This is a genomic window from Frigidibacter sp. MR17.24, assembly GCF_037095655.1.
Lineage (GTDB): Bacteria > Pseudomonadota > Alphaproteobacteria > Rhodobacterales > Rhodobacteraceae > Frigidibacter.
Genome location: NZ_JBAWKE010000002.1, coordinates 476683 through 588199 on the forward strand (window position 1 = coordinate 476683; position 111517 = coordinate 588199).

Consider the following 111517-nt stretch of genomic DNA (forward strand, 5'->3'; position numbering starts at 1 on the left):
ATGCCCGAGGCCAAGCTCGCCCGCGAGGCCGAGCTTTGCTACGCCTCCGTCGCGATGATCACCGATTACGACAGCTGGCACGAGGATCACGGCGCCGTCGAGGTGACGACGATCCTGAAGGTGCTCGGCGCCAATGCCGAGGCCGGCTCGCGGCTTGTCGGCGCGCTCGCCCCCGCGCTCGGCGCCGCGCTCTCGCCGCACGACCCCTGCCCCTGCGGCTGTGACCGTGCGCTCGACCACGCGATCGTCACCGCCCCCCAGGCCCGCGACCCCGTGCTGGTGGCCAAGCTCGACGCCGTCGCGGGCCGGGTCCTGCGCTGACCGCCCGCGCGGCGCCCCGGACGGAAGCCCGTGGCGCGGGGGGGGGGGGCCGCCGAACGACCCGCCACCGGTCCGGGGACCGATCGGCGGCGGGGGGAAGGTCGCGCCTCGCCCCGCCCGTCGCTCAGCCAAGCACCGCGCCCGGATTGAGGATCCCCTTCGGGTCCAGCGCCGCCTTCACCGCCCGCATCGCCGCCAGCCGCCCCGGGTCGCCATACCGCGCGAGGTCGGTGACCTTCAGCCGCCCGATGCCATGCTCGGCGCTGAACGACCCCTCCATCTCGTGGACGATGTCGTGCACGAGGTCCATCACCGCGCGCCGCTGCCCCTCGTACTCGGCCTTGCCGCGCCCCTTGGCCGGGAAGGCGTTGAAATGCAGGTTGCCGTCGCCGAGATGGCCGAAGCAGTTGATCCGGAAATCCCCCGCCGCCGCCAGCGCCGCGCCCGCGCGCCCGATGAAGTCCGCGATGCGCGACAGGGGCAGCGACACGTCGTGCGAGCTGACCGCGCCGATCGCGCGGTTCGCCTCGGGGATGTGCTCGCGAAAGGCCCAGAACGCCGCGCGCTGCGCCTCGGACCCGGCGATCACCCCGTCCGACACCAGCCCCGCCCCGGCCCCCGCCTCGAAGATCGCGCCCAGCATCGCCTGCGCGTCGAAGCCCGGCGGCAGGCCCAGCTCGATCAGCACCGCCCAGTCGGGCCGCCCCGGCAGCGGCGGGCGCACCCCCGGCATCGTCTCGGCCATGAAATCGAAGCTGACGCCCGAGATCAGCTCGAAGGCCGAAACCATTCCCGTCGACCGCGCCTGCGCGATCCCCAGCAGCTCCAGCGCCGCGGCCGGGCTCTCGACGACCAGCACCGCGGTGCCGGTCTCGGCCGGGCGCGGCACCAGCGTCAGCGCGGCGGCGGTGATCACCCCCAGCGTGCCCTCGGCGCCGATCAGCAGGTCGCGGATGTCATAGCCGGTGTTGTCCTTGCGCAGCCGGCGCAGGTCGCCCACCACCGTGCCATCCGCCAGCACCGCCTCGACGCCCAGGCACAGCGCCCGCGCATTGCCGTAGCGCAGCACGTTGACCCCGCCCGCGTTGGTCGCAAGGTTGCCGCCCACCGTCGCCGTGCCCTCGGAGGCGAGCGAGAGCGGGAACAGCCGGCCCGCGTCCTCGGCGGCGGCATGGGCGGCGGCGAGCGTGGCGCCGGCCTCGATCACCAGCACGTTCTCCCCGGGGTGCAGCGCGCGCACCGCCGCCATCCGCTCCAGCGACAGGATCAGCGGCAGCGGCCCCGCGTCGGTGACCTGCCCGCCGACAAGCCCGGTGCCCCCGCCCCAGGGCACCACGCCCACGCCCGCCGCGTGGCAGGCCGCGAGGATCGTCGCGACCTCGGCGGTGCTGCGGGGCCGGGCGACCGGCCCGGGGCGGCCATGGACGCGGCCGCGCGGCTCTTCCAGATGGCGCGGGGCCGCGGCATCCAGCGTGCCGGCGGGCAGCCGGGCGGCAAGCGTGTCGAGGAAGTCGGGGGTGCAGTCGCGCAGCATGATCGGGCCTCCCTGTGCGGGTCCCGATCAACCACCGCGCCGGCGCGATGGCAAGCTCAGTCGAGCCATTCCGGCTCAAGCACCATGACCGTCGGCCGCGCGGGCAGCGAGGTCAGCGACACCTCGACCGAGCTTGTCCCCGGCCGGCTCACCGCGAATTCGCTGGCCGACAGCCCGTCGAGGAACCGCTCCAGCGTCGCCTCGCCGAACCAGTGCATCGGCAGGATCAGCGAGGCGCGCAGCCGGCCCAGCACCCGGGTCATGGTCTCGGTATCCATCGTGTAGCCGCCGTCGACCGGCGCCATCACCACGTCCATCCGGCCGAGCAGCGCGTATTGCTGCGGCGTCGGCTCGTGGTGCAGGTGGCCCAGGTGGCCGATGCACAGCCCCGCCGCCTCGAAGACGAAGATCGAATTGCCGTTCGGCCGGGTCCCGCCCGACCAGTCGCGGGTGTCGGTCGAGACGTTGCGCACCAGCATCTCGCCCAGGTCCAGCGCGTGCTCGGGCACCTCGCCATCCGCGACCCAGCCCTGCAGCACATGCGCGATGCGCGGATCGGGCCGCGCGGTCCAGTGCGAGGAATGCGCGTTGTTCATCGTGACCACGTCGGGCACCGGGTCCGCCGGGCCCAGCGTGCCGGTGTAATCGGTCGCGGCCAGAAGCCCGCCCGCGGTCTCGATCGCATAGGTCGCGTGGCGGACGTAGCTGAGCCGCACGGTGTCGTCGGCCAGCGCATCCCCGAAGGCCGCGCGCCGGATCACCGCGGCGCCGGGCGTGTTGCGCGCCAGCGCCACGCAATGGCTGGGGATCCGGCCCGGCGCGGCGGGCGCCTCGGGCGCAGGCGTCGGGAACTGCACCTGCGCGGCGACGGGCAGCGGCACGAGCGACAGGATCAGCGAGACGGCAATCGGGATCGGGCGCATCGGGGTCCTCCTGGCCCAAGGCTGCGCGGCGCCTTCCCCTACGTCACGCGATTTCCGCCCCGGTCCCGCGATCTCGCGCAAGCGTGACCGCCGCTGCCGCTTCAGGCGACACGCCCAAGGCGACCCGGCCCAGGCAACCGGTCGCAAACGACCCGGCCCGAGCGACCGGGGACGGCGCGGTGGATCCGGGACCCGGGCCCGGGCGACGCGACGCGACGCGACGCGACAGGGCGCGGGTGGCGCGGCGCGGCGGCGCGCGTCAGCCGGTCTCGGTCCGGCCGCGCCGGTCCGAGCGCAGGTTGGCGTAGAGCACGTGGTTGCGCCAGCGCCCGTTGATCTGAAGGTAGCTCTGCGCCACGCCCTCGTACTTGAAGCCCGAGCGCTCGAGCACCCCGCGCGAGGCCGCGTTCTCGGGCAGGCAGGCGGCCTCGATCCGGCTGAGGTCGAGGCGCATGAACGCCTGGTGCACCACCGCGCGGATCGCCTCGCGCATGAAGCCCTGCCGGGCATAGGGCTCGCCGACCCAGTAGCCCAGCGTGCCCGACTGCGCCGGCCCCCGGCGGATGTTGTCGAGCGTGATCGCGCCGACCAGCGTGCCGGTGTCGCGCTGGATCAGGAACAGAGGCAGGGCCGAACCCTGCGCCTCGGCCCGGGCCGCCCAGTAGACGCGGTGGGTGAAGGCGCGGCGCGACAGGTGGTCCTCGGCCCAGGCCGGTTCCCAGGGCTTGAGATAGGCCTCGGACTGGGCGCGCAGCGACGACCAGCCGCGGAAGTCGGAATGCTGCGGCAGCCGCAGCGTCAGCCGCTCCGTCTCGATCCGAACCTTCCGTCGTCGAGCCAGCATCAGGCGGCGAGCGCCTCGCGCAGCGCGGCCAGCTCGGGCGCTTTCTCGGCGCGGCCATAAAGCGCGAGCGCCGCCCCCGCCCCCAGCATCCGGCCCGCGTAATCCAGCACCGCGCCGCGGTCGACGGCGTCGATCTTGGCCGCGGCCTCGTCCACGCCCGGCACCCGGCCCCAGATCGACAGCATCCGCGCCATCCGCTCGGCCCGGGCCGAAGGGCTTTCCAGCCCCATCAGCATCCCCGCCTTCAGCTGGGCGCGGGCGCGCGCGATCTCGGCCTCGGACATGTCGTCGGCCGCGCGGCGCAGCTCGGCCACCGTCAGCCCGGCCAGCGCGCCGATCTCCTCGGCCGAGGTGCCGGCATAGATCGTCATCATGCCGGTGTCCTCATGCGCCGAGGACTGCGCGAAGATCGAGTAGCACAGCCCCCGCTCTTCCCGGATCTTCTGGAACAGCCGCGACGACATGCCGCCACCCAGCGCCGTCGAATAGACCTGCGCGACATAGACGTCCTCGTCGCGATAGCCGGGCGCCTCGAAGGCCAGCGCGAAATGCACCTGCTCGAGGTCCTTGATCTCGCGCCGCTCGCGGCCCAGCCACAGCGCCGGCTGCACCTTGGCCTGCGGCCGCGCCGTCAGCGTGCCGAAGGTCTTCTCCGCCAGCTTCACCAGCATGTCGTGATCGACCGCACCCGCCGCCGACAGGATCAGCTGGCCGGGGCCGTAATGCTCGCGCACGAAGCCCTCGAAATCGCCGCGGCCGAAGGCCTGCACCCGTTCGGCCGGGCCCAGGATCGTGCGGCCGATGGCCTGATCCGGATAGGCCGCTTCCTGCAGCCAGTCGAAGATGATGTCATCGGGCGTGTCGAGCGCCTGGCCGATCTCCTGCAGGATCACGCCGCGCTCGACCTCGATCTCGCGCGCGTCGAAGGCCGGGTTCAGCACGATGTCCGAGATCACGTCGACCGCAAGCGGCACGTCCTGCGCCAGGACGCGGGCGTAGAAGGCCGTCATCTCGCGCGAGGTATAGGCGTTGATATAGCCGCCGACGTCCTCGATCTCCTCGGCGATCTGCAGCGCGGTGCGGCGCTGGGTGCCCTTGAAGGCCATGTGCTCGAGGAAATGCGCGATGCCGTTCTGCTCGGGCCGCTCGTGGCGCCCGCCCGCATCCACCCAGACCCCGACCGAGGCCGAGGCGAGGCCGGGCATCGTCTCGGTGACGATGCGGAAGCCGTTGGGGAGTGTGGTCAGTCTTACGGTCAACGGGCACGCCTTTCGTGAACCAGCGCCTCGAGCGCGGCAAGATCGTTTGCAGAGCGCGTCACCCGCTCGGGCCGGTCGAACAGGTCGGCCATGCGGGCGGGCAGCGCGGGGCGGAGGCCGGTCGCGGCTTCCACGGCATCGGGGAACTTCGCGGGATGCGCGGTCGCGAGCGTCACCATCGGCGCCTCGGCGCGAATATGGGACTTCGCGACGAAAACGCCAACCGCCGAATGCGGGCACAGCAGCTCGCCCGTCTCGGCCAGCGTCGCCGCGATCTCGGCCCGGGTCTCGTCCTCGGACGCGCGGCCCGAGGTGAAATCGGCCCGCAGCGCCTCGATCGCGCCCTGGCTGATCGCGAAGCCGCCGGTGGTCTTCAGCTCGTCCATCAGCTGCGCCACCGGCGCGCCGTCGCGGCCATAGGCGTCGAACAGCGCGCGCTCGAAGTTCGACGAGACCTGGATGTCCATCGACGGGCTGATCGAGGGGGTGACGCCGGTGGTCTGGTAGCGGCCCCCGGTCATCGCGCGGTGCAGGATGTCGTTCTGGTTGGTGGCGATCACCAGCCGGCCGATCGGCAGGCCCATCTTCTTGGCGATGAGGCCCGCGTAGATGTCGCCGAAGTTGCCGGTGGGCACGGTGAAGTCCACCTCGCGCGACGGCGCGCCAAGCGCGACGGCCGAGGTGAAGTAATAGACGACCTGCGCCAGCACCCGCGCCCAGTTGATCGAGTTCACGCCCGCAAGCCCGACCTCGTCACGGAAGGCGAAGTCGTTGAACATGTCCTTCAGCCGCGCCTGGCAGTCGTCGAAATCGCCGTCGAGCGCGACGGCATGGACGTTGGCCTCGGCCGGCGTGGTCATCTGGCGGCGCTGCACCTCGGACACCCGGCCATGCGGGAAGAGGATGACGACATCGACGTTGTCGAGCCCCTTGAACGCCTCGATCGCGGCCGAGCCGGTATCGCCCGAGGTCGCCCCGACGATGGTGACCCGCCTGCCCTCTTTCGCCAGCGCGATCTGGAACAGCTGGCCGATCAGCTGCATCGCGAAATCCTTGAAGGCCAGCGTCGGCCCGTGGAACAGCTCGCACAGGAAATGGCCCGGGGCCAGCTGCTTGAGCGCCGCGCGCGCCGGATGCTCGAAGCCCGCGTAGGCCGCCGCGATCGCCCGGCGCAGCTCCTCCTCCGAGAAGGTGTCGCCGGTGAAGGGGCGCATCACGCGCAGCGCGACCTCCTCGTAGGGCAGGCCGGCGAGGGCCGCGATCTCGTCGGGGGTCAGGGTCGGGATCGTCTCGGGCACATAGAGGCCGCCGTCACGGGCGAGGCCCGTCAGCATCGCCTCGCCGAAGGTGAGCACCGGCGCCTGGCCGCGGGTCGAGATATAACGCATGGTCGGTCCTTACATCGTCCGCCGCCTGATACGCCACAGCAGGTAGACTGTCATCCCCGCCCAGACGGCGGCGAGCGAAAACCAGGTGATCGCGTAGTTCAGGTGGTCGTTGGGAATGCCCTCGGCGGTGACCGGGAACGGCGAGATCGCCTGCTCGTCCCCCGTGACCTCGCGCGCGACGACGAGGATCGGCTCGGCCCCCAGCAGCGCCGCCATCGCGGGCACGTCGCGCGCGAACCAGATGTTGCGTGACAGGTCGGGCTCGGGCGTCGACGACGTCCGCTCGAGAGGCCAGTGCAGGTTGCCAAGGACGGTCAGCTCGACCGGCGGGCGCGCGACATCCTTGTCGACCTCGGCCACCAGCCCGCGCTCCAGAAGGACGGTGCGGCCGCCGGTCTGGAAACTGGTGATGACTTCGTAGGCCGGCCCCTGCCCCTTGTAGCCGCTGAGCATGTGCAGCTCCTGCGCGCCCGTGGTCCCGGTCAGCCGCACCGGCGCGTATTTCGTCGCCTCGCTGGTCTCGCCCGGCGCCGGCAGCGGCCCGGGCTCGGCCGCGATCTGCGCCTCTATCCGGGCGATCACCGCCTGCTTCCACTCAAGCCGGCGCAGCTGCCACAGACCGAGTTCGACGAGGATCGCGCAGCCGGAGAGGCCGAGGATCAGGGCAAAGAGGTAACGGCGCATCGCAGGTGTCCTGGGGCAGGCCCGGACGCGACGCCCGGGCGGGAGAGGAAGTGCCGGACACGAGATCTCCGGAGCCGGCGGGAGGCGGGCGGCGGCGCCGGGGCGCCACGGCCGCCGACCTCAGCCGCCCCAGATGTAGACGGCCGCGAACAGGAACAGCCAGACCACGTCGACGAAATGCCAGTACCAGGCCGCCGCCTCGAAGCCGATGTGGTGGCGGGGCGTGAAGTGGCCGCGGGTGGCACGGGCCAGGCAGACGGCCAGGAAGATCGTCCCGATGATGACGTGGAACCCATGGAAGCCCGTCGCCATGAAGAAGTTCGCGCCGTAGATGTTGCCCGACAGGCCGAAGGCCGCGTGGCTGTATTCGTAGGCTTGGAAGATGGTGAACAGCGCCCCCAGCCCGATCGCCAGCGCGAGGCCGGTCTTCAGGTCCTTGCGGTTGTCCTCGTGCACCAGCGCGTGGTGCGCCCAGGTCGCGGCCATGCCCGAGCACAGCAGGATCAGCGTGTTGATCAGCGGCAGGTGCCAGGGATCGAAGGTCTGGATGCCCTCGGGCGGCCAGGCGCCCATCTGCGCCGGGTACCCCTCGGTCATCGGGTACATGGCATGCTTGAAGAACGACCAGAACCAGGCGGCGAAGAACATCACCTCGGACATGATGAACAGGATGAAGCCGTAGCGCAGCCCGATCTCGACGACAGGGGTGTGGTCGCCCGCCTGCCCCTCGCGGATCGTGTCGCCCCACCAGCCCCACATCACGTACAGGACCAGGATCAGCCCGATCATGAACATCCAGGGGCTGCCGGCCTTCATGAAGTGCACGCCGCCCGTGAGCATCACGAAGGCGCCGACCGCGGCCATGAACGGCCAGATCGACGGCGGCAGGATGTGGTAGTCGTGGTTCTTGCTATGCGCCATCTGTCCTCCCTCGGCCCCCTCTCGGCCGGTCCCCCTTAGCGGTCTAGTTCGTGTCGGTCGTCGCGGGCGCGCCCCGGTTCGCCGCCTGGCGCTCCTCGGGCAGGTCCTGCTGGTAGAACGTGTAGCTCAGCGTGATGTGGGTCACGGTGCCCGCGTCGCGGTCGTCGACGATCTCCGGGTCGACGTAGAAGCTGACCGGCATCGTCACCCGCTCGCCCGGGCCCAGCACCTGCTCGGTGAAGCAGAAGCACTGGATCTTCGAGAAATAGTAGCCCGCCGCATCCGGCGCGACGTTGTAGGTGGCGCTGCCGGCGATGGTGCGGTCGGTCGGGTTGTAGGCCTCGTAGAAGGCCAGCCCGGTCTCGCCGATGCGCAGCGTCATCGTCCGCTGCTCGGGGCGGAACTCCCAGGGCATGCCGGGCCCGACGTTGGCGTCGAAGCGCACGGTGATCTCGCGGTCGAGGATCGTGTCCGACCCCGCGGTCGCCACCTGCGTCGTGCCGGCAAAGCCGGTGACGCGGCAGAACCAGCTGTAGAACGGCACCGCGACGAACGAGGCGCCGACCATCAGCGCCACGACCGCGACCAGCCCCAGCGCCAGCCGGCCGTTTCCCCCCTGCGATCCGCGTCTCCTCCCCGATCCGCTCATCCCGTGGCCGCCCCCGTCCTCGCCGTCGCCGTCCTCGCCGTCGCCGTCCCGGTCGTCGCCGATCCGCCGGACACGCCCGGCGCGTCCTGCGCATGGTCGAGATTGGTGATCTTCACGATGGTCAGCCCGAAGACCAGCGCCACGAAGGCCGCCAGCACCAGGCCAAGCCCGAGATTGCGCCCGAAGCGGCGGCGATGCAGCTCGTGCTCGGGCGGGAAGCCGGTGCGGGGCGCGCGCTGGTCGGTCATGCGCTCACCAGCCCCCCAGGCCCCAGGGGCGCAGCGCGGCCTCGGCCAGCAGCGCACCGAAATGCAGGAACAGGTACAGCAGCGAGAAGCGGAACACCTGCTTCTCGGCCTTGTACTTGTCGGCCTCGGCCGCGGCCTCGGGCCGGCGCCACAGCGTCCAGCCGCCGGCGATGAACATCGCGTTCAGCACGACCGAGGTCACCAGATAGATCGGCCCGCCGATCGAGGTGAAGCCGGTCGCGACCGCGAAGGGCGCAAGGATCAGCGTATAGGCCAGGATGTGGGCGCGGGTGGCGCGGCGGCCGTGGGTCACGGTCAGCATCGGCACCTTCGCCTCGGTGTAGTCGCTGTTCATGAACAGCGCCAGCGCCCAGAAATGCGGCGGCGTCCACAGGAAGATCAGCAGGAACATCAGCACCGATTCCACGCTGATGCCGCCCGTCGCCACCGCCCAGCCGATCATCGGCGGGAAGGCCCCGGCCGCGCCGCCGATGACGATGTTCTGCGGCGTCGAGCGCTTGAGCCACATCGTGTAGACGACGGCGTAGAAGAAGATGGTGAAGGCTAGGAACGCGGCCGCGAACCAGTTCGCCGCCAGCCCCAGCATCACGACCGAGATCCCCGACAGCGCGAGCCCCAGCCCCAGCGCCTCGGAGGGCGCGACGCGGCCCGCGGGCACGGGGCGCGACTTGGTGCGCCGCATCACCGCGTCGATGTCGGCATCGTACCACATGTTCAGCGCGCCCGAGGCGCCGCCGCCCAGCGCGATGAACAGGATCGCGGTGAAGGCGACATAGGGGTGCACGCCCACGGGTGCGACCAAAAGCCCTACCGCCGCGGTGAACACAACCAGCGACATCACCCGCGGCTTGAGCAGCGCGAGGTAGTCGCCGAATCCGGCGTCGCGGTTGTGATCAAGGGCGCTCAGATCGCTCATTCACCAGTCTCCAGGTGGGGAAGCCCTTGGGATCGCGGGCTTTTCCCTGCCTTGGCCCAGTCAGTCGGCCGAGGCGAGTTTCAGGGTCTTCGGGGCCTCATTGGCCGCAAAGAGTTCCTTAGCGCGCCCGAGCCACTGATCATAGGCCTCCTGGCTGACCACCTTCACCACGATCGGCATGTAGGCATGGTCCTTGCCGCACAGCTCCGAGCACTGGCCGAAGAAGACGCCCTCGCGGTCGGCGTTGAACCACAGCTCGGCGATGCGGCCCGGCACCGCGTCCTGCTTCACCGCGAAGGCCGGCACCGTCCAGCTGTGGATCACGTCGGACCCGGTCGCCTGCACCACGATCGTCTTGCCCACCGGCACCACCATCGGGTTGTCGACCGCCAGCAGGAACTCGTCGGGCTGGTAGCCCATCGCGGTCAGCTTCGCCGCCATCGCCGGACCGTTGACATAGGGCACCGCGCCCGCCGCCTCGTCCTCGGCCGTCAGCGTCGCCGGGTGGCCGATCATGTAGCTGTCGAAGGCGATCTCCTCGTCGGGATACTCATAGCCCCAGTACCACTGGTAGCCCGTGACCTTGATCGTGATGTCGGCCTGCGGGATCTCCTGCTGCTTGAACAGGATCGGCAGCGAGAACGAGCCGATGACCACCAGGATCAGCACCGGGATCAGCGTCCAGGCGATCTCGACCGGGGTGTTGTGGGTGAAGCGCGCGGGCGTCGGGTTGGCGCGCCGGTTGAAGCGCAGGATGCAGATCACCAAGAGCGCCACCACGAAGATCGTGATCACGGTGATGACATAGAGCAGCATGTGGTCCAGCCATTGCTGGTCATGCGCAAGCTCGCTCGCCGCGGGCTGGAAGCCCATGCCGCCCTGATGGGCACGCCCGACGCTGGGCATCGGCCCCAGCCCGTCGGTGGCCTCCTGCGCCCGGGCGATCCCCGCCCAGATCAGCGCAGTCGCACCCCAGGCCATGCCCGAGAGGGCTGCGGACGGCTTTCCGGCTAGACGCATCGATCCTGTCTCCCTCCTGTCGGCCCGCGGCTCCTCAACCGCATCCGGGCACGCCCCCGCGCCTGCCGGCGTGCGGGGCCCCGCACGCGAACGTGACGCGTTGTAACATGGCCATCAAAAACCATATTGTGCCCCATGCGACAAGCGAAACCGTGCGGCGTGACGCCGCGGTTGCGCGCGATCAAAGACAGGGTTGACACCATGGCAGACGGCGCCTTCCGCCCCTTCGAAACCCATCTCGACGAAGCGGCCGCCCTGCGGATCCTGCGCGAGACCACCGCCGGCGCCGAGGATGGCGAGCTGTTCCTGGAACGCCGCCGCTCGGAATCGCTCGTCTTCGACGACGGCCGCGTCCGCACCGCCAGCTACGATGCCTCCGAGGGGTTCGGGCTGCGCGCGGTCAAGGGCGAGGTCGCGGGCTATGCCCACGCGACCGAGATATCCGAGCCCGCGCTCGCCCGCGCCGCCGCGACCGCGCGGCTCGCGGTGGGCGACGGCGGCGGCGTGATGGCGCCCCCGCCCCCCGGCACCAACCGCAGGCTTTACGCCGATGCCGACCCGATGGCCGACGCCAGCTTCGGCGTGAAGATCGAGACCCTGCGCGAGATCGACGCCTTCCTGCGCGACCTCGACCCCCGGGTGGTGCAGGTCACCGCCTCGGTCGCGGCCTCGCACCAGGAGGTCGTGATCCTGCGCCCCGAGGGCGGGCTCGTCTCCGACATCCGGCCGATGGCGCGGCTCAACGTCTCGGTGATCGTCGAGAAGGCCGGGCGGCGCGAATCCGGCAGCGCCGGCGGCGGCGGGCGCTACGGGCTGTCCGGGCTCATCGCCTCCGGGCACTGGATGGGCGTCGCGCGCGAGGCGTTGCGGGTGGCGCTGGTCAACCTCGAGGCCGAAGCCGCGCCCGCGGGCGTGATGGACGTGGCGCTTGGCCCGGGCTGGCCGGGGATCCTGCTGCACGAGGCGATCGGCCACGGGCTCGAGGGCGACTTCAACCGCAAGAAATCCTCGGTCTTCTCCGAGATGATGGGCAAGCGCATCGCGGCGCCCGGCGTGACGGTGCTCGACGACGGCACGATCCCCGACCGGCGCGGCTCGATCACCGTCGATGACGAGGGCACGCCCTCGGGCAAGAACGTGCTGATCGAGGACGGGGTGCTGGTGGGCTACATGCAGGACCGCCAGAACGCGCGGCTGATGGGGGTTCAGCCCACCGGCAACGGTCGGCGCGAAAGCCATGCCCACATCCCGATGCCGCGGATGACCAACACCTACATGCTGGGCGGCGACGCGACCCCCGACGAGGTCCGGGCCGAGATGAAGGACGGGATCTGGGCCGTGGGATTCGGCGGCGGGCAGGTCGACATCACCAGCGGCAAGTTCGTCTTCAGCTGCACCGAGGCCTACCGCGTCCGGAACGGCGTCGTCGGCGCGCCGGTGAAGGGCGCGACGCTGATCGGCGACGGCGCCACCGCGCTGCAGCACATTCGCGCGATCGGAAACGACATGGCGCTGGACCCCGGCATGGGCAACTGCGGCAAGGCCGGGCAATGGGTGCCGGTCGGCGTCGGCCAACCCACTCTGCTGATTGGCGGACTGACCGTCGGCGGCTCGGCCGCCTGACGGGTGGCCGCCGCATCGTGGTGAAGGCTTTCCGGGCCACCGTTGCCCCCGCGGCGACGGTGGCCCGAAACGAATCGGCGCGGCGTCAATCTCTCGTTAACGTTACGGCCGCTATACCTGTCTCCGGCGAATGAGGCGGAGGCCCGGATGAACAAGGATTTGTTCGCTTTTCCCACCCCCTTCACCCCACCCACTGCGGAAGAGGATCATCTCCTCTGGCTCCGTCTCATTCGCTCCCGCAAGGTCGGGCCCGCCACGTTCTGGCGGCTGCTCGAAGAGCATGGCGATGCCGCCGCGGCGCTCGACGCGCTGCCCGCCATGGCCCGTGCCGCCGGCCTTGACGACTACACCCCCTGCCCGCCCGGCGTGGCCCATGCCGAATTGGCCGCCGGCCGGCGCCTCGGGGCGCGGCTGGTCGCGCGTGGCGCGCCCGGCTACCCGCCGCGCCTGGCCGAGATCGCGGATGCCCCGCCGCTGCTGTGGATGCTGGGCGAGCCGGAGCTGGCGCTGCGGCCGATGGTGGCGCTGGTGGGGGCGCGCAACGCCTCCTCGCTCGGGCTGCGCATGGCCCGCCATCTGGCCGAGGGGCTGACCGGCGCGGGCTTCGGCGTCGTCTCGGGCCTGGCCCGCGGGATCGACGCCGCCGCCCACGGCGCCGCACTGGCCGGGGGCACGGTCGCGGTGCATGCCGGCGGCGTCGATACCGTCTACCCGCGCGAGAACGCGGCCCTGGCCGCCGAGATCGCGCGCTGCGGCCTGCGACTGTCCGAACAGCCGCTCGGGCTCGAGCCGCAGGCGCGCCACTTCCCGCAGCGCAACCGCCTGATCTCGGGCCTGGCCGAAGCCGTGATCGTGGTCGAGGCCGCGCCGCAGTCGGGCAGCCTGATCACCGCCCGCGACGCGCTCGACCAGGGACGCGAGGTCCTCGCGGTGCCCGGCCACCCGGTCGACGCCCGGGCCGCCGGCTGCAACGCGCTGATCCGCGACGGCGCCGTGCTCGTGCGCGGCATCGCGGACGTGCTGCAGGCGCTCGAGGCGCGCCCCGCGGCGCCGGTGGCGGCCGCCCAGACCGCCCAGACCGCCCGGCCCCAGCCTTCCGGCCCCGGCCCGGGTCCCGTGCCGCCCCCCCTCACTTCGGCCGCCCCGCAGACCCCGCGCCCGCGCCACGCCGCCGCGCGCCCGCCCGCCGGCGACTCGCCCCGCCAGTCGCGCCAGCCCGGCCCCCATGACGCGCCCGCGCGCACCGATCGCCGCAGCCTGGCCGAGACCGCCGCGCTGCACAGCACCATCCTCGACCGCCTCAGCCCCTCCCCCATCGCCGAGGATGCGCTGATCCGAGAGCTGTCGATGCCCGCGGCCCAGGTCACGCCCGAACTCGTCGCCCTCGAACTCGACGGCCGGATCGAGCGCATGCCCGGCGGCTTCGTCGCCCGCCGCCACTGAGCCGACCCCTGCGCGGCCCTCCCGTCCCCAGGCCGGCAGGTGTCCCCGGGCAGGCGCGCCCCGCAAGCCACCCCGCGCGACCGCGCCGCCCGGCCACGGGCGGCGCCCGGCCCAACGCCGGACAAGCGGGCGCGAAGCGGCCGCGCCGCTCCGGTGGCGAAAGCCCCCGCCACGGCCCGCACCCGGCCTCGCCGCCCGGTGCGACGGGGCCGGACACAGCGCCGCAGAACGGACCGGCGCAGGGGCTGGTGCAGGGACGCCCAAGCCGCGCGCCGAAGCCGTTTCGCCCTGCCGCATTGACATTCCGCCCCCCCGCCCCCCATGTTCCCCGACCGAAGTACCGTACCTCCCCGAAGGACCGAGCATGGCCGTTGTCGTCGTCGAATCCCCCGCCAAGGCCAAGACAATCAACAAGTATCTCGGCTCCGACTACACGGTGCTCGCCTCGTTCGGACACGTGCGCGACCTGCCCGCCAAGGACGGCTCGGTCGATCCCGATCACGACTTCGGCATGACCTGGGAGGTCGCGGCGGACAGCAAGAAGCACGTCCGCGCCATCGCCGAGGCGCTCAAGACCGACGACACGCTGATCCTCGCGACCGACCCCGACAGGGAAGGCGAAGCGATCTCGTGGCACCTGCAGGAGGCGCTCGCGAGCTCGATCAAGAAGGGCAAGACCGTCCGGCGCGTGACCTTCAACGCCATCACCAAGGCCGCCGTCACCGAGGCGATGTCAAAGCCCCGCGACGTCGACATGGAACTGGTCGAGGCCTATCTCGCCCGCCGCGCGCTCGACTACCTCGTGGGCTTCAACCTCTCGCCGGTCCTGTGGCGCAAGCTGCCCGGCGCGAAATCCGCCGGCCGGGTGCAGTCGGTCTGCCTGCGCCTCATCGTCGAGCGCGAGATGGAGATCGAGGCCTTCCGCGCCCGCGAATACTGGTCGGTCAAGGCCATCCTCGAAACCCCGCGCGGCCAGAGCTTCGAGGCGCGGCTGACGGTGCTGGGCGGCAAGAAGCTCGACCGCTTCGACATCGCCACCGCCGAGGCCGCCGACCTCGCCGTGCAGGCGATCACCACCCGCGATCTGACCGTGAAGTCGGTCGAGGCCAAGCCCGCCACCCGCAACCCCTACCCGCCCTTCATGACCTCGACCCTGCAGCAGGAGGCCAGCCGCAAGTTCGGCATGGGCGCCAAGGCCTGCATGGCCGCGGCCCAGCGCCTCTACGAGGCCGGCCACATCACCTACATGCGGACCGACGGCATCGACATGGCGCCCGAGGCCGTGACCGCGGCCCGCGCCGCGATCGCCGACCGCTTCGGCGCGGCCTATGTCCCCGACAGCCCGCGCATCTACAAGAACAAGGCCAAGAACGCGCAGGAAGCGCACGAGTGCATCCGCCCGACCGAGATGTCGGCGGCGCCCGACGACCTGCGCCTGGCCGAGGGCGACCAGCGCCGGCTCTACGACCTGATCTGGAAGCGCACCATCGCCAGCCAGATGGCCGCCGCGCGGATGGAGCGCACCACGGTCGACGCAGGCTCGCGCGACGGCGAGGTCGAGCTGCGCGCCACCGGCCAGGTCGTGATGTTCGACGGCTTCCTCAAGGTCTATGACGAGGGCCGCGACGACGACGGCGAAGACGAGGGCCGCCTGCCGCAGATCATGCAGGGCGAGCCGGCGAAGAAGACCGCGATCACGCCCGAGCAGCATTTCACCCAGCCGCCCGCCCGCTACACCGAGGCGACGCTGGTCAAGCGCATGGAAGAGCTGGGCATCGGCCGCCCCTCGACCTATGCCTCGATCGTGACCACGATCCAGGACCGCGACTATGTCCGCAAGGACAAGAACCGCCTGATTCCCGAGGACAAGGGCCGGCTCGTCACCGCCTTCCTCGCCAACTTCTTCCGCCGCTACGTCGAATACGACTTCACCTCGGCGCTCGAGGCCGAGCTTGACGACATCTCGGCCGGCAGCCGCGACTACAAGGAAGTGCTCGCGCGGTTCTGGCGCGACTTCTCGGCCGCGATCTCGGAAACCTCCGAGCTGCGCATCACCGAGGTGCTCGAGAAGCTCGACGAATTCCTCGCCCCGCATCTCTACCCGGCCCGCCCCGACGGCTCGGACCCCAAGGTCTGCCCGGTCTGCGGCGAGGGGCGGCTGAACCTCAAGACCGCCCGCTCGGGCGGCGCCTTCATCGGCTGCTCGAACTATCCCGAGTGCCGCTACACCCGGCCGATCTCGCAGCCGGGCGGCGACGAGGGTTCGGCCATCGGCCCCGACGGCAACCTGCTCGGCCATGACGAGAACGGCCAGCCGATCACGCTGCGCACCGGTCGCTTCGGCCCCTATGTCCAGCGCGGCGAGGCCAGCGAAGAGGTGCCCAAGCCGCCGCGCGCGAGCCTGCCCAAGGGCTGGGCGCCCGAGGATCTGACGCTCGAGAAGGCGCTGATGCTTCTGGGCCTGCCGCGCGAGATCGGCCTGCACCCCGAGGATCAGGCCCGGGTCGAGACCAACATCGGCCGCTTCGGGCCCTATGTGAAGCACAACTCGACCTATGCGAACCTTCCCGATGTCGAGGAGGTCTTCACCATCGGCATGAACCGCGCGGTCGAGCTGCTGGCACAGAAGGCCAGCCGTGGCGCCGGTCGCGGTGCCGCCGCCAAGCCCCTGAAAGAGCTGGGCGAGCATCCCGACGGCGGCCCGCTGCAGGTGATGCCGGGCCGCTACGGCCCCTACGTCAAGTGGGGCAAGGTCAATGCCACCCTCCCCAAGGAGCTGGACCCCGAGACGGTGACGCTCGAGCAAGCGCTCGAGCTGGTGAACGCCAAGGCCAGCAAGGGCGGCAAGAAGGCCGCGCCGAAGAAGGCCGCGGCCAAGAAACCTGCCGCCAAGGCTGCGCCCAAGGCTGCGGCGGGCGACAAGCCGGCCAAGAAGACCGCGGCCAAGAAGCCCGCCGCGAAAAAGGCCGCCACGGGAAAGGCCGCGAAACCGGCGCCCGATACGGCGCAGGCCTCGGATCTCGGCGAGTAACCCCCCGGGACTTCGCGCGAAACGCCGCGCCGCGCTGCGGAGCGGCGATTGACTCCTCGGGCGCGGCGATGAACTCTGTCGTCGATCGCCCCGTCCGGTCGGGCCGGGGCCGCAGAAAGAGTGCGGGAGGCGCAGGATGAAGAAGGTCTATGGCAACGCGGCCGAGGCTCTGGACGGGCTGTTGTTCGACGGCATGCTGATCGCCGCCGGCGGCTTCGGCCTCTGCGGTATCCCCGAGCTGCTGATCGACGCGATCAAGGACGCGGGCACCAAGGACATCACCGTCGCCTCGAACAACTGCGGCGTCGACGATTTCGGCCTCGGGATCCTGCTCAAGACGCGCCAGATCAAGAAGATGATCTCGTCCTATGTCGGCGAGAACGCGGAATTCATGCGCCAGTACCTCTCGGGCGAGCTGGAGCTGGAATTCAACCCGCAGGGCACGCTGGCCGAACGGATGCGCGCCGGCGGCGCCGGGATCCCGGGCTTCTACACCAAGACCGGCGTCGGCACCGTCATCGCCGAGGGCAAGCCGGTGATGAATTTCGACGGCCAGGACTACATCCTGGAACGCGGCATCGTCGCCGACCTGTCGATCGTGAAGGCCTGGAAGGCGGATGAAAGCGGCAACCTCGTGTTCCGCAAGACCGCCCGCAACTTCAACCCGCCCGCCGCCACCTGCGGCAAGGTCTGCGTCGTCGAGGTCGAAGAGATCGTGCCGACCGGCAGCCTCGACCCCGACCACATCCACCTGCCCGGCATCTACGTGCACCGCCTGATCCAGGGCGAACACGAGAAGCGGATCGAGAACCGGACCACGCGCGCGGCATGATCTCGCCCTACCACGATCTTCCGCCCGGCGCGTTCTGGCGGTCGGGCGTGGCCGAGGCCGGCGAGCCGCTGGCCGGATCGCTCTGGCCCGGCCCCGTGCTGCCGGCCGGGGCGCCCATCTTCACCTTCGGCGACCGGCTGGCCGGGGCGCTGCACCGCGGCCTGCACGCCGCCGGCGACCGCGCGATCGAGGCCGAGCCGCCGCCGCCCGACGTCCCGGCCGAGGTGCTGCGCGCCTATGGCTGGGGCCAGGGATCGGCCCGCACCGGCCCGCTGCGCAGCCCGCGCGAGCTGGCCGAGATCCTGGGCGAGATCGTCGGCCGCCGCGCGCCGGGCGACGTGATCCGCACGCTCGGCTCCGGCCGCGCCGCCGACCTGCGCCGCCCCGGCGTCGAGCCTGCGGGCTTCGACAGCGCCGAGGAGGCGCTCGAGGCGCGCACCCAGCACCTCGCCGCCATCGCCGAGGGGCTGTCCGGGGCGGCGGCGGTGGTGCTGTGCCTGTCCCGCGCGACGCCGCTGCGCGACCCTTCGATCCGCGCGGGCCTGCCCGACGAGGCGCGCGCCCTGGTGCCGGGCCTGCGTGCCGCGCACCGGCCCCGGCCCGACCAGGCGCTGTCGGACCTCGCGGCGGTCTGGCGCGACCTGCGCACGCTCGCCCCCGAGGCGCGGCTGCTGCTGTGCCTCTCGCCCGACACTGGCCCGAGGGCGGGCGCCGAGGCCGGCGCGCAGCAGGCGGTGCTGCGGCTGGCGATGGCCCGTCTGGCCGCGCGCGCCGGGCGCGTGTCCTACCTGCCGCTGCACGAGCTGTTCACCGCGCCGGGCCAGGTCGGCCGGATGCTGGGCCCCGACGGCTGCCCGACCGCGACCGCGATCGACGGCTTCCGCCGCATGGTCTTCGGCACCCTGCCCGTGCCCCGGGCCGCCGACCCGGTCATGGCCGACCCGGAAACGGCCGAACCGGAGATGGCCGAGCCGTCCGACGACCTCGCCTGCGAAGAGGCGCTGTACGAAGCCTTCTCGCCGCGGGGGCAGGCGTGATGCGGCTCCTGGTGCTGGGCTCCTCGCAGGCGGCGGCGCTGGCGCTCGGGCGCGACGCCTTCACCGCGATCGCCCCGGCGACCGAGCTGACCTTCTTCGCCCTGCCCGGCGCCAGCTGGTCGCGCACCCGCATCGACGAGGCCGGCCGCCTCGGGCCGGCGCCGGACGACCGCTTCGGCCTGCGCAAGGCCGCCGAGTGGAACGGCTGCGAACGCATCGGCCTGCAGGGCTTCGACCACATCGCGGTCTCGGCCGCGCGGTTCCACCTCTACTACCTTGCCCGGCTGATGCGCGCGGTGGACATCCACGGGCTGCCCGCCACCGGCGCGTTGCCGCGGATCTCGCGCGCGATGCTCAGCGACACGCTCGCGGCCTGGGTGCGCGAGGACCTCGCCGCCCTGCGCACCCGCCTGCCGGTCGGCGTGCCGGTGACGATGATCGCCGTGCCCTACCCGCTGGCCGCGACCGACCGGCCCGGCCCCAGCGCCGAGCCCGGGCTGGCGCGGCTGCGCCGCCACCCCGCCGCACCCGAGATCGAGCGCGACTACGACGCGGCCGTGGCCGGCGTGCTCTCGGCCGCCGGGATCGGCTGGATGGCGCAGCCCGACGCCACCCGCGCCGGCCCCTTCGCCACCGACGACGGCTTCGCCCGCCCCGGCGCGCTCGAGGCCGAGAAGCCGGACCTGCGCCATGTCGGCGCCGACTATGGCCGCATGGTGATGGCCGCTCTGGCCCGGCGGCTCGGCGGCGCACCGCCCGGGTCGCTGGCCGACATCGGGCCCGGGCCGCTGCCCGGACCGCTTTCGAAACCGCTTTCCGCCACGGCGGGACCGCCCTAACCCTTTCGCATGGACGCCGCGCGACCGACGCGGCGATGGAGGACGACAAGATGCCCTGGGACCGCAACCAGATCGCCGCCCGCGCCGCCAAGGAGCTGCAGGACGGCATGTACGTCAACCTCGGCATCGGCATCCCGACGCTGGTGTCGAACTACATCCCCGACGGCATGACCGTGACCCTGCAGTCCGAGAACGGCATGCTGGGCATGGGGCCGTTCCCGACCGAGGACAAGGTCGATCCCGACCTGATCAACGCCGGCAAGCAGACCATCACCGAGCTGCCGCACTCGGCCTATTTCGACAGCGCGCAAAGCTTCGCGATGATCCGCGGCGGCAAGATCGCGATGGCGATCCTCGGCGCGATGGAGGTCTCCGAGAAGGGCGACCTCGCGAACTGGATGATCCCCGGCAAGCTCGTCAAGGGCATGGGCGGCGCGATGGACCTGGTGGCGGGCGTCGGCCGCGTGGTGGTGGTGATGGACCACACCAACAAGGCGGGCGAATCGAAGGTGCTGAAAGAGTGCACGCTGCCGCTGACCGGGCTGGCCGTCGTCGACCGGATCATCACCAACCTCGGGGTTCTCGACGTGGTCGAGGGCGGGCTGAAGATCGTCGAGACCGCCGAGGGCGTGACCGAGGCAGAGCTGCGCGCGGCCACCCAGGCGACCCTCGTCGACTGATCCCGCCCGGCTGCCCCCGCCCGGCCGTCCTGGCCGGGGATACCCCCGCGACCGGCGCCCCGGCGCCCATCGCGCGGGGTGCGGGCCCGCCCCCTCCCGCGCTCAGCCGCGCCGCGCCGCCAGGCGCCCCGCCGCCGCCCGCAGGTGGCGCAGGTCGGTGCCGCAACAGCCCCCGAACACCGCGAGCGCCGGCAGCGGCCCGGCCAGCGCCGCAAGCTGCTCGGCAAGCTCGTCCGGGTCGCCCGCGTCGAGCGTCTCGCTGGCATCCAGCTCGGCATGGCTGCGGCGCGAGGCATTGGCGACGACGCCGGCCAGCAGGCCCTGCCAGGCGCCACCGTCGAAGGCCCGGGCGATGTGGTCGGGATGGGCGCAGTTGACCATGATCGCCGCCGGCGCCGCGCCCTCGGCCAGCGCCTCGACGGCCGCCCCCAGCGCGGTTCCGTCGGCAAGCCGCCCATCGGTCTCGACCGTGTAGGAGATCAGCGCCGGAAGCCCCGCCGCCGCCGCCGCCCGCGCGATCCCGAGCGCCTCGCCCACCGCGCCCAGCGTGTAGGCGCTGACCAGGTCCGCCCCGGCGGCGCGCGCGGCCTCGATCTGCGGCCGGTGGTAGGCGGCAGAGGTCTCGGCCGCGGCCATGCCCGGCCGGTAGCCATCGCCCCGCGGCCCGATCTGCACGCTGACCCGGGTCGCGACGGCGCCCGCCGCCCCGGCCGCCTCGCGGGCAAGCGCGACCGCCGCGCGCGTGACCCGCGGCAGATCCTCGGCCGCATAGCCCACCACCGCCGCCCGGTCGGGATTGGCCATCCAGGTCGGCGTGTCCAGCAGGATGCCGGCGCCGGTCTCGGCCCCGATCGCGATCAGCTCGGCGTAATACCGGGCCAGCCTTGCCCGCCCCTCGGCGCTGTCGATCATCGGGAAAGCCGCGAAGCCCGGCAGCTCGACGCCCTGGTTGAAGATCAGGTCGGTCTCCATCCCGGTCCAGGCGATCCAGGGGCGGTCAGTCGCAAGCACCGTCATTGCGGTCACCTCTGCCGGGGCGGGATCGCGGCAGGCTAGCACCGCCCCCCGGCCCGGCGCCGCGAATCGGGTCAGCGCCGCAGACCTTCCGCGCCCCGCCCCGGATCTCGCCCGGCGCCGCATGGACAGCCTCGCTTTCTGGACTCCAGACCCATTGAGTTCAGGCTCTTGGCGTGGTTCAGGCTCCGCAAGGAGAGCTGATCGATGAGCAATCTTTTCTGGCCGAGCGATGCCCGGATGGAGCGGCTACGCCCCTTCTTCCCAAAGAGCCACGCACAGACGACCGACCTGTGCTGAGCGGGATAAATATTCATCAATCTCAATGGATTGCGTTGGCGTGACGCTCCGAAGGAATACGGACCAAGGCCCTTTACAACCGGTGGAAGCGCTGGAGCGACGACCGGGTCTTTGCCCGGATCATGGTTGGCCCGGCCGCCGAGCGCGCCGAACACAAGACGATCATGATTGAAGCGACCTACCTCAAGGCACACCGCACGGCGTCGAGCCTGTGCGTAAAAAAGGGGGGCGCGGACGGCAGATCGGGCGGAGTGCGAGGGTAAGGAAACGATCCGGGGGATCGGTTCCCCGAGCACGGCGGCATGAAAACCAAGCTGCACGCCGTTGCCGATGCCAAGGGGCGTCCGATCGGGTGCTTCATGTCGGCCGGCCAGGTCAGCGGCCACACCGGCACGACCGTGCTGCTGCATAGCCCACCGAAGGCGGGGTGGCTGCTGGCCGACAGGGGCTATGACGCCGATTGGTTTAGAGATGCATTGAAAGACAAGGGGGATAAAGGTCTGCATCCCCGGCCGCAAGTTCCGCAAGAAGGCCGTCAAACATGACAAGCGGCGCTACAAACGGCGCAACCGCATCGAGATCATATTCGACAGGCTCAAGGACTGGCGGCGCGTCGCCACCCGATACGACCGATGCCCGGAGACCTTCTTCCCAGCCATCATGCTCGCCGCAACCGTCGTGTTCTGGCTCTGAAACGCAATGTGTCTGGACCCTAGCGCTTCAGTTCTGCCGCACCTCGTATGATTGACTGACAGCTCCGGCACACGAGAAAGACGAGTAGCCGGCAGCCCCCCTACGTTGCCACTCCTCTAGGGGCGCGGTCTGTCGCCCGCATGACGCGATCACGCAAACGAAAAAGGCAGCCCACAGGCTGCCCTCGTGTCATCAATCACTTGCGCAAACCATGCCCGCAGCAGGGTCACAACTTGCCGCAGCCGGTACCAGCTTTGCCCCGGACTACAGCCCCGAACTACACAGTCAGTGCGTCCAGGCGCCGCGCCGGTCGGTGGCGAAGTTCTCGCCATAGCCGCGCGCGCGGATGTTCGCCTTGCGCTTGTTCGGCTCCTGCACCGACACCTCGATCCCGTTCTCGCGGGCGTAATCCTCGGCCGCCTCGCGGGTCTCGAAGCGCAGGCGGACCTGGGTCTGGGTATCCGCGCTCGAGGTCCAGCCCATCAGCGGATCGATCTCGCGCGCGGCGCCTTGCGCGAATTCCAGCACCCAGCCATGGGTCCGGGCGGTGCCCGACTGCATCGCGGTCTTCGACGGCTGATAGATCCGGGCGCGCATGGAATCCTCCCCTAGGCACAGGACGTTGCCCCCTTATCGAAAATCGCGCGCCCCCGCGCAAGCCCCGCGGGGACGCGCCCGCCCCTTGAACCGGAACAAAATAAGATCAAATGTGGGATCGCCCCAGCCCGTCCCGAGCCCGCGAGTCCCCCCGATGCCGCACAACAACGCCAACCTGCCGATGCATCGCCCCGACGTGCTCACCCGCCCCAAGCTCGAGGGCGGGCGCGCCTTCCGGATGCAGACCGCCTTCGCCCCGGCGGGCGACCAGCCGACCGCGATCGCCGAGCTGTCGGCCGGCGTCACCGCGGGCGAGCGCGACCAGGTCCTGCTGGGCGCGACCGGCACCGGCAAGACCTTCACCATGGCCAAGATCATCGAGGAGACGCAGCGCCCCGCGATCATCCTGGCGCCCAACAAGACCCTCGCCGCCCAGCTCTACGGCGAGTTCAAGGGCTTCTTCCCCGACAACTCGGTCGAGTATTTCGTCAGCTACTACGACTACTACCAGCCCGAGGCCTACGTGCCGCGGACCGACACCTTCATCGAGAAGGAAAGCCAGATCAACGAACAGATCGACCGGATGCGCCACTCGGCCACCCGCGCGCTGCTCGAGCGCGACGACGTCATCATCGTGGCCTCGGTCAGCTGCATCTACGGCATCGGCTCGGTCGAGACCTATTCGGCCATGACCCAGGACCTGCAGGTCGGCGGCCTGTACGACCAGCGCAAGTTCATCGCCGAACTGATCGCCCAGGCCTACAAGCGGCTCGACGCGGCCTTCGTGCGCGGCAGCTTCCGGGTCCGCGGCGACGTGGTCGAACTGTGGCCCGCCCACCTTGAGGACCGTGCCTGGCGGTTCTCGTTCTTCGGCGAAGAGCTGGAGGGCATCACCGAGTTCGACCCGCTGACCGGGGCCAGGACCGACACGTTCAAGCAGATCCGCATCTACGCCAACAGCCACTACGTCACCCCGCGCCCGACGATGCAGCAGGCGGTGAAGGGCATCAAGAAAGAGCTGTTCGACCGCCTCAAGCAGCTGAACGAAGAGGGCAAGCTGCTCGAGGCGCAGCGGCTCGAGCAGCGCACCAACTTCGACATCGAGATGCTCGAGGCGACCGGCGTGTGCAACGGGATCGAGAACTACTCGCGCTACCTCACCGGGCGCGCACCGGGCGAGCCGCCGCCGACGCTGTTCGAGTTCATCCCCGACAACGCCATCGTCTTCGCCGACGAAAGCCACGTCTCGGTGCCGCAGATCGGCGGCATGTACCGCGGCGACTACCGGCGCAAGTTCACCCTGGCCGAACACGGCTTCCGGCTGCCCTCGTGCATGGACAACCGCCCGCTGAAGTTCGAGGAATGGGACGCGATGCGCCCGCAGTCGGTCTTCGTCTCGGCCACCCCGGCACCGTGGGAGCTCGAGCAGACCGGCGGCGTCTTCACCGAACAGGTGATCCGCCCCACCGGCCTTCTCGACCCGATGGTCGAGATCCGCCCCGTCTCGATGCAGGTCGACGACCTTCTGGACGAGATCCGCAAGGTCTCGGCCCAGGGCTTCCGCACGCTGTGCACGGTGCTGACCAAGCGCATGGCCGAGGACCTGACCGAATACCTGCACGAACAGGGCATCCGCGTGCGCTACATGCACTCCGACATCGACACGATCGAGCGGATCGAGATCCTGCGCGACCTGCGGCTGGGGGCCTTCGACGTGCTGATCGGCATCAACCTGCTGCGCGAGGGGCTCGACATCCCCGAATGCGGGCTGGTCGCGATCCTCGACGCCGACAAGGAGGGGTTCCTGCGTTCGGAAACCTCGCTGATCCAGACCATCGGCCGCGCCGCGCGCAACGCCGAGGGCCGCGTGATCATGTATGCCGACCGCATCACCGGCTCGATGGAACGCGCGATGCGCGAAACCGACCGGCGGCGCGAGAAGCAGCAGGCCTACAACCTCGAACACGGCATCACCCCCGCCACGGTGAAGAAGAACGTCGAGGACGTGCTGCAGGGCCTGTGGCAGGGCGACACCGACCAGAGCCGGATCACCACCAAGGTCGACAAGCCGATGGTCGGCGCGAACCTTGCCGCGCATCTCGACAGCCTGCGCGCGCAGATGCGCAAGGCGGCCGAGAACCTCGAGTTCGAGGAGGCCGCGCGCCTGCGCGACGAGGTCAAGCGGCTCGAGGCGGTGGAGCTTGCGGTCTCGGACGACCCGATGGCGCGCCAGTCGGCGATCGATGCGGCGGCCGAGGCGGCGGTGAAGACGCAGGGCCGCTCGACCGCCGGCCGCCCGGGCCAGCGCGGCGGCGTCAAGCGGCGCGGGCGTGGCTGAACCGCCGCGCCCCGGCCCCGCCGCCGGCGCCGCCCCACCAAGGTAAACGAACCGTTAACTTTCCCTTCGCATCCTGTCCCGACCGGGGTGAGGAAGGAAAGAATGATGCAGATCGCTGAAAGACTTGCGCCGCGACCTTCGGGTGGGCCGCGGCCTGACCGGCGTGGCCGTGGCGGCAAGCGTGGCCGCGGCGCCCGGCTCGGCCTCGGCCTTTCGCTCGGGCTCGGGCTTCTGGTCCCGGCGGGTCCCGCCGCGGCCGGTCCCTGGCCGCGCGACCGCGGCGCGACCTTCCTGTCCTTCGGCCAGGAAAGCGGGCGCAGCGGCGACTGGACCAGCCTCTACGGCGAATACGGCCTGACCGGGACGCTGACGCTGGGGGTCGACGGCGGCGTCACCGATGCCGGCGACGGGATCGCGATCGTGTTCCTGCAATCGGCCTTCGGCGCGCCCGACGCCCGCCACCGCTTCACCGCCTCGCTCGGGATCGGCGCCTCGCGCAGCGACGACCGGGTGACGCCGGTGATGCAGGGCGCGGGCTCCTGGGGCTTCGGCTTCGACGCCGCGCCCGGCCCGGCCTGGTTCGCCCTCGACACCAAGCTGCGCCTGATCCCGGGCGAGGGCGACCCCGTCGTCATCTCGCAAAGCGCAAGCTACCAGGAGGTGCTGACCCCGGTGACGCTGGCCGCGGTGCTGAAGACCGATGCCACGCTCGGCGTGGCGACCGCGGGCGGCAACCGGCTCTGGATCGCGCAGCTCCAGCTCGAGGACAGCTCGGCCACGCCGCTTTCGGCCCGGCTCGCCACCTCGGTCGTGCAGAAGATCGCCGGCCCGCTGCGCGGCGAGCTGGGGCTGATCACCCCGCTCGACGGCGACAGCGAGACGGCGGTGAAGCTCGGCCTCTGGGTCGAGTTCTAGCGGAAGATCAGCGCGCCAAGGCCCAGCAGCACCGCCGCGCCCACCAGTGCCGCCAGCACCAGCGCGACCACCCCGGCCGCGGCCACCGCCGTCACGCCCGCGAGCGCCAGCACCACCGGCGCGACCAGCGCGCCGATCACCCCCAGCACCATGAACTTCACCCGGTTGCGCCCGGTCACCAGCCCGGCGAACCAGCCCGCCAGCAACCCCACGACCGCCAGCAGCACCAGCGCCGTGACCCCGAAGGCCTGCAAGATCCCGTCCGCTTCCATTTCCGTCTCCCGTCCGATGACGCCCGGATCGCGGCCTTGTGCGCGCCGGAGCCTTGGCCGCGACCCCGCCGCCATGCTTCCCTGCAACCGCCGACCCGCCCCGAGGTTCCCGATGCCGCACCGCCAGCCCGCCGCCGCCCGTACCACCTGCCGCGACGCCCCCCGCCGCGCCACCGCGCTGACCGCCGCCCTGCCCGCCGCCCTTCTGGCCTGTGCCGCGGGCCTCGCCGGCCCGGCCGCCGCCTCCAGCGACGACGCCTGGCAGGCGTTCCGCCAGCAGGTCGCCGACAGCTGCGCCGCCCTGGTCACCGACCCCGGCGAGGTCACGACCGAGGTCGCGCCCTTCGGCTCCGAAAGCTACGGCGCGGCGATCGTGACCCTCGCCTCCGCCGCCGGCACCGACCGCATGATCTGCATCCTCGACAAGGCCACCGGCACGGCCGAGCTGACGGGCCCCCTGCCCCCCGGCTGATCCGGCCCTCGACTTTGTCCAAATATCCCCGCCGGAGGCTCCGCCCCCGCCACGGGCCGCGCGCTCAGAGCAGCGCCTCGACCTCGGCCGCCAGCCGCTCGACCTCGTCCGAGGCCGGGCCGCGGCGCGCGGTCTCCTGCACCCCAAGCCCCTCGCCCAGGGTCGAGGCATAGGCGACGCGATAGGCCAGCCGCGCCTCGGCCAGCGCCGCCGACAGCTCGCGCGCCGCCGCCGCCACCTCCTCGGCCAGCCTGGTCCCGGCCTTGGCGCGGTTCAGCACCACCGTCGCGCGCTTGCCCTCGCGCCCGGCCAGGTCCAGCACGCCCTCCGTCGCCCAAAGATCGACATGGCTCGAGGCGACCGGGATCAGCACCAGATCCGCCTCGCGCAGCGCCGGGCGCAGGTCGGCATCGACCTTGGGCGGCGTGTCGATGATCACGTAATCGGCGCTGCGGCGCAGCTTCTCGCATTCGTAGCTGACCCCCCAGGCCGACGAGGTCGAGAACTCGATCCCCGCGTCGCCCAGCCGGTCGCGCCGCGCCATGAACCACCGCCCGAGGCTGCCCTGCGGATCGGTGTCCAGCACCGCCACCCGGCGCCCCTGGCGCGCGAAGGCCACCGCGAGGTTGACCGCGATCGTGGTCTTGCCGCTGCCGCCCTTCTGCTGGGCCACCGCAATCACCTTGCCGACCATCGTCCCGCCTCCGCCCGGTTGCCGCAGTGCAGCTTAGGCCGGTTTCGGCGGCGCCGTCAGCGATTCGCGGCGAGTGCGGCGCGCATCCGCGCCTGCTCGGCGCGCCGCCGCCGGGCGCTGGTCTCCTTGACCCGCGCGACCAGGTACTGGATCCCCAGCCCCGCCGCGATCACCGCCGTGTCGAGATCCAGCCCCTCGACCCCCAGCGCCACCGCCCGCGCCTTGGCCACCTGCGCCGCGAAGGCCAGCACCGTGCCCAGCGCGAAGACCGTCAGCCCGTGCCGGCCCAGCGTCGCCAGCGGCTCGGCCCAGCGGCTGGCACAGGCCGCGCGCACCTGCGGCAGCGCCGACAGCAGGTAGGCCAGCGCCAGGAAATGCACCAGCCGCGGCCCCGAGACGAAGGTCTTGTCATAGTCGAACAGGAAATCCGGCGCCGCCGTGTCGCGAAGACTGAACATCACCTCGTTCAGCCGCGCCCCCAGCGCATCCCATTGCGCCCACAGCAGGATGACCGCCACGATCGCGGCGGCCACCGCGATCCGCGCCGGCGTCGCCGCCACGAAGGCCCGCCCGCCCTTGGCCGCGATCCCGGTCAGCAGGCCCAGCACGAACAGCAGCTGCCAGGACAGCGGGTTGAAGAACCAGATCGACTCGACCGGCCAGGTCGGCAGCCCGATCCGCCACGCCCCCGCCCCCAGCCAGGCCACGATCGACGCCGCCAGCAGCGTGCGCGGCACCCGCCAGGCCGCCACCAGCAGCAGCGGCGTCGCCATCAGCAGCAGCGCGTAGATCGGCAGGATGTTCATGTAGCCAAGCTGATGCGACAGCACCGCCAGACCGATCCAGCCGCGCAGCGGGTCGTCGATCAGCGTGGCCACGTTGTTTTCCTGCACCATCGCCTCGGTGCCCAGCCACAGCGCCCCCGCGGCCGAGATCCCGAGCGCGATCACCGTGCCCGCAAGGTGCACGAGATACAGCGTCCAGGCCCGCCGCCAGGGCCGCTTGACGCCCTGCCAGCTGAACCCCTGCGCCAGCCGCGGCCCATAGGCCAGCGCCGCCGCGACGCCCGACATGAAGACGAAGCCCTCGGCCGCGTCCGAGAAGCCGAAATTGCGGTTGGTGAAGGCCTCGTAGGCATTGCCGGGCACGTGGTTGATGAAGATCATCACCAGCGCGAGCCCGCGCAGCACGTCCAGCCGCGGATCCCGCCGCGCCGCCGCGGAACCGCCCGGGGACTTGGGCGCCTGTTTGGGCGCCGTCGCGCCGCGCGAGACGGCCGGGCGGCCGGGACCGGCCCCCGTGGTCGCCGGTCCGCTCGGGGCGCTGTCGGCCATGATCAGGCGTGGACGAGCGTGCCGGCCGCCGGCGCGGGCTCGGTCGCCACGGCTTCGGGCTCGGGCGCGGACCAGGCCTCGAGGATGTGCTTCCAGGCCAGGATCACCGGGCTCGGCGCCAGTTCGGCCGGCACGGTGAACAGCTTGTGCGCCCCCAGCGCGGCCTCGCCCGACTTGCGCGACGACCAGCTGATGATCTGCGGCGCGAACAGCATCGGCAGCCCCACCGGCAACAGCCACGCGACCAGCGGCGGCGTCAGCCACCAGACCAGCACCAGCCCGATCAGGCCGGTGAAGGCGATCCAGCGGCTGGCGGCCCAGGCCTCCTGCATGCCCAGCGTCCCGTCGCCGCGGTTGTTGGTCGGCCAGCCGGAATCCAGCCCCAGCAGCACCTGCATCACCGAGCGGGTCTGGAACATCAGCATCACCGGCGCGATCACCGACGAGAACATCAGCTCGACGATGGTCGAGCGGATCGCGGTCGACCCGCCGCCGAAGCCGTGCGCCCGCCCGCTCCAGGCGGCCTGCAGGCCGATCATCAGCTTGGGCAGCAGCAGCAGGCCGAAGATGCCGATCGCAAGCTCGATCGCCTTGGCCGCGTCGTTGTGCGGGAAGAACGGGAACAGCTGGCCATAGGGATCGGGGAAATAGTCCGGCCGCGGCGCCAGCAGGATCGCCGCGATCGACGTGGCCATGAAGCCCAGCCAGAACAGCGGCGCGATATAGGCCAGGATGCCCTGCACGAAGACGAACCGGCTCCATGGCTTCAGCCCCGGCGCCATCACCAGCCGCGAATGCTGCAGGTTACCCTGGCACCAGCGCCGGTCGCGCTTGGCATGGTCGACGATGTTCTCGGGGCCTTCCTCGAACGAGCCTTCCAGGTCCTCGTCCAGCCGCACGGTCCAGCCCGCGCGCGCCAGCAGCGAGGCCTCGACATAGTCGTGGCTCATGATGTGGCCGCCGAAGGGCGGGTCGCCCGCCAGCACCGGCAGGCCGCAGCTTTCGACGAAGGCCTTCACCCGCACCATGGCGTTGTGGCCCCAGAACGGGCCGGTGCGCCCCTGCATCACCCCCAGCCCGCGCGCGAAGGCCGGCGAGAAGAACGAGGCCGAGAACTGCATCGCGCGGCCGAAGCGGCTTTCCGCCTCGATCACCTTGGGCAGCGACTGCAGCAGGCCCAGCTGGGGATCGGCCTCGACCCGGCGCGCCATCTCGAGGATCGTCGCGCCTTCCATCAGGCTGTCGGCATCCAGGATCAGCGCGTAATCGTAGGCCCCGCCCGAGCGCTGGAAGAAGTCCTCGATGTTGCCGGCCTTCTTGCCGGGGTTCGAGGCGCGGCGGCGGTAGAACATCCGGCCCTCGGCGCCGCGCTCGCGCACGAGGTGCAGGAACCACTCGCGCTCCTGCGCCGCGACATCCTCCTTGCGGGTGTCCGACAGCACGGCGAAGTGGAACTTGTCCTGAACCCCGAGCGCCGCGAGCGAGGCGTCCATCGCCGCGACCCGCGCCAGCACCGGCATCGGTTCCTCGTTGTAGACCGGCACGAGGATCGCCGTGGTGCCCTGCACCGCCGGCCCCTCGCCGCGCATCCAGCCCGGCTGCTCGGTCACGGTGCGCAGGAAGCCAAGGCCGATCAGGCCCTGGATCGCGCCCCAGGCCAGCCAGAAGGTCGACAGGATGATCAGTGCCGACCGGATCCAGTCCGTCGCCTGCAGCCCGTCACCCGAACCGTATTGAAGAAACAGCGCACCGGCCGACAGACCGATGCCGATGCTGAGCACCAGCGCAACCGTCCGAACCCCCTGGGTGACGGCCAGGCTCACCCGCCGGGGGCCCAAGGGTCAGTTCCCGGCCTTGCCGACCCGGGCGCCTCCGAACATCGACGCGATCCGCGCGACGATCGAATGCTGACGCTCGAGCACCTGCGTCGGCATCACCATCGGCGCCACCGGCAAAGCAAACAGGCTCTCGCCCACGAGTTCCGCATCGGACTTCACGACATTACCTTCCACAGTCATTCCTGCACCCACTGATAAAGCCAGTTTTCTGTCAGTTTCCGGTCATAGCCCGCGACATGGGCGACCAGTTCGGTCACCCCGCCCTGACGGCCCCGCACATCGATGACGAGACGCCAGATCTTCTTTCCCTCGATCTTCGACAGGGCTTGGTGGATCACCTCGCCGCCGCCGACGTTCACGACCGGGGTAAGTTGGGCATCGGATGGCAGCTCTCCAAGAACGCCGCCTTCGAAGTCCACAACAAATTTGCGGGTGTTGGGTTCCCCCTCGGCCCCCGCAACCCCGGCATGTCCTGCGCGGGTATCCGACACCCAGGCAAGGTCACCGTCCGTCGAGGGCGGCAGAACGCCCCAGTGCAGACGATACCGGAATTCACGGCTTTCACCGGCCGGAATCGTGCCATCAACGGCCCAGAAGGCGACAATATTGTCGTTCACCTCCAGATCCGATGGAATTTCGACCAGTCGGACCGATCCCTTGCCCCAATCGCCCAGCGGCTCGACCGCCAGCGAGGGCCGAGTCTCGTAATGCGCCTCGGCGTCCTGGTAGGCGTCGAAATTGCGATCGCGCTGGTACAGGCCGAAGCTGCGCAGGTTCTGCTCGCCGAAGACCGAGCTGGACAGCCGCGGCGGGTTGTTCAGCGCCCGCCACAGCACGTCGCCGTCGGGGCGCACCATCCGCAGCCCGTCGCTATCATGCACGCGCGGGCGGTAGTCGGTGAAGTTCTCGCGGTTGTTCGACGCGAACAGGAACATCGAGGTCAGCGGCGCGATGCCCAGCTGCTTGACCTCGGCGCGGAAGAACAGCCGCGCCGTCACCTCCATCCGGGTGTCGTTGCCGGGGAAGATCTCGAAGCGGTAGGCGCCGGTGCAGCTGGGGCTTTCCAGCTCGGCATAGACGACGACCGACTTGGCGTTCATCACCGGCCGTTCCAGGTAGAAGGCCGAGAACCGCGGGAATTCCTCGCCGCCCGGCAGGCCGGTGTTGATCGCCAGCCCGCGCGCCGACAGGCCATAGGTGTTGTAGCGGCCGAGCGCGCGGAAATAGCTTGCGCCGACGAAGCTCACCAGCTCGTCCAGAACGTCGGCGCGGTTCAGCGCATAATGCAGCCGGAAGCCCGCGACGCCGGGCAGGTTGAAGTGCTGCGGCACCATCTGCTCGAGATCGCCGCGATAGACGAAGTCGTCGGTCGAGAACACGAATTCCCGCGCGACGCCCTCGGACACCTCGTAGACATGCACCGGCGCCTTGAACAGCCAGCCCAGGTGATAGGCCTGGACGCGGAACAGGCTGCCGTCGACGTCCCAGCGGGCGCGGTCGGCGCGGAAGTTGATCTGGCGATAGCGGTCATAGCCCAGATCGGCCAGGAACCCCTCGAGCGGCGGCGTCTGCTCGGGCTCGCCCATCGCGCGCTGGCGCATCTGCTCGGTCAGGATGTCGAAGCTGAACGGCGGCGGCGGCGGCTCGGCCGGGGCGGCGGCGACCGGCGGCTGGGCGTCCTGCGGCTGGCCCTCGGGGGCCGGCGCGGCAGGCTGCTGGTCCTGCGCGAAGGCACGCCCGCCCATCAGCGCAAGCGCGGCCGTCGCCTGCGCCAGAAGCGCGCGGCGGCTGGGAGCGAGGGGCGAGAGGGCGGTCTTGCGGATCATCGGGCGGTGTCGTCTCTCGGATCGGTCACCGAAGCAACGCATCGAAAAGGCGTCATGTTTCGGCGGCCGGCGTTTTTTCTGCAGGGCGGCGACATCCGGCCTGCGGTCGGGTGCCTCCAGTTCGGTCTGGCTGTCCGACGCGGGGCGGGCGTGGCGCCTTTCCCGAATCGGGCCGCGGCTGACACGCGGCTTTCGCACCATTTACATCAGCTGTTCACGCAGGTGCAGCACAACTTGCTGCAATGCGCAAAACCTTGCCGGACCACACAAAAATACCACGCCCGAGGGCGTTTTCCTGAACGGCTACCGCATCTTCAAGAGAGAGGGTGGTGGAGCAGAGGGGGATCGAACCCCTGACCTCGTCATTGCGAACGACGCGCTCTCCCAACTGAGCTACTGCCCCCACGGGGCGGGTATTTGCCCCCTTTGCCGGGGAGTGTCAAGCGACCCGGGCGAAGGCGGCGAAAGAAATTTCCGCCCGCGCGCCCCGGTGGCTCAGCGCGGGCCCGCCCCGGCCTTGTCCTGCAGGAACTGCACGATCTGCGCCGCCGGGCGCTGCCCCGCGGCGCGGCCCAGCTCGCGCCCGCCGCGCCACAGGATCAGCAGCGGGATACCCCGGATTCCAAGCTGTTGGCTCACCTTCGGCGCGGCCTCGGTGTCCAGCTTGGCGAATCGCACCCGGCCCTTCAGCGTCTCGGAGGCACGCGCGAATTCGGGCGCCATCGCCCGGCAGGGCCCGCACCAGGCGGCCCAGTAGTCGACGACCAGCGGCAGGTCGTCGCCCTTCGCCTTCGCATGGATCGCGGCATCGATGGCGGCGACCTTGCCGGTCACCAGCCCCGCGCCGCAGGTGCCGCATTTCGGCCCCGCGCCCAGCCGCTCGGCCGGCACGCGGTTGGCCTGCCCGCAGGCAAGACAGGTCAGCTTCAGGCTCTCGGGCATGTCATGGCCCCCCTTCCCTGCCGTCCGCGGACGGCGGTTTCGTCACCACGCGCTTAAACGCCCGCGCGTTGGGGGTGTACAGGTGGTGTACGGGGGGCGCACGCCCGGCGCCCCCCGTTTTCGCTCATTCCGCGGCTTCGGCGTAGCTGTCGAGCGGCGGGCAGATGCACATCAGGTTGCGGTCGCCCCAGACGTTGTCGACCCGGCCGACGGGCGGCCAGTACTTGTCGACGCGGAAGCTGCCGGCGGGGAAGCACCCCTGCTCGCGGGTGTAGGCGCGGTCCCAGTCGGCGACCAGATCCTCGACCGTGTGCGGCGCATGGCGCAGCGGGCTCGCCTCGGCGGTGATCTCGCCGCGCTCGACCGCGGCGATCTCGTCGCGGATCGAGATCATCGCCGCGATGAAGCGGTCCAGCTCGGCCTTGGTCTCGGATTCGGTGGGCTCGACCATCAGCGTGCCCGCGACCGGGAAGCTCATGGTCGGCGCGTGGAAACCGTTGTCGATCAGGCGCTTGGCCAGGTCGTCGACGGTCACGCCCACGTCGGCGAAGCCGCGGGTGTCCAGAATGCACTCATGCGCGACCCGGCCGCGGTTGCCCATGAACAGCACCGGATAGGCCGGCTTCAGCCGCGAGGCGACGTAGTTCGCGTTCAGGATCGCGACCTTGGTCGCCTGCGTCAGCCCCGCCCCGCCCATCATCAGGCAATAGGCCCACGAGATCAGCAGGATCGAGGCCGAGCCATAGGGCGCGGCGCTCACCGGCCCCTCGGCGCCGCCGGTCTCGGGATGGCCCGGCAGGTAGGGCGCAAGATGGCCCTTCACGCCGATCGGCCCCATGCCCGGGCCGCCGCCGCCATGCGGGATCGCGAAAGTCTTGTGCAAGTTCAGGTGGCTGACATCGCCGCCGATCGCGCCCGGCTTCACCAGGCCCACCATCGCGTTCATGTTGGCGCCGTCGATATAGACCTGCCCGCCATGCTCGTGGGTGATCTGGCAGACGTCGCGCACCGTCTCCTCGAACACGCCATGGGTCGAGGGATAGGTGATCATCACCGCTGCCAGCCGGCGGCCCGCCGCGGCGGCCTTCTCGCGGAAGTCCTCGATGTCGATGTCGCCGTTCGGGGCGGATTTCACCACCACGACCTTCATCCCCGCCATCTGCGCCGAGGCCGGGTTCGTGCCATGCGCCGAGACCGGGATCAGGCAGATGTCGCGGTCCTCGCCGTTGGCGCGGTGATAGGCGGCGATGGTCAGCAGCCCCGCGTATTCCCCCTGCGCGCCCGAGTTCGGCTGCATCGAGAAGGCGTCGTAACCCGTGATCTCGCACAGCTTTTCCGACAGGTCCGCGATCGCCTCGGCATAGCCTTGCGTCTGCGAGGCCGGCGCGAACGGGTGCAGCGCACCGAATTCGGGCCAGGTGATCGGCATCATCTCGGCCGCGGCGTTCAGCTTCATCGTGCACGAACCGAGCGGGATCATCGCGCGGTCGAGCGCGAGGTCGCGGTCCGACAGCCGGCGCATGTAGCGCATCATCTCGCTTTCGGCGCGGTTCATGTGGAAGATCGGGTGCGACAGATAGCCGGTCTCGCGCAGCATCGCCTCGGGGAAGCCTAGGCCCGGCGCCGGCGCCTCGGGGGCGGCGATGCCGAAGGCGTCCAGCAGCCGGGTGATGACGCCCGCGTCCGTCGTCTCGTCAAGGCTGATGCCGACGCGGTCGCGGCCGACCTTGCGCAGGTTGATCCCCCGCTGCTCGGCCGCGGCAAGGATGCCGGCCTGGCCCACGCCCACCTCGACGGTGATCGTGTCGAAGAAGGCGCCCGGCGCGACCTTGGCGCCGGCCTCGGTCAGGGCCTTCGCCAGCCGCACGGTGTTGAAGTGGACGCGTTCGGCGATGGCGCGCAGGCCGACCGGCCCGTGGAACACCGCGTAGAACGACGCCATCACCGCCAGCAGCGCCTGCGCGGTGCAGACGTTCGACGTGGCCTTCTCGCGGCGGATGTGCTGCTCGCGGGTCTGGAGCGCGAGGCGATAGGCCTTGTTGCCCTTGGCATCGACCGAGACGCCGACGATCCGGCCGGGCATCGAGCGCTTGTATTCGTCGCGGCACGAGAAGAAGGCGGCGTGCGGGCCGCCGAAGCCCATCGGCACGCCGAAGCGCTGCGACGAGCCGACGGCGATGTCGGCGCCCATCGCGCCCGGCTCCTTCAGCAGGCACAGCGCCAGCAGGTCGGTCGCGACGACCGCCACGGCCTTGGCCGCGTGCAGGGCCGCGATCTCGGGGGTGAAGTCGCGCACCTCGCCATGGGTGCCCGGGTACTGGAACAGGGCGCCGAAGCATTTCGACGCGTCCAGGCTGTCGACCGGCCCGACATGGCACTCGATCCCCAGCGGGATCGCGCGGGTGCGCACGACCTCGATGGTCTGGGGGTGGCAGGCCTCGTCGATGAAGAAGCCGCGGGCCTTGGATTTCGCCACGCGCTCGGCCATGGCCATGCCCTCGGCCGCCGCCGTCGCCTCGTCCAGCAGCGAGGCGTTGGCGACCGGCAGGCCGGTCAGGTCGGCGACCATGGTCTGATAGTTCAGCAGCGCCTCGAGCCGGCCCTGCGCGATCTCGGGCTGATAGGGGGTGTAGGCCGTGTACCAGGCCGGGTTTTCCAGGATGTTGCGCTGGATCGCCGGCGGGGTGACGGTGCCGTAATAGCCCTGCCCGATCAGCGAGGTCATCACCCGGTTCTTCGCGCCGACCGCGCGCATCTTCGCCAGCAGTTCATGCTCGGCGAGCGGCGCCCAGTCCAGCGCCGTGCCCTGCCGGATCGAGCCCGGCACCGTCTCGGCGATCAGCTGGTCGAGGCTTTCGCAGCCGACGGCCTTCAGCATCTCGGCCATTTCCGAGGGCGAGGGGCCGATGTGGCGGCGGTTGGCGAAATCGTAGGGATCGTAGGCGGTGGGGGTATAGCTCATGGCAAGCATCCTGCGGGCGGGGGGCCGCGATGTCGGGGAGAAGGCCCGTGCGCGACAGGCGCGCGCGGGCGGAGGGTGGCGGCCTTAGCCGACCATGTCCTTGTACTGGTCTTCCGACATGAAGCCGTCGAGGACCGAGAGATCGTCGAGCTTCATCTTGAAGAACCAGGCGGCGCCCATCGGGTCCTCGTTCACGAGGCCGGGGTTGTCGGCCAGCGTCTCGTTCACCGCGACGATCTCGCCGTCGACCGGGGCCAGGATGTCCGAGGCGGCCTTGACGCTTTCGATCACCACGACCTCGTCGCCCTTGGCGCACTGGGTCTCGATCTCGGGCAGTTCGACAAAGACCACGTCGCCCAGCTGTTCCGAGGCATGCTCGGTGATGCCGATGGTGACGGTGCCGTCATCCTCGACGCGGATCCATTCGTGGTCTTCGGTGAATTTCAGCATGGCAGGTGTCCTGTCAGTTGGCTGGTTGGGAGTGTTCAGCGTTTGAAGCCGGCGGGGCGGAACGGCATCGGCACGACCGTGGCGGGCAGCCGCTTGCCGCGGACCTCGCCGTAGACCGTGGTGCCGACCTCCGTCCCGGCGGGCAGGTAGGCCATGGCCATCGGCGCCTCGATCGAGGGGCCGAAGCCGCCCGAGGTCACGCGGCCGATCGCCGCGCCGCCCTCGGGACCGGCGAAGATCTCGACGCCTTCGCGCATCGGCGCGCGGCCCTCGGGGCGCAGGCCCATCCGCTTGCGGGGCGCGCCTTCGGCGAGCTGGGCCAGGATCGTCGCGGCCCCGGGGAAGCCGCCGGCGCGCGCGCCGCCGGTGCGGCGCACCTTCTGGATCGCCCAGCTCAGCGCGCCCTCGACCGGGGTCGTGGTGGTGTCGATGTCATGGCCATAAAGGCACAGCCCGGCCTCGAGCCGCAGGCTGTCGCGGGCGCCAAGGCCGATCGGCGCGACCTCGGGCATCGCCAGCAGCGCCTCGGCAAGCTGGGTGACGAACGCGTCGGGGACCGAGATCTCGAACCCGTCCTCGCCGGTGTAGCCCGAGCGCGAGATCCACAGCTCGACCCCGTCCCAGTGCCGGATGCCCACGTCCATGAAGGCGAAATCGGGCGCGTCGGGGACCAGCCGGGCCAGCGCGGCCTCGGCCTTCGGGCCCTGCAGCGCGATCAGGCCGCGGCCCGTGATCTCGGCCACGTCGCAGTCGGGAAGACCCGCCTTCAGGACCGCGAGGTCGCCCTCCTTGCAGGCGGCGTTGACGACGATGAAGACGTGGTCGCCGCGGTTGGCGATCATCAGGTCGTCGATGATGCCGCCCTCGGGCGTGGTCAGGAAGCCGTAGCGCTGCCGGCCCTCGGCCAGCCCGGCGATGTCGACGGGGATCAGCCGTTCCAGCGCCAGCGCCGCGTCGCGGTTGTCGCCGGAGCGGGCGGTGACGATGACCTGGCCCATGTGGCCGACGTCGAACAGGCCGGCCTCGGCGCGGGTGTGCAGGTGTTCCTTCAGCACGCCCATCGGGTACTGCACCGGCATGTCGTAGCCGGCGAAGGGCACCATTTTGGCGCCAAGCGAAACATGCAGGGCGTGCAGGCCCGTGCGGCGGAGCGTGTCGGTTTCGGCCATCGCCTAACCCCTATCCTGTCGCGCCGGCGAAAGCCCCGGCATCCCTCGGGCGCTACGCGCGCCCAGTGATGCCCCCTCTGTCCCTTCGCCTGAGATCGTTATCCCTTCGGCGGACGCCTCTCGGCGCCTCTCTCCAGAGTGTTATGACAGGACGGTCCCTTGCGCCTGAGAGTTTACCGGGGCGGTTGCTCCTTCGGCACCGTCGGTCCCCGTTCGGGTCCGCCGGATTCTCCCGATCCTGTCACCAAGCCGGATAGCCGCGGCATGCATCCGTGGCAAGCGAAATGATGGATTCGACCGTTCGCGCACCAAATGCGACTCGGACGTGGTCAGACACCGACGTATTGGCGGAAAAGTTCGTCACCCGCGGTCAGCCCGGCGGCCCCGACCGTCGCCGCGATCCGGCCGTGATCCATGAAGGCCACGCGGTCGGCCATCGCCAGGACCGCGTCCACCCGCTGCTCGACCAGCACCGTCGCGACGCCGGTCGCCTTCAGCGCCACCACCGTGTCGCGGATCAGCCGGATCATCGAGGGCTGCAGCCCCTCGGTCGGTTCGTCCAGCAGCAGCACCGCAGGCTCGAGGCAGAGCGCGCGCGCGAGCGCGAGCATCTGCTGCTCGCCCCCCGAGAGGGTGCGCGACACCTGCCCCAGCCGCTCGCGCAGCCGCGGGAAGAGGTCGAGCACCCGCTCGCGCACCTCGGCGCCGCGGCCGCGGGTCATCAGCCCGACCTCGATGTTCTCGGCCACGGTCATGTCGCCGAACAGCCGCCGGCCCTGCGGCACATAGGCGATGCCCTCGCGCGGGACCCTGTGCGCGGGCAGGCCCGAGACCACGCGCCCCGCCAGCGCCACCTGCCCCGCCTGCGCCGGGACAAGGCCCATGATCGCCTTCATCAGCGTCGACTTGCCGGCGCCGTTGCGGCCCATCAGGCAGGTGACCTCGCCCGCCCGCGCCTCGAGGTCGAGGCCCCGCAGCACGGTGACCGGGCCGTAGCCGGCGGTGAGGCCGGCGATGGCGAGGGCGGCGGTCATACCGTGTCTCCGAGATAGGCCTGCTGCACCTGCGGGTCGGCGCGGATCTCGTCCGGGGTGCCGGTCGCGAGTCGCTGGCCGAAGGTCAGCACGGTGATGCGGTGGGCGAGGTCCATCACCACGTCCATGTTGTGTTCGATCAGCAGCACCGTGGCCGCGGGCACGACCGAGCGCACCAGCGCCTTGAAGGTCGCGATCTCGCCCTCGGCCAGGCCCTGCGTCGGCTCGTCGAGGATCAGCACCTTGGGCTCGAGCGCGAGGCCCATCGCCACTTCCAGCAGCCGCTGGTGGCCATAGCTGAGCGTGCCCGCCAGCTGGCCGCCGCGATCGGCAAGGCCCACCCGCTCGAGCGCGGCGCGGGTGCGCGCGGCCGGGTCGCCGCGATGGCGCGACTGCACGGCGAGCGCGACATTGTCGTAGACCGGCAGGCGCGCGTAGACCGAGGTGATCTGGAAGGTGTAGGCGATGCCCGCGCGCACCCGGGCATGGGCGGCCATCCGGGTGATGTCCGTGCCGTCCAGCGCGATCGTGCCGGACTGGACCGGCACGCGCCCCGACAGCAGGCTGACGAAGGTGGTCTTGCCGGCGCCGTTCGGACCGATCAGGGCGTGGATCTCGCCTTGGGCGAGGTCGAAATCGACGCCGTCGACGGCCTTCAGCCCGCCGAAGTGGCGGGTGAGCCCGCGGGCGGAGAGGATCACGGAAGCCATGGTGCCCACCTGTCGCGGATCGTGCCCAGGATGCCCTTCGGCGCGAACAGCACCAGAAGCAGCAGCGCCACCCCGGTCACGAGCAGCGTCGCGGTGGTCAGCGACGCGGCAAGATCGGTGAGGTAGAACATCGCCGCCGTGCCGAGGAACGGCCCCAGCACCGTGCCCGCGCCGCCCAGCAGCACCCACAGGAGCGGCGCGATCGAGTTCTGGATCGCCGCGAAGCCCGCGCCCATGTAGCCAAACAGCAGCGCATAGGCCGCCCCGGCCACCCCGGCATAGAGGCCCGAGATCACCAGCGCGATCAGCTTCACCCGGTAGGGGCTGTAGCCCAGCATGCGCGAGCGTTCCTCGTTCTCGCGCATCGCGACCATGACCCGGCCGAAGCGCGAGCGCACCAGCAGCGCCTGCGCGATCAGCCCGACCGCGAAGATCGCGAAGGCGGCGAGATAGCGGGTGTCGTCCTGCGCGAGGTCGAAGCCCGCGATCCGGCGCAGCGCGGCGGCGAGCACGATCCCCTCCTCGCCGCGGGTGACGTCGGTGTTGTAGAGGATCGTGAGATAACCCGCCTGCGCGAACATCATCGTGACGATCAGGAAGCTGACGCCGCTGGTGCGCAGCGCCAGAAGCCCCACCGCCAGCGCCATCGCGCCCCCGCCCAGAAGCCCGAGCGCGAGGCCCGGCGCGGCCGGCACGCCGCCGTATTCCGCCGCCATCCCGGCGGCATACATCCCTGCGCCGAAGAACAGCGCGTGCCCGAGGCTGAGAAGCCCGGTGTAGCCGAAGGCGATGTTGTAGCCCATCGCATAGGTCGCCAGCAGCATGATCCGCGCGAGGTTGCCCTCGTGATAGGGCGGCAGCAGCAGGGTCGCGGCGGCGAGCAGCGCCAGCAGCGCGAGCGGCAGGGCGAGCGGCAGGGCGAGCGGCAGGGCGAGGGTCTTCACGTCCGCGCGCCTCCGAACAGGCCCTGCGGGCGGAACACCAGCACCAGCGCGACAAGCAGCGTCGCGATGATCTTGGCCAGCGTCGGCGAGAAGAAGACCGAGATGATCCCGTCCGACAGCCCGATCACCAGCGCGGCGACCAGCGTGCCCCGCAGGCTGCCGAGGCCGCCGATGATGACGGTGATGAACGACAGCAGGAGCGGGTCGTGGCCCATCAGGTAATGCGCCTGCTGGATCGGCACCACCAGCACCGCCGCCAGCGCCGCGAGCCCCGCGCCCAGCGCGAAGACGCCGGCATAGACCCGCCCGGTGTCGATGCCGAAGGCGGCCGCCGTCTCGCGGTCGATCTGGGTGGCGCGCATCACCAGCCCGGCGCGGGTGCGGGTGAGCCCGAGCCAGAGCGCCGCCAGCACCACGGCCGCCGCCGCGATCACCGCGAGCTTGTAGCCCGAATAGCCGAACCACGGCAGCTGCACCCGGATCGAGAACGGCGCCGGCACCGGCCGCGCCTCGGGGCCGTAGAGGCTGAGCGCGGCCTGCTGGAAGATGTAGAGAAGCCCGATGGTGGCGACGATCGTCGCGTCGGGGTCGTAGTTCAGCCGTTTCAGCACCAGCCGGTCGGCGAGCGCGGCGATCCCCGCGACGAGGCAGGGCGCGATCGCCAGCGCCGCGAGGAAACCGAGCGCCGGCGGCCCGGGGACCAGCGAGGTCACGAACCAGGCCGCGACCGCGCCCAGCATGAAGAACTCGCCATGCGCGACATTGACCACGCGCATGACGCCGAAGACGAGGCTGAGGCCCGCGGCGGTCAGCGCGAGCACCGCGGCCGAGACCAGGCCCTCGAGCGAGGCGAGAAGGAAGAAGGCTCCGAAACCCAAGGGTCAGTTCCCGTGCGGACAGGGAGGAGGGGGGGGGGGGGGGGGGGGGGGGGNGAGACCAGGCCCTCGAGCGAGGCGAGAAGGAAGAAGGCTCCGAAACCCAAGGGTCAGTTCCCGTGCGGACAGGGAGGAGCGGGGGTTTCACACCCCCGCACCCCCGTGGGATATTTGGGCAAAGTCGAGATCAGAAGGACATCGCGGTGTAGTCGACCTCGTCGGGATAGAGCCCGTCCTCGAGGCCGGTGGTCGCGACCTTCACCAGCTTGCCGCCCTCGACCCTCGAGACGTACTGGTGGCCGAAGGCCTGGTGCGTCTTGCCGTTGAAGGTCTTGGCCCCTTGCGGATGCGCCATCGAGCGCGGCATCTCGGTCATCGCCTCGACCGCCTCGACGAATTTCTGGCGGTCGGCCGTGGACTGGTAGCCCGCGGCCTCCATGCCGGCCTTGATGACGTGCAGCGTCTCCCAGACCGAGAACATGTGCGCGTAGGTCGAGACGTCCTTGGGGTCGGCGAGGCTTGCGCCCGTGGCGTCGACGCCCACGGCGGCGCGGAACGCGGTCTCGATCTCGTCGGCACCGGCCTGCTGGTAGCGCGGATTGCCCTCCCAGAAATGGGTGCCCTCCAGGAACTCGAGCCCGGGGCTGTCGATCGCCACCGCCTCGAGGCTGTCGATGAAGCCGAAGATCTCGGGACGGTCGCCCGAGCCGAAGAACTCGCCCAGCTCGCGCACGAAGGTCAACACCGAGGGACCGATCATCACGTGGTAGATCACCTCGGTCTCGGCCGGGATCCGCGGCAGGTAGCGGGTGAACGAGGTCTCGGTCGGGGGGATCGCGATCATCTCGATCACCTCGCCGCCGGCGGCCTCGATCGCGGGGGCGAAGTTGTCGCGGTGATCGTAGCCGAAGGCGTAGTCGGGGAAGATCATCGTGACCTTCTTGCCCAGGGTCGACGCGATCCAGGGCGCCATCGCCATCACCTGGCTCTTGACGTCGGTGATGCCGGGCTGGAGCGTCCAGCGGTTGAGCTTGCCCCCCGCGAGGCTGTGGCCCTCGGAGCAGAGCAGGTAGGGGATCTTCAGCTCGCCCGCGCGGGGGGCCGAGCCCATGACCACGTGGCTGAAGAGCGGCCCGAAGATCAGGTCGCAGCCCTGCTGGGTCGCCAGCTTCTCGATCACCTCGGCGCCGCGCTTGGGGTCGGTGCCGTCATCCTCGAAGGCGATCTCGACCGGGCGGCCGTTGATGCCGCCGGCGTCGTTGACGGCCTTCAGCGCCGCCTGGGCGGTGCGTTCGTACCAGCGGCCATAGGCGGCGCCGATGCCGGTGCGGTGCAGCTGGAAGCCGAGCCTGATCGGGGCTGCGCTTTGCGCCGAGGCGAAGCGCGCGGGCAGCGCGAGCGCGGCGGCGCCGCCGGCAAGCCCGCCCAGGATCGCGCGGCGCGATGGTTTCAGAAGACCCGGTTTGGCCAGGCGCGGCGCGGGGCCGGTCAGCATGGACGTCATCTCATTCCTCACTGTTGATCGGGTCCCGCGTCGCGGTGACCCCGGGCGGCGCCTCTCGTCCGGGGGCCTTGAAGACAGATTGTGCGTGTGCAAATGATATGTCCACTGATTCAGGCTCCGGTCGGCGTGGAAAGCAGCCACAGTCCCAGGGCCGTATAAAAGACCATCAGGATGGTGACCGGAAGATGCGAAAGCATCTTTTGCCGGCCCGGTGGCGTTTCCCGGTCGAGCCGCAGCGTCAGCAGCACCGCGAGGACATGCGCGCCGAGGATCGCCGCGACCTGCAGCGCCCAGACCGTGGTGACGCCGTCGCGGGTGGCGAGGAAGCCGAAGCGTTCCCAGTGGCGCGGCAGGCCCAGCAGCGACCAGCCCCGGCCGAGCGGGTCGTTCAGCGCCGAGATCGCATACTGGCCCTGGGTCAGCAGCGCCACGAGGTAATGGGCGGTATGATACCCCGCCGCGATCGGCAGGAACGACAGGATCACCGCGCCCGGCAGGCCGCGCGCGCCAAGCGCCCGCCCCGCCGCCACCGCCCCCCCGACCGAGGCCGCGCAGCCCGCCCAGACCGCCAGCAGTCCCAGCGTGTTGACCACCGTCACCGCCGAGCGGCCGGGGAATTCCAGCGGGTTGATCCCGATCCGGGCCAGCCACCAGAAGGTCTCGGCCAGCCCGTCGAAGGTGACGCCGGCCAGGACCAGCGTCACGAAGGCGGCGGCCGACGGCGGCAGCGGCCCCTGCGCCACGATCCGCGCCCCCGGCAGGCCCGCGCGCCACGCGGCCCCGTCGCGCCAGAGCGGCGCCACGGTCGAGACCAGCGCGAAACACAGCGACAGCGCCTCGCCCCGGTCGGGCCAGTCCTCGCCCTCGGCCACGGCGAGCGCGAGGATCGCGAGCCAGTAGAGCAGCACCACCCGCGCGAGGCCGGCGGGATCGGCGGGGGCGAGCGAGACGATCTCGAGCCAGGCGAAGCCGAGATAGCCCGCGACGGCCGGCCAGTGCCCGAGCCGGGAAAGACCGATGCCGCCGCGCAAGCCCAGCGCCCGGCGGAGCGCCCGGGCCGGGGCGTACCAGGGCTGGATCGGGCGCCAGAGGTCGCCAAGCGCCAGCGAGGCCAGCGTCAGCCCGACCCAGACCAGCACCCACAGCGTCATCGGCATCAGGTTGGCGAAGGGATCCCGGCTGCCCCAGAGGCCGATCGCGACCAGCACCGCCCAGCCCGCCGTCGCGATCCAGCCGGTGGCGGCGCGCGGCAGCAGCCGCAGCCGCCCGAGGTCGCGCACGGCGAAGCGGGGCGCGGGGACCAGCGCGACGAGGCCGGTCAGCAGCACCACCAGCCCCGCCCCGAGGATCGACCACCCGGTCGGCAGGGTCTGGATCACCATCCGCTCGGCGGCATGGGCAAGGGCCGGGCCGGGCAGCGCGGCCAGAAGCAGGATCGCGGTCGCGCGCGCGCGCGCCCTCACCGAAGCCCGTCCTGCCCCTTGACGTCCCAGGCCTCGAGCCCGCCCATCCGGCTGTGCACGCGCCCGCCCTTCGACATCGCCAGGGCGAAGACGATCTCGGCCGCGCGCGGGCCGTCGGGCAGGCCCACGGTCATCGCGTCGAAATGGCTGCGGACATAGGCGGCGTTGATGTGGCCCAGCGGCACGTCGAGCGTCGTGCCCATGCCGCCGACCTTCATCGCGGAGGGCACGATCGCCCGGCTTTCGCCCAGATGCTCGCGCATCGAGTAGCCGCCCGGGACGTGCCAGAGCGCGCCATGCTCGATCTCGCCGCCCTCGCCGACGATGGCGCCCTTGCCGTAGCCGTCGATGCCGTCGGCCCCGCCCAGCGCCGCGATCAGGCGCGCGCTCATCATCAGGCCGAGCGGCTTCAGCTCGTCCATCGCCGGCTGCAGCTCGGGGTGGTAGGCGCCGGCGAAGGGGTTCGAGACCTGCGCGAGGATGGCGCCGCGCAGGCGCGGCGTCTCGGGGACCGGGCCGCCGTCGTGGCGGATCTCCTCGGTGACGAGGGTGATCTTGCGGATCTCGAAGCGCGACATGGCGGGGCCCTTTCCTCAGGCGGTCGTCTCTGGCTTGGGCAGGGCAAGCGGGCAGCGACCGGCGACCTCGGCGGCACCCTGCAGGTAAAGCGCCGCGCCTTCAATGCGCCGCGCGGCGATCAGCGGGTCGGCGGCGGCGCGGCCCCGGGCCAGCGCGCGGGCCCGCTCGGCCGGGGTCAGCGGCGCGACGGCGGTGGTGACGGGACGGCTGCCAAGGTCGCTGTCGGCCTTGATCTCGCGCGCCGGGCGGCGGGTGATCGCGGGATGGCCGGGCAGGTCGACGGCATTGGCGAGCATCGTCGCGGCGGCGTCGGCGACGGCGGCGCTGGCGGCGAGCACGGTGACCGCGTCGGCGATGCCCAGCGACTGGCTGCGCCCGCCCCAGCCCGAGGTGGCGATGCCGCGCACCGGGTCCGCGGCGTGCAGGGTGATGCGGTCGGGCATGCCGGGGCGCGCGGCGATGGCGGTGGTCAGGCTTTCGCCCGGGGCGAGGTGCAGCGCGATGTCGCCGCCGTTGTTGGCATAGGCCCTGGCGATCCCGCCGCCCGCGACCGCCGCTGCCAGCAGGTGGTCGGCGACCGCCCCCGCCACCGCGGCCATCGGCGTGACGAAGGCGGGCCGGTAGGGCGCCACCGCCGCCGCCATCGCCCGCGCCACCGGGTGGGCGCGCGGGCCGGGATCGGGGCTGCGCAGCGCCGGCAGCTCTGCCGCCAGCGCCGCGAGCAGCCCCTCGAGCGCGGCGGCGGCACGGGCGCGCCCCTCGGCGACGGCCTCGGGCGCCCCCCACAGTTCCAGCACGACGTCGATCGGCCCGTGGTTCAGGTGCAGGCGCCGGCCGTCCGGCAGCAGACGGGCCTGCGGGCGCATCACGGGATGACCGGCGGCAGCAGGCGCGCGGCGGTCGGGTATTCGCCGCCCTCGGCCACGACCTCGGGCAGCGTGCGGATCGCGGCCTCGTGCCCGCCCATCGCCAGGTAGGCCGCGCGCGGCAGGGTGAATTCCAGCGGCGCCACCATCGCGGGCGTGGGCACCGAGCCGAAGGCGCCCTCGGGCAGGGTCGTGACGTCGACCATGAAGGTGATGCCGCCGCCGGGCCAGACGAAGACCTCGGCCCCGCCGCAGGTCAGCCGCGTCTCGCGCCCCTGCACGGACTGCGTCAACCGCACCGGGTTGCGGGCGACGCCCGCGCGCAGCGACCCCCCTGCCCCGCCGACGAACAGGACGGTGCAGAGCGAGGGTTCGCAGTTCTCGGCGATGATCTCGACCGCCTCGCGCAGGCCGTCGGGGATCGGCGCGGGCTGCGGCACCAGCGCCGCGTCCAGCACGTAATACCCCCAGTCCTCGCCGGTGGTCGACACCATCAGCAGCCGCAGCCCCGGCACGGCGCCCTTCTTGGCGTTCCAGGGCCCCAGGATCTGCAGCGGGTCCGAAACCTGGGTGCCGCCCCAGCCGAGGCCGGGTTCCGAGACGCGGAAATACCGCCCCGGGGTCGACCGGGCGCCGATGATCTTGATCCCGGTGTCGGGCCAGCCGATGACCTTGCCGGCCTGATGCTCGGACACGACGCCGGTGATGTGGTCGTCGACCACCACCACCTCGTCGACCATGCCCTGCCACGCGGCCGCGAACATCCCGATCGTGGCCGAGCCGCAGCCGACGCGCATCCGCCGCTCGGTCACGCCGTCGACGATCGGCGGCTTGCCGGCCTGCACGACGACGTGCGAGCCGCCGTCGATCGACAGCTCCACCGCCTCGCGGTTCGACAGCGCGAGAAGGGCGGCGCAGGTCGCGCGCCCCTCGGCCTTGGAATGCCCGGTCAGGTGCGACACGCCGCCGAGCGAGAGCATCTGGCTGCCGTATTCGGCGGTGGTGACATGGCCGACGACCTCGTCGCCCATCCGCACCGCCGCGCCCTCGGTGCCAAGGTGGCGGTCGGTGTCGATCTTCACCTTGACGCCGCAGTAGGAAAAGATCGCCTCGGTCACCACGGTGATCATGTCGGCGCCCTCGACCGTGGACGAGACGATGAAGGGCGCGGGCTTGAAGTCGGGATAGGTCGTGCCGGAGCCGATCCCGGTGACCGCGGTGTCCTGCGGCATCTCCGCCGGGGCCAGCCCGCCCTGCCATGCGGCGCCGGCGAAGGGCACGATGCGGCCGCCGGCCTCGATCGCGGCCGACAGCATCACCACCGGGTCGGTGCGCACGATGCGGCCGTCAGCATTGGCGTAGCGGTCGCAGGCGCCGGTCTGGCCCGGGGCGATGTAGCACATCACCGGGCAGGCGTCGCAGCGCAGCTTCTCGGCCCGGGCGGCGGCACGGGCATCGGCACGGGCATCGGCGGGGCCATCGGCGGGGACATCTGGCGGGACGGTCACGGGCTGGTCCTTCGGGGTCATGCCCGCTCCTTCGCGGCGATCGCGGCCAGCACGCGGTGCGGCAGGGCCGGCACGCGCGTGATCTCGGCCCCGGTGGCGTCGGCGATCGCGTTCAGGATGGCGGGGGCGGTGGGGATCAGGACATGTTCGCCAAGGCCCCGGGCGCCGAACGGCCCCTCGGGCTCGGGCACCTCGACTAGGATCGAGGTCACGGGCGGCATGTCGCCGGTGGTGGGGATCAGGTAGTCGTGCAGGTTCTCGGTCCGGCCCGGCAGGTATTCCTCCATCAGCGCAAGGCCGAGCCCCTGCGCGATCCCGCCCTCGATCTGGCCCTCGGCCAGCTGCGGGTTGATCACCCGGCCCAGGTCGTGGGCGGCGGTCATCCGCAGCACCTTCACCGTGCCCAGACGCATGTCGACCGCGACCTCGGCGATCTGGGCGCCGTAGCCGTAGACGGCATAGGGAATGCCCTGCCCGTCCGCGTCGAGGGGCGCCGTCGGCGGGTCATAGCTTTCCTCGGCCGAAAGCGCGTAGCCGCGCGCATCGGCCGGCAGCGCGGCAAGGTCGAGGCGATGCTCGGTCCCCTCGCCCGAGACGACGAGGGTCGCGCCCTCGAGCCGCAGGCCGGTCGCGCCGTTGACGCCGGCGGCGCGCAGGATCCCGGCCCGCAGCGCGGCCCCCGCGGCCTGCGCGGCGCGGCCCGACACGAAGGTCTGGCGCGAGGCCGAGGTCTTGCCCGCGTCGGGCGTCAGCGCGGTGTCGGGGCCGATCAGGTCGAAATCGGCGACCGGCAGGCCAAGCGCATCGGCGCAGATCTGGGTGATCACCGTGTTCGAGCCTTGCCCGATGTCGGTCGCGCCCTGATGCAGCACCACCCGGCCCGCGGCCGAGATGCCGACCCGGATCGTCGAGGGGTTCGGCAGCGAGGTGTTGCCGCAGCCATACCAGCACGAGGCGATGCCGACGCCGCGCCGGATCGTGCCGCCGCCGGGCCCGGCCGGTTCGGCATTGGCCGCTGCGGCCTCGGCCACCGCCCGGTCCCAGTGCGGGACAAGCGCGGTCAGGCACTGATGGATTCCGGGCGCGGTCAGGACCTGACCGGTCGCAGTCACATCGCCTGCGACATAGGCATTTCGCAGGCGGAACTGCAGGCGATCCAGCCCGACCGCAGCCGAAAGGCGGTCATACAGCACCTCTTGCGCGATGGCCGATTGCGGCACGCCGAAGCCGCGGAACGCCCCGGCCGAGGGACCGTTGGTGTGGATGGCCCGGGCCCGGGCGATCATCGCGGGCGTGCGGTAGGGGCCGGTCGCGTGCACCGGCACCCGGTTCGCGACGGTCGGGCCCCAGCTGGCATAGACGCCGGTGTCGAAGATCCCGTCGAACTCCATCGCCGTCACCCGGCCATCGGCATCGCAGCCGATCCGCGCCTCGATCCGCGCGGGGTGGCGCTTGGTGGTCGAGGTCATCGAGTCCCAGCGCGTGTAGGTCATCCGCGTCGGCAGACCCGTCGCCAGCGTCGCGAGCCCGAGGAGCGGCTGCAGCGAGACGTCGAGCTTCGAGCCGAAGCCGCCGCCCACCGCCGAGGGGATGATCCGCACCCGCTCCGTCGGCAGGCCGAGGATCCTCGCGGTCTCTTCCTGGTCCATCACCGGCGCCTGGGTGGTGGCGCGGATCACCAGCGTGTCGCCCTCGAGCCAGGCGCAGCCGGCCTCGGGCTCGATATAGGCATGTTCGACGAAGGCGGTCTGGAACCGGGCCGCGGCGACATGGGCGGAAGCCGCCAGCGCCGGGCCAGCCTCGCCGCGCCGGACGAAGCCCTGGGTCAGGTGGTTGCCGGGGCGGTCGGGATGCACGCGCGCCGCGCCTTCGGCCGCGGCCGCCTCGGGGTCCAGCTCGTGCGCCAGCGGCGCCCACTCGATGGGAAATCCGTCGACCTCGGGCTCGGCCCCCGGCGCGAAGGCCACGAGCGCCACCGCCTCGCCGCGCAGGCGCGCGGGGCTTGGCGCCAGCGCGGGCTGGTCGGCGAAGGCGGGGATCACGCCGAAGCGGTTCACGCCCGGCACGTCGGCGGCGGTCCAGACCCCGGCGACGCCGGGACGGGCGGCGAAGCCCGCGAGATCGCCGAATCGGAAGGCCGCGTGGTGATGCGGCGAGCGGATCGCGACCAGCGTCAGCGCGCCCGCGGGGACGTGGTCGGCACCGAAGCTGTCGGTGCCCGCGACCTTGGGCAGGCCGTCAAGCCGGCGCAGCGGCGCGCCGACGGCGGCGCCCGCCGCGACCTCGGGCGCCGCGACATCCGCGGCATGGGCGTCGCAGACGGCGTCGATGATCTTGGCATAGCCGGTGCAGCGGCACAGGACGCCGCCCAGCGCCGCCTCTGCCTCGGCCCGGGTCGGGCGCGGCGCCTCGGCCAGGAGGGCCGTCGCCGCCATCAGCATGCCGGGCGTGCAGATCCCGCATTGCGCGGCACCGTGGCGCAGGAAGCTTGCCTGCAGCGCCGACAGCCGGCCCTGCTCGGCCAGCCCCTCGACCGTGGTGACCGCCGCGCCCGCGACCTGCCCGGCCGCGGTCAGGCAGGCGCAGACCGGGGCGCCGTCGACCAGCACGGTGCAGGCGCCGCAATCGCCCGCGTCGCAGCCGACCTTGGTGCCGGTCAGGCCCAGATCCTCGCGCAGCAGGTCCGACAGCCGCCGGCGCGGATCGCCGGTCAACGGATGCGGGCGGCCATTGACGCGCAGCGTCGGCACCGGGGACGCGGGATGGTTCATGCGGCGATCTCCGGGGGGACCCCTTGGGCGGCGGCGCGCAGGGCGCGGGCGACAAGCTCGGCCGCGGCGGTGCGGCGGTAATCGGCGGTGGCGCGGATGTCGTCGAGCGGCGAGAGCGCCGCGGTCACCAGCGCCGGGTCGAAGCCCTCGGCGGGGTGCCGGCCCGCCAGCGCGGCCTCGAGCGCGGTCAGGCGCAGCGCCGTCCCCGAGCAGGCGCCGACCGCCACCGCGGCATCCGTGATCCGGTCGCCCCGGCAGGTGATGCGGGCCGCGACCATCACGATCGAGATCACCAGATGCGCCCGGGCCCCGAGCTTGAGGAAGGCCGATCCGCCCTCCAGCCCCCGCGCCGGGATCTCGATCGCGACCATCAGCTCGTCGGCGCCCAGCAACGTCCGGCGCGGGCCCTGCAGGAACGTGGCCAGCGGCATCCGGCGCCGGGCACGGGCCGAGGCCAGCTCGACGATCGCGCCGGCGGCAAGCAACGGCGGCACGCCGTCGGCCGCGGGCGAGGCGTTGCACAGGTTGCCGCCGATGGTGCCGCGGCTCTGCACCTGCCGGCCGCCCACCTGCCGCGCGGCCGCGGCCAGCATCGACAGGCCCGGCGGCAGCGGCGCGCGCGCGATCTCGGCCCAGGGGGTCGCCGCGCCGATCCGCAGCCCGCCGTCGGGCAGCGGCGACAGGCCGCGCAGCTCGTCCACCGCCGTCAGGTCGAGCACCGGCCCCGCAAGCCGCTGCGCCCGGGTGGCGGCGAAAAGATCGGTCCCGCCGGCGAGCGGGCGCCACCCGGCCTGCGCCCGCAGCGCGAGCGCAGCCTCCAGACAGTCCGGCCTGGCAAAGTCTTGGGGGCTGGCGAAAGGCATCGCGGGCTCCGGGTCGCTGGAGGGACGGCGCTGTTTCGTATGCGTGCAAACATTCTGCGATCGCGATTGACACCGTGTCAACGTTCTTGCGCAGAGGCGATGCCGCACGCTAAACATCTAGGCGATGAGTATGGATACCCGTTACATCCTCGACGAACAGGTCGGCTTTCTGCTGCGGCGTGTCACGCAGCGACACCTGTCGATTTTCTCGGGCGCGATCCCCGAGATGACCACCACCCAGTTCGCCGCGCTCGCGAAGCTGACCGAGCTGGGACCGCTGTCGCAAAACCACCTTGGCCGGCTGACGGCGATGGATGGCGCGACGATCAAGGGCGTGGTCGACCGGCTGGTGCGGCAGGGGATGGTCGTGACCTCGCCCGATCCCGACGACAGGCGCCGGCTGACCGTGTCGCTGACCGAGCAGGGCCGCGCGGCCTATCTCGCGGCAGAGCCGCGCGCGGTCGGCGTGACCGAGGCGACGCTCGACCCGCTGACCGAGCGCGAGCGCGCGCAGCTGGTGGCGCTGCTGGCCAAGATGGTCTGACCGCCGCCGGACCGCGGCGCGACGGCCCCCCGCACGGGAGGGCCGCCCCGATCGTCTCAGGCCTTCGGCGCGACGGAGAACACCGTCCCCCAGGGATCGACCAGCGGCCGGGCGCCGAGCCGCGCGGCTTCGGGCGCCTCGGCCAGCAGCACGACCTCGGCAAGGCCGGTCAGGCCGTGCTGCCGGGTCCCGGCGCCTCGGGTCTGCCAGATGTTGGTCGCAAGGTGGTGGTGATACCCGCCCCAGCCCCAGAAGTTCGCCCCCGGGTAGCGGGTGGTCAGCTCAAGACCCATCGTGGTGCCGAAGAACTCCTCGGTCTGGCCGAGGTCACCGACCTTGAGGTGGACATGGCCGACGACGGTCGCGGCGGGCAGGCCCTTCCAGCCGCCGCGCCCGGCGGCAAGCACCCCCTGGACATCCATCGGCTCGGTCGCCATGGCGATGCCCTGCGGGCCCCGCGGCCAGTCGGCGCGGTCGCGGTCGCGGTCGGCATAGACCTCGATGCCGTTGCCCTCGGGATCCGTCAGGTAGACGGCCTCGCTGACGAGGTGGTCAGAGGCGCCCTGCACGGGGATCTGCCTGTCGGCGATGCGCGACAGCCAGCGCCCGAGATCGGCGCGCGAGGGCAGCAGGAAGGCGGTGTGGAACAGCCCCGCCTCGCCCCGCGGCGCGATCCGCGCGGCGCCGTCGCGGCGCAGTTCGACCAGCGTGCGCCCGGCGGCCCCGAAGCGGCGGGTCTCGCCATCCTCGGCGATCGGCTCGAGCCCGACGACGTCGCGGTAGTAGTCGCCGACGCCGGCGAGATCGCGCACGGTCAGCACGACATGGCCGATCTCGATCGGGGCGGTCGCGGTGTTCAGCGGGTGCTTTTCCAGGGTGGGCAGGGACATGGCGGGATCCGGGGTTCGATTGCGTTGTCCCCAAGATGACCGCTTCCAGGGCGCGGGATAACCCCTACGTTTGCCGGAAGACTTCTTCCCCTTCGGAAGGGATCATCGACCAGGCGGCCGGCGGGACGCGGAAGGCCTCGACCAGCAGGTCGATCAGCCGGCGCAGCCGCGCGGGCAGGTGCCGCCCGGCGGGATAGAGCGCATGCAGCAGGATCGGCTCGGCCTCCCACTCGGTCAGCACCGGGCGCAGGCGGCCGGCCTGGACCAGCGGCCCCAGCACGAAATCCGGACCGCGGGCAAGACCGGCACCGCGCACCGCCGCCTCGGCCACGGCCTCGGCCGAGGCGAACTGCAGCCGCCCGGTGACCGGCAGCGCGCTGTCGCGCCCCGTGGCGGGGTCGCGGAAGGCCCAGGCGGCGGGGTTGGCGAAATTTCCGTCGAGGATGCAATCGTGCTGCGCGAGGTCGGCGGGGCTGCGCGGGGTGCCGCGCTGCGCGAGATAGCCGGGCGCGGCCACGACGCCGACACGGATCGGGCAGAGCCGGCGCGCGATCAGCCCCGAATCCCGCGGCGCGCCGACCCGCACGGCCAGATCGAACCCCTCGTCCACCAGCCCCGTCAGCCGGTCCGAGAAATCGACCTGCAACCGGATCTGCGGATAGCGGGCCGCGAAGTCCGTCAGCACAGGCGCCAGCACGCGGGCGCCGAAGGTGATCGGCACCGTCAGCCGGATGCGCCCGCCGGGCTCGGCGGCAGCATCGCGGATCTCGTGGTCGATCGCGTCGATCTCCTCGATCACCCGGCGCATCCGCTCGAAATAATCCTGCCCGGCCGGGGTCGGCGACAGCGCGCGGGTCGAGCGGGTGAGAAGCTGCACGCCCAGCTCCTCCTCGAGGCGCTGCACCAGCTTCGAGGCCTGGCCCGAACTCACGCCCAGGCGGCGGGCGGCGGCGGTGAAGCTGCCAAGCTCGATCACCGTGACGAACATCCGGTCGCAGGCGAGGCGGTCCATCGCGCTCAGCCCAGCGGAATCACGTCGACGCCGTGGTGGCTGGCCTGGCGCCCGGCGGTGCGCAGCACGCCCTTCACCGGTGCCACGTCGCTGTAGTCGCGCCCGACCGCGACCAGGATGTGGTCGCCCGCCACCACCAGGTCGTTGGTCGGGTCGAACTCGACCCAGCCCAGGTCGGTGCCGCACCAGGCCCGCACCCAGGCGTGCATCGCATCCGCGCCCGCCAGCCGCTCCTGCCCCGGCGGCGGCAGCGTGCGCAGGTAGCCCGAGACATAGGCGGCCGGGATGCCGATGCCGCGCAGGCAGGCGATCATGATGTGGCTGAAATCCTGGCAGACGCCGTGGCGGGCGGCGAAGGCCTCGACCGGGTCGGTGTCGACGGTGGTCGCGGTCGCATCGAAGCGCATCTCGTCGAACAGCGCGCGGCCCAGCGCCTGCACCGCGGCGAAGACCGTCATCTCGGGCGTCACCAGGTCGGCGGCGAAGGCGGTCATCTCGGGCGTCGGGCGCACCCGGTCCGAGGGGCCGAGGAAATGGTGCGGCGCGTCGTGGCACAGGTCGTGCCAGGCGCGGATCTCGGCCGGCAGCGCGGCGAGGGCGGGCGAAAGGTCAAGCTCGGGCGGGCGGGCGATCCGCTCGACCCGGGCCTGCACGCGGAACCGCGTCTCGCGCCCGGTGCCGCGCCAGGCGATCTCGGTGACGTGGTTGCCGAAGAAGTCGACCCGGTCGGTGCGCTCGTCGGCGGCAGGCTCGGCCACCAGCGTGCCCGCGACCAGCCGCTGCACCCCGGGCACGCTCGCCGGCAGCAGACGCAGCACGGTGCGGCCCAGCGCCGAGGGTTGCTGGTAGCTGTAGGCGATGCTGGCGTCGATGTCGTAGAGCATGGGCCTTTCCTAGGCGACGGCGGGCGGACGCGCTACTGGAAGTAGGTCTCGGCGATCAGGCCCGAGAGGTCGGCGGTGGCGCCGCGCAGGCCGCGCAGGCGCTCGGAGGTCATCTCGTCGGGGCCGAGCACGGCGATGCCGGTGTGCAGCTCGAGCAGCCGGCGCGGCAGGCGCGGCATCAGCCCCAGCGTCTCGGACCCCGGCAGCTCGGCGACCTGCGCCTTCATCTCGGCGAACTGGAACAGCAGCGAGCGCGGGTTGCGCGCGTCGAGCGCCAGCAGGTCGATCACGGTCGAGCGGCTGGTGGTGACGGTGTAGCGGCGGCGGTGGGTCATGACGCTGTCGCCGACCTCGACCGCCAGGTCCAGCGCGCCCTCGGGCCCGGTCGCGTCGGCGAAGACCGACAGCAGCCAGGCCATGGAATTGGCCCGTTCAAGCGCGCGGCCGATCGTGAGGAAGCGCCAGCCGGTGAAGCGGTACATGTTTTCGTGCACGAGGCCCGAGAAGCCGCCGATCTGGCGCAGGAAGGCCGACAGCTCGCGCACCGCGTCGTCGCCCGACAGGCTGCGCCCGCGCATCGCCGCCGCGGCCTCGGACAGGTCCTTGAGCGCGAAATAGCCGTCGGTCGAAAAGCGGTCGCGCACCTTGTTGGCGCAGCCGCGCGCGGCGGCGACCCGTTCGCCCAGCCGCTCGGCGAAGGGCTGGGCCGGGTCGAAGCCCTGCCCCTTCAGGTGATCGGCCAGAAGCCGCATCAGCGGCCGGTCGGTGCTGCCCGGCTCGGCGATGCGCAGGTGCCAGGCGCGCAGCAGCCGCACCGCGGTCTCGACCCGCTCGACGTAGCGGCCAAGCCAGTAGAGGTTGTCGGCCGCGCGCGCCGGCAGCACGCCCATGCCCGAGCGGGTGAACACCCCCGGCGGCGGCGCGATCGTGTCATGCGGCACCGGCTGGTCCGACACGATCCAGACATCGGCCACCGCGCCGCCGCGCTGCATCGCGATCGCCGAGGCGTCGCGGGTCTTGCCGATGCGCGCGTAGCCGCCCTGCATCACCTGCCAGCCCTGCGGCGTGCGCACCACGAAGGCGCGCAGCAGCATCGGCATCGGCGCGAGCCGGCCATCGACCCAGGCCGGCGTCGTCGACAGCGTCACCGCCTCCTGCCCCACCAGCTCGGGCCCCTCGGCCTCGATGCGCTGGCGCGCGCCGCCCCTGGGCTGCGCCGGCTCGTCGTCGCGCTCGAACGGCAGCCGGTTCGACAGCGCCCGCCCGATCAGCAGCCTGTCGGCGTTGCGGGTGACGAAATCGCGCTCGGTCGGCTGGCCGCACCACCAGGTGGCGATGTTGTTGAGCTTCAGGGGCTCGCCCATCAGCACCTCGCAGATCCGCGGCAGGAAGGCGAGGAAGGCGCGCGTTTCCAGAAGGCCCGAGCCCAGCGCGTTGACGACCGAGACATGGCCCGCCCGCACCGCCCCGACGAGGCCCGGCGTGCCGATGTGCGAAGCGCCGTCAAGTTCCAGCGGGTCGGCGAAGCGGGCATCGAGCCGGCGCCACAGCACGTCGATCGGGCGCAGACCGGCGACGGTGCGCACCATCACCTGCCCGTCCTGCACCGCCAGGTCCTCGCCCTCCAGCAGCAGGAACCCGAGATAGCGCGCGATGTAGGTGTGTTCGTAGTAGGTGTCGTTCATCGGCCCCGGCGACAGGATGCCGACGCGGGTCGCGTCGTTGCGGCGCAGCCCGTTCAGCCCGTCGCGGAACGCGCGGAAGAAGGCCGCCAGCCGGTGCACGTTCGCGGTGGCGAAGAAATCCGAGAACACCCGCCCCGAGGCCATGCGGTTTTCCAGCGCGAAGCCCGCGCCCGAGGGCGCCTGCGTCCGGTCGCCCATGACGAACCAGCTGCCGTCGGGCGAGCGGCCGATGTCGAAGGCCAGGAACTGCAGGAAATGGTCGCCATGCGGCTGCACGCCCACCAGCGGGCGCAGCCACTCGGGGTTCTGCGCCACCAGACGCGCCGGCAGGTGGCCGTCCGCCACCAGAGAGCCCGGGCCGTACAGATCGGCCAGCACCCGTTCCAGCAGTTCGGCGCGCTGGATCAGCCCCTCGGAGATCGTCGCCCATTCCCGCTCGTGCACGATCACCGGCACGTGGCTCAGCGGCCAGGCGCGCTCGGTCGCGTCGGCCTCGGAATACAGGCGGTAGAACACGCCCGCGTCGCGCAGGTACTGGTCGCCGCGGGCGAAGCGGCTGGCGACCACGTCCTTGGGCAGCCGCGCCAGGTGCTGGATGAACGGCTTCCAGACCGGGCGGATCACGCCGTCCTGGTCCAGCAGTTCGTCCGCCGCCCCGGGAAGGCGGTCGTACCCCTCGAGCAGGGTGGCGACCGGGTCCTTGTAGGGGGCGGCGCGTGTCATTCAGATCCTCAAATGCCGGCGGGCCGCCGCAGGTCGAGCGTCATCGGGAATTCCGGATGCGCGCGCTCTTCGGCCGGCCAGTATCCGCCGGGCGTATGGCCGAAGGGTTCGAACCGCGCAAGCCTGCGGGCCTCGGCCTCGTTGCCGTTCACCGGGAAGGTGTCGTAGCTGCGCCCGCCCGGATGGGCGACGTGATAGGTGCACCCCCCGAGCGCGTGCCCCGTCCAGCTGTCGAAGATGTCGAGCGTCAGCGGCGCGTGCACCGGCACCGTGGGCTGCATCGCCGCCGCCGGCTGCCAGGCCTTGAACCGCACCCCGGCGACCGAGACGCCCGCGGCGCCGGTCTTGATCAGCGGCAGCCGGCGCTGGTTCACCGTCACGATGTAGCGCGACGGGTCCGCGGCGGTCAGCTTCACCTGCATCCGCTCGGTCGAGCTGTCGGTGTAGCGCACCGTGCCCCCGATCGCGCCGGTCTCGCCCAGCACGTGCCAGGGTTCCAGCGCCTGGCGCAGTTCCAGGTGCACGCCCTCGTATTCCGCCTCGCCGCAGAAGGGGAAGCGGAACTCGGCCTGCGCCTTGAACCACTCGGGGTCGAGGTCGAAGCCATGCCGGCGCAGGTCGGCCAGCACGTCGAGGAAGTCTTCCCACAGGTAGTGCGGCAGCATGAAGCGGTCGTAGAGCTGGGTGCCCCAGCGCGTGAGGTCGCCGCCCGCCGGATTGTCCCAGAACCGCGCGATCAGGGCCCGGATCAGCAGCTGCTGCGCCAGGCTCATCCGCGCGTTCGGCGGCATCTCGAAGCCGCGGAACTCGACCAGGCCCAGGCGCCCGGTCGGGCCGTCGGGGCTGTAGAGCTTGTCGATGCAGATCTCGGACCGGTGGGTGTTGCCGGTGACGTCGGTCAGGATGTTGCGCAGCAGCCGGTCGGTCAGCCAGGGCATCGGCGGCACGCCCCAGCCCGGCGCCGGGATCTGCGACAGCGCGATCTCGAGTTCATAGAGGCTGTCGTGGCGGGCCTCGTCGATGCGCGGCGCCTGGCTGGTCGGGCCGATGAACAGGCCCGAGAACAGGTAGGACAGCGACGGGTGCCGGTTCCAGTGCAGGATCAGCGACTTCAGCAGGTCGGGCCGGCGCAGGAAGGGCGAGTCGTTGGGCGTCACGCCGCCGACCACCACGTGGTTGCCGCCCCCCGTGCCGGTGTGCTTGCCGTCGATCATGAACTTGTCGGCGCCCAGCCGGCACTGCCGCGCGTCCTCGTAGAGCGTCTCGGTGGTGTGGACGATCTGCTCCCAGCTGTGCGCGGGGTGGATGTTCACCTCGATCACGCCGGGGTCGGGCGCCACGCGGATCACGTTCAGCCGCGGGTCCCACGGCGGGGCATAGCCCTCGATATGCACCTTCAGCCCCATGCGCCGGGCCGCGGCCTCGGCCGCGCGCAGCAGGTCGAGGTAATCCTCGAGCCACACGACCGGCGGCATGAAGATGCACAGCCGGCCATCGCGCGGCTCGACCGACAGCGCGGTGCGCACATAGCCCTCGATCTCGGGCGCGCCCTGCGGCACGAAGCCCGCGGGCGCGGGGGCCGCGGGGATGAAGCTGGCCATCGGCTGGGTCCGACGCTCGCCCAGGGTGCCCTCGACCGGCTCGTAATCGGGCAGCGGCGGGCGCTCGATCGTGGGGTCGGCGGGGTTGTGGTAGGGATAGACCGCGGGCGACAGCCAGGGCAGCGAGTCGAGCGGCAGGCGATAGCCGACCGGGCTGTCGCCGGGCACGAGGAACATGTGCCCGCGCCGCAGGCGCCAGCGCTCCGACCGCCAGCCCGGCCCCCCGGCGCGCGCCTGCCAGCGCTGGATCGGCAGCACGAAGCCCGAGGGCGTGGTCAGGCCGCGATCGAAGACGCGGGCCATGCGGTGGCGTTCCTCGGCATCCTCGAGCTTGGAATTCTCGGGGGTGACGTTCTCGGGAAGCTGCGCCTCCTTGACCAGCCATTCGGCCGGGTCCTCGTAGGCGGGGATCACGTTGTCCTCGGGCACGTCCAGCTCGAACGCGATCTCGCGCATCAGCTCCTGCGCCTGCAGCGGCGTGGCGCCCGCATCGACGCCCTCGTCGGCGATCAGCGAGGTGTCGCCCCAGACCGGCTGGCCGTCGGCCCGCCAGTACAGCGAGAAGGTCCAGCGCGGCAGGCTCTCGCCCGGGTACCACTTGCCCTGGCCATAGTGCAGGAAGCCGCCCGGGGCGAAGCTGTCCTTGACCCGCCGGATCAGCCGGTCGGCGAGGATGCGCTTGGTGGGCCCGACGGCGCCGGTGTTCCACTCGGCGCTCTCGAAATCGTCGATCGACACGAAGGTCGGCTCGCCGCCCATGGTCAGGCGCACGTCGCCCGCCTGCAGCCGTTCGTCGACCTTGCGGCCAAGCGCGTTCAGCGCGTCCCAGGCGTCGTCCGAGAAGGGCTTGGTGATGCGCGGGTGCTCGGCCACGCGGTTCACCTTCATGTCGAAGGCGAATTCCGTCTCGGGCGTGCCGTTGGCCGAGAACCCGCCCGAGATCGGGGCGGCGTTGCGGTAGTGCGGCGTGGCGGCGAGCGGGATGTGGCTTTCGCCGGTCAGCAGCCCCGAGGTCGGGTCGAGCCCGATCCAGCCGGCGCCGGGCAGGTAGACCTCGCACCAGGCGTGCAGGTCGGTGAAGTCGACCTCGGTCCCCGAGGGCCCGTCGAGCGCCTTGAGATCGGGCTTGAGCTGGATCAGGTAGCCCGAGACGAAGCGCGCCGCGAGACCGAGGTGGCGCAGGGTGTTGACCAGCAGCCAGCTCGAGTCGCGGCACGACGCCTTGGCCAGCTCCAGCGTCTCCTCGGGCGACTGCACGCCGGGCTCCATCCGGATGACATAGCCGATCTCCTGCGAGATGCGCTGGTTCAGGCCGACGACGAAATCGGTGGTGCGCACGCGCTTGCGCGGGATCGAGGCCATCCACTTGTCAAACAGCGGCCCGCCTGGTTCGGGCTTGCGGTAGATCGACAGGTCTTCCTGCAGGTCGGCGGGATAGTCGAAGGGCCAGGTGTCGGCCGATTCCTCGACGAAGAAGTCGAACGGGTTGTAGACCGACATGTCGGCGACGAGGTCGACCTCGATCTTCAGCTCGGTCACCGGCTCGGGAAAGACGAAGCGCGCCAGCCAGTTGCCGTAGGGGTCCTGCTGGTGGTTGACGAAGTGCGGCTGCGGCCCGACGCGCAGCGAATGCGAGATCACGCGGGTGCGGCTGTGCGGGGCCGGGCGCAGGCGGATCACCTGCGGGCCAAGGATCACCGGCCGGTCGTACGTGTAGTGCGTGAGATGATAGATGCTCGCCTTGATCGACATGTCGTCGCAGTCCCCCGTTCCCAACGGGTCAAAGGGTTGCACGTTTTGCGCCGAGGCATCCAGTCTGTTTCGCATCCGCGGCGAAACGCGGCCCGCGGCGCATCCAAAGCCGGCAGACCGCCCGGCCGGAGGGCTGCGAAACGACCACCGCGCTGCCACCTCTTTCGGCACTCCGGGCCGGCCGGGCGGCCTCTCGCGACGGCAGCCCTTGACAGAAAATTTGACCCGGCGGTTAATTTGCGCCGCGCCTGCCAAGGGCCGCACAGACGGCCGAGGACCGGGGCCGACTATCCAACAGAGGGGATTTCAGATGTTTCACCGTTCGATCTGGCTGGCCACTGCCGTGGCGGCCTGGGCCGCCGTGCAGGGTGCGCCCGTCGCCGCCGAGACGCCGCCGGACACGCTGATCCAGGCCTGGTCCATCGACGACATCATCTCGCTCGATCCCGCCGAGGTGTTCGAGTTCTCGGGCGGCGAGATGCTGGGCAACAGCTACGAGCCGCTGATCGGCTACGACGTCGACGACGTGTCGAACGTCTATGGCAAGGTCGCGGACAGCTGGGAGGTGTCGGAGGACGGCAAGACCATCACCTTCAAGATCAAGCCGGGCCTGAAGTTCGCCTCGGGCAACCCGATCACCGCCGAGGACGTGGTCTTCTCGCTGGTGCGCGCGGTCAAGCTCGACAAGTCGCCCGCCTTCATCATCACCCAGTTCGGCTTCACCCCCGACAACGTCGAAGAGAAGATCCGCGCGACCGACGACATGACCGTCGCCTTCGAGATGGACAAGCCCTACGCCTCGTCGCTGGTGCTGTACTGCCTGACCGCCAACGTCGCGATGGTCGTCGACAAGAAGCTGGTGATGGAGCACGCCGAGGGCGACGACTACGGCTACAACTGGCTCAAGACCAACTACGCGGGCTCGGGTCCCTTCGTGATCCGCGAATGGCGCCCGAACGAGGCCGTCGTCTTCGAGCGCAACGACAACTACCACGGTGACGCGCCGGCGATGAAGCGGGTGATCTACCGCCACATCCCCGAACCCTCGACCCAGCGCCTGCTGCTGGAACAGGGCGACATCGACATCGCCCGCGACCTCGGCCCCGAAGAGATCGAGGCGATGAAGTCGAACGACGACATCAAGATCGACGAGGGCGTCAAGGGCTCGATCTACTACCTCGGCCTGAACCAGAAGAACGAGTACCTGTCGAACCCGAAGGTCGCCGAGGCGATGAAGTACCTCGTCGACTACCAGGCGATCGCCGATACGATCATGTCGGGCGTGGCGCAGGTGCATCAGAGCTTCCTGCCCAAGGGCTTCCTGGGCGAGATCGACGACGCGCCCTATTCGCTGAACGTCGAGAAGGCCAAGGAACTGCTGACGGAAGCGGGCTATCCCGACGGCTTCTCGGTGACGATGGACACGCGCAACACCGCCGACATCACCGCGATCGCCGAGGCGATCCAGGGCACGATGGCGCAGGCCGGCATCAAGCTGGAACTGATCCCGGGCGACGGCAAGCAGACGCTGACCAAGTACCGCGCGCGCCAGCACGACATCTACATCGGCCAGTGGGGCCCCGACTATCAGGATCCCCACACCAACGCCTCGACCTTCGCCTACAACCCCGACAATGCCGATGACGCGGCCTCGAAGCCGCTGGCCTGGCGCAACGCCTGGGACATCCCCGAGCTGACCCAGCAGACGGATGCGGCGATGATGGAGGGCGACGCCAAGAAGCGCGCCGCGATGTACGAGGACGAGCAGCGCCAGGTCATCGCCGACAGCCCGTTCGTCGTGATGTTCCAGCAGGTCGAGGTCGCGGCCGAGCGCAAGGGCGTGAACGGCTTCGTCCTCGGCCCGAGCTTCTCGGACAACTCCTTCGTCGGGGTCACCAAGGAGTGAGCGACGCGACCGTGACACGGCAGGGGCGCCCGCGCGCCCTTGCCTCCCGTTCGGGGGCCTTCGCCTGGGGCGCCGCCAAGGTGCTGGCGACGGCCTTCGTCACCTTCCTCGGGCTTTTGCTCGTCACCTTCGTCATCGGCCGGCTGGTGCCCGTCGACCCGGTGCTGGCGGTGGTGGGCGACCGCGCGCCCGCCTCGACCTACCAGCGCGTCTACCTGGAACTCGGCCTCGACAAGCCTCTCTACACCCAGTTCTGGATGTACCTGACCGACATCTTCCGCGGCGACTTCGGCGAGAGCGTGCTGACCAAGCGCCCCGTGCTTCAGGACATCGCCCGCGTGTTCCCGGCGACGCTGGAACTGGCGACCTCGGGCGTGCTGATCGGCACCCTGCTCGGCATTCCGCTCGGCGTGCTGGCGGCGGTGCGCCAGGGCGGGATCTCGGACCAGATCGTGCGCGTGATCGGCCTGATCGGCTATTCGGCCCCGATCTTCTGGCTGGCGCTGCTGGGCCTGCTGGTCTTCTACGCCAATCTCGGCTGGGTCTCGGGCCCGGGCCGGGTCGACATCTCGTATGAATACGACTTCACCGCGACCACCGGCATCCTGCTCCTCGACACCGCGATGCAGGGCCGCTGGGGCGCCTTCGGCAACGTCTTCTCGCACCTGGCGCTGCCGGCCTCGCTGCTGGGCTATTTCTCGATGGCCTACATCAGCCGGATGACGCGCAGTTTCATGCTGACCGAGATGGCGCAGGAATACGTCATCGCCGCGCGCGTCAAGGGCGTGCCGGAATGGCGCATCATCTGGATCCACGCGCTGAAGAACGCGGCCGTGCCCCTGATCACCGTCATCGTGCTGAGCTACATGAACCTGCTCGAAGGCTCGGTCCTGACCGAGACGGTCTTCGCCTGGCCCGGGCTTGGCATGTACCTGACGAACTCGCTGCAGAACGCCGACATGAACGCGGTGCTGGGCTGCACGCTGCTGATCGGCACCAGCTTCGTCGCGCTGAACCTGATCAGCGACCTTCTCTACCGCCTGCTCGACCCCCGGGTCCGGAGACGCGCATGACCGTTGCCCCCCCTGCCCCGCACGGGGCGTCCCGCCGCGAATGGCTGCTGTCCGAACAGCCCGCCTCGCGCCGCCAGGCCCGGCTCGGCCAGGCCTACCGCACCTGGCTCGCCTTCCGGGCCAATCCGCTGGCGATGGTCGGTCTGGCGATCATCGTCGTGCTGATCCTCGTCGCGATCTTCGCCAACCTGATCGCGCCCTACGACCCGCTGATCGGCGGCGACCTGCGGACCGAACGGCTGCTCGCGCCCTCGCTCGACCACCTGATGGGCACCGACGACCAGGCGCGCGACATCTTCTCGCGCCTCGTGCACGGCTCGCGGCTGACGCTGATGGTGGTGGCGCTGGTCGCGGTGATCGCGACGCCGATCGGCCTCGCCGTCGGCACGACGGCCGGCTATTTCGGCGGCTGGGTCGACACGGTGCTGATGCGCGTCACCGACGTGTTCCTGGCCTTCCCGCGCCTGATCCTGGCGCTGGCCTTCGTCGCCGCCCTCGGCCCCGGGATCGAGAACGCGATCATCGCCATCGCCATCACCTCGTGGCCGCCCTACGCGCGCCTCGCGCGGGCCGAGACGATGACGATCCGCGACAGCGACTACATCTCGGCGATCAGGCTGCAGGGCGCCTCGGCCCCCCGCATCATCTGGGGCCACGTGGTGCCGCTGTGCACCTCGTCGGTCATCGTGCGGGTGACCTTCGACATGGCGGGCATCATCCTGACCGCCGCGGGCCTTGGCTTCATCGGCCTCGGCGCGCAACCGCCGCAGCCCGAATGGGGCGCGATGATCGCCGCCGGCCGGCGCTTCCTGATCGACCAGTGGTGGGTCGCCACCATGCCGGGCCTCGCGATCTTCACCGTCTCGCTCGGCTTCAACTTCCTCGGCGACGGCCTGCGCGACGTCCTTGATCCGAAGGCGGCCAAATGACCCGTCGACTTTGCCCAACTATCCGGCTCCGCCGCCAGCCAAGCACGGAGGTCCCCGCATGTCGCTCCTGACCGTCGACGACCTGCGCGTCGCCTTCCCCTCGCGCCACGGGCCCGTCGAGGTGGTGCGCGGCGTCAGCTTCACCCTCGGGCGCGAACGTCTGGGCATCGTCGGCGAAAGCGGATCGGGCAAGTCGCAGACCGGCCGCGCGATCCTCGGGCTGACCCCGCCCCCGGGCCGCGCCACGGCAAAGACGCTGACCTTCGACGGCATCGACCTGAAGACCGCCTCGGCCCGCCAGTGGCGCGGCTTGCGCGGTGGCCGGATGTCGATGGTCATGCAGGACCCGAAGTATTCACTGAACCCGGTGATCACCATCGGCAAGCAGATCGTCGAGGCGCTGAAATTCCACGGCCGCCTGTCGGGGGCCGAGAAGAAGGCCCGCGCCATCGCCATGCTGGACGCCGTGCAGATCCGCGACCCCGAGCGGGTGTTCGACGCCTATCCGCACGAGCTGTCGGGCGGCATGGGCCAGCGCGCGATGATCGCGATGATGCTGGTGACGGAGCCCGACCTGCTGATCGCGGACGAGCCGACCTCGGCGCTCGACGTGACGGTGCAGGTCGAGGTGCTGCGCATCCTCGACCGGCTGGTGCGCGACCGCGGCATGGGGCTGATCTTCATCAGCCACGACCTGCGGCTGGTGTCCTCGTTCTGCGACCGCGTGCTGGTGATGTACGCCGGCCGCGTGGTCGAGGAGCTGGCTGCCTCCGAACTGCACCTGGCCAGGCATCCCTACACGCAGGGGCTGCTGAACTGCCTGCCGCGCCTGGACGACGACGTCCGCCCCCTTCCCACCCTGCAGCGCGAGGCGAGCTGGGCCGAATGACCTCCCTGATCGACATCCGCGACCTTCACGTCCGCTTCACCTCGGGCGCGTCCGAGGTCCATGCCGTGCGCGGCGTCTCGCTCTCGGTGGCCGAGGGCGAAAGCTACGGGCTGGTGGGCGAGAGCGGCTCGGGCAAGTCCACCGTCCTGCGCGCCGTCTGCGGCCTGGCGCCGACCTCGGCCGGCAGCATCCGGATCGCCGGCAAGGAACTGGCCGCGCCCCGCCCCGCGGCCTTCTACCGCGAGGTGCAGATGGTCTTCCAGGACCCCTACGCCTCGCTCCACCCCCGCCACACCATCGACCGGGTGCTGTCCGAACCGCTGGCGATCCACGGCTTTTCCGACCGCGAGACCCGGGTCGAGCGCGCGCTCGAAGCCGTGGGCCTCGGCAAGGGGTTCCGCTTCCGCTATCCCCACCAGCTCTCGGGCGGGCAGCGCCAGCGCGTCGCGATCGCCCGCGCGCTGATCCTCGAGCCGAAGGTGCTGCTTCTGGACGAACCGACCTCGGCGCTCGACGCCTCGATCCAGGCCGAGGTGCTGAACCTTCTCGACCGGCTCCGCGCGGAACGGGGCCTGACCTACGTGATGGTCAGCCACGATCTCGCCGTGGTCGCGCACATGTGCGAGAGGCTGCTGGTGATGCAGCACGGGCAGGGCATAGAAGAACTCACGCGGGCGGCCCTGCGCGCCCGCGCCGCAACCTCCTCCTACACGCGCTCGCTGCTCGAGGCGTCGCGTGGCTACACGGCAGCCTGATCCCATGACGCACAGCCCCTCCCCGGTTCCGGTCTTCGACGGCCACAACGACTTCCTGCTGCGCCTGCTGCGCAATCCCTCCGCGCGCGAGACGATCTGGCTGACGGGCGAGGGCAAGGGCCAGCTCGACCTGCCGCGGATGAAGGCGGGCGGCTTCGCCGGCGGGTTCTTCGCCGTCTACATCCCCTCGCCGCCCGATGCCTCGGGGCTCGACTACGACACGCTGATGGACAACCCGCCCTACCAGGTGGCCCTGCCCGCCCCCGTGCCGTTCGAGACCGCCGTGCAGACCGCCACCGCGATGATCGGCCACCTGCTGTGGATGGAGCGCACCGGCACGCTGTCGATCTGCCGCTCGACCGCCGACATCCGCGCCGCGATGGCGGCCGGGAAGATCGCCGCGATCCTGCACATGGAAGGCGCCGAGGCGATCTCCGAGGATCTCGACACGCTGCACCTGTGGCACGGGATCGGCCTGCGCTCGCTCGGGCCGGTCTGGTCGCGTCCCACCGCCTTCGGCCACGGCGTGCCCTTCGCCTTCCCCTCCGGTCCCGACACCGGGCCGGGCCTGACCGAGGCCGGCAAGCGGCTGGTGGCGGAATGCAACCGGCTGAAGATCATGCTCGACCTCAGCCACCTCAACGAGAAGGGCTTCGACGACGTCGCGCGCCTGTCGGATGCGCCGCTCGTCGCCACCCATTCGAACGCGCATGCCGTCACCCCCTCGGCGCGCAACCTGACCGACCGCCAGCTGGCGGTGATCGCGGACTCGAAGGGCATGGTCGGCCTGAACTACGCGACCTCGTTCCTGCGCCCCGACGGCCGCAAGGACACCGACATGACCTGGGAGCCGGTGCTGCGCCATGTCGACCACCTGCTGTCGATCCTCGGCGAGGATCACGTCGGCCTCGGCTCCGACTACGACGGCGCCGCGATCCCGGCGCCGCTGGGCGATGTCGCGGGCCAGCAGAACCTGATCGACGCCTTCCGCGCCCATGGCTACGGCGAGGCTCTGATCGAAAAGCTTGCCTGGAAGAACTGGCTCTCGCTGCTCGACCGCACCTGGGCCTGACCCCGCCGCGCCCCGAGGCCGGCTCCGAGCCCCCGGCCCCGCCCCCCTGCCCCGGGGCGGGCCCGACCGGATGCGGGCCCGGGCCCTGTGCGGCAGCCCCGGCCCTCCGCGCAAACCGTGCCCCGCGCGCCGTCAGAAACTGCCCGCCCCCAACCGCCCCCGGCCCACTGCCACCCGGTCTGATGCGCCGACAGCCCGCCGCCTCCGCCCCAGGCAGCACACCTCCGCCCTTGCCCCGCGATGCGCGGCGGCCGGCCTCCCCGCCGCCCCCCTTTCCCTTTCGCATTGGCCCAAATATCCTCGGGGGTCCGGGGGCAGACGGCCCCCGGCGCTCTCCACCCGGAGTCCCCGTTGATCCTCGAGAACCCCCTCGCACGCCGTCTCTTCCTCGACCGCCATGCGCTGGCCGGCCCCCCTGCCGGTGCCGCGTCCGGCCCCGATCTCCTGGCGCTGATCGATCGCCTCGGCTTCGTCCAGCTCGATTCCATCAACACCGTCGCCCGCGCCCATCACCAGATCCTGTGGTCGCGCCGCACCGCCTATCGCGCGCCGGCGCTCAAGCGCCTGCATGAACGCGACCGCAGCCTCTTCGAACACTGGACCCATGACGCGGCGCTGATCCCGGCCGCCTTCCTCGACCACTGGCAGCTGCGCTTCGCCCGCGACGCCGCCCGGATCCGCGAGCGCTACCGCCAGTGGCAGGGCCCCGCGTTCGAGGCCGAGATCGACACGGTCATCGCCCGGATCCGCGACGGCGGCCCGGTCGGCACCGGCGACCTCGCCACCCCGCGCGAGGGGCGCGGGCAGGGTTGGTGGGACTGGCAGCCCTCGAAGACCGCGCTCGAGTTCCTGTGGCGCAGCGGCCGGCTTGCCGTCACCCGCCGCGACGGCTTCGCCAAGGTCTACGACCTGGCCGAGCGCGTCTATCCGCAGGTCGTCGCCCGCGGCGAGGCCGAGACCATCGACTGGGCCTGCACCGCCGCGCTCGACCGCCTGGGCTTCGCGACCTCGGGCGAGATCGCGGCGTTCTGGGCCAAGGTCACCCCCGCCGAGGCCAGGGACTGGTGCACCGCGGCGCTCGCCAGCGGCGCGATCGAGGAGGTGAGGATCGAGGGGGCCGACGGCACGCTCCGGCGCCATTTCGCCCGTCCCGGCCTGCGCGCCGCCGCCGAAGCCGCGCCCGAGCCGCCGGGTCGGGTGCGAATCCTGTCGCCCTTCGACCCGGCCCTGCGCGACCGCGCCCGGGCCGAGCGGCTGTTCGGCTTCCACTACCGCATCGAGGTCTTCGTCCCCGAGGCGCAGCGCCGCTGGGGCTACTACGTCTTTCCGGTGCTGGAAGGCGACCGGCTGATCGGCCGCCTCGACGCCCGCGCCCGCCGCGCCGAGGGCGTTCTGCAGGTGCGCGCCTTCTGGCCCGAGGCGGGGCTGCGCATGGGCGGCGGCCGCCTCGCCCGGCTCGAGGCCGAGCTGTCCCGCCTCGCGCGCTTCGCCGGGGTGGAGACGGTCGGCTTCGACCCCGGCTGGCTGCGCGCCGGCCCCGGGTGAAGGCGCCCGGGCGCAGGGGGGTCCGGGGGGAGGCGCGCCTCCCCCCGGCGCCTGCCCGGGACCGGCCTGCCCGCTTGCATGCCCCCTGCCCCCTCGGGTCGCGCCACCGGCTTGCGGCGCCGCGGCATTTCGGGCGTTATGCGCCGGATCGGCAGACAGGAGACGGCCATGGCGGCAACCGCACGACAGCGCATCCTCGGCTGGTACTTCTTCGACTGGGCAAGCCAGCCCTATGCCACGCTNTCATCCCGCCATCGACGGTGATCACCTGCCCGGTGACGAAGCGCGCCTCGCACAGGTACATCACCGCGCCGGTGATGTCGGCGGGCTCGCCGATGCGGCCGACCGGGTGCTGGGCATGGTCCTCGGGCGACCACTCGGCCGGCGCCGGGTTCCCTTTCTGCCAGGCCGAGGTGTCGATCCAGCCCGGCGCGATGGCATTCACCCGCACCTCGGGGCCCAGCCCGATCGCCATCGCATGGGTCAGCGCCACGATCCCGCCCTTGGCCGCGGCATAGCCATAGCTGTCGGGCTCGGACTGGAACGCGCGGGTCGAGGCCATGTTGACGACCGCGCCGCGCGCCGCGCGCAGCGCCGGCAGGCAGGCCCGCGTCACCAGGAAGGTCCCCACCAGATGCGAGCCGATCCAGCCGTTGAAGCTCGCCAGGCTCATCTCCTCGAGCGGCGCCCCCTGCGCCGTCGCCAGCCCGCCGTTGTTGACCACCAGGTCCAGCCGGTCGAGCCCGGCCCGCGCCACCGCCTTCACCACCTGCTCCTCGACGGACAGGTCGCATTCGAGCGCCACAACCCCGGGCCAGTCCGCGATCTCGGCCAGCGCCGCCGCGTCGATGTCCAGCGCCGCGACCCGCCAGCCGGCATCCGACAGGTGGCGCACGATCGCCCGGCCGATGCCCTGCGCGCCCCCCGTGACCAGCGCGCAGCGGGTAAGGACCGCGGCCACGTCGGCCTCGGCGGTTTCGGGGGCGGGGGTTGCGTCTTCCAGCATCGGTCACCTCGGGGTTGAGAAGCGGGTCTGCGTCGCGGGCGGCCTTCCGGGGCGGCTGTCCGGGGCGGGCTTGCCGGACCCCGGAGGCCCGGCGCCGGGCGCGCCCGGCGATGCCCACCGATGCCCGCCGATCCGGTCCCAACGCCGCACCCCGCCTGCGGTTGCCTGCGCTCGCCGCATAAAACACGCGCAGATCCGGCCCCGGCGCGGGGATGCGACCTCGCGCCGCGCCCGGCTGGCGGGGCCGCGGCGGGAAAGAGGCTGGCGCTGCGCGGCCCCGCGGGTCTAGGCAGGTCGGCGGCCCCGTCCGGTGCCAGCCCCCTGCGACCGCCCCTCCCCCGACCTCCCCTGCCCCACCTCCCTCCCGAGCCCGACCATGATCATCCGCCCCCGCCCCGGCGTCCTCACCCTGTTCTTCGTCCTGCGCCACTCGGTGATCCGCAAGGTCTGGCCGATGGTGCTGGGGGTGGGGCTGATCTCGAGCCTGATCGTCACGCTGCACCGGACCGCGCCCGAATGGGTGCCCGCGGTCAACCCCACGCCCTTCTCGCTTCTGGGCATCGCGCTGTCGATCTTCCTGGGCTTTCGCAACTCGGCCGCCTACGACCGCTGGTGGGAGGCGCGCAAGCTTCTGGGCGCGATGGTGATCGGCGTGCGCGAGGTCGGCCGCGCGACCCATGTCCTGGCCGATCCCGGGCTGCGCGACTGGATGCTGCTGCACCTGGTGGCCTGGATCCGGCTGGTCGAGCACCAGCTGCGCGGCACCGAGGGGCCGGTCGCGCTGCCGGTGCCGATGCCCGACCGCCCGATCGCGCAGCGCAACCCCGCCGAAGCGATGCTGCAGGAGATCGGTGCGCGGCTTGCGACCGAGGCGCGCGAGGGCCGGCTGGGCGAGGTGTCGTGGGTGCGCCTGGACGAGGGGCTGGGCCTGCTGATGAAGGCGCAGGCGGCCTGCGAGCGCATCAAGGCGACGCCGGTCCCCTTCGGCTACGCGCTGCTGCTGCACCGCACGGCGCATCCCTACTGCTTCCTGCTGCCCTTCGGCTTCGCCGACCTGATCGGCTGGCTGACGCCGATCCTGTCGCTGCTGGTGGCCTATGCCTTCTTCGGGCTCGACGCGCTTGCGGACGAGGTCGAGCAGCCCTTCGGCCTCGAGCCCAACGACCTGCCGCTGGCCGCCATCGCCCGCAACATCGAAATCGAACTGCAGGCCGCGCGCGGCATCGCCGAGCTGCCCGAGCCGCTGGCGGCGGTGGACGGGCTGCTGCACTGACGCTTCACCACGCGATCTCGTCGCCGCGCCAGTCGCGAAAGCAGCCCGACTGCGCCGGCCCAAGCCCGTCGAGCACCCGCAGCAGGTCCGCCGCCGCGCGGTCGGGGTCGTGCTTGTCCGCCGCGAAGCCGGCGGTGAAGCCGGTGTCGACGGTGCCCGGGTGAAGCGCGGCGATCACGGCCTGCGGATGGGTGCGCGCGACCTCGACCGCGGCCGATCGCAGGCCCTGGTTCAGCGCGGCCTTGGCGGCGCGATAGGAATACCACCCCCCCAGCCGGTTGTCGCCGATCGAGCCGACGCGGGCCGACAGCGCCCCGAACCGCGCCACCCGGTCGCGCGGCATCAGCCGCAGCGCGTGCTTCAGCACCAGAAGCGGCCCCAGCGCATTCACCCGCATCTGGTCAAGGAAGGCGTCGGGCTCCAGCGCGCGCAGCGCCTTCTCGGGCGTGCCCAGCGCCCCGGTCGCGCAGATCACCAGGTCATAGGGTCCGTCGAGCGCCCCGAGCAGCCGCGCGACGCTGGCCTCGTCGGTCACGTCGAGCCCGTCGTCGCGCCGACTCAGCGCCGTCAGCGGCCCGCGCGCGGCCAGCGCCCGGGCCAGCGCCCCGCCGATCCCGCCCGAGGCGCCGATCACCAAAGATGCAGACATGTCGAAATCCTCCGTCACTTGCCCTACGCGCGGGCCCCCGGGCCGGTTCACCATCTTTCCCCGCGCCGCCCGCCCGCCTAGGCTCGGGCCAAACCCGGGAGGCGGCATGGACGAGACGGATTGCGTGGTGATCGGGGCGGGGGTCGTGGGCCTTGCCGTCGCGCGGGAGCTGGCACGGGCCGGGCACGAGGTGGTGGTGCTGGAGAAGGCCGACGCCTTCGGCACCGAGACCAGCGCCCGGAATTCCGAGGTGATCCACGCGGGGATCTACTACCCCGCCGGCAGCATCCGCGCGCGGCTGTGCATCGAGGGCAAGGCGCGGCTTTACGCCTTCTGCGCCGAGCACGGGGTGGGCCACCGCAACTGCGGCAAGCTGGTCGTCGCGACCGATCCGTCGCACGAGGCGGCGCTGGACAAGGTCATGGCCCATGCCGCCGCCTGCGGCGTCACCGACCTGCGCCGCCTGCCCGCCGACGAGGCGATGGCGATGGAGCCCGATCTCTTCTGCACCTCGGCCGTGCTGTCGCCCTCGACCGGGATCATCGACAGCCACGGCTACATGCTGGCGCTGGTGGGCGAGATCGAGGCGGCGGGGGGGATGCTTGCGCTGGGCACGACGGTGCTGGGCGGCAGGGTGACCGACGCGGGGATCGAGCTGCGCACCGCCGATGCCGCAGGCGCGCCCTTCCCGATCCGGGCGCGGCGCGTGGTGAACGCGGCCGGGCTCTGGGCGGCCGGGGTCGCCGCGGCGATCGAAGGGCTGCCCGCGCGGGACGTGCCGAAGATGCACTACGCGCGCGGCAACTACTTCACCACCACGGCGCGCCACGGCTTCGGGCGGCTGATCTACCCGGTGCCCGAGCCGGGGGGCCTTGGCGTGCACCTGACGCTGGATCTTGCCGGCGGGGCGCGGTTCGGGCCGGACGTGGAATGGATCGACGGCGTCGACTACACGCTGTCGGACGCGCGCGCCGGGCATTTCGAGCGCGAGATCTCGCGCTACTGGCCCGGGCTGCCGAAGGGCTCGCTCTCGGTCAGCTACTGCGGGGTGCGCCCGAAGCTGTCGGGTCCGGGCGCACCGGCCGAGGATTTCCGCATCCACGGCCCGGCCGAACATGGCGTGCCCGGCCTCGTGAACCTCTATGGCATCGAAAGCCCCGGCCTGACATCGAGCCTCGCGCTCGCGGCCGAGGTCGCGGCACGGCTGGGCTAGCTAGGCGCCCATCCGGGCGCCCAGGCGTTCGGCCATCGACACCACCCCCTCGTGCGGGCGGGTGGGCAGGATCCGGGCGCGGGCCTCGACCCAGCAGTAAAGCCCGAAGCCGATCATGCCGATGGCCAGCAACCCCAGAAGCATCCGCCCGAAGGCCGCGCCGCGCACGGTGTCGAAGGCCTTCGACAGCCCGCCGGCCTCGGACGGGTCGGCGTGCAGGGCCGCGAACAGGAAGAAGCTGCCGATCATCGCGATCACCACGCCATGGGCGATGACGCCGGCGCGGGCCGCGGGCGCAAGCTTGGCCATGGCCGGGGTGAAGCGCAGGTGTTCGCGGTATTCCTCGCGCCAGCCCTTCACCATGTACATGCCCCCCGCCCCGATCACGGCAAGCGCGAGCGCGCCCACCAGCCACTGGCCGAAGGGCATCTGCAACAGCTTCGAGGTCAGGGTCTGGCTGCCCTCGCCGCCCTCGGAGCCGCCAAGCGCCAGCCGCGCCACGGTGAGCGCGAGGCCCGCGTTGACCAGCCCGCTGACCACCTGCCCGCCGCGGCCGACCACGCCCTTGGCGCCCGTCCCCTTCGCCTCGAGATCCATCGCGCCGCAGATGCAGCGCCAGATTGCGTAGCAAGCCAGCCCCAGCGCGATCGCGGCCAGGATCGGCCGGCCGAAGGGTTCGCCGCGCAGGGTCTGCAGCGCGCCGGCCTGGTCCTCGGCGGCGCCGCCCGACCAGGCCGCCAGCAGCGCGAGGCCGCCGACCAGAAGATAGACGGTGCCGCGCGCGCCATAGCCTGCGCGCATCACCGGTTCGACCCATGCGGGGGCTGTCTTCATCGCGCCATTCCTCCTTGGGCCGGGGCGGCCATGGGGAGACATCGCGCAAGGCGCGGAGCGGGTTCCCCGGGCGGGGCTAGTTCTCCTCGACCAGCGGGCGGGCGCCGGTGCCCTCGTCCAGCTGGTTCCAGGCGAAGGCGGTGCCGTCGGGATAGACGGCGACCACCCGGTCGACGCCCGGGCGGATGTCGCGCTGCGACAGGAAGGCCACCGCCGCGCCGCGTTCGAGGTCGGCCCCGATCCGGGCGGCGTCGAAGCAGCCGAACCAGCCCGGCGCGTTCAGCGGCGTGGCGTGGTCGTAGGTCTGGTAGGTCTCGGTCAGCAGCGCCAGCGACAGCCGGGTGCGGAAGCAGGACCGGAACCGCAGGGGCGAGCTGTCGGCGTCGATGCCCTGGAACTCGTCCGCGGTGATCTCCTCGGGCGCGTCGGTGGCGATCGAGGTCAGCACCACGGTGCTCTCGCCCTCGGTCAGGCTGACCTGCCGGTAGTACGCATAGTCCTGCGCGTACCAGACCCCGGCCCCGACGATCAGCGCGGGAAGGACGATGGCGCCCGCCACGATCTTGCCGTTCACGCCTGGACGGCGGGGGCGGCGCCGCCCGCCTCGGTGGTGACGAAGGCATCGGCGCAGCGCTTGGCCAACGCCCGCACCCGGCCGATATAGGCCTGCCGCTCGGTGACCGAGATCACGCCGCGCGCGTCGAGCAGGTTGAACAGGTGGCTGGCCTTGATGCACTGGTCATAGGCCGGGTGCGCCATGGTGATCGCGCGCCCCGCCTTGTCGACCGGTGCCGCATCGAGGATCCGCCCGCACTCGGCCTCGGCATCCTCGAAATGCTGCAAGAGCATCGCGGTGTCGGCCTGGTCGAAGTTCCAGCGCGAATATTCCTGCTCGGTCTGGCGGAACACGTCGCCATAGCTCAGCGGCGTCGGCGAGGCCGGGTCGTTGTAGGGCATGTCCATGACGTGATCGATCCCGAGCACGTACATCGCCAGCCGCTCCAGGCCATAGGTCAGCTCGCCCGACACCGGGCGGCAGTCATGGCCGCCGACCTGCTGGAAATAGGTGAACTGCGACACTTCCATGCCGTCGCACCAGACCTCCCAGCCCAGGCCCCAGGCACCGAGGGTCGGGCTTTCCCAGTCGTCCTCGACAAAGCGGATGTCGTGCAGGGCAAGGTCGATCCCGATCGCCTCGAGCGAACCGAGATACAGCGCCTGCAGGTCGCGGGGCGAGGGTTTGATCAGCACCTGGTACTGGTAGTAGTGCTGCAGCCGGTTCGGGTTCTCGCCATAGCGGCCGTCGGTGGGCCGGCGCGAGGGCTGGACATAGGCCGCGGCCCAGGGGCGCGAGCCCAGCGCGCGCAGCGTCGTGGCCGGGTGGAAGGTGCCGGCGCCGACCTCCATGTCGTAGGGCTGCAGCACGGCGCAGCCCTTGGCGCCCCAGTAGGACTGAAGCCGCAGGATGATTTCCTGGAACGAACGCGGGGCGGCGGTGGTCATGGCGGTTTCCTGTCGGCTCGGCGCTGGCTCATCCCCAGCACGGGTCTTCCATAGAAAGAAGGCCGCTGGCGGTCAATCCGGCCGGTCGATCGGGGCGGCCAATGGGGGGCCGACCGCGGGTGGGCAGGCGAAGCGTGCCCGCTTCGTTGCATCGTGCGGGAATATGACCCGATCGTGACCGCCCGCCCTTGACCCTTCCCTTACGTTCCGAAAAGGGGGAACAGGACTTTCGGGGAAAGACGATGACCTATCCGCGTTTCGCGACCTTGGTGGCGGCAGCCTTCATCGCCCAGGCCGGGCTGGCACAGGCGCAGCAGACCTGGGTGCAGATCGAGGCCCAGCCCAACCTGCGCGCCGCCGAGGAACGCGCCCGCGCCTATGCCAACGTCTTCCCGGGCGTGCAGGGCTTCGCGATGAACACCGGCTGGTACGCGATCGCGCTCGGGCCCTTCGGCTCGCCCGCCGAGGCCGAGCGTCAGCTGCGCCAGCTGCGCGGCGACCGGATGATCCCGGGCGACAGCTATCTGGCCGACGGCGGCCGCTTCCGCCAGCAGTTCTGGCCCGCCGGCGGCCAGCCCCCCGCCGCGGCGACGCCGATCGATCCCGGCGCGCTCGCCGCACTGCCGGCGCCCGACACCGCCGCGCCCCCCGCCCCCACCGAACTGCCGGCGCCGGGCGCCCCTGCCCAGACCGCCCCCGCCGCCGAACCGGTCGCACCCGTCCTCGCGGCGCCCGCGTCCCCCGCCTTCCCCGACGAGACCCCGGCAGAGGCCCAGGCCTCGGAAGCCCGGCTGAGCGATGCCGACCGGCGCGACCTGCAGGCGGCCCTGCAATGGGCCGGGTTCTATTCCGCCGCGATCGACGGTGCCTTCGGCCGCGGCACCCGCGCCAGCATGGCTGCCTGGCAGGCGGCGCAGGGGTACGAGCAGACCGGGATCCTGACCAGCGCCCAGCGTGCCGAGCTGACCGGCGCCCATGACGCCGCGATGGCCGCGCTGGGCATCGAGACCGTCACCGACGAGGAGGCGGGCATCACCGCGCCGCTGCCGCTGGGCCTGGTCGAGTTCGCCGCCTACGAACCGCCGCTGGTGCGCTATGCGCCCAAGGACGGATCAGGGGTCACCGCGCTCCTGATCTCGCAGCAGGGCAACCAGGCGACGCTCTATGCGCTTTACGACCAGCTCGCCGCGCTCGACCTCGTGCCGGCCGAGGGCCCGCGCGAGCGCGGCGCGCAGGGCTTCCGCATCGAGGGCCGCGACGGCACCCGCGCGGCCCGGGCCGAGGTTTCGCTGCAGGGCGGGCTGATCAAGGGCTGGCTGCTGTCCTGGCCCGTGGCCCGCGACGCGCAGGTCGCGACCGCGCTCGAGACGCTGCGCGCGGGCTTCCGCGCCACGGGCGAGCATGCGCTGGACGCCGGCGCGGGCGTGCCCTCGGAGGTGGCGGGCGGCGCCCTGCTCGCGGGGCTGGACGAACCCAAGCCCGCCCGGGCGCGCAGCGGCCTGTTCGTCGACCGCCGCGGCACCGTCCTGACCACGACCGAGGCCGTGGCCGAGTGCCGCCGCATCACCATCGACGCCGGCACCGAGGCCACGGTGACCGCGAGCGACGCGGGGCTCGGCCTCGCGCTGCTGACGCCCGCGGCGCCGCTCGCGCCGCCCGCGACCGCGACCTTCGCCGCCACCCCGCCGCGCGCGGGGGCCGAGGCGGCGGTGGCGGGCTTCGCCTGGGCCGAGCAGCTTGACCAGCCGGTGATGACCTTCGGGCGCGTCGCGGCGGCCGAGGGGCTGGACGGCCAGGCCGATCTCGCGCGGCTGGACCTGTCGGCGCTCGAGGGCGACACCGGCGGGCCGGTGGTGGATGCGACCGGTGCCGTGACCGGGCTGCTGCTGCCCAAGGGCCGCGGCGACGGCAAGGTGCTGCCCGACAGCGTCGGCGTCGCGATCCAAGCGCCGGCGATCGCCGGCTTCCTGTCGGCCCAGGGGCTGACGCCCGCGCCCAGCACCGCGACCGGCGCCCTGCCGGCCGAGGAGCTGACGGCGCAGGCGCTGAAGATGACCACCCGCGTCAGCTGCTGGGACGAGTGATCCTGGCGCCTGGCGCGGTCAGCCGCGCCAGAACCGCGGCAGGAACAGCACGAAGACCGACAGCAGCTCGAGCCGGCCGAGGAACATCCCCGCGACCATCATCCACTTCGCCGCCTCGGGGAAGCCGTGCATCGCGCCGGTCGGCCCGACCTCGGGGCCCCAGGCCGGACCGATGTTGGCGATCGAGGTCCAGGCGGCGGTGATCGCCGTCTCGCTTGACAGGCCCGTCAGCGACAGGCCGACGATCAGCACGCCGAACGACAGGATGAAGAGCGTCACGAAGGACATCACCGAGCTCACGACCTCTTCCTCGACCATGCGGCCCTGCAGGCGGATCGCGTGGATGCGGTTGGGGCTGTGCAGCCGGGCGATCGCGGCGCGGATCGCGCCCAGCAGCACCAGCCAGCGGAACACCTTGATCGAGCAGACCGTCGACGAGGTGCAGCCTCCCACCAGCCCCGCCAGCACCAGCGCGACCAGCGCCCCCTCGCCCCACTTGGTGACGTCGGCCGAGGCGAAGCCGGTGCCGGTGATCACCGAGACCACGTTGAACACGATTTCGCGCAGCGCGACGACAAGGTCGGTCTCGCCCAGCGCCGCGCGGTACAGCAGCAACGCCAGCACGATGACCGCCGTCCAGCGCAGGAAGGCGCGGATCTGCACGTCGGCAAGCGCCGGGCGCGCCTCGCCCCGCACGAGCTGGACGTAGCGGATGAACGGCAGCGAGGCGAGGATCATGAAGACCGAGGCCACGACCTCGGGCGCGCCGGTCATCGCGCCGAAGCTGGCGTCATAGCTCGAGAAGCCGCCCGTCGACATCGTGGTCAGCGCGTGCATCCAGGCGTCGAAGCCGCTCATGCCCACGAGCGCGTAGCCCAGCGCGCACAGGCCGGTCAGCCCGAGGTAGATCCGCAGCAGCGCGGCCGAGATGTCGAAGGCGCGCGGCAGCACCTTGCCCAGCGTGTCGAACCCCTCGGACCGGAAGAACTGCATGCCGCCGACCCGCATCACCGGCAGGAAGATCATCGCGACGATGACGATCCCCAGCCCGCCCAGCCATTGCAGCAGCCCGCGCCACAGGTTCGCGCCGCGCGGCAGCGCGTCGATCCCCTCGATCACCGTGGCGCCGGTGGTGGTCACGCCCGACATCGCCTCGAAATAGGCATTGGTGAAGCTGAGCCCGGGCGCCCCCGCCATCAGCGGCAGCGCGCCGAACAGCGGCACCGTCAGCCAGATGCCGGTGGTCAGCAGGAAGCTCTGGCGCAGGCTGAGCGCCGTGCGCGCGGCATTGCGGCACGAGATCGCGAGGCAGGCGCCGGCGGCGAGCGTGATGATCGCGCTTTCGAGGAAGGCGGACCAGTTCGGGCTGCCGTCGGCGATGTCCACCGCCATCGGCAGCACCATGATCGCGCCCAGCGCGACCAGCAGCAGGCCGATGACATAGGCGACGGGACGCGGGTCGATCATGGCCGAGCCTTCGCCGCCACCGGCCGGGAAGTCAACCGCGCAGGCCCCGCATCGGGCCCTGCACCGGGCCCCGCCTCGGGCCCTGCATCGGGCCCGGGTTCAGGCACGCCAGAACCGCGGCATCACCACGACGAAGATCGCCAGCAGCGCGAGACGGCCCATCAGCATGGTCACGATCATGATCCATTTCGCGGCTTCGGGGAAATCGATGAAGGTGCCGGTGCGCGCCACCATCGGCCCGTAGCCGTAGCCGATGTTGCCGATCGAGGTCCAGACGCCGAACAGCGCCGATTCCATGTCGACCCCGGTGAAGGTCATCAGCACGCTCATCACCCCGATCGTCAGGATGTAGCCGTAGACGTACATCACCAGCGCGTTCATCGAATCGTCGTCGACCGCGCGGCCGTCGTAGCGCACCGGCGAGACCCGGTGAGGGGCGTGCAGCAGCCGGATCCGGGTCAGGATCGCCTCGCCCATGACCTGCACCCGGAACACCGTCAGCGCGCCCGAGGACGAGGACGAGCAGCCGCCGATGATCCCCACGATCAGCGCCACGACCATCGCGAAGCTGCCCCAGCCGCCGAAGCTGCCCGAGAAGAAGCCGGTGCCCGAGAACACCGAGACGATGTTGAACAGCGCCTCGCGGAAGGCGGGTTCTGGCCCCATGTCGCTGGTCGCGACCCGCCACAGGGTCACGGCGCCGACGGCATAGGCGATCCAGCGCAGGTAGGCGCGCACCTGCGCGTCCCCCCAGATCACCAGCGGCGCCCCGGTCACGGCCTGGACGTAGCGGATGTAGGGCAGCGAGCCGAGGATCATGAAGATCGCCCCCGCGTATTCGCCGATGCCCTGGTATTTCGAGAACGAGGCGTCGGTGGGCGCGAAGCCGCCGGTGGCGATCGTCGCCATCGACATCACCACGGCGTCGAGCGGCGCAAAGCCCAGCAGCAGGTAGGTGACGCAGCAGGCGATCGTCAGCCCGGCATAGGTCATCACCAGCGCCCGGGCGATGTCGCTTGCGCGCGGGGCGACCTTGCCCAGCGTGTCGAAGCCCTCGGTCTTGAAGAACTGCATGCCGCCGACGCGCATGATCGGCAGGAAGATCATCACGATGAACGAGATCCCGAGCCCGCCGAGCCAGTTCAGCATGCCGCGCCACAGGTTGATCCCCGGCGGCAGGTCGTCGAGCCCGGTCAGCACCGTCGAGCCGGTGGTGGTGATGCCCGAGACCGCCTCGAAATAGCCGTCGGTCAGCGACAGCCGGGTCGAGCTGAGCAGGAAGGGCAGCGCGCCGAACATCGGCAGGATCGCCCAGATCCCGACGGTCAGCAGGAACGCCTGGCGGACCGCGAAGCTCGCGCTCAGGGCGTTGCGGGTGGCAAGCGCGAGAAACAGCCCGACCATGGCGGTGATCAGCGCGCTCTGGCCGAAGGACCACCAGTCCTCGCGCGCCAGCGCGACGTCGAGCGCCATCGGGATCAGCATGAGCCCGCCCAGAAAGGTGAGCATCAGGCCGATTACATATCCGACGGGGCGAAGGTCTGGCATCCTGACCGGAGCCTTCGCCGCAGCGCGGTACGAAGTCAAGCCGCGCCGGGCGCGAGGCCCGGCGGCGGTGTGGGGCCCCGTCCCCGCCCGAGCGAGCGGATGCGGGGGCCGGGTGCGGGGGGCGCTGCCCCCCGGAGGCCCGGGACGGGCCTCTCCCCCCGGGATATTTGGGCCAATGCGAAAGGGGCGCCGGCTAGTCCGGCCGCCCCGTCAGCGTCTGGCCCGGTTCCGGTCCCGGCCGTCAGGCCAGGGCGAGCGCCTGGCGCAGGTCGGCGATCAGGTCCTCGGGGTCCTCGAGGCCGATCGACAGCCGGATCAGGCCCGGCGTGATCGTCAGCGTCGCCTTCTGCTCGTCGCTCAGGCGCTGGTGCGTCGTCGTCGCGGGATGGGTCGCGATCGTCTTGGCATCGCCGAGGTTGTTCGAGATCTTCGCGATCTCGAGCGCGTTCAGCACCCGGAAGGCCGCCGCCTGCCCGCCCGCGACCTCGAAGGCCAGCATCGTGCCGAAGCCGCCCATCTGTTCGGTCGCGACGGCGTGCTGGGGATGGCTGTCGAGGCCGGGGTAGACGAGGCGGGTGATCTTCGGTTCGTCCGCCAGCGCCGCGGCGATCGCGGCGGCGCCGTCGGTCTGCGCGCGCACGCGCAGCTCGAGCGTCTGCAGGCCCGACAGCATCAGCCAGGCGTTGAACGGGCTGATCGCGGCCCCGGTATGCTTGAGATAGGGTTCGGCGACCTTGCGCACGAAGTCCTTCGTGCCGCAGATCACCCCGCCCAGCGCCCGGCCGCCGCCGTCGATGTGCTTGGTCGCCGAATAGACGATCACGTCGGCGCCCATCTCGACCGCGCGGCTCCAGACCGGGGTGGCGAAGGCGTTGTCGACGATCACCAGCGCCCCCACGCCATGGGCGAGCGCGGCCACGGCCTTGAGGTCGACGATCTCGAGCGTCGGGTTCGACATCGATTCGAAGAACACCGCCTTGGTGTCGGGCCTGAGCGCCGCCGCCCAGGCGGCGTTGTCGGTGCCGTCGACATAGGTGATCTCGACCCCGAACGAGGCGAGGTAGTCGAGAACGTAGATGCACGAGCCGAAGAGCGCGCGGGCCGAGACGACATGATCGCCGGGCTTCAGCCACGAGGCCAGCGCCCCGTTCACCGCCGCCATGCCCGAGGCGGTGGCGAAGGCGTCCTCGGTGCCCTCGATCGCGGCGATGCGATCCTCGAACATCCGGCTGGTGGGGTTGCCGTAGCGGGCGTAGATGAATTCGTCGTCGCCGACCGAGATGAAGCGGGCCTCGGCCTGCTCGGCGGTGTCGTAGACGAAGCCCTGGGTCAGGAACAGCGCCTCGGCCATCTCGCCGTATTGCGAGCGGCGGGTGCCGGTGTGCACGAGCTTCGTGCGGCGCTTCCAGTCCTTGGGATCGGTCATGTGCGGGTCCTCGCGTCCAGTCGAACCCCGGTATGAGGGGTCGGACGACGGCCAGCGCGGCACGGTCCGGCCACTTTAGCGGATTGTTTTACGTGGCCCGCAATCGGGGACAAATCGCCACGGTGGCCGTGGGATTACGCCTGTGTCGGCACGAGGTCAAGGCGCCGCGCGGCGCGGGGGTCCACGGCGGCGGGCCGGGGCGGGCCAGAGCGGGACGGGGCGGCGGGCACGAGCGGGCCGGGGCGGGCCGGAGCGGCCACGCGCAGGGTCACCCGCGCGTCACCGGACGGTCATCGCCGCGTCGCGGCACCGGCGCAGGCTGCACACCCGGGGGGGGGGGCCGCCCCCGCCCCCCCCAGTCGAGGGCGCCCGAGATGCCGCTGATCCGCCTGGACCTGCCCCGCGACGGCCGGCTGCCGGCCGAGGCGGCCCTGCACCTCGACCGGGCGCTGGCCGCGGCACCGGCCGGGCCGGTCGTGGCGATGGTCCACGGCATGCGCTTCTCGCCCCGGGTGCCGGCGCTGTCTCCGCACCGCCACATCCTCGCGCTCGACCCGGCGGAGCGCGCACGCCGCGTGGTGTCCTGGCCGCGCGCCCTGGGCTTCGGCGGTGCCGGCGAGGGCGAGGGCCACTGCGAGGGCGACGGCGAGGGGCTGGCGATCGCCATCGGCTGGGAGGGCTGCGGACCACCCTGGCGGGCCTGGGCGGCGGCGGGCCGGGCCGGCGCGGGGCTCGCCGCGATCGCCGCGCGGCTGGACGCGCGGGGCGATGGCCGGCCGCTCGACATCGTCGCGCATTCGATGGGCGCGCGGGTGGCGCTGGCCGGCGTGAGCGCGGCCGCGCCGGGCCGGATCGGCCGGGTCATCCTGCTGGCAGCGGCGGAATTCGCCTGCACCGGCGCGTGGGCGGCGGCGAGCCCGGCGGGGCGGCGGGCGCGCTTCTTCAATGTCACGGCGCGCGAGAACGGGCTGTTCGACGCGGCGCTCGAACTCGGGTTCGGCGCGGCGCTGTGGCGCGGGCTCGGGCGCGGCCTGCCGGGCGCCGGGCCGCACTGGGTCGATCTCGACATCGGCTGCGCCGAGACCCGCGCCGGCCTTGCCGCGCTCGGCTTCCGCATCGGCGGGGGCACCCGGCGGATCTGCCACTGGAGCCCCTACCTGCGCCCCGGTGTCTTCGCGCTTTACACCGCGATCCTGCGCGACCGGGCGGCGACGACGCCCGCGATCCTGCGCGCGGCCCTGCCCTGCCGGGCCGGCACCGCCGCCCCGCGCCGGTCGCTGCGGATCGGCGGGATCGGGCCGCCACCGGGGCGGACCGCCTGAGGCCCGACGCGACGCCGCGCCTTGCCCTCGGGCGCAAATGGGCCATGCTCCCCCCAACCGGCCCGCCGCGTCGGGCAGACAGGAGAGATGCCATGACCAAGCCCATCGACCTTTACTACTGGCCCACGCCGAACGGCTGGAAGATCTCGATCGCGCTCGAGGAGATGGGGCTGCCCTACGCGCTGCACCTGGTGAACATCGGCAAGGGCGAGCAGTTCGACCCCGATTTCCTGAAGATCGCGCCCAACAACCGGATGCCCGCGATCGTCGATCCCGACGGGCCGGACGGCGCGCCGGTGTCGATCTTCGAATCGGGCGCGATCCTGCAGTACCTCGCGCGCAAGACCGGGCAGTTCTGCGGCCCGACCGAGCGCGACCGCATCGCCGTCGACCAGTGGCTGATGTGGCAGATGGGCGGCGTCGGGCCGATGGCGGGCCAGGCGCATCACTTCCTGAAATACGCCCCCGCGATGGATCCGCCGCAGGACCTTCCCTATGCCAAGGACCGCTACCGCAACGAGGTCGCGCGGCTTTACGGCGTGCTCGACCGGCAGCTGGCCAAGACCGAATATGCCGCGGGCGACTTCGTCTCGATCGCGGATTTCGCGATCTGGCCCTGGGCCTCGCTCTGGGAGGGGCAGGAGCAGGTGATCGACGACAAGCCGAACCTCGGGCGCTGGCTTGACGCGATGGCGGCGCGGCCGGGCGTGCAGCGGGGCCGCGCCGTGGCGGCCGAGATGCGATCGAACGCGGCCACCGACAAGGAAGCGCAGAAACATCTCTTCAAGAAGGCCTGATCGCGGGCACGCGCGGGACGGGCGCGGGACGGGCGGCGTCGGAACCGACGCCCCCGTGCGGCCGTTGGGTCGGTGACAGCCGCGAGAGCCGCACGCGCGGTGCCCCGGGAGGCCGGGCGCCGCGCCGCGGGCGGCCCCCCAGACCCCGGAGCCCCCGATGACCGACGCCACGATGGAGACCATCGTCATCGACACCGCGCCGAAGGCCGGTGCCGATCCCGCCAAGACCGCCAGCCTCTACCGCATGGTGATGCCCGATCACCTGTGCCCCTACGGCCTCAAGGCCAAGGCGCTGCTCGAGCGCAAGGGCTACACGGTCCATGACCACTGGCTGACCACCCGCGACGAGACCGAGCGGCTGAAGCACAAGCTTGACGTGAAGGCCACGCCGCAGGTGTTCATCGCCGGCGAGCGGATCGGCGGCTATGACGACCTGCAGGAGCATTTCGGCAGCCACGTGCTGAAAGCCGGCGAAACCACCTATCGCCCGGTGCTGACGCTGTTCGCCGTCTCGGCGCTGATCGCGCTGGCCATCGCCTGGATCGCCACCGGCGCCTTCGCCACGGCGATGATCTTCCCCTGGTTCGTCGCGACCGCGATGATCCTTCTGGGGCTGCAGAAGCTGCAGGATGTCGAGAGTTTCTCGACGATGTTCCTGAACTACGACCTGCTGGCGCGGCGCTGGGTGCCCTACGGCTATGTCTATCCCTATCTCGAGACGGCCGCCGGCGTGCTCATGCTGGCCGGGATCTTCGGCTGGATCGCGGCGCCGGTGGCTCTGGTGATCGGCACGATCGGCGCGGTGTCGGTGATCAAGGCGGTGTGGATCGACGGGCGCGAGCTGAAATGCGCCTGCATGGGCGGCGGGTCGAACACGCCCCTGGGCTTCGTCTCGCTCAGCGAGAACGTGGCGATGGCGCTGATGGGGCTGTGGATGCTGGCGCGGATGCTGTGAGCCGCGGGCTCACGGCTCTTCGCGCTTGGTGCCGTGGCGCTGCATCAGCCCGTTCTGGGCGATGAAGAACGCGAACATCGCCGCGGTCAGCCCGAAGGTCTTGAAGCTGACCCAGGCGCCGTCGGACATCGTGCGCCAGACGACCTCGTTGGCGACGGCAAGCACGACGAAGAACAGCGCGAGGCGCTTGGTGAGGATCATCCAGCCCTCGTGCGTCAGCGGCATCACCTCCTCCATCACCAGGGCGAGGTAGGAGCGCCCGCGCATCAGCCCCCAGCCGAGGATCGCCGCGAACAGCAGGTAGATCATCGTGGGCTTCATCTTGAAGAACCGCTCGTCGTTCAGCCAGACCGACAGCCCGCCGAACACCACCACCAGCACCAGCGTGGCGATTTGCATCGGCGACAGCCGTCCCGTCAGCCTCCACAGGATCGCGGTCGTGACGATCATCGCCAGCACGAAGCCGGCGGTGACAAGGATGAAGCCGCCGTAATCGGTGCCGTTGATGGTGACATGGGTGTCCTTCATCCGGCTGAAGGCCACGAAGAAGGCCAGCACCGGCCCGAATTCCAGCGCCCCCTTCAGCCAGGGATTGATCCGGCGTCCCTTGGGCTTGGCGCCCTCCGCCTCGGCCGCGATCCGTGCGCCCGCGATGTCCTCGTCCGCCATGTGCCGTCTCCGCCGTCTAGCCGCCGAATTCCACGATCACCGCGCCCAGCGCGATCAGCGTCATCAGGCCGAACCGTCGCGGTCCGACGCGCTCGCCCAGCACGAGCCAGCCGATGAGCGCCGCGAAGACCGTCGAGGTCTCGCGCAGGACCGCGGCCTCGCCGACACTGTCGAGCCGGGTGGCCAGCATGATGGAGCCGAAACTGACATAGGCGACCAGCGCGCCGAATGCACCCCGTTTCAGCAGCGGCCCCCGGTCCGCGCGCGCAAGCGTGAGCAGCCGGCGGTGCATCAGGATCGGCATCAGCCAGCCGTCGAGGAAGAAGAACCACGCAAGGAAGGTGAACGGGTTCGCCGTCGCCCGGATGCCATAGGCGTCGTAGGTGGTGTAAAGCGCCACCGAGGCGCCGGTGACGGCGGCAAGCCCCAGCGCCGGCAGCATCGTGCCCCGGTCGACCATGGTCGCCGTGCGCAGGTTGTAGACCGCCAGCCCGAAGATCCCCGACAGCAGCACCGCGATCCCCAGCCATTGCAGCGCGGCGAAATGCTCGCCGAAGACGATGCCCGCGCCGATCACGGCGAACAGCGGCGCCGTGCCGCGCACCACCGGGTAGACCACGGTGAAGGCGCCGCGCGAATAGGTCATCGCCTGCAACAGCTTGTAGCCCGAGTGGATCACCCAGGCCCCGGCGAAGATCGGCCACATGTGCGGCTCGGGGAACGGCACCAGCAACAGGCAGGGCACCGCGAACAGCGTCATGAACATGTCCATGCCCGCCCGCGCGATCCACGGGTCGTGCCGCCCCTTCTGCAGCGCCCCGAACAGCGCGTGGCTCAGCGCCGCGAACAGCGCGAGCCCCAGCGCGAGGTCGTGCCCCGCCACCGTGCCGTCGAGCGAGGTCAGCCAGCCGCTCATCGCCGCGCCCCCGGGGCGGGCGGGCGGTCGCGGGGCGGGAGGGGGCGGGGTGGCTGGGTCAAGCGGCTCTCGGATCGGATCACGGTGACTGACCCGTCTCCTACGCCTGCGCCCCCTGCCCCGCAACTGCCGCCGCGCCTTGCCATTCGGGGCTGCGGGCGGAATGCTGCACATGCGAACAGGAAGGCAGGCCCGATGACCGACACGACCGTGACCACGCTGCGCAGCGACGCGCTGACCGCCGAGATCGCCGATCTCGGCGCCGAGCTGCAGTCGCTGACCTTCGCCGGCCGGCCGCTGCTGTGGACCGGCGACGCCGCCTGGTGGGCCGGGCGCTCGCCGATCCTGTTCCCGATCGTCGGCCGCGCGCCCGGCGACACCGTCGCCGCGGGCGGCGTGACGGCAGAGATGAAGCAGCACGGCTTCGCGCGTCGCAGCGGCTGGGACCGGGTCGCGGCCACGGCGGCCGCCGTCACCCACCGGCTGGCGGCCTCGGATGCCACCCGCGCCGTCTATCCGTTCGACTTCCGCCTGACCCTGACCCACGCGCTGGCCGGCGCGACGCTCGCCGTCACCGCCGAGGTGACCAACGACGGCGCCGCCGAGATGCCCTTCGGCCTCGGCTTCCACCCCGCGTTCCTCTGGCCGCTGCCCGGGGCGACCGGACCGCACGAGGTGGTGCTGGCCAACGGCGCCGAACCGGCGCTGCACCGGCTTGACGACGGGCTCTTCGTGCCCGCGCCGCTGCCCTCGCCGTTCCGCCGGGGCCGCTATGTCCCGGAGGCGCGCGACTTCGACGCGGATGCGATGGTGTTCCCGGCGGATGCGGGCGACGCGCTGCGCTACACCGCCCCCGGCGCGCCGCGGCTGTCGTTCCGCTTCGACAACCTGCCGAACCTCGCGCTGTGGCAAAAGCCCGGCGCGCCGTTCCTGTGCATCGAGCCCTGGCACGGCACCGCGGCCACGGTCGGCGCCGGCCCCGAGATCGCGGCCCGCCCCTTCACCACCCGCCTCGCGCCCGGCGCCACGGCGCGCTTCGGCTGGTCGCTGACCGTCACCGACAGCTGATGCCGCTCTACTTCGCCTATGGCTCGAACCTGCTGCCGGCGCGGCTGGTCGCACGCTGCCCCGGCGCCCGCGCGATCGGCGTGGCCGAGCTGCCCGACAACCGGCTCGACTTCTCCAAGCCCGGCGCCGACGGCTCGGGGAAGGCCACGATCCGCCACCAGCCGGGCGCCGCGACCCCCGGCGCGGTCTACGACCTGCCCGAGGCCGAGCTGCCGGTTCTGGACGCGTTCGAGGGGCTCGGCCGCGGCTATGGCCGCGAGCGGGTGGTGCTGCGGACCGATGGCGGGCCGGTCGAGGCCTGGACCTACCGCGCGATCGAGGTCGCGGCGCTGCCGGCCTTCGACTGGTACCTGGGCCTGTGCCTTGCCGGGCGCGCGGCGCAGGGGCTGGCGGGCGCGGATCTGGCCGGCACCGCCTGGATCGCCGATCCCGACCCCGGGCGCGAGACCGGGCGCCATGCCCGGGCGCTGCTGGCCGCGGCGGGCTTCTCGCTGCGCGACCTGCCCGGCGCGCCCTACCGCTGACCGCGCGAAGCCGCCTGTGCGCCAGCGCGCCGAACCCCCGTGCCCGGGCGGTTGAATCCGCGGGGCCGCGGCGCCATCATCTAGGGCCTCTCCCAAGGATTCCGATGCCCGACAGCCTGCCCCCCCTTCGTCCCGCACGCCCCTTTCCCAAGGGGCCCGCGCCCCGTCACCGGGCGATGGCCCTGACGCAGGCGCAGGTCGGGCTGACGCTGCGCGCGCTGCCCGACCCGGGCATGCCCGCCGACTGGGAGCGGATGGAGGACGCCGATTACGAGGCGCTCGCCGACCGGCTTCTGGACGGGCGCGCGGGGCCGCTGCGGGTCTTTGCCTACGGCTCGCTGATCTGGAAACCCGGGTTCGAGACCGGGGCGCGCGCGCGCGGCACCGCGCATGGCTGGCACCGCAGCTTCTGCCTGCACCTGACCCAGTGGCGCGGGACCGAAGCGGTGCCGGGGCTGATGCTTGCGCTGCAGTCGGGCGGATCGACCACCGGGCTGGTGATCGACGCGGCCGAGCCCGCGCGCGCGGCGCTGGACAAGCTTCTGCGCCGCGAGCTGATCGCGAAGGAACATGCCGGCATGGCGCGCTGGGTGAAGGTGCGGCTGGACACCGGCGAGCGGGTCGATGCGCTGACCTTCTGGGCCAACCCCGACGGCCCGATCGTGATCGAGCTGCCGGCCGAGGAGCAGGCCTGGCGGCTGGCGCATGCCTGCGGCCACGGCGGCTCGGGCGCCGAATACCTGCACGAGACGGTGCGGGCGCTGGATGCCGAGGGCATCCGCGACCGCGGCCTGTGGCACCTGCAGGAGCTGGTGGCCGAGGAGATCGCCGCCTGGGGCGGCGCGCCCCCCTGCCTGGAAGGCTGACGGATCAGCCGACCTTCTTGATCCAGGTGGCGAAGCTGTCGATCCATCCCGACAGGAAGCTGATCGTGCCCTCTTCGGTCAGGACGCCGTTCTCGTCGTGGTGCTCGGGCTTGGCCGAGAAGTAGACGCCCGGCGTGGTCATCACCGCGCAACCGACGACGCCAAGCAGCTGCGCGGTCGCCATCACGCCCGCCAGCGCCCCCAGCGCCCCGGGCGTGGCCCCCGTCGCGACCGCCGGCTTGCCCGAGAACACGTTCTTGCCCATCGGCTTCGAGCCCCAGTCGATCGCGTTCTTCAACGGCGCCGAGAACGAGCGGTTGTATTCGGGCGTGATCGCCATCACCGCATCCGCCGCCGCGATCTCCTGCTTGAAGCGCAGCACCGACGCCGGCGGGTCGGCCCAGAGGTCGTCGTTGTAAAGCGGCAGGTCGCCGATCTCGAGGATCTTCAGCTGCAGCCGGTCGCCGGCGATGCGGGCGATGTTCTCGGCCAGGCGGCGGTTGATCGATTTCGCGCGCAGCGAGCCCACGAGGACGGCGACGACGGGTGCGGACATGATGGCCTCCGGAAATTGCGGTGTCTGTGCCATGACTTGGTCCGCGATCCTGCGGCGGGCAAGGTGCCCGGCTGCACAACCACCTTGCGCGGGCGCCCGCGTCCCCCTATATCCGCCCCCGAGAGGTTGGCGCGGGCGAGCGCCTCGCCAACCCGGTCAGGTCCGGAAGGAAGCAGCCGTAACGAGCCCCGCTTGGGTCGTTGTCCAGCCTCTCACCCCCCTCCCCGCCAGTCGTGACGCGCCCGCCCGGGCCGGGGTCACCTGCGGTTCATTCCCGTGCCTCACTCTCGACATCTTCGACGGGCATGCCCGGAAACGAAGTGCACGAGGCCCGCGAGGCTGTTGCGCCGACCGGCGTGGCGCTTGACGCATCGTCAAAGCCGCCAATATAACTCGCTAGCGTGAGCCAAATGCCCAACCTGACGGGAGTCGCATGTCCGGGAATCTGTTCGACGCCGTGAAGGCGCAAGTCAAGCTGGTGATCTGGGACCTGGACGAGACGCTCTGGGGCGGCACACTCTCGGAAGAGGGCATCCGCCCGATCGAGGCGAACCTCGCGATGGTGCGCACGCTGGTGGACCGCGGCATCATGTGCTCGATCTGCTCGAAGAACGATTTCGGCCAGGCGCGCGAGGCGCTGGAAAAGCTCGGGATCTGGGATCTGTTCGTCTTCCCGCACATCGCCTGGTCGCCCAAGGGACAGGCCATCGCGCAGATGATCGACGAGATGGGCCTGCGCGACGAGAACGTGCTGTTCCTCGACGACAACCACCTGAACCTCGAAGAGGCGGTGTTCTTCAGCAAGCAGCTGATGGTGGTCGACGCGTCGAAGGGACCGCTCGACGGGCTGCTGGACCTGCCGCAGCTGAAGGGCAAGGACGACCGCAAGCACAGCCGGCTCGCGCAGTACAAGGTGATGGAGCAGAAGAAGGACGAACGCGAGAATTCGGGCCTGTCCAACGTCGAGTTCCTGCGCCAGTCCGACATCAAGGTGCGCATCATCACCGATGTCGAGAACCACATGGACCGGGTGCTGGAGATCCTCAACCGCACCAACCAGCTGAACTTCACCAAGGTCCGCGCCAACACCGACAAGGAGCGCGCGGCGCTCGACGACCTCTTGCAGGTCTCGGGGATGCACGCGGGCCTGATCGAGGTGCGCGACCGCTACGGCGACTATGGCGTCGTCGGCTTCTTCTGCGTGCGCACCAAGTTCTCGGGCACCACGGTGCACCATTTCGCCTTCTCCTGCCGCACGCTGAACATGGGCGTCGAGCAGTGGGTCTGGAATTATCTGCACCGGCCCGAGTTCAAGGTCGTCGGCCCGGTCGCGAGCGAGCTCGACCAGATGGGCGAGATCGACTGGATCACAGAGGTCGCCGATTTCGACGCCGAGGTCTCGCCCGCCGCGGACCGCCGGCTGAGCCTCGTGGGGGGCTGCGACCTGCTGCAGGTGTCGTTCTACTGCGGCACCAACCGCGACGAGTTCGTCAACAAGCAGGACGACCGCGGCATGCTGGTGCGCTATGACGATGTCGGCTTCATCCTGAACCCGCGCCACAAGAGCCTGAAGCATTCGCACCCGCTGCGTTATTTCGTCGGCCAGTCGCTGGACGACATGCTGGCCTTCGACCGCTCGATCGCCGAGACCGACCTGATCCTGCTGTCGCTGTATTTCTCGGTCCCGTCCGACCTGTTCTTCACCTATGGCGGCGAAAGCTGGGGCGGCGAGTTCTGGGCGACGATCCCGCCGCGCCGGTTCAAGAAGCTGATGCGCGATCCCGACACCGCCTCGCGGTTCGCCAAGGAGATGTACCACCGGCGCCTGACGCTGGAGGAACGGCTGGCGCTGACCCGGCAGGCGCTGGAACGCGTGCACGGGCTGCGCAAGCCCGAAACGCCGATGTTCATCCTGTCGGCCGTGGCCGAGCATGGCGAGCAGGCCAAGCGCACGCCCGAGATCCGGCACGGCTACAACGCGATGTGCCGTGCCTTCTGCGACGCGACGCCGAACGCGACCTTCATCGACATCGACACGCTGCTCGACCCGGCCGAATTCTCGGACAGCGACCACTACACGCGGACCGGTTACTTCAAGATCGCCGACTTCGTGAACAAGCGGCTCGAGCAGGACGCCCTGCGCGCGGCCGAGGCCGAGCAGGCCGAAGCCGCCACGGCGTGACCATGGCGGCAGCGGCGCCGCCCGTCGACCCCGGCCCGGCGCCGCGCGTGGCGCCACGGGCCGGAGCGGTGCCGGTGATGCGCACGACCTTCGCCTTCCGCCTTCCGGACTGGGCCGCGCCCCATCTCGGGGCGGCGGCGACCGGGCCGCTCGAGGACCGGATCGACGGCCTTTGCGCCGCGATCCGCGCGCTGTGGCAGCAGGAGGCCGGCACGGCCGAAGGCGACGCGCTGGCCAACGACCAGCTGCGCGAACGGGTCTACCTGATGATGTACTGCCTGCGGGCCGAGGGCCGGATCGAGGCCGCGCGCAGCCACATGCGCCGCGCCGGCCGGCGCGGGCGGCGGCCGAAATCCGATGCCGCCTCGGTCTTCGTCGATGCGCTGCACCATGTCTTCCGCGACGACGAGGACGGCGACCCCGACGCCCCCGCCGCGGAGCGGGCCGCCGACGCGGTCTCGAGCAAGTCGCGCCCGCGCATCGCGCGCGAGCTGGCCTATGCGCTCGAGCATGACGTGCCGCCGGTGCTGGTGCTGCCGTTCCTGCGCCACAGGACCCAGGCCGAGATCCTGCGCCGCCAGAAGCTCGGCCTTGTCGAGGACTGGCTGTGCCACCCCGCGCCCCTTTCCCCCGCCCCCGCCCCGACCGAGCCGGGCTGAGCCGCGCATGGCCCCCGCGATGACAACCGCCCCCCCGCCCGAAATCCTGTTCGACGGCCGGCACCTGCAGGTGCTGCACTTCGCGCGCCCCTCGCGGATCGGGCTGCTGAGCTTCGAGATCATGCACGCCCGCGCCAACGGGCGGCGGGCCTTCGCGCGCACGCTTTGCGACCGGCTGGGGCTGAACCTCGTGGCGGTGGTCCCGCGCCACCCCTGCTGGTACCCGGCCGCGGAGATGGCCGCCGCGGCGCAGCTCTGCCGCGAGCGGCTGGGCCTGTCGACGCACCGCATCGCCTACGGCGCCTCGATGGGCGGCTACGGCGCGCTGCGCTGGGGCCGGATCCTCGGTGCCAGCCACGCGCTGGCCTGCAATCCCCAGATCAGCATCGACCCCGACGACACCGGCCCGGCGGACCGCCGCTATCACCGCCACTTCGACCCGGCCCTGCACGCGGGCATGGCGATCACCGCCGCGCATCTGCCCGAGACGTCGGCCATCCTCTACGACCCCTGGTTCGCGCCCGACCGTCACAATGCCGAGGCGCTGCGCGCGCTGGGGCCGGTCCACCTGCTGCGGGCCCCGCATGTGGCCCACGGCACGCCGACCTGCATCCGCGGGTCGGCCAACGCGCTCGCGATCTTCGAATCGCTCATCGATGGCGACATCGCCGCGATCCAGCGCCGGATCGCCCGCCGCCGGCGCGAGGATCACCGCTATTACCTGAACCTCGCCCGCAGCGCGATGCGGCTGGGCCGGCCCGAGCTTGCGCGGCGGATCGCCGCGCGCGCCGAGCAGGCCGAACCGGTCCACTATCACATGTACATGGTCACCCACGCGATGAAGCTGGGCGCCCCCGACGAGGCGGCGCGGCACTGCGAGGCGATCCTGCGGATCCGCCCCGATCACGCGGCGGCGCAGGGCTGGCTCGCGCGCATCCGCGCGGCCGCCGGGTGAAGCGGGGCGCCCGGCGGGAAATCGACAGGTTTCCGATCGCGGGACCTTCCGGCGGCGTCGCGGGTTCCCTACTTGAGGGATGAGAGCCCGAAAGGGCCCCGTCCCGTCCGTTTCCGCGAGAGGTTCCGATGCCCCTGCCCAGATCCGCCCTGCCGATCGCCCGCCGCGTGCTGTTCGCGCTGGTGCTGGGGGCGACCGGCATGACCGGCGCCACGGCCGCGCTGGCGCAGTCAGACGAGCTGCGCGCGCAGCAGCAGCAGCTTCAGCAGCAGCAGCGCCTGCTGCTGCGCCAGCAGCAGCGCGACGACCGCAACCAGACCATGCAGCAGAAGAACCAGCAGCACCTGCAGCGCCAGCAGCAGCTGATCCGGCGCCAGCAGCAGACCGCGCCCGGCCGGCTCAAACTGCGCACGCCCGATCCGTCGCTTCTGGGCAAGACCGGCGGCTGACCGACCCGGACACGCGCCCCCCGGACAGGCGACCCCGGACACGCGCCCCTGGACACGCAACGGGCCCGCCTCTGGTCAGAGACGGGCCCGTGGTCTTCAGGCCAGGCGGCGATCCCGCGCCGACCGCACAGCTCGCGGCGCGGGTGTCCAAGCCGCCGGGCTCACTTCTTCGGCTGCTCGACATAGCCGATGACATTGCCGTCCTTGTCCACGACGCGCAGCACCTGCGCATCGGTCGCGTTGCGGGTCGCGGGCTGCGACAGGCTGGTGCCGTCGGTGTCGCGGAACATGCGGGGCTTGGACGGGCCCCAGTCGTTCGCATCCTCGCCGCCATTCGCGAAGGCGGCACCGCCGGTCGCGGCAACAAGGGCGCCCGAGAGAATGAGAATGTCGAGTTTCATGGTCTGATCCTTTCGCTCCGGGCCATCGCGGGCCCGTCGATCTCGTGTCGATTGCCGCCGGCTGCGCCTGTACCAACGCCGCCCGCGACCACCGCCGCATCCGCCTTGCGACGGGCCGAAGCGTCCCTTCGCCGCCCCCCGGGGGACCTGCGCCACCGTCCCGCACGGGGAAGGATGGAAGGGAGTGTTCGGTGTCGCCGCGCGGGATCGTCCGACCCCGCCATGGCATCCGCTTGCGGACAGGACCGAGGTAGGCACGGTTGCGCGCCGTGCAAGCCGCCGGTCCGCCGGCGCCCGCGCGCGGTCGTCGTGGATCGGCGCGGATCGGCGCGCCGGGCCGGACGGGATCCGGCCCTGAAGATGCAGGGAAATCAGGATGTTGACGCGCCATCTTCGCACATCACCAAGCCATTGACCCCGAAAATGTGCACATGCGCACACCATGTCTTGCGGGGCCGAACCGAGTGCGGGCGCTTTTGCGACGACGGATCGCGGCGGCTCGCCCGTAGAAGTCCAGGATCGCCGGGGGCAACCATCGCCGCCCGCGCCACCCCGACACGAGGACCGACGATGCGCCGCAATGCCCGCCTTGCCCTTCTCGCCGCCGTGGCCCTGCTGTGCCTGGGCGGTCTCGCCTGGGCGATGATCGGCCGCCAGGCCGAACCGACGCCGCCCGCCACCGCCGAGGTGACGCGCGCGGACCTGTCGCAGACCGTGCTCGCCACCGGCGCGATCGAGGCCGCGCAGCTGGTCTCGGTCGGCGCGCGGGTCTCGGGCCAGATCGAGACGCTGGCCGTGGCCCTGGGCGACAAGGTGTCGGAGGGCGAGCTGATCGCGCAGATCGACTCGGCCGACCAGGAGAACGCCGTGGCGCAGGCCCGCGCCAACCTCTCGCAGATCGAGGCGCAGATGGCGGCGCAGAAGGCCACCATCCGCGAGCAGGACCTGCTGGTCACCCGCCGCACGACGCTCAATGCCAAGAACCTGACCTCGGCCGAGGACCTGCAGGCGGCGCAGGCGGCGCTGGCCGTGGCGCAGGCCGATCTCGCCGCGCTGGACGCAAGCCACGCGCAGGCCGAGATCGCGGTCGCGACCGCGCAGACCGAACTCGACCGCACCCGGATCACCGCGCCGATCACCGGCACCGTTGTCGCGGTGGTCAACAAGGAGGGCGCGACGGTCAATGCCAACACCTCGTCGCCGACGATCGTGAAGCTGGCCGCGCTCGACCGGATGGTGGTGAAGGCCGAGATCTCGGAGGCCGACATCGTCAACGTCAGGCCCGGCCTGCCGGCCAGCTTCACCCTGTCGGGCGCGCCCGACCTGCGCTTCGACGCGACGCTGCGCGCGATCGAGCCCGCGCCGGCCGCGATCGCCGATGCCGACACGATCGAGACCGGGACGGCGATCTACTACAACGCCCTGCTCGACGTCGACAATCCCGAGGGCGTGCTGCGCATCGGCATGACCGCCGAGGTGACGATCCGCCTCGCCTCGGCCGAGGGCGCGCTGAGCATCCCCTCGGCGGCGCTGGGGCCGGTGGCGGCCGACGGCAGCCGCACGGTGCAGGTCTGGAACGCCGCCGACGCGCGGCCCGAGACCCGCCGCGTCGAGGTCGGGCTGGACACCGGGGTCTCGGCGCAGATCCTGTCGGGGCTGGAGGCGGGCGAACATGTCGTCACCACCGCGACCACCCGCAGCAGCAGCGGCGGCAGCGATGGCGGGCGGCGCATGCGCGGCCCGATGGGGTTCTGACATGGCCGGGTCGCAGAGGGCGGGTGACGCGCTGATCCGGCTGCGCGGGCTGACGCGCAGTTATGCCGCGGGCGAGCAGCAGGTGACGGTGTTGCACGGCATCGACCTCGACATCCGCGCGGGCGAGATGGTGGCGATCGTCGGCACCTCGGGCTCGGGCAAGTCGACGCTGATGAACCTGATCGGCTGCCTCGACCGGCCGAGCACGGGCAGCTACCACTATGCGGGCCAGGATGTCTCGGCGATGGACGAGCGGGCGCGGGCCCGGCTGCGGCGGGCGCATTTCGGCTTCATCTTCCAGCGCTACCAGCTGCTCGCGGATCTCGACGCGACCGGCAATGTCGAGGTGCCGGCGGTCTATGCCGGGCGGGCGCCCTCGGCGCGGCGGGCGCGGGCGGCCGAGCTGCTGGCGCGGCTGGGGCTGGCGGAGCGGGCGCATCACCGCCCGGGCGAGCTGTCGGGCGGCCAGCAGCAGCGGGTCTCGGTGGCGCGGGCGCTGATGAACGGCGGCGAGGTGATCCTGGCCGACGAGCCGACGGGGGCGCTCGACAGCCGCTCGGGGGCCGAGCTGATGGCGCTTTTGCACGAGCTGAACGGCCAAGGCCACACGATCATCATCGTCACCCACGACCCCGAGGTCGCGGCGCAGGCGGGCCGCATCGTCGAGATCCGCGACGGCCGGATCCTGTCGGACAGCGGGGCCCCCGGCGGCGACGCGGGGGATCCAGGCAAGCGCGACCGCGACCAGGCCCCCCGCCCCGCGGCGCCTGCAGCGGAGATCGCGGCGGCCACCGGCCCGGCCGCGGCCCCGGCCCCGGTTCCGCGGGACGAGGGCGCCTTCGCCGGCATCGGCCGGTGGCGCGAGGCGGCGGCGATGGCGGCACGGGCGCTGAACGCGCACCGGCTGCGCAGCTTCCTGACCATGCTCGGGATCATCATCGGCATCGCCTCGGTGGTCTCGGTCGTCGCCCTCGGCCAGGGCAGCCAGGAGCGGGTGCTGGAGAACATCGCCTCGATCGGCACCAACACGATCACGATCCGCGCCGGCTCGGGCTTCGGCGACCGGCGCTCGTCGGCGATCCGGACCCTGACCGCCGCCGATGCCGAGGCGCTGTCGCGCGAAGCCTTCTCGGCCTCGGTCTCGCCCGAGATCTCGTCGTCGCAGACCGCCGCGCGCGGCAGCGTCTCGACCTCGGTGTCGATGCGCGGCGTGGGGCCGGCCTATTTCGACGTCGGCGCCTACCGGGTGACCGGCGGCACGACCTTCGGCACCGCCGCGGTCACCCGGCGCGAGCAGGTGGCGGTGCTGGACGCATCGTCGGTCGAGACCTTCTTCCCCGACGGCTCGGACCCGGTCGGGCAGACGGTGAAGATCGGCAAGGTGCCGCTGCGCATCATCGGCACGGTCGAGGCGACGGGGGCGAGCTTCGGGCCCGACACCCCGCGGATCTTCACGCCCTGGACCACCGCGGCGCTGCGCGTCACCGGCGCGAGCACGCTGAGCTCGATCGCGGTGCGGGTGGCCGACGACACTGCCATGTCCGATGCCGAGGCCCAGATCGACGCGCTGATCCTCGCCCGCCACGGCACCCGCGACTTCTTCCTGCAGAACTCGGACACGATCCGCGAGACCATCACCTCGACCGCCGCGACGCTGACCTGGCTGGTTTCGGCGATCGCCGTCATCTCGCTGTTCGTCGGCGGGATCGGGGTGATGAACATCATGCTGGTCTCGGTCACCGAGCGCACCAAGGAGATCGGCGTGCGGGTCGCGGTGGGCGCCCGGCGCGCCGACATCGTCGCGCAGTTCCTGACCGAGGCGGTGATGGTCTGCCTGCTGGGCGGCGCGCTGGGCATCGCGCTCGCCTTCGGGATCGGCCAGCTGGTCGAAGGGCTGCAGAGCGACATCCGCATGAGCTATTCGGCGATGGCGACGGGGGTGGCGTTCCTCTCCTCGACCCTCATCGGCATCACCTTCGGCTACCTGCCCGCGCGGCGCGCGGCGCGGCTCGACCCGGTGGTGGCGCTGACGCGGGAGTGACGGCGGGGCAATGACTGGAGGGGAGTGACGGCGGGGGCCGCACAGGTGCACCGCGGACCGGCGCGGCTTGACTTGGCGGCGCCGAGGCGGTGCAAGCGGGCGCACCGCCATCTGCAGGACCCTCCCCCATGCTAGCGCTTCTGGGCCTTTTTGCCGCCGCCGCGATCGCGGCCACGATCCTGCCCGCGCAGTCCGAGGCGGTGCTGGTGGCGCTGCTTCTGGCCGGCGAGCACCCGGCTTGGCTGCTGCTGGCGGTGGCGACAGGCGGCAACGTGCTGGGCGCGGTCGCGAACTGGGCGCTGGGGCGCGGCCTTGCCGCCGGGGCGGCGCGGCACGGCCCCGAGCGGCGGGCGCGGCTGGCGCGGGCCGAGCGCTGGTACCGCCGCTGGGGCGCCTGGAGCCTTCTGGGCAGCTGGCTGCCGGTGGTGGGCGACCCGCTGACCGTGGTCGCGGGCGTGCTGCGCGAGCCGCTGGGGCGCTTCCTCGTGCTGGTCACGATCGCGAAGGGCGGGCGCTACCTCGTGCTGGCGGCGGCGGTGCGGGCGACTGTCTGAGCGGGGCCGGTTTACGCCGCCGGCCCGAGCGCCTAGATTGAGCCCCTGAGCCGGCCGCCGATCGGCCGGCACGTGATCCCCGAGGCCCAAATGTCCGACGCGGCAGAGACCACCCCCTCCGCCCCCTACCAGGTGCTGGCGCGCAAGTACCGCCCCGCGACCTTCGCCGACCTGATCGGGCAGGAGGCGATGGTGCGCACGCTGCGCAACGCCTTCGCCGCCGACCGCATCGCGCAGGCCTTCGTGATGACCGGCATCCGCGGCACCGGCAAGACCACGACGGCGCGGATCATCGCCAAGGGGCTGAACTGCATCGGCCCGGACGGCAGCGGCGGGCCGACCACCGACCCCTGCCTCGAGTGCGAGCACTGCCGCGCCATCGCCGAGGGCCGGCATGTCGACGTGCTGGAGATGGACGCCGCCAGCCGCACCGGCGTCGGCGACATCCGCGAGATCATCGAGAGCGTGCACTACCGGGCGGCCTCGGCGCGCTACAAGGTCTACATCATCGACGAGGTCCACATGCTGTCGACCAGCGCGTTCAACGCGCTGCTGAAGACGCTGGAGGAGCCGCCCGCCCACGTGAAGTTCATCTTCGCCACCACCGAGATCCGCAAGGTGCCGGTGACGGTGCTGTCGCGCTGCCAGCGCTTCGACCTCAAGCGCATCGAGCCCGAGGTGATGATCGACTACCTCGGCAAGATCGCGACCCGCGAGGGCGCGGCGATCGCGCCCGACGCGCTGGCGCTGATCGCGCGCGCGGCCGAGGGCTCGGTGCGCGATGCGATGTCGCTGACCGACCAGGCGATCGCGCATGGCGCGGGCGAGACGACGGCCGACCAGGTGCGGGCGATGCTGGGGCTGGCGGACCGTGGCCGGGTGCTCGACCTGTTCGACCTGATCATGAAGGGCGACGCGGCGGGCGCGCTGACCGAGATCGCGGGGCAATACGCGGATGGCGCCGACCCGATGGCGGTGCTGCGCGACCTGGCCGAGGTGACGCACTGGATCTCGGTGGTGAAGATCACGCCCGATGCTGCCGACGACCCGACCGTGCCGCCCGACGAGCGCGCGCGCGGCCAGGCGCTGGCGGCGGCGCTGGCGATGCCCTCGCTCAGCCGGATGTGGCAGATGCTGCTGAAGGCGCTGGAAGAGGTGTCGATCGCGCCGAACGCGATGATGGCGGCCGAGATGGCGATCATCCGGCTGACGCACGTGGCCGAGATGCCCGACCCCGAGCGGATCCTGCGCCGGCTGCAGGAGATGCCCGCGACCGGCGGCGCACCTGCGGGCGGCGGGATCGGTGGCGGCACGGGTGGCGGCGGGGCGGTGCATGGCGCGCCCCGGGCCCAGGCCGCGCCGCAGGGTGGCTGGCAGGCCGCGCCCGGCCCCCGTCCCGCCCCGGCCGTGTCCGGTCAAGGCGCGGCCACCGCGCTTGCCCGGGCGCCCGAGGTTGGGCTTGCGCGGTACGCGCGCTTCGACGACGTCGTCGAACTGATCCGGGACCACCGCGACATGACCCTGCTGGTCGCCGTCGAGACCGGCGTTCGGCTGGTGCATTACGCGCCCGGGCGGATCGAGTTCGAACAGGCGCCCGACGCCCGTCGCGACCTGGCCGCGACCCTGGCCGCGCGGCTGCAGACCTGGACCGGGCAGCGCTGGGGCGTCTCGGTCGTGGGTGCGGGCGGCGCCGAGACCATCGCCGAGACCCGCGCCAGGGCCGAGGCCGCGGCGCAGGCCGAGGCGGCCGAGAACCCGGTGGTGGCGGCGCTTCTGGCCGCCTTCCCCGGGGCGAAGATCAGCGTGACGCCGGCCTCGGCGCGCACGCGGGCCGCGGCCTCGGAGGCTTTGCCCGAGGTCGAGGACGAATGGGATCCTTTCGAGGACAGCTAAGGAGACGAAGATGCTGAAGGGCTTGGGTGGGCTCGGCGGTCTTGGCGACATGGCCAAGATGATGAAGGCCGCGCAGGAGATGCAGGAAAAGCTGGGACAGATGCAGGAGGACCTTGCCCGCGTGCAGGTCACCGGCGTCTCGGGTGCGGGCATGGTCAAGGCCACCGCCACCGCCAAGGGCGACCTTGTCGGGCTCGAGATCGATCCCTCGATCTTCCGCCCCGAGGACAAGGAGGTCGTCGAGGACCTGATCCTGGCCGCGATCAAGGACGCGCAGGCCAAGGCTGCCGAGACCTCGAAGGCCGAGATGGCGCGGATGACCGAGGCGCTCGGCCTGCCGGCCGACATCAAGCTGCCGTTCTGAGCGCGGCGCGGGACCCCATCTTGTCCGACGGTACGCGCGAGATCGAGGCGCTGATCGATGCGATGGCGCGGCTGCCGGGGCTCGGGCCCCGGTCGGCGCGCCGCGCGGTGCTGCACCTGATGGCGCGGCGCGCGACACTGATGGCGCCGATGGCCGAGCTGATGGGCCACGTCGCCGAGGCCGTGCGCGACTGTGCGCGCTGCGGCAATCTGGGCACCGGCGACCTCTGCGCCGTCTGCGCCGATCCCGCCCGCGCCACCGGCGAGATCTGCGTGGTCGAGGACGTGGCCGACCTCTGGGCGATGGAGCGGGGGCGGGCGTTCCGCGGCCGCTACCACGTGCTGGGCGGCGTGCTGTCGGCGCTCGACGCCGTCGGGCCCGACGAGCTGCGCATCCCGCTGCTGCTCGAGCGTGTGCGCGACGAGGGCGTGACCGAGGTGATCCTCGCGCTGAACGCCACCGTCGACGGCCAGACCACGGCGCATTACATCGCCGAGGCGCTCGAGGACCGGGGCGTGCAGGTCACGAGCCTCGCGCAGGGCGTGCCGATCGGGGGCGAACTCGACTACCTCGATGACGGCACGATCCAGGCCGCCCTCCGGGCCCGCAAGCGGGTCTGAGCCCCGCTGCGCAACCACCCCGCGGGGCCGCCGGGACCACCGGAGGCCCATGGGCCCGACCGGGCCAAGGGCCCTGACACGAAAAGACCCCCGAAGCGGGCGCTGCGGGGGTCCAGGAGAGCGGGCCGGGCCGGCCGGATCGATGCCGGCGCTCAGCGCCGGTCGTCGTCCTCGTCCTCGTCGTCGTCATCGCCCTGCGGCAGGTTGAAGAAGCTCTCGGCATCCGAGAAGTCCTTGGCCGACCGCTCGTCTTCCTCGGGCTCGGGCTTCGACAGCGTGAAGTTCTCCAGCCCGGCGATCGACGAGGGCATCCGCGGCTCGGCCGACATCGACAGCGACTGCTCGGTCGACACCAGCTTGCGCCGCTCGTCGTCGGTCATCACCGCGCCATCCGCCGCGCGCTTCTTGGCGGCCTTCTGCACGGCCGCGTCCAGTTCCGACTGGCGGCACAGGCCCAGCGCGACCGGGTCGATCGGCTGCATGTTGGCGATGTTCCAGTGCGTGCGCTCGCGGATCGAGGCGATCGTCGGCTTGGTGGTGCCGACGAGCTTGGCGATCTGCGCATCCGCAAGCTCGGGGTGGAACTTCACCAGCCACAGGATCGCGTTCGGACGGTCCTGACGCTTGGACAGCGGGGTATAGCGCGGGCCACGGCGCTTTTCCTCGCCGGCGGCATTCGGGTTGGCCTTCAGCCGCAGCTTGTAGAGCGGGTTCTTCTCGCCCTTGTCGATCTCGACCTGCTCCAGCTGGTTGTGGCTGATCGGGTCGAATCCCTTGACGCCGGTCGCCACGTCGCCGTCGGCGATGCCCTGGACCTCAAGCTCGTGCATGCCGCAGAAATCCGCGATCTGCTTGAAGCTCAACGTGGTGTTGTCGACCAGCCAGACCGCGGTCGCCTTGGCCATCAAGGGTTTGGACATCGGATCGCTCCTTTACAAATCTCTCCCGTGCCGGGAAAACGGCTGCGGTCCTGTCCGGCCCGCCTTTCCACGTTTTCAGGGAAGTCACCGGGTCATATAGTGCCAAGACCGACGCGAGGGAAGAGGAAATGCAGCCCAAAGCCGCCGCCCGCCTCGCGCTTGCCGCCCTTGCCCTGCTGGCCGCGCCCGCCCCTGCGACCCGGGCGGAAGGCGAGGCCGCCGGGGCCTTCGACTACTACCTGCTGGCGCTGAGCTGGTCGCCAAGCTTCTGCGCGCTCGGGGGCGACGACGGCGACGCGGCCGAGTGCCGCCCCGGCGCACGCCGCGGCTTCCTGCTGCACGGGCTCTGGCCGCAGAACGAACGGGGCTGGCCAAGCTATTGCCGCACCCCGGCGCGCGACCCCTCGCGGGCCGAAAGCGCGCGGATGGCCGACGTCATGGGCTCGGGCGGTCTTGCCTGGTACGAATGGAAGAAGCATGGCCGCTGCTCGGGCCTCTCGGCGCAGGACTATTTCGCGACCGCCCGCGCCGCGCTGGCGCGGGTCGCGATCCCGCCGGTGCTGACCGGCCTGCCGCGCGAGGTCGATCTGCCCGCCTCGGTGGTCGAGGACGCATTCCTCGACGCGAACCCGGCGCTTGCGGCCGACGGCATCACCGTGACCTGCGAGCGTGGCCTGATCCGCGAGGTGCGCATCTGCCTGACGCGGGACCTGTCGTTCCGCCGCTGCGGCGCCGACACGATCCGCGACTGCCGCCTGCCCGACGCGCGGATGCCGCCGCCGCGCTAGCGCTCAGTCCCAGGCGGGCGCTCAGTCCCAGGCGGGCGCAAAGCCGGGATCGGTGAACCGCGCGCCCCGGTCCAGCCCGCGCAGCCTGTCGATCTGCGCCGGGCTCAGCGCCAGCCGGGTCGCGCCGAAATTCTCGACGATCCGCGCGGGCTTCGACGACGACGGGATCACGGCGTGCCCCTCTGCCATCAGGAAGGCCAGCGAGACCTGCGCCGGCGTGGCGCCAAGCTCGGCCGCGATCGCGGCAAGCTCCGGATCCTGCGCGACCCGTCCCCGTGCCAGCGGCAGGTAGGCCGTCAGCGGGATCGAGGCCGCGTGGCAGGCGGCGGCAATGCGGCGGTTCTGCAGGAACGGGTGCAGCTCGACCTGGTTCGTCGCCAGCGGCCGGCCGGCGGCCGCGTCCCGCGCCCGCCCGATCAGGGCCAGCGTGTGGTTCGAGATCCCGACATGCGTCGCCAGCCCCTCGTCCTGCAGCTGCAACAGCGTCTCGATATAGCTTTCGACCGCCACCTCGCCGCCGGGCGAGGGCCAGTGGATCAGGTACAGGTCCAGCCGGTCCATCCCCAGCCGGTCGAGCGAGCCGCGGATCGCGTCGCGCATCGCCTGCGGCGCGAGGTGGTCCCACCAGACCTTCGAGGTCACGAAGACCTCGTCGCGGGCCAGCCCCGTCGCGGCGATGCCGCGCCCGACCTCGACCTCGTTGCCATAGCGCTCGGCGGTGTCGAAGGCGCGATAGCCGGCCTCGGCGGCGCTGGCGATGCAGGCCAGCGCCTCGTCGCCGGTGCGCAGCCAGGTGCCGAACCCCATCCGCGGCACGACCCCGCCGGGCGGGGCCGCTGCGGACGGGGTCACGGCGCGACCTCCAGCACGATCTTGCCGATATGGCCCGAGCTTTCCATCCGGGCATGCGCCTCGGCCGCGCGCTCCAGCGGGAAGGCGCTGTCCATCACCGGCGCGATCCGCCCCGCCGCCAGCAGCGGCCAGACCTTGTCGTGCAGCTCGGCCGCGATCCGCGCCTTGGCCAGCTCGGACTGCGGCCGCAGGGTGGAGCCGGTCACCGTCAACCGCCGCGCCATGATCTGGGCAAAGTTCAGCTCGGCCACCGGCGCCTCGAGGAAGGCGATCATCACCAGCCGGCCATCCTCGGCCATCGCCTTGATGTTGCGCGGGATATAGCTGCCACCGACCATGTCGAGCACCAGGTCCGCCCCGCCCTCGGCCCGCAGGACCTTGACGAAATCGGCCTCGCGGTAGTTGATCGCGGTCGCGCCCAGCCGCGCACATGCGGCGCATTTTTCGGCCGAGCCGGCAGTGGCGAACACCCGGGCGCCGAAGACCTTCGCCAGCTGGATCGCCGTCGTGCCGATCCCCGACGAGCCGCCGTGCACCAAGAACCGCTCGCCCGCCCGCAGCCTGCCGCGCATGAAGACGTTCGACCAGGTGGTGAAGAAGGTCTCGGGCAGGCAGGCGGCCTCGCGCAGGCCCATGCCCGCGGGCACCGGCAGGGCGTGGGCCGCGGGGGTGACGACGTATTCGGCATAGCCCCCGCCGGGCAGCAGCGCGCAGACCGCGTCGCCCAGCGCCCAGCCGCCGACGCCCGGCCCCAGTCCCGCGACATGGCCCGCAGCCTCCAGCCCCGGCAGCGGCGAGGCGCCGGGGGGCGGCGCATAGCTGCCGGCCCGCTGCAGCGCATCGGGCCGGTTCACCCCGGCCCAGGCCACGCGGATCAGGATCTCGCCCGCGCCCGGCACCGGCACCGGCCGCTCGCAGGGGGTCAGCACCTCGGGCCCGCCGGGGGCCGCGATCTCGACGGCGCGCATCGTGTCGGGAAGGCTCATGCCCGGCCCTGCCCCTCGGCATTGGCACCGCCACCCGCGCTGGCGCCCCGCGCCCCCGGCGCCCGCACCCGCCCGGCCAGCCAGATCGGCGCGGCGAACAGCGTGCTCAGCACCCGGCTGTCCTTCACCCGTGCCTTCGCGCTCTCGATCCCCATCACGTCGCCGATCCGCCGGTCAAGGAAGGCGCGCGTCGCCGCCCCGCCCTCGCTCTCGTCGCCAAGCCAGTAAAGCACCGTGGCGCCATAGACGGCCGACAGCGTCGCGCGCTTGCTGTACCAGTTGATGTCGTCCGACGAATCGCCCAGCGCGTCCCAGATCGCGTCGGCCGTCTCCCAGACCAGCTTCGCCCCGGTCGCGGCATGCTGGGGCAGTGCGAACAGTGCCGATCCGCGCCGCACCGCCTCGCGGTCCGCCGCCGTCAGCCGCAGCTCCACCGCCCGCGCGATCCGGTCGCGGAACCGCAGCCCCGACAGGTCCTCGGCCCCAAGCGCCGCCCGCATCGCCGCGTCGCCGCGCCGGTGATAGGCCACGGCCAGGTCGACGGCGCCGCGCGGACAGATCACCCGGGCCAGCGGCAGGTCGACGCCGGCCGCCTGCGCGGCCTCGCGGAACGCGGTCTCGGACCAGCCGTCGAAGGGCACGTTCAGCAGCATCGCGTCCAGCAGGCGCGCCTGCAGGTCGGCCGTTTCAGCGTCGCTGCGGGGATCGAAGTCGGTCATGGGATGCCTCCTCGGGGGTCTCGCCCGGGTGCCGGGCGGGGGCGCGGTCGCCGTGGACGCGGCCCCTGTCGGCGTCATACGGCCACGGCGCCCCTCCGGATGCAACCCCGCGCCCCCCGCCCCCGTTCCGCGCTATCGCCCCACCCCGCACGACCATCCCGCAAAGCCGCCGCGCCCGCGGCACCGGGACTGGACAGACCGCCCGGCACCTGCTATGGGGCGGCTTCCTGCGAAGAAACTCTAGCTTAGGAAGGTGGTGACAACCACATGCAGGTCAGCGTTCGCGACAACAACGTCGAACAGGCGCTTCGTGCCCTGAAGAAAAAACTTCAGCGCGAGGGTGTGTTCCGCGAAATGAAGCTCAAGCAGCATTTCGAGAAACCGTCCGTGAAGAAAGCCCGCGAGAAGGCCGAGGCCGTCCGCCGCGCCCGTAAACTGGCGCGCAAGAAGGCCCAGCGCGAAGGCGCGCTCTGAGCGCATCTTCGATCCCTCCGGGGTCTGTTACGCTGGTGGGGGCGACCCCGCGACAAGATCAACCCCCGGGGCGCGAGCCTGCGGGGGTTTTTCGATGGATCAGGAAGGATCTGAGCGATGGACTACAAGAAATCCGGCGGCGCCAAGCCCGACAAGAACACGCCCAAGCACGCCGAGCACAATGCCAAGGGCGCGGCGAAGAACCCCTTCGGCGCGCGCGAGGACAAGTCGGCGCTGCTCGCCCGGATGAAGGCCGCGGCCGAGAAGAACCGCAAGGCCGACTGAAAGGCCGGCCGACGCCCCGACGGCGGCCCTCTAAAGGGCAAGGGACCCACGGCCCCTGCTCCTCGACTTTGCCCAAATATCCCGGGGGAGCGCGGCACGCGCGGGGGCGGAGCCCCCTACCGCCCCCGTTCGCCTTGGCCGAAACATCCCGGGGGAGGCTCCGCAGGAGCCGGGGGCAGCGCCCCCTCCCGGCCCGGGGGGGCAGCGCCTTCTCCCCGCCGGGCGCGCGTCCTCAGCCCCAGGTCGGGTGGAACCGCCCGCCCGGGCTCAGGGTGAAGATCTCGCAGCCGTCGGCGGTCACGCCCACCGAATGCTCGAACTGCGCCGAGAGCGACTTGTCGCGGGTCACCGCCGTCCAGTCGTCGGCCAGCACCTTGGTCTCGGGCCGGCCGAGGTTCACCATCGGCTCGATGGTGAAGATCATGCCCTCCTCCAGCACCGCGCCCGAGCCCTTGCGCCCGTAGTGCAGCACGTTCGGCGGCGCGTGGAACACACGGCCGACGCCATGTCCGCAGAAGTCGCGCACGACGCTCATCCGCTGCGCCTCGACATAGGCCTGGATCGCGTGACCGATGTCGCCGAAGGTGTTGCCGGGCCGCACCTGCTCGATCCCCAGCATCAGCGCGTCATGGGTCACCTGCAGCAGCCGCTCGGACTTGCGGCTGAGGTTGCCGGCCACGTACATCCGGCTGGTGTCGCCGTACCAGCCGTCCAGGATCACGGTCACGTCGATGTTGAGGATGTCGCCGTCCTTCAGCACCTTCGCCCCCGGGATCCCGTGGCAGACCACGTGGTTCACGCTGATGCACGAGGCGTGCTGATAGCCGCGGTAGCCGATCGTGGCCGAGACCGCGCCCAGCTCCCCGACCCGCCGGGTGATGAAGGCGTCGATCGCCCCCGTCGTCGTGCCCGGCTCGACCAGCGGCGCCACCTCGTCGAGGATCCGCGCCGCGATCTCCCCCGCGGCACGCATGCCCGCGAAATCGCCCTGCTCGTAGATCCTGATCCCGTCCCTGGTCAGACGCCCGCTCGGATCGTCCACTGTACCGCCCTCGCATCGGCTGAAAACTGTCGGCCCTAGATAGGCGCAAACCGCTGCCTTGGCCAGAGCCCGGCCTTTCCCGCCCGGGGTCGCAGGCCTATACCTTGGCCCGACAGGTGACGTCACCGCCCCCAGACCCGATCCCGGAGAGACCCGATGCCGAACCCGACCGCCGCCATCCTCGTCATCGGTGACGAGATCCTGTCGGGCCGCACCCGCGAGGGCAACGCCCACTACCTGGCGGGCGAGCTCAGCCGCATCGGCATCGACCTGCGCGAGGTCCGCATCGTCCCCGACGACCACGACGGCATCGTCGCCGCGGTCCGGGCGCTGTCGGACCGGGTCGACCACGTCTTCACCTCGGGCGGGATCGGCCCGACCCATGACGACATCACCGCCGACGCCGTCGGCGCGGCCTTCGGCGCCACGGTCGACGTGCGCGAGGACGCCCGCGCGCTTCTGGCCGCGCATTACGCCGCCCGCGGGGTCGAGCTGAACGAGGCGCGCCTGCGCATGGCCCGGATCCCCGAGGGCGCGACGCTGATCGACAACCCGGTCTCGGTCGCGCCGGGCTTCACCATCGGCAATGTCAACGTCATGGCCGGCGTGCCCTCGGTCTTCCAGGCCATGGTCGCCTCGGTGCTGCCGCTGATGACCGGCGGCCGGCCGCTCTTGTCGCAGACGCTGCGCGTCATGCGCCCCGAGGGCGAGGTCGCGGGCGTGCTGGGCGCGCTCGCCGCGGCACATCCGGGGGTGACGATGGGCTCCTACCCGTTCCAGTCGAACGGCGCCTTCGGCACCAACCTCGTCGTGCGCGGCCCCGAGGCCGCCGAGGTCGACGCGGCGATGACCGCGCTGGCCGGGGCATTCCCCGAAACCGCCGCATGAGCCTGCCCGTGTCCGATTCCCTGTCCGATCCCGCATCCGATCCCGTGCTGGCCGCGCTCGAGGCAAGCTGGCCGGCCGCCGCGACCGAACGGCACGGCCCCGTCACCCTGCGCCGGGGCGACGGCGGCGGCCAGCGCGTCAGCGCCGCCACCGCCGGCCCCGGCACGACCGAGGCCGATCTCGACGCGGCCGAGGCCTGGATGCGCGCCGCGGACCAGCAGCCGATCTTCCGTCTGCGCCCGCACGAGACCGATCTCGATGCCCGGCTCGCGGCGCGCGGCTACCTGCGCCACGACGCGGTCGTGACCTTCACTGCGCCGGTCGCGAAACTGGCGCGCCCGCTCGGCGGCCAGCGCTGCTTCGCGATCTGGCCGCCGCTCGCGGTTCAGCGCGAGATCTGGGAGGCCGACGGCATCGGCCCGGCCCGCGTCGCGGTGATGGACCGCGCGACCGGCGCCAAGACCGCGATCCTCGGGCGCGACAGCGACCGGCCGGCGGGGGCGGCCTATGTCGGCAGCCTCGGGCCCGTCGCGGCGCTGCACGCGCTGCATGTCCTGCCCGCCTTCCGCCGCCGCGGGCTGGCCGCCGACATGCTCGCCGCCGCGGCCGACTGGGCCGCCGGGCAGGGCTGCGACCGCCTGACGCTTCTGGTGACCGAGGCCAATGCCCCGGCCCGCGCGCTCTATGCGCGCTGCGGCATGACCGAGGGGCCGGGCTATCACTACCGGGTGCTGCGCGCCGCCGGGGCCAGCGGATGAGGGCGCGCCTCGCGCCTGCCGCCCTCGCGCTTCTCGCGCCCCTCCTGCCCCTTTCGGCGCTGGCGCAGGACGGGACCGCCCCCGCCGCTCCCGCGGCCGAAACCGCCGCCGAAACCGCCGCCGAGACCGCCGTCGATCCGGCGGTGGCCCCGACGGCACCCGGCCTGCCGATCCAGCTGCCCGCCGGCGCGGAACAGCGCGCGACCGAGGCCGAGCCCTTCGGCAGCCTCCGCCTGCCCTCGGGCGCCTGGGACGGCACCGCCGTGCCCTCGGTCGAGGCCGAGGGCGCGGTCAGCCAGACCGCCTGGCAGATCCGCGACAGCGACGTGGCGACGCTGGCGCTGCTCGACCCGCTGCGCCGCCAGGCCGAGGCCGCGGGCTTCGCGCCCGTCTTCGACTGCGACACCGACGGCTGCGGCGGCTTCGACTTCCGCTACGACTCGCCCGTCCTGCCCGAGCCGGGCATGCATATCGACCTTGGCGATTTCCGCTATTTCCTCGCCCGGCGCCGCGATGACGCCGGCGACAGCTGGCTTGCCCTGTGGGTCAGCCGCAGCCCGAACCACGGCTTCGTTCAGGCAAGCCTCGTCACCCCCGCCGACCCGCCGCCGGTGCAGACCGCACCGGCCCCCGCGCCGAGCACGGCGCAGGGCACGGCGCAGGGCATCGCGCCAAGCCCCGAGCCGCCCGCGGCCGGAACCGCAGCCGGAACCGCGGCCACGGCCGTCGGCGCCGCGCTGACCGAACATGGCAGCCTCGTGCTTGCGGATCTGGCCTTCCCCACCGGCTCGGCCGAGCTGCAGGAGGGCGACTATGCCTCGCTCGCCGCGCTGGCGGACTGGCTCGAGGCCGATCCGGGCCGGCGGGTGACGCTGGTCGGGCATTCCGACACCGAGGGCTCGGCCGAGGCGAACCGGGCGCTGTCGGCGCAGCGGGCCGAATCGGTGCGGCGCCGGCTGGTCGAGCTGCTGGGCGTCGCGGCGGGCCAGGTCGAGGCGCAGGGCGTGGGATACCTCTCGCCGCTGACCACCAACCTCACGCCCGAGGGCCGCGCCAAAAACAGACGGGTCGAGGTGGTGCTGACCTCGACCCGCTAGCAAGACTGTCGGCATGGTAGGCCCTGACGGGCCGTCACCACTTGTCGGGACCCTTCTCCGCGAACTTGGTCGCGAGGAAGTCGATGAAGGCGCGGACCTTCGGCTGGGTGAAGCGGCCCGGCGGATAGACGGCGTAGATGCCCAGCGTCTCTTCCGGCAGCTCGGGGATCGCGTCCTCGACCAGCCCCTTGCGCATCGCATCGGCGTAAAGGAACGACGGCAGGTAGGCGATGCCCAGCCCAGAAATCGCGGCGTTCAGCAGCGACTGGCCGTCGTTGACCGTCAGCCAGCCCGCGGTGCGCACCTGGCGCTTCTCGCCAGAGGGGGCGGTGATGCGCCAGACGCTGGCCGAGCTCTGGTTGGAATAGTGCAGCAGCTTGTGCTCGTTCAGGTCGTCGATCTTGGTGGGCCGGCCGTATTTCTGGAAATACGCGGGCGAGCCGATCATGCGGCGCGTGGTGTCTGTCAGCTTGCGGGCGCGCAGCGTCGAATCCTCAAGGTCACCGACCCGGATCGCCATGTCGAACCCTTCCGAGATCAGTTCGACGTAGCGGTTGTTCAGCACCATGTTCACGGTGATCTCGGGGAAGGCCCCCAGGAAATCCCCCAGCACCGGCGACAGCAGGTTCACGCCGAAATCTGTGGCGACCGAGATGCGCAGCAGCCCCGAGGGCGCCGACTGCATCGAGGTGACCAGCGCATCCGCCTCGCCCGCGTCGTTCAGCACCCGCCGGGCGCGATCGTAATAGGCAAGGCCGATCTCGGTCGGGCTGACGCGGCGGGTCGTGCGGTTGAGAAGTCGCGCCCCCAGGCGCGCCTCCAGCGCGGAAACATGCTTGGAAACGGCGGACTTGGAGATCCCCATCTTCTTGGCCGCGTCGGTGAAACCGCCCTGGTCCACAACCGTCGCGAAGGCCTCCATCTCAGTCAGTCGATCCATTGTGCACCTCGCATAGACACTCTTGCTGTGCGCTCCGGTATCGGTGCCAATTCGGGCAGGATTACGGAGGCGAGGCGTCAAATCTCGGGATTTCGACACCGATGGTTACCGGCGTAGAAACACCATCGCACGACGCGCCCGCCCGGCCGGCTGCCCTCGAAAACGCCGCGCACCCACAGACAAGACCACGTGCCAACACCGATAGCGTCACCTTCAAGATGACGTCATTTCCGATGGTTATTCAATATCAGTCCAAATTTCGGGCAGATTATGCACGCTGCGGGAGAGTGCGCGGCGCCCGCTACCCGCCCTGACGCACGAGGTGCTGGCGGAAGGCGCGCTTGAGCAGGTCGAGCTCGGCGCGCAGCAAATCGATTTCGGCGCGCAGATCATCCTCGACCGGCACGCCGGTGACGATCGAGAACCGCGCGAAGGCATCGGGCGCACCGGCCAGCCGCACGAGGAAGGTCTGCACCCCGTCCGACAGCAGCTCGGCGGGTATCGCCACCGCCAGCCGGCTGCGCCCCGGCGCCACCGGGTCGGGCGCGACCTCGACCCCCGCCAGCGCGCGGCCCTCGTGCAGGATCTCGATCCCGTCGCCGGCGCCGTCGGGCAGCACGACGGTCGCCTCCCAGCGGCCGTGGCGGATGCGGGCATCGGTGACGATCGGATCGGACATGGCGGCGCTTCTCAGAAATCCGACCGCGGGCGGCGGCCGAGGGTCAGGTCGCGGATCGCGACCGCGTTGCAGGCCGGCCCGTCGAAGATCAGGTCCAGCCAGGCGCGGTCGACGCGCCGTTCGTTCATCTTGGT

Annotated in this window: 103 protein-coding genes, 1 tRNA gene, 1 other RNA gene, 1 pseudogene and 3 riboswitches (2 of these 109 running past the window's edge); of the genes and pseudogenes, 46 read left to right on the forward strand and 60 right to left on the reverse strand. The window is 71.6% G+C overall.

The features are described from left to right. Window positions 1–321, forward strand: partial view of an S-methyl-5'-thioadenosine phosphorylase gene (locus V8J39_RS09605; protein WP_336460665.1) — the 3' end only. The gene continues 561 nt to the left of window position 1, outside the view; 321 of the gene's 882 nt are visible here — the last part of the coding sequence; its start codon lies off the left edge, out of view; its stop codon occupies window positions 319–321. A 124-nt stretch (window positions 322–445) separates the two neighbouring features. Here the strand turns inward: V8J39_RS09605 and V8J39_RS09610 are convergent, their stop codons facing one another. The 11 genes from V8J39_RS09610 to coxB form a co-directional block, all read right to left on the reverse strand. After that, a complete protein-coding gene (locus tag V8J39_RS09610; protein ID WP_336460666.1) occupies window positions 446–1855 on the reverse strand; it encodes an FAD-binding oxidoreductase in 1410 nt (469 codons plus the stop codon). 56 nt (window positions 1856–1911) lie between these two features. Then, a complete protein-coding gene (locus V8J39_RS09615) occupies window positions 1912–2778 on the reverse strand; it encodes an MBL fold metallo-hydrolase (RefSeq protein ID WP_336460667.1) in 867 nt (288 codons plus the stop codon). Window positions 2779–3037: 259 nt separating this feature from the next. Further along, window positions 3038–3622 carry a GNAT family N-acetyltransferase gene (locus tag V8J39_RS09620; RefSeq protein WP_336460668.1) on the reverse strand — a complete coding sequence of 195 codons (585 nt, stop codon included), beginning with the start codon at window positions 3620–3622 and terminating at the stop codon, window positions 3038–3040. Then, entirely contained in the window at window positions 3622–4881 is a 1260-nt protein-coding gene (locus V8J39_RS09625) for a M16 family metallopeptidase (protein WP_336460669.1), read from the reverse strand. Before V8J39_RS09625 ends, V8J39_RS09620 begins: the two co-directional genes overlap by 1 nt. Next, window positions 4878–6269, reverse strand: coding sequence for a threonine synthase (gene thrC / locus V8J39_RS09630; protein ID WP_336460670.1), 1392 nt, complete (start codon window positions 6267–6269; stop codon window positions 4878–4880). Before thrC ends, V8J39_RS09625 begins: the two co-directional genes overlap by 4 nt. Before the next feature lie 9 nt (window positions 6270–6278). After that, on the reverse strand, window positions 6279–6953 hold the full coding sequence (locus tag V8J39_RS09635) for an SURF1 family protein (RefSeq protein ID WP_336460671.1): 675 nt from the start codon (window positions 6951–6953) through the stop codon (window positions 6279–6281). 120 nt (window positions 6954–7073) lie between these two features. Beyond that, on the reverse strand, window positions 7074–7874 hold the full coding sequence (locus V8J39_RS09640) for a cytochrome c oxidase subunit 3 (protein WP_336460672.1): 801 nt from the start codon (window positions 7872–7874) through the stop codon (window positions 7074–7076). A 43-nt stretch (window positions 7875–7917) separates the two neighbouring features. Continuing rightward, window positions 7918–8523 carry a cytochrome c oxidase assembly protein gene (locus V8J39_RS09645; RefSeq protein ID WP_336460673.1) on the reverse strand — a complete coding sequence of 202 codons (606 nt, stop codon included), beginning with the start codon at window positions 8521–8523 and terminating at the stop codon, window positions 7918–7920. Next, window positions 8520–8771 (reverse strand): hypothetical protein, encoded by a 252-nt coding sequence (locus tag V8J39_RS09650; protein ID WP_336460674.1) that lies wholly within the window; start codon window positions 8769–8771, stop codon window positions 8520–8522. The genes V8J39_RS09645 and V8J39_RS09650 overlap by 4 nt, the downstream gene beginning before the upstream one ends. Window positions 8772–8775: 4 nt before the next feature. Next, window positions 8776–9708 carry a heme o synthase gene (cyoE, locus tag V8J39_RS09655; RefSeq protein WP_336460675.1) on the reverse strand — a complete coding sequence of 311 codons (933 nt, stop codon included), beginning with the start codon at window positions 9706–9708 and terminating at the stop codon, window positions 8776–8778. 60 nt (window positions 9709–9768) lie between these two features. After that, on the reverse strand, window positions 9769–10728 hold the full coding sequence (gene coxB, locus V8J39_RS09660; RefSeq protein WP_442902571.1) for a cytochrome c oxidase subunit II: 960 nt from the start codon (window positions 10726–10728) through the stop codon (window positions 9769–9771). Window positions 10729–10929: 201 nt separating this feature from the next. On the opposite strand from coxB, the gene tldD reads away from it, so the two are divergent. The 7 genes from tldD (at window position 10930) to V8J39_RS09695 (ending at window position 20213) form a co-directional block, all read left to right on the forward strand. Continuing rightward, complete coding sequence (tldD, locus tag V8J39_RS09665; protein WP_336460676.1) at window positions 10930–12351, forward strand: metalloprotease TldD; 1422 nt, start codon at window positions 10930–10932, stop codon at window positions 12349–12351. Between the two features lie 147 nt (window positions 12352–12498). Beyond that, window positions 12499–13794: a DNA-processing protein DprA gene (dprA, locus tag V8J39_RS09670; RefSeq protein WP_336460677.1), complete on the forward strand. Its 1296-nt coding sequence runs from the start codon at window positions 12499–12501 to the stop codon at window positions 13792–13794. Window positions 13795–14158: 364 nt separating this feature from the next. Next, window positions 14159–16825, forward strand: a complete 2667-nt coding sequence (topA, locus tag V8J39_RS09675) for a type I DNA topoisomerase (protein WP_336460678.1) — start codon at window positions 14159–14161, stop codon at window positions 16823–16825. Between the two features lie 136 nt (window positions 16826–16961). Further along, window positions 16962–17657: a CoA transferase subunit A gene (locus V8J39_RS09680; protein ID WP_336460679.1), complete on the forward strand. Its 696-nt coding sequence runs from the start codon at window positions 16962–16964 to the stop codon at window positions 17655–17657. Next, entirely contained in the window at window positions 17654–18694 is a 1041-nt protein-coding gene (locus V8J39_RS09685) for a GSCFA domain-containing protein (protein WP_336460680.1), read from the forward strand. Before V8J39_RS09680 ends, V8J39_RS09685 begins: the two co-directional genes overlap by 4 nt. Further along, entirely contained in the window at window positions 18691–19533 is an 843-nt protein-coding gene (locus V8J39_RS09690; protein ID WP_336460681.1) for a hypothetical protein, read from the forward strand. The genes V8J39_RS09685 and V8J39_RS09690 overlap by 4 nt, the downstream gene beginning before the upstream one ends. Before the next feature lie 50 nt (window positions 19534–19583). Continuing rightward, window positions 19584–20213 carry a 3-oxoacid CoA-transferase subunit B gene (locus V8J39_RS09695; protein ID WP_336461194.1) on the forward strand — a complete coding sequence of 210 codons (630 nt, stop codon included), beginning with the start codon at window positions 19584–19586 and terminating at the stop codon, window positions 20211–20213. Window positions 20214–20315: 102 nt separating this feature from the next. Here the strand turns inward: V8J39_RS09695 and V8J39_RS09700 are convergent, their stop codons facing one another. After that, a complete protein-coding gene (locus V8J39_RS09700; protein ID WP_336460682.1) occupies window positions 20316–21230 on the reverse strand; it encodes a homocysteine S-methyltransferase family protein in 915 nt (304 codons plus the stop codon). Between the two features lie 204 nt (window positions 21231–21434). On the opposite strand from V8J39_RS09700, the pseudogene V8J39_RS09705 reads away from it, so the two are divergent. Beyond that, window positions 21435–22220, forward strand: a pseudogene (locus V8J39_RS09705) (IS5 family transposase). Window positions 22221–22505: 285 nt separating this feature from the next. Here the strand turns inward: V8J39_RS09705 and V8J39_RS09710 are convergent. Next, complete coding sequence (locus V8J39_RS09710) at window positions 22506–22817, reverse strand: ETC complex I subunit (RefSeq protein WP_336460683.1); 312 nt, start codon at window positions 22815–22817, stop codon at window positions 22506–22508. A gap of 154 nt (window positions 22818–22971) precedes the next feature. Here V8J39_RS09710 and uvrB point away from each other — a divergent pair, with 154 nt between their 5' ends. Then, on the forward strand, window positions 22972–25155 hold the full coding sequence (gene uvrB, locus V8J39_RS09715; protein WP_336460684.1) for an excinuclease ABC subunit UvrB: 2184 nt from the start codon (window positions 22972–22974) through the stop codon (window positions 25153–25155). 102 nt (window positions 25156–25257) lie between these two features. Continuing rightward, window positions 25258–26070 carry a hypothetical protein gene (locus tag V8J39_RS09720; RefSeq protein ID WP_336460685.1) on the forward strand — a complete coding sequence of 271 codons (813 nt, stop codon included), beginning with the start codon at window positions 25258–25260 and terminating at the stop codon, window positions 26068–26070. Here the strand turns inward: V8J39_RS09720 and V8J39_RS09725 are convergent. Continuing rightward, the gene (locus V8J39_RS09725) at window positions 26067–26342 is read right to left on the reverse strand and encodes a GlsB/YeaQ/YmgE family stress response membrane protein (RefSeq protein WP_336460686.1); all 276 of its coding nucleotides are present in this window, start codon (window positions 26340–26342) and stop codon (window positions 26067–26069) included. The genes V8J39_RS09720 and V8J39_RS09725 overlap by 4 nt on opposite strands. A 112-nt stretch (window positions 26343–26454) precedes the next feature. Here V8J39_RS09725 and V8J39_RS09730 point away from each other — a divergent pair, with 112 nt between their 5' ends. After that, window positions 26455–26814, forward strand: a complete 360-nt coding sequence (locus V8J39_RS09730; protein WP_336460687.1) for a hypothetical protein — start codon at window positions 26455–26457, stop codon at window positions 26812–26814. Window positions 26815–26878: 64 nt separating this feature from the next. Here the strand turns inward: V8J39_RS09730 and parA are convergent, their stop codons facing one another. The 21 genes from parA to V8J39_RS09835 form a co-directional block, all read right to left on the reverse strand. Then, the gene (gene parA / locus V8J39_RS09735) at window positions 26879–27508 is read right to left on the reverse strand and encodes a ParA family partition ATPase (RefSeq protein ID WP_336460688.1); all 630 of its coding nucleotides are present in this window, start codon (window positions 27506–27508) and stop codon (window positions 26879–26881) included. A 56-nt stretch (window positions 27509–27564) separates the two neighbouring features. After that, window positions 27565–28842 carry an OpgC family protein gene (locus V8J39_RS09740; protein WP_336460689.1) on the reverse strand — a complete coding sequence of 426 codons (1278 nt, stop codon included), beginning with the start codon at window positions 28840–28842 and terminating at the stop codon, window positions 27565–27567. A gap of 2 nt (window positions 28843–28844) precedes the next feature. Continuing rightward, a complete protein-coding gene (gene mdoH / locus V8J39_RS09745; RefSeq protein ID WP_442902572.1) occupies window positions 28845–30680 on the reverse strand; it encodes a glucans biosynthesis glucosyltransferase MdoH in 1836 nt (611 codons plus the stop codon). Between the two features lie 3 nt (window positions 30681–30683). Further along, window positions 30684–30860, reverse strand: coding sequence for a hypothetical protein (locus tag V8J39_RS09750; protein WP_336460691.1), 177 nt, complete (start codon window positions 30858–30860; stop codon window positions 30684–30686). Next, window positions 30857–32506, reverse strand: coding sequence for a glucan biosynthesis protein (locus V8J39_RS09755; RefSeq protein WP_336460692.1), 1650 nt, complete (start codon window positions 32504–32506; stop codon window positions 30857–30859). Before V8J39_RS09755 ends, V8J39_RS09750 begins: the two co-directional genes overlap by 4 nt. A 327-nt stretch (window positions 32507–32833) precedes the next feature. Continuing rightward, a tRNA-Ala gene (locus V8J39_RS09760) sits at window positions 32834–32909 on the reverse strand. Window positions 32910–33001: 92 nt separating this feature from the next. After that, the gene (locus V8J39_RS09765) at window positions 33002–33448 is read right to left on the reverse strand and encodes a thioredoxin domain-containing protein (RefSeq protein WP_336460693.1); all 447 of its coding nucleotides are present in this window, start codon (window positions 33446–33448) and stop codon (window positions 33002–33004) included. A 124-nt stretch (window positions 33449–33572) separates the two neighbouring features. Next, window positions 33573–36410: an aminomethyl-transferring glycine dehydrogenase gene (gcvP, locus tag V8J39_RS09770; RefSeq protein WP_336460694.1), complete on the reverse strand. Its 2838-nt coding sequence runs from the start codon at window positions 36408–36410 to the stop codon at window positions 33573–33575. 84 nt (window positions 36411–36494) lie between these two features. After that, on the reverse strand, window positions 36495–36857 hold the full coding sequence (gene gcvH, locus V8J39_RS09775; protein ID WP_336461195.1) for a glycine cleavage system protein GcvH: 363 nt from the start codon (window positions 36855–36857) through the stop codon (window positions 36495–36497). Between the two features lie 38 nt (window positions 36858–36895). Continuing rightward, window positions 36896–38029 (reverse strand): glycine cleavage system aminomethyltransferase GcvT, encoded by a 1134-nt coding sequence (gcvT, locus tag V8J39_RS09780; RefSeq protein WP_336460695.1) that lies wholly within the window; start codon window positions 38027–38029, stop codon window positions 36896–36898. Window positions 38030–38102: 73 nt separating this feature from the next. Continuing rightward, window positions 38103–38170, reverse strand: a riboswitch (glycine riboswitch). A 2-nt stretch (window positions 38171–38172) separates the two neighbouring features. Then, window positions 38173–38274: riboswitch (glycine riboswitch) on the reverse strand. An 84-nt stretch (window positions 38275–38358) separates the two neighbouring features. Then, window positions 38359–39063 carry an ABC transporter ATP-binding protein gene (locus tag V8J39_RS09785; RefSeq protein WP_336460696.1) on the reverse strand — a complete coding sequence of 235 codons (705 nt, stop codon included), beginning with the start codon at window positions 39061–39063 and terminating at the stop codon, window positions 38359–38361. Beyond that, window positions 39060–39773, reverse strand: a complete 714-nt coding sequence (locus tag V8J39_RS09790; protein ID WP_336460697.1) for an ABC transporter ATP-binding protein — start codon at window positions 39771–39773, stop codon at window positions 39060–39062. Before V8J39_RS09790 ends, V8J39_RS09785 begins: the two co-directional genes overlap by 4 nt. Next, a complete protein-coding gene (locus tag V8J39_RS09795) occupies window positions 39761–40717 on the reverse strand; it encodes a branched-chain amino acid ABC transporter permease (protein ID WP_336460698.1) in 957 nt (318 codons plus the stop codon). Before V8J39_RS09795 ends, V8J39_RS09790 begins: the two co-directional genes overlap by 13 nt. Next, entirely contained in the window at window positions 40714–41595 is an 882-nt protein-coding gene (locus V8J39_RS09800; protein WP_336460699.1) for a branched-chain amino acid ABC transporter permease, read from the reverse strand. The genes V8J39_RS09795 and V8J39_RS09800 overlap by 4 nt, the downstream gene beginning before the upstream one ends. 184 nt (window positions 41596–41779) lie before the next feature. Continuing rightward, window positions 41780–43096 (reverse strand): ABC transporter substrate-binding protein, encoded by a 1317-nt coding sequence (locus tag V8J39_RS09805; protein ID WP_442902573.1) that lies wholly within the window; start codon window positions 43094–43096, stop codon window positions 41780–41782. Between the two features lie 110 nt (window positions 43097–43206). Next, window positions 43207–44559: a hypothetical protein gene (locus V8J39_RS09810; RefSeq protein ID WP_336460700.1), complete on the reverse strand. Its 1353-nt coding sequence runs from the start codon at window positions 44557–44559 to the stop codon at window positions 43207–43209. Beyond that, window positions 44556–45137 (reverse strand): amino acid synthesis family protein, encoded by a 582-nt coding sequence (locus V8J39_RS09815; protein WP_336460701.1) that lies wholly within the window; start codon window positions 45135–45137, stop codon window positions 44556–44558. Before V8J39_RS09815 ends, V8J39_RS09810 begins: the two co-directional genes overlap by 4 nt. A 15-nt stretch (window positions 45138–45152) precedes the next feature. Continuing rightward, a complete protein-coding gene (locus V8J39_RS09820; protein ID WP_336460702.1) occupies window positions 45153–46004 on the reverse strand; it encodes a UPF0280 family protein in 852 nt (283 codons plus the stop codon). Further along, window positions 46004–47407 (reverse strand): 6-hydroxynicotinate reductase, encoded by a 1404-nt coding sequence (locus tag V8J39_RS09825; RefSeq protein ID WP_336461197.1) that lies wholly within the window; start codon window positions 47405–47407, stop codon window positions 46004–46006. The genes V8J39_RS09820 and V8J39_RS09825 overlap by 1 nt, the downstream gene beginning before the upstream one ends. A 122-nt stretch (window positions 47408–47529) precedes the next feature. Further along, the gene (locus V8J39_RS09830) at window positions 47530–50283 is read right to left on the reverse strand and encodes a molybdopterin-dependent oxidoreductase (protein WP_336460703.1); all 2754 of its coding nucleotides are present in this window, start codon (window positions 50281–50283) and stop codon (window positions 47530–47532) included. Continuing rightward, window positions 50280–51146 (reverse strand): FAD binding domain-containing protein, encoded by an 867-nt coding sequence (locus V8J39_RS09835; RefSeq protein WP_336460704.1) that lies wholly within the window; start codon window positions 51144–51146, stop codon window positions 50280–50282. Before V8J39_RS09835 ends, V8J39_RS09830 begins: the two co-directional genes overlap by 4 nt. A gap of 130 nt (window positions 51147–51276) precedes the next feature. On the opposite strand from V8J39_RS09835, the gene V8J39_RS09840 reads away from it, so the two are divergent. Continuing rightward, window positions 51277–51690, forward strand: a complete 414-nt coding sequence (locus tag V8J39_RS09840; RefSeq protein WP_336460705.1) for a MarR family winged helix-turn-helix transcriptional regulator — start codon at window positions 51277–51279, stop codon at window positions 51688–51690. Between the two features lie 56 nt (window positions 51691–51746). On the opposite strand, the gene V8J39_RS09845 is transcribed toward V8J39_RS09840, so the two are convergent. The 5 genes from V8J39_RS09845 to V8J39_RS09865 all read right to left on the reverse strand — a co-directional run bounded on the left by V8J39_RS09845 (window position 51747) and on the right by V8J39_RS09865 (window position 60237). Further along, window positions 51747–52580 (reverse strand): VOC family protein, encoded by an 834-nt coding sequence (locus tag V8J39_RS09845; protein WP_336460706.1) that lies wholly within the window; start codon window positions 52578–52580, stop codon window positions 51747–51749. Between the two features lie 64 nt (window positions 52581–52644). Then, window positions 52645–53592, reverse strand: a complete 948-nt coding sequence (locus V8J39_RS09850) for a LysR family transcriptional regulator (protein WP_336460707.1) — start codon at window positions 53590–53592, stop codon at window positions 52645–52647. Window positions 53593–53597: 5 nt separating this feature from the next. Then, window positions 53598–54476 (reverse strand): transglutaminase family protein, encoded by an 879-nt coding sequence (locus V8J39_RS09855; protein ID WP_336460708.1) that lies wholly within the window; start codon window positions 54474–54476, stop codon window positions 53598–53600. A gap of 32 nt (window positions 54477–54508) precedes the next feature. Continuing rightward, window positions 54509–56884, reverse strand: coding sequence for a circularly permuted type 2 ATP-grasp protein (locus V8J39_RS09860; RefSeq protein WP_336460709.1), 2376 nt, complete (start codon window positions 56882–56884; stop codon window positions 54509–54511). An 8-nt stretch (window positions 56885–56892) separates the two neighbouring features. After that, the gene (locus V8J39_RS09865) at window positions 56893–60237 is read right to left on the reverse strand and encodes a transglutaminase family protein (protein WP_336460710.1); all 3345 of its coding nucleotides are present in this window, start codon (window positions 60235–60237) and stop codon (window positions 56893–56895) included. Window positions 60238–60547: 310 nt separating this feature from the next. On the opposite strand from V8J39_RS09865, the gene V8J39_RS09870 reads away from it, so the two are divergent. The 7 genes from V8J39_RS09870 (at window position 60548) to V8J39_RS09900 (ending at window position 68406) form a co-directional block, all read left to right on the forward strand. Next, window positions 60548–62143 carry an ABC transporter substrate-binding protein gene (locus tag V8J39_RS09870; protein ID WP_336460711.1) on the forward strand — a complete coding sequence of 532 codons (1596 nt, stop codon included), beginning with the start codon at window positions 60548–60550 and terminating at the stop codon, window positions 62141–62143. Window positions 62144–62223: 80 nt separating this feature from the next. After that, on the forward strand, window positions 62224–63216 hold the full coding sequence (locus V8J39_RS09875; protein WP_336461198.1) for an ABC transporter permease: 993 nt from the start codon (window positions 62224–62226) through the stop codon (window positions 63214–63216). Then, window positions 63213–64145, forward strand: a complete 933-nt coding sequence (locus V8J39_RS09880; RefSeq protein ID WP_336460712.1) for an ABC transporter permease — start codon at window positions 63213–63215, stop codon at window positions 64143–64145. The genes V8J39_RS09875 and V8J39_RS09880 overlap by 4 nt, the downstream gene beginning before the upstream one ends. 58 nt (window positions 64146–64203) lie before the next feature. After that, entirely contained in the window at window positions 64204–65034 is an 831-nt protein-coding gene (locus V8J39_RS09885; RefSeq protein WP_336460713.1) for an ABC transporter ATP-binding protein, read from the forward strand. Further along, complete coding sequence (locus tag V8J39_RS09890; RefSeq protein ID WP_336460714.1) at window positions 65031–65789, forward strand: ABC transporter ATP-binding protein; 759 nt, start codon at window positions 65031–65033, stop codon at window positions 65787–65789. The genes V8J39_RS09885 and V8J39_RS09890 overlap by 4 nt, the downstream gene beginning before the upstream one ends. A 4-nt stretch (window positions 65790–65793) precedes the next feature. Next, complete coding sequence (locus tag V8J39_RS09895) at window positions 65794–66861, forward strand: dipeptidase (RefSeq protein ID WP_336460715.1); 1068 nt, start codon at window positions 65794–65796, stop codon at window positions 66859–66861. Between the two features lie 351 nt (window positions 66862–67212). Next, on the forward strand, window positions 67213–68406 hold the full coding sequence (locus V8J39_RS09900) for a winged helix-turn-helix domain-containing protein (RefSeq protein ID WP_336460716.1): 1194 nt from the start codon (window positions 67213–67215) through the stop codon (window positions 68404–68406). Window positions 68407–68542: 136 nt separating this feature from the next. Here V8J39_RS09900 and V8J39_RS09905 read toward each other — a convergent pair whose 3' ends face one another. After that, complete coding sequence (locus V8J39_RS09905) at window positions 68543–69412, reverse strand: SDR family NAD(P)-dependent oxidoreductase (protein WP_336460717.1); 870 nt, start codon at window positions 69410–69412, stop codon at window positions 68543–68545. 376 nt (window positions 69413–69788) lie between these two features. Between V8J39_RS09905 and V8J39_RS09910 the strand changes: the two genes are divergently transcribed. Next, complete coding sequence (locus tag V8J39_RS09910) at window positions 69789–70685, forward strand: bestrophin family protein (RefSeq protein WP_336460718.1); 897 nt, start codon at window positions 69789–69791, stop codon at window positions 70683–70685. 4 nt (window positions 70686–70689) lie between these two features. On the opposite strand, the gene V8J39_RS09915 is transcribed toward V8J39_RS09910, so the two are convergent. Beyond that, the gene (locus V8J39_RS09915; protein WP_336460719.1) at window positions 70690–71334 is read right to left on the reverse strand and encodes an SDR family NAD(P)-dependent oxidoreductase; all 645 of its coding nucleotides are present in this window, start codon (window positions 71332–71334) and stop codon (window positions 70690–70692) included. Between the two features lie 106 nt (window positions 71335–71440). Here V8J39_RS09915 and V8J39_RS09920 point away from each other — a divergent pair, with 106 nt between their 5' ends. Further along, on the forward strand, window positions 71441–72547 hold the full coding sequence (locus tag V8J39_RS09920; RefSeq protein ID WP_336460720.1) for an NAD(P)/FAD-dependent oxidoreductase: 1107 nt from the start codon (window positions 71441–71443) through the stop codon (window positions 72545–72547). On the opposite strand, the gene V8J39_RS09925 is transcribed toward V8J39_RS09920, so the two are convergent. The 3 genes from V8J39_RS09925 to V8J39_RS09935 form a co-directional block, all read right to left on the reverse strand. Beyond that, on the reverse strand, window positions 72548–73381 hold the full coding sequence (locus V8J39_RS09925; RefSeq protein ID WP_336460721.1) for a DUF1206 domain-containing protein: 834 nt from the start codon (window positions 73379–73381) through the stop codon (window positions 72548–72550). It lies immediately after the preceding gene. Window positions 73382–73457: 76 nt separating this feature from the next. Further along, on the reverse strand, window positions 73458–73955 hold the full coding sequence (locus tag V8J39_RS09930; RefSeq protein ID WP_336460722.1) for a DUF6446 family protein: 498 nt from the start codon (window positions 73953–73955) through the stop codon (window positions 73458–73460). Continuing rightward, window positions 73952–74884, reverse strand: coding sequence for a glycine--tRNA ligase subunit alpha (locus tag V8J39_RS09935; protein WP_336460723.1), 933 nt, complete (start codon window positions 74882–74884; stop codon window positions 73952–73954). Before V8J39_RS09935 ends, V8J39_RS09930 begins: the two co-directional genes overlap by 4 nt. Before the next feature lie 242 nt (window positions 74885–75126). Here V8J39_RS09935 and V8J39_RS09940 point away from each other — a divergent pair, with 242 nt between their 5' ends. Continuing rightward, a complete protein-coding gene (locus V8J39_RS09940; protein WP_336460724.1) occupies window positions 75127–76968 on the forward strand; it encodes a trypsin-like peptidase domain-containing protein in 1842 nt (613 codons plus the stop codon). 18 nt (window positions 76969–76986) lie between these two features. On the opposite strand, the gene V8J39_RS09945 is transcribed toward V8J39_RS09940, so the two are convergent. From V8J39_RS09945 to metZ, 3 genes are all read right to left on the reverse strand, one after another. Beyond that, window positions 76987–78435 carry a TrkH family potassium uptake protein gene (locus tag V8J39_RS09945; protein WP_336460725.1) on the reverse strand — a complete coding sequence of 483 codons (1449 nt, stop codon included), beginning with the start codon at window positions 78433–78435 and terminating at the stop codon, window positions 76987–76989. 99 nt (window positions 78436–78534) lie between these two features. After that, window positions 78535–79944, reverse strand: coding sequence for a TrkH family potassium uptake protein (locus V8J39_RS09950; protein ID WP_336460726.1), 1410 nt, complete (start codon window positions 79942–79944; stop codon window positions 78535–78537). 280 nt (window positions 79945–80224) lie between these two features. Further along, the gene (metZ, locus tag V8J39_RS09955) at window positions 80225–81409 is read right to left on the reverse strand and encodes an O-succinylhomoserine sulfhydrylase (RefSeq protein WP_336460727.1); all 1185 of its coding nucleotides are present in this window, start codon (window positions 81407–81409) and stop codon (window positions 80225–80227) included. Window positions 81410–81463: 54 nt separating this feature from the next. Next, a riboswitch (SAM riboswitch) is annotated at window positions 81464–81540 on the reverse strand. A 243-nt stretch (window positions 81541–81783) separates the two neighbouring features. Here metZ and V8J39_RS09960 point away from each other — a divergent pair. The 3 genes from V8J39_RS09960 to V8J39_RS09970 all read left to right on the forward strand — a co-directional run bounded on the left by V8J39_RS09960 (window position 81784) and on the right by V8J39_RS09970 (window position 84483). Next, a complete protein-coding gene (locus tag V8J39_RS09960; protein ID WP_336460728.1) occupies window positions 81784–82731 on the forward strand; it encodes a hypothetical protein in 948 nt (315 codons plus the stop codon). Window positions 82732–82823: 92 nt separating this feature from the next. After that, window positions 82824–83528, forward strand: a complete 705-nt coding sequence (locus tag V8J39_RS09965; protein WP_336460729.1) for a glutathione S-transferase N-terminal domain-containing protein — start codon at window positions 82824–82826, stop codon at window positions 83526–83528. A gap of 157 nt (window positions 83529–83685) precedes the next feature. Continuing rightward, window positions 83686–84483, forward strand: a complete 798-nt coding sequence (locus V8J39_RS09970) for a glutaredoxin (RefSeq protein WP_336460730.1) — start codon at window positions 83686–83688, stop codon at window positions 84481–84483. Between the two features lie 9 nt (window positions 84484–84492). Here the strand turns inward: V8J39_RS09970 and V8J39_RS09975 are convergent, their stop codons facing one another. Further along, window positions 84493–85152 carry an inner membrane-spanning protein YciB gene (locus V8J39_RS09975; protein ID WP_336460731.1) on the reverse strand — a complete coding sequence of 220 codons (660 nt, stop codon included), beginning with the start codon at window positions 85150–85152 and terminating at the stop codon, window positions 84493–84495. Between the two features lie 16 nt (window positions 85153–85168). Further along, on the reverse strand, window positions 85169–86068 hold the full coding sequence (locus tag V8J39_RS09980) for an EamA family transporter (RefSeq protein WP_336460732.1): 900 nt from the start codon (window positions 86066–86068) through the stop codon (window positions 85169–85171). Window positions 86069–86263: 195 nt separating this feature from the next. Here V8J39_RS09980 and V8J39_RS09985 point away from each other — a divergent pair, with 195 nt between their 5' ends. The 3 genes from V8J39_RS09985 to V8J39_RS09995 all read left to right on the forward strand — a co-directional run bounded on the left by V8J39_RS09985 (window position 86264) and on the right by V8J39_RS09995 (window position 88526). Continuing rightward, window positions 86264–87136: an aldose 1-epimerase family protein gene (locus V8J39_RS09985; RefSeq protein ID WP_336460733.1), complete on the forward strand. Its 873-nt coding sequence runs from the start codon at window positions 86264–86266 to the stop codon at window positions 87134–87136. Beyond that, window positions 87136–87660, forward strand: a complete 525-nt coding sequence (locus V8J39_RS09990) for a gamma-glutamylcyclotransferase family protein (protein ID WP_336460734.1) — start codon at window positions 87136–87138, stop codon at window positions 87658–87660. Before V8J39_RS09985 ends, V8J39_RS09990 begins: the two co-directional genes overlap by 1 nt. Before the next feature lie 176 nt (window positions 87661–87836). Beyond that, window positions 87837–88526, forward strand: coding sequence for a gamma-glutamylcyclotransferase (locus tag V8J39_RS09995; protein ID WP_336460735.1), 690 nt, complete (start codon window positions 87837–87839; stop codon window positions 88524–88526). Between the two features lie 4 nt (window positions 88527–88530). Here the strand turns inward: V8J39_RS09995 and V8J39_RS10000 are convergent, their stop codons facing one another. Continuing rightward, a complete protein-coding gene (locus tag V8J39_RS10000; protein ID WP_336460736.1) occupies window positions 88531–89082 on the reverse strand; it encodes an NADPH-dependent FMN reductase in 552 nt (183 codons plus the stop codon). Window positions 89083–89202: 120 nt separating this feature from the next. Between V8J39_RS10000 and ffs the strand changes: the two genes are divergently transcribed. The 5 genes from ffs to V8J39_RS10025 all read left to right on the forward strand — a co-directional run bounded on the left by ffs (window position 89203) and on the right by V8J39_RS10025 (window position 93327). Continuing rightward, an RNA gene (gene ffs, locus V8J39_RS10005) (signal recognition particle sRNA small type) lies at window positions 89203–89299 on the forward strand. Between the two features lie 216 nt (window positions 89300–89515). Beyond that, window positions 89516–91264, forward strand: coding sequence for a hypothetical protein (locus V8J39_RS10010; protein ID WP_336460737.1), 1749 nt, complete (start codon window positions 89516–89518; stop codon window positions 91262–91264). Window positions 91265–91341: 77 nt separating this feature from the next. Continuing rightward, on the forward strand, window positions 91342–91923 hold the full coding sequence (locus V8J39_RS10015) for a hypothetical protein (RefSeq protein WP_336460738.1): 582 nt from the start codon (window positions 91342–91344) through the stop codon (window positions 91921–91923). Between the two features lie 19 nt (window positions 91924–91942). Next, window positions 91943–92878 carry a tetratricopeptide repeat protein gene (locus tag V8J39_RS10020; protein WP_336460739.1) on the forward strand — a complete coding sequence of 312 codons (936 nt, stop codon included), beginning with the start codon at window positions 91943–91945 and terminating at the stop codon, window positions 92876–92878. 128 nt (window positions 92879–93006) lie between these two features. Then, complete coding sequence (locus tag V8J39_RS10025; protein ID WP_336460740.1) at window positions 93007–93327, forward strand: hypothetical protein; 321 nt, start codon at window positions 93007–93009, stop codon at window positions 93325–93327. A gap of 161 nt (window positions 93328–93488) precedes the next feature. Here the strand turns inward: V8J39_RS10025 and V8J39_RS10030 are convergent, their stop codons facing one another. Next, window positions 93489–93728 (reverse strand): hypothetical protein, encoded by a 240-nt coding sequence (locus tag V8J39_RS10030; RefSeq protein WP_336460741.1) that lies wholly within the window; start codon window positions 93726–93728, stop codon window positions 93489–93491. 570 nt (window positions 93729–94298) lie between these two features. On the opposite strand from V8J39_RS10030, the gene V8J39_RS10035 reads away from it, so the two are divergent. From V8J39_RS10035 to recR, 6 genes are all read left to right on the forward strand, one after another. Beyond that, on the forward strand, window positions 94299–95483 hold the full coding sequence (locus V8J39_RS10035) for an efflux RND transporter periplasmic adaptor subunit (protein ID WP_336460742.1): 1185 nt from the start codon (window positions 94299–94301) through the stop codon (window positions 95481–95483). 1 nt (window position 95484) lies between these two features. After that, window positions 95485–97524: a MacB family efflux pump subunit gene (locus tag V8J39_RS10040; RefSeq protein ID WP_336460743.1), complete on the forward strand. Its 2040-nt coding sequence runs from the start codon at window positions 95485–95487 to the stop codon at window positions 97522–97524. A gap of 128 nt (window positions 97525–97652) precedes the next feature. Continuing rightward, on the forward strand, window positions 97653–98078 hold the full coding sequence (locus V8J39_RS10045) for a YqaA family protein (protein WP_336460744.1): 426 nt from the start codon (window positions 97653–97655) through the stop codon (window positions 98076–98078). 90 nt (window positions 98079–98168) lie between these two features. Continuing rightward, window positions 98169–99971 carry a DNA polymerase III subunit gamma/tau gene (locus tag V8J39_RS10050; protein WP_336460745.1) on the forward strand — a complete coding sequence of 601 codons (1803 nt, stop codon included), beginning with the start codon at window positions 98169–98171 and terminating at the stop codon, window positions 99969–99971. 10 nt (window positions 99972–99981) lie between these two features. After that, the gene (locus tag V8J39_RS10055) at window positions 99982–100335 is read left to right on the forward strand and encodes a YbaB/EbfC family nucleoid-associated protein (protein WP_336460746.1); all 354 of its coding nucleotides are present in this window, start codon (window positions 99982–99984) and stop codon (window positions 100333–100335) included. Between the two features lie 20 nt (window positions 100336–100355). Further along, on the forward strand, window positions 100356–100955 hold the full coding sequence (gene recR, locus V8J39_RS10060) for a recombination mediator RecR (RefSeq protein ID WP_336460747.1): 600 nt from the start codon (window positions 100356–100358) through the stop codon (window positions 100953–100955). Between the two features lie 152 nt (window positions 100956–101107). Here the strand turns inward: recR and V8J39_RS10065 are convergent, their stop codons facing one another. Beyond that, window positions 101108–101875 (reverse strand): DUF1013 domain-containing protein, encoded by a 768-nt coding sequence (locus V8J39_RS10065; protein ID WP_336460748.1) that lies wholly within the window; start codon window positions 101873–101875, stop codon window positions 101108–101110. A 128-nt stretch (window positions 101876–102003) separates the two neighbouring features. On the opposite strand from V8J39_RS10065, the gene V8J39_RS10070 reads away from it, so the two are divergent. Beyond that, entirely contained in the window at window positions 102004–102663 is a 660-nt protein-coding gene (locus V8J39_RS10070; protein WP_336460749.1) for a ribonuclease T2, read from the forward strand. 21 nt (window positions 102664–102684) lie between these two features. Here the strand turns inward: V8J39_RS10070 and V8J39_RS10075 are convergent, their stop codons facing one another. The 3 genes from V8J39_RS10075 to V8J39_RS10085 are packed head-to-tail and all read right to left on the reverse strand — an operon-like array spanning window position 102685 to window position 105220. Continuing rightward, window positions 102685–103515 (reverse strand): aldo/keto reductase, encoded by an 831-nt coding sequence (locus tag V8J39_RS10075; RefSeq protein ID WP_336460750.1) that lies wholly within the window; start codon window positions 103513–103515, stop codon window positions 102685–102687. Next, on the reverse strand, window positions 103512–104501 hold the full coding sequence (locus V8J39_RS10080; protein ID WP_336460751.1) for an NAD(P)H-quinone oxidoreductase: 990 nt from the start codon (window positions 104499–104501) through the stop codon (window positions 103512–103514). Before V8J39_RS10080 ends, V8J39_RS10075 begins: the two co-directional genes overlap by 4 nt. Then, window positions 104498–105220, reverse strand: a complete 723-nt coding sequence (locus V8J39_RS10085) for a COQ9 family protein (protein WP_336460752.1) — start codon at window positions 105218–105220, stop codon at window positions 104498–104500. Before V8J39_RS10085 ends, V8J39_RS10080 begins: the two co-directional genes overlap by 4 nt. A 267-nt stretch (window positions 105221–105487) precedes the next feature. Here V8J39_RS10085 and rpsU point away from each other — a divergent pair, with 267 nt between their 5' ends. Both rpsU and V8J39_RS10095 read left to right on the forward strand, forming a co-directional pair. Next, window positions 105488–105694: a 30S ribosomal protein S21 gene (gene rpsU, locus V8J39_RS10090; RefSeq protein WP_011748553.1), complete on the forward strand. Its 207-nt coding sequence runs from the start codon at window positions 105488–105490 to the stop codon at window positions 105692–105694. 117 nt (window positions 105695–105811) lie between these two features. Then, a complete protein-coding gene (locus tag V8J39_RS10095) occupies window positions 105812–105979 on the forward strand; it encodes a hypothetical protein (RefSeq protein ID WP_336460753.1) in 168 nt (55 codons plus the stop codon). Between the two features lie 232 nt (window positions 105980–106211). On the opposite strand, the gene map is transcribed toward V8J39_RS10095, so the two are convergent. Then, entirely contained in the window at window positions 106212–107021 is an 810-nt protein-coding gene (gene map, locus V8J39_RS10100) for a type I methionyl aminopeptidase (RefSeq protein WP_336460754.1), read from the reverse strand. Window positions 107022–107177: 156 nt separating this feature from the next. Between map and V8J39_RS10105 the strand changes: the two genes are divergently transcribed. Genes V8J39_RS10105 through V8J39_RS10115 form a run of 3 tightly spaced genes read left to right on the forward strand, consistent with a single transcriptional unit; the run spans window position 107178 to window position 109764 of the window. Further along, entirely contained in the window at window positions 107178–107909 is a 732-nt protein-coding gene (locus V8J39_RS10105) for a competence/damage-inducible protein A (protein WP_336460755.1), read from the forward strand. Between the two features lie 8 nt (window positions 107910–107917). Beyond that, window positions 107918–108667 (forward strand): GNAT family N-acetyltransferase, encoded by a 750-nt coding sequence (locus V8J39_RS10110; protein WP_336460756.1) that lies wholly within the window; start codon window positions 107918–107920, stop codon window positions 108665–108667. Next, window positions 108664–109764 (forward strand): OmpA family protein, encoded by a 1101-nt coding sequence (locus tag V8J39_RS10115; protein ID WP_336460757.1) that lies wholly within the window; start codon window positions 108664–108666, stop codon window positions 109762–109764. Before V8J39_RS10110 ends, V8J39_RS10115 begins: the two co-directional genes overlap by 4 nt. Before the next feature lie 34 nt (window positions 109765–109798). On the opposite strand, the gene V8J39_RS10120 is transcribed toward V8J39_RS10115, so the two are convergent. The 3 genes from V8J39_RS10120 to V8J39_RS10130 all read right to left on the reverse strand — a co-directional run. Then, complete coding sequence (locus V8J39_RS10120) at window positions 109799–110704, reverse strand: LysR family transcriptional regulator (RefSeq protein WP_336460758.1); 906 nt, start codon at window positions 110702–110704, stop codon at window positions 109799–109801. Window positions 110705–111005: 301 nt separating this feature from the next. Next, window positions 111006–111383 carry a hypothetical protein gene (locus V8J39_RS10125; protein WP_336460759.1) on the reverse strand — a complete coding sequence of 126 codons (378 nt, stop codon included), beginning with the start codon at window positions 111381–111383 and terminating at the stop codon, window positions 111006–111008. Window positions 111384–111394: 11 nt separating this feature from the next. Further along, on the reverse strand, window positions 111395–111517 hold the end of the coding sequence (locus tag V8J39_RS10130) for a DUF6478 family protein (protein ID WP_336460760.1). The gene runs 645 nt beyond the window's last position; only the last 123 of its 768 coding nucleotides appear in the window; the start codon falls outside the window, past its right edge; it ends in the stop codon at window positions 111395–111397.

Excerpts from the sequence above, each read along its gene's own strand:
- V8J39_RS09890 (WP_336460714.1), top strand. The coding sequence starts at position 65,031 with ATGACCTCCCTGATCGACATCCGCGACCTTCACGTCCGCTTCACCTCG.
- V8J39_RS09695 (WP_336461194.1), top strand. The coding sequence starts at position 19,584 with ATGCCCTGGGACCGCAACCAGATCGCCGCCCGCGCCGCCAAGGAGCTG.
- V8J39_RS09805 (WP_442902573.1), bottom strand. The coding sequence starts at position 43,096 with ATGACGTCCATGCTGACCGGCCCCGCGCCGCGCCTGGCCAAACCGGGT.
- V8J39_RS09635 (WP_336460671.1), bottom strand. The coding sequence starts at position 6,953 with ATGCGCCGTTACCTCTTTGCCCTGATCCTCGGCCTCTCCGGCTGCGCG.
- V8J39_RS09990 (WP_336460734.1), top strand. The coding sequence starts at position 87,136 with ATGCCGCTCTACTTCGCCTATGGCTCGAACCTGCTGCCGGCGCGGCTG.
- V8J39_RS09830 (WP_336460703.1), bottom strand. The coding sequence starts at position 50,283 with ATGAACCATCCCGCGTCCCCGGTGCCGACGCTGCGCGTCAATGGCCGC.
- V8J39_RS09850 (WP_336460707.1), bottom strand. The coding sequence starts at position 53,592 with ATGGACCGCCTCGCCTGCGACCGGATGTTCGTCACGGTGATCGAGCTT.
- V8J39_RS09840 (WP_336460705.1), top strand. The coding sequence starts at position 51,277 with ATGGATACCCGTTACATCCTCGACGAACAGGTCGGCTTTCTGCTGCGG.
- V8J39_RS09730 (WP_336460687.1), top strand. The coding sequence starts at position 26,455 with ATGCCGCACCGCCAGCCCGCCGCCGCCCGTACCACCTGCCGCGACGCC.
- V8J39_RS09880 (WP_336460712.1), top strand. The coding sequence starts at position 63,213 with ATGACCGTTGCCCCCCCTGCCCCGCACGGGGCGTCCCGCCGCGAATGG.
- V8J39_RS10070 (WP_336460749.1), top strand. The coding sequence starts at position 102,004 with ATGCAGCCCAAAGCCGCCGCCCGCCTCGCGCTTGCCGCCCTTGCCCTG.
- V8J39_RS09960 (WP_336460728.1), top strand. The coding sequence starts at position 81,784 with ATGCCGCTGATCCGCCTGGACCTGCCCCGCGACGGCCGGCTGCCGGCC.
- V8J39_RS09755 (WP_336460692.1), bottom strand. The coding sequence starts at position 32,506 with ATGATCCGCAAGACCGCCCTCTCGCCCCTCGCTCCCAGCCGCCGCGCG.
- V8J39_RS10045 (WP_336460744.1), top strand. The coding sequence starts at position 97,653 with ATGCTAGCGCTTCTGGGCCTTTTTGCCGCCGCCGCGATCGCGGCCACG.
- V8J39_RS10040 (WP_336460743.1), top strand. The coding sequence starts at position 95,485 with ATGGCCGGGTCGCAGAGGGCGGGTGACGCGCTGATCCGGCTGCGCGGG.
- V8J39_RS09945 (WP_336460725.1), bottom strand. The coding sequence starts at position 78,435 with ATGATCGACCCGCGTCCCGTCGCCTATGTCATCGGCCTGCTGCTGGTC.
- V8J39_RS09970 (WP_336460730.1), top strand. The coding sequence starts at position 83,686 with ATGACCGACGCCACGATGGAGACCATCGTCATCGACACCGCGCCGAAG.
- coxB (WP_442902571.1), bottom strand. The coding sequence starts at position 10,728 with ATGCGTCTAGCCGGAAAGCCGTCCGCAGCCCTCTCGGGCATGGCCTGG.
- V8J39_RS10120 (WP_336460758.1), bottom strand. The coding sequence starts at position 110,704 with ATGGATCGACTGACTGAGATGGAGGCCTTCGCGACGGTTGTGGACCAG.
- parA (WP_336460688.1), bottom strand. The coding sequence starts at position 27,508 with ATGGTCGGCAAGGTGATTGCGGTGGCCCAGCAGAAGGGCGGCAGCGGC.
- V8J39_RS09710 (WP_336460683.1), bottom strand. The coding sequence starts at position 22,817 with ATGCGCGCCCGGATCTATCAGCCGTCGAAGACCGCGATGCAGTCGGGC.
- V8J39_RS09790 (WP_336460697.1), bottom strand. The coding sequence starts at position 39,773 with ATGGCTTCCGTGATCCTCTCCGCCCGCGGGCTCACCCGCCACTTCGGC.
- V8J39_RS09870 (WP_336460711.1), top strand. The coding sequence starts at position 60,548 with ATGTTTCACCGTTCGATCTGGCTGGCCACTGCCGTGGCGGCCTGGGCC.
- V8J39_RS10080 (WP_336460751.1), bottom strand. The coding sequence starts at position 104,501 with ATGAGCCTTCCCGACACGATGCGCGCCGTCGAGATCGCGGCCCCCGGC.
- V8J39_RS09980 (WP_336460732.1), bottom strand. The coding sequence starts at position 86,068 with ATGAGCGGCTGGCTGACCTCGCTCGACGGCACGGTGGCGGGGCACGAC.
- V8J39_RS09815 (WP_336460701.1), bottom strand. The coding sequence starts at position 45,137 with ATGTCGCGCTTCGAGATCCGCAAGATCACCCTCGTCACCGAGGAGATC.
- V8J39_RS10030 (WP_336460741.1), bottom strand. The coding sequence starts at position 93,728 with ATGAAACTCGACATTCTCATTCTCTCGGGCGCCCTTGTTGCCGCGACC.
- V8J39_RS09910 (WP_336460718.1), top strand. The coding sequence starts at position 69,789 with ATGATCATCCGCCCCCGCCCCGGCGTCCTCACCCTGTTCTTCGTCCTG.
- thrC (WP_336460670.1), bottom strand. The coding sequence starts at position 6,269 with ATGCGTTATATCTCGACCCGCGGCCAGGCGCCGGTGCTCACCTTCGGC.
- V8J39_RS09925 (WP_336460721.1), bottom strand. The coding sequence starts at position 73,381 with ATGAAGACAGCCCCCGCATGGGTCGAACCGGTGATGCGCGCAGGCTAT.
- V8J39_RS09765 (WP_336460693.1), bottom strand. The coding sequence starts at position 33,448 with ATGCCCGAGAGCCTGAAGCTGACCTGTCTTGCCTGCGGGCAGGCCAAC.
- V8J39_RS10095 (WP_336460753.1), top strand. The coding sequence starts at position 105,812 with ATGGACTACAAGAAATCCGGCGGCGCCAAGCCCGACAAGAACACGCCC.
- V8J39_RS09680 (WP_336460679.1), top strand. The coding sequence starts at position 16,962 with ATGAAGAAGGTCTATGGCAACGCGGCCGAGGCTCTGGACGGGCTGTTG.
- topA (WP_336460678.1), top strand. The coding sequence starts at position 14,159 with ATGGCCGTTGTCGTCGTCGAATCCCCCGCCAAGGCCAAGACAATCAAC.
- V8J39_RS09740 (WP_336460689.1), bottom strand. The coding sequence starts at position 28,842 with ATGGCCGACAGCGCCCCGAGCGGACCGGCGACCACGGGGGCCGGTCCC.
- V8J39_RS09965 (WP_336460729.1), top strand. The coding sequence starts at position 82,824 with ATGACCAAGCCCATCGACCTTTACTACTGGCCCACGCCGAACGGCTGG.
- V8J39_RS09995 (WP_336460735.1), top strand. The coding sequence starts at position 87,837 with ATGGCCCTGACGCAGGCGCAGGTCGGGCTGACGCTGCGCGCGCTGCCC.
- V8J39_RS09885 (WP_336460713.1), top strand. The coding sequence starts at position 64,204 with ATGTCGCTCCTGACCGTCGACGACCTGCGCGTCGCCTTCCCCTCGCGC.
- V8J39_RS09845 (WP_336460706.1), bottom strand. The coding sequence starts at position 52,580 with ATGTCCCTGCCCACCCTGGAAAAGCACCCGCTGAACACCGCGACCGCC.
- V8J39_RS09920 (WP_336460720.1), top strand. The coding sequence starts at position 71,441 with ATGGACGAGACGGATTGCGTGGTGATCGGGGCGGGGGTCGTGGGCCTT.
- V8J39_RS09820 (WP_336460702.1), bottom strand. The coding sequence starts at position 46,004 with ATGCGCCCGCAGGCCCGTCTGCTGCCGGACGGCCGGCGCCTGCACCTG.
- dprA (WP_336460677.1), top strand. The coding sequence starts at position 12,499 with ATGAACAAGGATTTGTTCGCTTTTCCCACCCCCTTCACCCCACCCACT.
- V8J39_RS10085 (WP_336460752.1), bottom strand. The coding sequence starts at position 105,220 with ATGACCGACTTCGATCCCCGCAGCGACGCTGAAACGGCCGACCTGCAG.
- metZ (WP_336460727.1), bottom strand. The coding sequence starts at position 81,409 with ATGACCGATCCCAAGGACTGGAAGCGCCGCACGAAGCTCGTGCACACC.
- V8J39_RS10015 (WP_336460738.1), top strand. The coding sequence starts at position 91,342 with ATGCGCACGACCTTCGCCTTCCGCCTTCCGGACTGGGCCGCGCCCCAT.
- V8J39_RS09615 (WP_336460667.1), bottom strand. The coding sequence starts at position 2,778 with ATGCGCCCGATCCCGATTGCCGTCTCGCTGATCCTGTCGCTCGTGCCG.
- V8J39_RS10025 (WP_336460740.1), top strand. The coding sequence starts at position 93,007 with ATGCCCCTGCCCAGATCCGCCCTGCCGATCGCCCGCCGCGTGCTGTTC.
- V8J39_RS09975 (WP_336460731.1), bottom strand. The coding sequence starts at position 85,152 with ATGGCGGACGAGGACATCGCGGGCGCACGGATCGCGGCCGAGGCGGAG.
- V8J39_RS09935 (WP_336460723.1), bottom strand. The coding sequence starts at position 74,884 with ATGACCACCGCCGCCCCGCGTTCGTTCCAGGAAATCATCCTGCGGCTT.
- tldD (WP_336460676.1), top strand. The coding sequence starts at position 10,930 with ATGGCAGACGGCGCCTTCCGCCCCTTCGAAACCCATCTCGACGAAGCG.
- V8J39_RS09855 (WP_336460708.1), bottom strand. The coding sequence starts at position 54,476 with ATGCTCTACGACATCGACGCCAGCATCGCCTACAGCTACCAGCAACCC.
- uvrB (WP_336460684.1), top strand. The coding sequence starts at position 22,972 with ATGCCGCACAACAACGCCAACCTGCCGATGCATCGCCCCGACGTGCTC.
- V8J39_RS09950 (WP_336460726.1), bottom strand. The coding sequence starts at position 79,944 with ATGCTCACCTTTCTGGGCGGGCTCATGCTGATCCCGATGGCGCTCGAC.
- V8J39_RS09895 (WP_336460715.1), top strand. The coding sequence starts at position 65,794 with ATGACGCACAGCCCCTCCCCGGTTCCGGTCTTCGACGGCCACAACGAC.
- gcvT (WP_336460695.1), bottom strand. The coding sequence starts at position 38,029 with ATGGCCGAAACCGACACGCTCCGCCGCACGGGCCTGCACGCCCTGCAT.
- V8J39_RS09725 (WP_336460686.1), bottom strand. The coding sequence starts at position 26,342 with ATGGAAGCGGACGGGATCTTGCAGGCCTTCGGGGTCACGGCGCTGGTG.
- V8J39_RS10105 (WP_336460755.1), top strand. The coding sequence starts at position 107,178 with ATGCCGAACCCGACCGCCGCCATCCTCGTCATCGGTGACGAGATCCTG.
- V8J39_RS09720 (WP_336460685.1), top strand. The coding sequence starts at position 25,258 with ATGATGCAGATCGCTGAAAGACTTGCGCCGCGACCTTCGGGTGGGCCG.
- V8J39_RS10050 (WP_336460745.1), top strand. The coding sequence starts at position 98,169 with ATGTCCGACGCGGCAGAGACCACCCCCTCCGCCCCCTACCAGGTGCTG.
- V8J39_RS09985 (WP_336460733.1), top strand. The coding sequence starts at position 86,264 with ATGACCGACACGACCGTGACCACGCTGCGCAGCGACGCGCTGACCGCC.
- V8J39_RS09650 (WP_336460674.1), bottom strand. The coding sequence starts at position 8,771 with ATGACCGACCAGCGCGCGCCCCGCACCGGCTTCCCGCCCGAGCACGAG.
- V8J39_RS09640 (WP_336460672.1), bottom strand. The coding sequence starts at position 7,874 with ATGGCGCATAGCAAGAACCACGACTACCACATCCTGCCGCCGTCGATC.
- V8J39_RS10020 (WP_336460739.1), top strand. The coding sequence starts at position 91,943 with ATGACAACCGCCCCCCCGCCCGAAATCCTGTTCGACGGCCGGCACCTG.
- V8J39_RS09865 (WP_336460710.1), bottom strand. The coding sequence starts at position 60,237 with ATGTCGATCAAGGCGAGCATCTATCATCTCACGCACTACACGTACGAC.
- V8J39_RS09835 (WP_336460704.1), bottom strand. The coding sequence starts at position 51,146 with ATGCCTTTCGCCAGCCCCCAAGACTTTGCCAGGCCGGACTGTCTGGAG.
- V8J39_RS10000 (WP_336460736.1), bottom strand. The coding sequence starts at position 89,082 with ATGTCCGCACCCGTCGTCGCCGTCCTCGTGGGCTCGCTGCGCGCGAAA.
- V8J39_RS09860 (WP_336460709.1), bottom strand. The coding sequence starts at position 56,884 with ATGACACGCGCCGCCCCCTACAAGGACCCGGTCGCCACCCTGCTCGAG.
- V8J39_RS10115 (WP_336460757.1), top strand. The coding sequence starts at position 108,664 with ATGAGGGCGCGCCTCGCGCCTGCCGCCCTCGCGCTTCTCGCGCCCCTC.
- V8J39_RS09620 (WP_336460668.1), bottom strand. The coding sequence starts at position 3,622 with ATGCTGGCTCGACGACGGAAGGTTCGGATCGAGACGGAGCGGCTGACG.
- V8J39_RS09825 (WP_336461197.1), bottom strand. The coding sequence starts at position 47,407 with ATGTGCTACATCGCCCCGGGCCAGACCGGCGCCTGCGACCGCTACGCC.
- gcvP (WP_336460694.1), bottom strand. The coding sequence starts at position 36,410 with ATGAGCTATACCCCCACCGCCTACGATCCCTACGATTTCGCCAACCGC.
- V8J39_RS09940 (WP_336460724.1), top strand. The coding sequence starts at position 75,127 with ATGACCTATCCGCGTTTCGCGACCTTGGTGGCGGCAGCCTTCATCGCC.
- V8J39_RS09685 (WP_336460680.1), top strand. The coding sequence starts at position 17,654 with ATGATCTCGCCCTACCACGATCTTCCGCCCGGCGCGTTCTGGCGGTCG.
- cyoE (WP_336460675.1), bottom strand. The coding sequence starts at position 9,708 with ATGAGCGATCTGAGCGCCCTTGATCACAACCGCGACGCCGGATTCGGC.
- V8J39_RS10055 (WP_336460746.1), top strand. The coding sequence starts at position 99,982 with ATGCTGAAGGGCTTGGGTGGGCTCGGCGGTCTTGGCGACATGGCCAAG.
- V8J39_RS10125 (WP_336460759.1), bottom strand. The coding sequence starts at position 111,383 with ATGTCCGATCCGATCGTCACCGATGCCCGCATCCGCCACGGCCGCTGG.
- V8J39_RS10065 (WP_336460748.1), bottom strand. The coding sequence starts at position 101,875 with ATGTCCAAACCCTTGATGGCCAAGGCGACCGCGGTCTGGCTGGTCGAC.
- V8J39_RS09610 (WP_336460666.1), bottom strand. The coding sequence starts at position 1,855 with ATGCTGCGCGACTGCACCCCCGACTTCCTCGACACGCTTGCCGCCCGG.
- V8J39_RS09645 (WP_336460673.1), bottom strand. The coding sequence starts at position 8,523 with ATGAGCGGATCGGGGAGGAGACGCGGATCGCAGGGGGGAAACGGCCGG.
- V8J39_RS10010 (WP_336460737.1), top strand. The coding sequence starts at position 89,516 with ATGTCCGGGAATCTGTTCGACGCCGTGAAGGCGCAAGTCAAGCTGGTG.
- V8J39_RS10035 (WP_336460742.1), top strand. The coding sequence starts at position 94,299 with ATGCGCCGCAATGCCCGCCTTGCCCTTCTCGCCGCCGTGGCCCTGCTG.
- V8J39_RS09785 (WP_336460696.1), bottom strand. The coding sequence starts at position 39,063 with ATGACCGCCGCCCTCGCCATCGCCGGCCTCACCGCCGGCTACGGCCCG.
- rpsU (WP_011748553.1), top strand. The coding sequence starts at position 105,488 with ATGCAGGTCAGCGTTCGCGACAACAACGTCGAACAGGCGCTTCGTGCC.
- V8J39_RS09915 (WP_336460719.1), bottom strand. The coding sequence starts at position 71,334 with ATGTCTGCATCTTTGGTGATCGGCGCCTCGGGCGGGATCGGCGGGGCG.
- V8J39_RS09750 (WP_336460691.1), bottom strand. The coding sequence starts at position 30,860 with ATGACTGTGGAAGGTAATGTCGTGAAGTCCGATGCGGAACTCGTGGGC.
- V8J39_RS09700 (WP_336460682.1), bottom strand. The coding sequence starts at position 21,230 with ATGACGGTGCTTGCGACTGACCGCCCCTGGATCGCCTGGACCGGGATG.